Raw genomic sequence first — 113,418 nt, 5'->3', positions numbered from 1 at the left:
TGAACCCCTCGAAGTCGACGTGTGGGGCGTCCATCGCGGCCGCGTGAGCGAGGTCGTAGAGGCGGTGGTCGGGCGCGAGGAGGTCGTGGCGCTCGGCGAGGGCGAGGGCGAACGCGGCGTTGACGGCGGTGATCTCCGGGTCGGCGGCCGCCGAGAGCCGGCGAGCGTCGCCGCCGGGGGTGGTGGCCGGCCGGTCGGCGAGTGCGCTCGCGAGGCTCGACTCGAGGTAGGCGAGGAGTTTCTCGCCGGGACCGACGGCGAGGGTGATGTCGTCGGCGTAGATGTCCTTCATGTGATTCGCGATCTGATAACAGTGGGCGAGTTTCCGTCGTTCGACGCGTCGGCCGGCCAGCCCGAGGTAGAGCGCTTCGGCGGTCGACTGGACGTGTGAGGGGTGTTCCTGCTCGTAGCGGGCCATGTGGGCGAGTTCGTGGAGGGCGAGTTCGCGCGCCATCGCGCTGCCTGCGGCCTGTTTCGAGATGTTGAGGACGTGGCGGTCGTCGTAGTGGCCCGCCCAGGTGCGTTCGTCGGGGTCGGTCCGCAGCCTGACGTGGACCGGCAACTCGAGGTCGTGTTCGGTCTCGAAGAGGTCGCGGGCACCGAGAAAGGGTGCAGTGGGACCCGCGCCCAGAATGTGCATCTCTACGGCCATCGATAGCTGTGTCAGGGGATGTGATGGTATGGCTCTTACGCCCACTCGAGTGCGCTCACCGTCTCGGGAGCCGGCCGAGAGACCGACTCTCGAGCGGTGGCGGCGAGTGTGCGTCAGCCGCGGAGTGCGACTACCCGGAACAGGGCGACGACGCCGACCTCGCGGCGCCCGCTCGACTCGAGGAGGATCGCCGTAGCGATTCAGGTATAGTAGCCACTGCAAGTCAGTGCACACCTGATCGCCGGACGGGTCGGCGATCAGTGTGTAAACCGTTGCAGTTGTTACGTGAAAACAGGCGCAAAGCCTCGCCCTTCAGGGCGGGGATACGCGCCGTACGGCCCGCTACACAACCGAAAGCTACACTACGGCTGGCGTCGTGTCGTATACCAAGCCAATCGCGTAAAGTATCAATCGGAAGATTCGGGGCCGCTTCCCGCCGATACGGACGATTCCACGCCCGCCGGTGGCAAACCCGCCGGGGAGTACGTGGTTCAGACTCGTTCGTCGTCCTCGCAGTACCCCTACCCGTCACTGGAGACGGACGGCAACGCCCGCGCAAACGAGGGGGCGACGGCACCCCAAACCCCGCCCCGTTCGCGGTTGCCCACTCTGCCGAAGCGGTTCGGTGGAGTTCGGTCGATGGCACGACCCGTGTCGGTTCCGTCGAAAGGACGGGGCCGAACGTATGCGTTCGGACGGTCACCCCTGTTGCGGTCGGGCGACCGGGCGTATGCGGAGCCACAAGCGGGGGAGTCCGCAACGGACTGGCGTCGTCACGCGCCCACCGCCCCGACGTGGTGCTCACGAACCCGGTACTCCCGTCGGGGAGGAAGTTGCCTTCGGGGTCGCGTCGGACCGCCCGACGCCCCACGGGGGAATCCTCGCGCTTCAGCGCGGGGAGGATGTCAATATAGCCCACGAGTTGCACGGCGGCAATTTCGAAGAAAAACCGGGTGACGCGTCTCCCGTAGGGCCGTCTGCGTTCCGTCGGTGCTCGTTGGTCGTTGCTCATGCCGTCTTCCTCCGTAGCCGGTCTCCAAAGCCGTTACTGCCATCGGGCTTTCCGCTCGAGTGTTCTCGGGCCGCTGACAGCCCACGTTCCGTTTTCGTTTCGGTGCTGGCTGACGGAAATGATTCCCTGGCGAACGGACGATACTTCCAACCAATCTGGCGCAGAATCCTCCGCTGGCGCCCGACTCTCCTCTCTACGCAGGAATTGCAAATCACTACCCTTTTGACCCCGCTACCGGTAAAGAGGCGTATATGGGCCGACGCAAGAAGATCGTCCAAGAGTGTGAACGGCTGATGGACGAACCGGAGCACATCCGGAACATCGCCATCGCCGCTCACGTCGACCACGGAAAAACGACCCTTTCGGACAACCTCCTCGCAGGTGCGGGCATGATCTCCGACGAGACTGCAGGCCAGCAGCTCGCGATGGACACCGAAGAGGACGAACAGGAGCGCGGGATCACCATCGACGCGGCGAACGTCTCGATGACCCACGAGTACGACGACACCAACCACCTCATCAACCTCATCGACACGCCGGGCCACGTTGACTTCGGTGGCGACGTCACGCGTGCGATGCGCGCCGTCGACGGTGCGCTCGTGGTCGTCGACGCCGTCGAGGGTGCGATGCCCCAGACGGAGACGGTGCTGCGCCAGGCACTCCGCGAGGGTGTCAAGCCCGCACTGTTCATCAACAAGGTCGACCGTCTCATCTCCGAGCTTCAGGAAGGCCCACAGGAGATGCAAGAGCGCCTCCTGAGCGTCATCCACAACGTCAACGAACTCATCCGCGGGATGACCGAGGACATGGACGACGTCGACGACTGGTCGGTCAGCGTCGAAGGCGGCACCGTCGCCTTCGGATCGGCTCTCTACAAGTGGGGTGTCTCGATGCCCTCCATGCAGGCGACCGGCATGGACTTCGGCGACATCATCGACTTAGAGCAGGACGGCAAACGCGACGAACTCCACGAGCGGACGCCGCTCTCGAACGTCGTCCTCGACATGGTCTGTGAGCACTTCCCGAACCCAGTCGACGCGCAGCCACGCCGTATCCCGCGCATCTGGCGCGGCGACAGCGAGTCTGACCTCGCAGACCAGATGCGACTCGTCGACCCCGACGGCGAAGTCGTCCTGATGGTCACCGACATCTCGATGGACCCCCACGCGGGCGAAATCGCCTCCGGCCGTGTCTTCTCGGGCACCCTCGAGAAGGGTCAGGAACTCTACGTCTCCGGTGTCGCCGGAAAGAACCGCGTCCAGAACGTCGGCATCTACATGGGTGGCGAGCGCGAGGAAGTCGAGAAAGTTCCCGCGGGGAACATCGCTGCCGTCACCGGACTCCGCGACGCAATCGCCGGCTCGACGGTCTCTGAGACCGACATGACGCCGTTCGAGTCCATCGAGCACATCTCCGAACCCGTCATCACGAAGGCGGTCGAGGCGAAGACGATGGACGACCTGCCGAAGCTCATCGAGACGCTGCGCCAGGTCTCGAAAGAGGACCCGACGATCCAGATCACGATCAACGAGGACACCGGCGAGCACCTCATCTCCGGACAGGGTGAACTCCACCTCGAGGTCATCACCCAGCGTATCGAGGCGAACCAGGGCATTCCGGTCAACACCGGTGAACCCATCGTCGTCTACCGCGAGGCCGTCCAGCGCGAGAGCGACACCGTCGAAGGTATCTCGCCGAACCGACACAACCGCTTCTACATCTCTGCCGAACCGCTCAGCGACGAGCTGGTCGAAGCGATCCAGCTCGGCGAGGTCTCGATGGACATGCCCGAACAGGAGCGCCGCGAGGCTCTCCAGGAAGCCGGCATGAGCAAAGACGACTCCCAGACCGTCGAACACATCCACGGCACGAACATCCTCCTCGACCAGACGAAGGGTATCCAGTACCTCAACGAGACGATGGAGCTGTTCATCGAGGGACTCGAGGAGGCGCTCGACAACGGGCCGCTCGCCCAGGAGCCGGTCCAGGGTACGCTCATCCGCCTCCACGACGCGAAACTCCACGAGGACACGATCCACCGCGGCCCCGCACAGGTCATCCCTGCGACCCGTGAGGCCGTCCACAAGTCGCTGATCGACGCCCAGGTCAAACTGCTCGAGCCGATGCAGGACGTCCGACTCGACGTCCCCAACGAGCACATGGGCGCAGCCAGCGGTGAGATTCAGGGCCGCCGTGGCCGCGTCGACGACATGTACCAGGAGGGTGACCTCATGGTCGTCGAGGGCATCGCGCCCGTCGAAGAGATGATCGGCTTCTCGAGTGACATCCGCAGCGCGACCGAAGGCCGCGCCGCCTGGAACACCGAGAACGCAGGCTTCGAGGTCATGTCCGACTCGCTCCAGCGCGAGACCATCATGGAGATCCGCGAGCGCAAAGGGCGCAAACTCGAGTTGCCCCCGAGTATCGACTACATCTAAGAACCGTTTTTCACCGGGTCCTCGCGGGCGTCGCCCGCTCGAACCCGGCCAAAACCCGTTCATGCAAAACGGCCGAGTGCGCCTCGGCGCACTCGGTGAAACTGCTCGCGTTGCTCGCGGTACGGTGGATCATCGTCGTTCGGCCGACTTCGTACTTCTGACCGAGTGTCCTACTCGGCGTACTCGCTCACACAGAAGCCTTGCCGGTGGGATCCTCGAGGATGGTCCAGACGAGTTCGTGATCACCTGCGGTCAGGGTCCTCGTCTCGCGGACGGTCGCTCCCAGTTCTTCTAAGCGTTCGACCGTCGCCTCGCGGTCCTCGGCGCCGAGATCGAGGTGGATCGGCAGGTCACGAATTGGATGCCGGCCACGGATGCGACTCGAGAGACGGACGACGGGGTGAAAAACGGTTCAGAATTGATACATGTTGTCTGGCGCTTACCCGTCGTCGGTCGCCCGGTTGAGGATTCGCTCGACGAACGCGCCCTTCCCGGCCGTGTAGGACGCTCGGTCGGTCGGATGTCGCGCGGCGAGCGTCCGTTTCAGCCGCTCGTAGCGCGCCGCCGTCTCCGGGTGGGCGCGCAGGTAGTCCCTGAAGGCGACCTGCTCGCGGTGCGTCCGACTCCCGTGTTCGGTCACCGAGAGATAGTGGGTGCGCCCCTCACGCGGTCCCTTCGCGAGGAAGTGTCGGTCTGTGACCGGGTCGTTCAGTCGGTACTCGTAGCCAGCGTCGGTGAGCGCCGAAACCACGGCCGGCGCCTCCGCTCGAGCCTCGACCAGACAGAGTACGTCGACGATCGGTTTCGCCGCGAGCCCTTCGATGGCGGTACTCCCGACGTGTTCGAAGCTGTGGACGCGCTCGTCGATGGCGTCGATCGAACGCAGTCGCTCGCGTTCTCGTTCGTACGCGCTCACCCACGCCGGGTCCGGAGACTCGAGTGAGACGGTTCCGCGCTCGAGACCGGCCATCGCGATCTTCCCACCGAGTAGAAGGTTACCGCCCGAGCTTTTCGCGGCCGACACGGACGCCGGTGGGGGTGACGATGATCTGGTCGTCACCCTTCTGGACGATGTCGCCGTCGACCTCCTGGGCGACCTGGCGGAGTTCGTCGACGATGTGTTCGACGGTGCTGTCTTTGGTGCGCAGGCGGGTGATGTCTGCGATGACGATGTCGCCGTCGTAGACGGCGTCTTTGATGGCGATCGAGGAGGCCTGGCCGTCGACTTCCGCGACGTGGACCTGCATCGTCGCCTCACCGGCGTGTTCTGAGACGTCGTCTAGATCGAGTTCGACGTAGTCCTCGGCGCTCCGGGACTGTCCCCCGCCGAGAATTTTGGTCATGAGACCCATAGGTGTGAGAGTCCGCCGCCGCCAGTATAGTTCTTACGTCAGACGCAGGGGCCGCGAGCGGACGCACACCGTCTGTGGCGGGGGTCGACCTGACTCAGGGGCTAGGCCGCTCCGGCCGCGTCTTCCCCCGCCTCGCCCTCGATGGCCTGCTCGAGGACCCACGGCGTCGTCAGCGCGTCGACGACCGCGATTCCCAGGACGAGCAGCTGCATCGTGCCTTCGAGGAAGAAGACAGCGATCGCCGCGATCATCGCACCGCTCGCGATACCCATACCCCAGCGGACGGCCGGATTCCGAAAGTCCATACCACACCTTTCGTGACGGATCACAAAAGTGTGTTCCCGACTGACCGCTCGAGCCACACCGCTCGGCTCTTCGTGTACTCGCCCCGGGGGCGCTCACCCGGAGAAGCCGTAGAGGTCGTCGCCGACGTAGTGCAGCGAGTCGACGACTTTCCCCTCGTCGCCGAGCATCTCGTCGGCGTCGACGCGGGCGCGCCCGACGGCGAGGACCTTCCCGTGTGACTCCTCGGCGATGACGACGAGGTCGCCCGCCGAGACGTCCTCGCTCACCTCGGTGATCCCCGGGCGCATCACGTCCGCGCCGCTGCTGACGAAGGAGACGGCCCCGGCGTCGACGACGACGCGCCGACGCTCGGGTTCGTACTCGTTCGCGCCGCGGACCGTCAGGAACAGTTCGTCGCCGAAGGCGGCGACCAGTGGCTCGCCGTCGATCAGGACGACCTCCCAGTCGGAGGCTTCGAACTCGACGCGCTCGTAGGCGTCGCCGTCGGCCTCGATCGCGAGCGTCGACTCGAGACGCGCCTCGAGGTCGGAGACGGCGTCGCTTCGGAGGTGGTGTCGGGATTTGACCTGCATGGCCGGAGCTATTCTCCCGGGGCATTTAATGGGCTAGATTTTCGTACTCCCGACAGCGCCTCCGCGTTCCGAGTTTCGGGTCCGCTTCTCCGTGGGCGCACTGCGGGCCAACCACTATCCCGCCGGGGCTGGTACTCCACGTCCTCGATGGCTCGCGAGTACGTCTTCGTCAGCGACCTCCACATCGGCGGTGACGATCAGCTCACGGTGTTCGACTTCGAGACCGAGTTCGTCGAGTTTCTCGACGACCTCAGAGCACGCGGCGGCGACGTCGAGTTGATCATCAACGGCGACGCCTTCGGCTTCTGGGAGTACGCCCACGTGAGCGGGACGGCGAAACTCGAGCGCGTCATCGACGACCACCCGGCGGTGTTCGAGGCGCTTCGCTCGACGGGCGAGGTGATCGACGTGACGCTCATCCCGGGGAACCACGACTACGACTTGGCGTGTTACCCCTCCTACGTCGACCGACTGGCGGCGTACAACGTCACACTCGAGCCGGTGGTCTCGATCACCCGCCGGGTCGGCGACGCCCGCATCTGGATCGAACACGGCCAACAACACGACGCGAACAACCGACTGCCCGACTGGGGAAATCCCGAAGCGCTGCCGGTCGGCTACTTCGTCGTCCAGCGGATCGTCGACGCGGCGGGGCAGTACTCCGGCCGCTCGCGGGGTGACTGGCTCCGGGACATCCAGTCGGTCGCGCCGATGGAGGAGGTGTCCCGCTGGCTCCTCTCGAACTACTTCTACCGGGAGATGCGGCCGCTGTTTCGTGCGATTCTCGTCCCGCTGTTGTTGTTCTTCAATCTCACGCTCCTCTACCTCGTCGGGACGGTACTCGAGGTCGCAGGGATCATCCCCTCGTGGTTCTTCACCGACAATCCCGTCGTCCGTGCGCTCGGTATCGGTTCGGTCGTTCTCGAACTCGTCGTCGCGATCAACACCGTCGCCATCGTCGTCCTCTCCCTGCTCGCGATTCCGCTGTGGCTCTTCGGACGCGACCTGCGTCACACGCTCGAGCGCTTCGGCGTCGTCCTCTCGGGCATCCACGTCGGCCAGGGCGACGAGCCGTTTCTGACGGCGGCGCGCGAGGTCTTCGAGACCCACCCGGACGTGGCCGTCTTCGTCTACGGCCACACCCACCGGGCGTCGCTCACCCGCTGGGGTGACCGGCTCGTCGTCAACACGGGGACCTGGCTGAAGAAACTCGAGCGCGTCGAGACACACTTCTCGCGCCTGCCGGGGGTGTACTATCCGTCCTACCGGCTGAACACCGTCCGCATCTTCGCCGAGGACGGGCAGGTCGTCGTCGAGTACGAGGAGGTCCAGACCGCAGACCCGGGCGACCTCTCGCGGTTCGAACGCCTGGTGGCTCGCCGTCCGCCGCCGCCCGAGCCGATTCCGAAACGGACGGTAATCGATCCCGACGGGCCACTCGAGGTACCCGAGGAGGTAACCGAACCCGAGTGAGGACCTTGCACCTGCCCGCGCGCAGTGCTAAGTATGTACACGGACTATTCCCTCCCATGTGGCCCTTCCGCCGAGGTGTGACGGTGACCTGTATCGCCTGTGGGACGTCACTGCCTCGGGCCGAGGCTCGCGAGTACGACAAGTTCGGCGACCGGTGGGACCGGGTAGGGAAGTCTTTCGAGCACCTGTGTAAGCCGTGTCACCGCGAACTGTCTCGCACCCCGGCTGCCGACCTCGAGTCGCTGCTCGTCGAGGCCGGGGCCGGTGAGTGTGGTGAACCGGAGTTTCTCGCCCGGTACTTCGCGGGTGTGGACTGTTGGGAGACGGCCATCGAACGCCGCCGTCGAGAGTAAGGTCGGGTGGTGGGTTGCCGGTTTTCGCCCGCTCGCTCGGTGCGACCGTTCACTCGAGTCCCGACACGTCTTTCATTGGGACGCACGAAAGGGAGTGCATGAGCGACGACGACGCGGCGGACGCCCAGGCCGAGGCCGGGACGGCGGCGGGGCAAGGACCCGTCGAGATCAGTGAGGAACTCGCGCGCCACCTCGAGAACAAGCGCGAGGAGTTGTTCGAGAAGTTCGAGATCCGCGATGCGTTTCCCGAGGAGGTGATGGAGGAGGCTGCAGCGCGGACCGCCGACATCGAGGCGGAGATCGAAGCGGGTATCGAGGAGGGCGAGCGCGAGGACCTGCGCCACCTGACGACGTGGACGACCGATCCGCTCGACGCCCAGGACTTCGACGACGCGCTCTCGATCGAAGAGCGCGAAGAGGAGTACGTCCTCTGGGTGCACATCGCGGACGTGACGAACTACGTCCACCCGGAGTCGGCGATGTGGGCCGAAGCGATCGAACGCGGCAACACCGTCTACCTGCCGGGGTACACCATCCACATGCTCCCGCCGGTGCTCGCCGAGTCGGTCTGCTCGCTCGTCCCGAACGAGGTGCGCTTCGCCCACACCGTCGAGATGCACCTGGACAAGGAGACGCTCAGTTACGAGAGCATCGACATCTACAAGTCGATCATCGAGTCCGACGAACGGCTCACCTACGCGCAGGCCGAGGCGCGCCTCGACGACCCGGACGCGCCGCTACACGAGGAGAACGTGCTGGTCTACGAGGTCGCCAACCGGATGCACGAGATCAGGAAGGAAGACGGCTCGCTCGTGCTCAATCCGAGTCGCGACCGCGCCCACACCATCATCGAAGAGTGCATGCTGAAGGCGAACAAGGCCGTCACCCACGAACTCATGTGGAACCGTGGGGTGTCGGCGATGTACCGCGTCCACCCCCAGCCGACACCCGACGAGTGGTCGAAGGCGCTGATGGAGATCCAGGACTTAGATGGCGTCTCCATCCCCGGCGACACCTGGGAGGACCCCCGGAAGGCGGTCAACGCGACGCTCGAGACCGCTCCGGGTCGCCAGCTCGATAAGATCCAGTGGGCGGTGATGAAGGTGATGCCCCGGGCTCGCTACATGGACGACCCCTTCGGCGGCCACCACGCGCTCAACTTCGAAATCTATGGCCACTTCACGAGTCCCATCAGGCGGCTCTCGGACCTGATCAACCACTGGATCGTCTACCAGAACGACGTCCCTGTGAACCTCGTGACGCTCTGTGACCGCGCCAGCGACAAACAGAAGGCCGCAGAACAGTGTGAACGCGAGTACAAACGCTTCCTCCAGGAGGTCGGACTCGATCCGATGGCGGTCAACAACCGCGGACTCGAGGTCGTCGAAGACGAGGCCGAAACCGACCGCTGAGACGGCCCGCGGTGACCGATACCGGGTCAGTCACCTCCGAACGTACCGCCGCCCGTCTGGCAATTGTTGGGTGGCGTCGCCGTCTACTTGGTCTCTCCCTGTCAGTTTCACGTATGGACGACTGCGACCCTGCGACCGCGATCGAATCCCACTACGATGCCCTCACCGACCGGTGGCACGAGTTCGTCGACGCCCCGGCTCGAGCACACGTCCTCTGGTCGACTGTCGTCGACCTCCTGCCGGATCTCGAGGGAGCGCGCGTCCTCGACGCTGGCTGTGGTAACGGGAATTACCTCTTTCAGATGATGTTTGGAGCGCCGTGCAAGATACAGGGAAAACAGTGACCGCTGATGTGCAGCACACTTTATTATCAGTATTACCGCGCAAGATCCAGACAGATGGCTGGTAGCACACTTCAGACGGCCAGAAAACTTACTACCGATTCATATCATTGGCTCAGATATGACAGATGGAATAAAGCAATGGTGGGAAGAAATTGCGACGATTTTTCAAGATGAAATTGACCTCGGAGCGGGTGTGCACTGGGGTTGGCCCTACAACGGTGAGGTGCGGCTCCTCGAGGACGTAGAGGAAACAGACGTACTCGAACTCGGATGTGGCGGTGGCCAGTGTGCAGTTGGACTCGCCAAGCAGGGCGCGACCGTCACAGGAATCGATCTCTCGGAAACACAACTCGAACATGCAAGACAGCTCGCAGACGAACACGGTGTCGACGTAACATTACTCGAAGGTGATGTGACGGACCTGAGCATGTTCGAAGACGATTCGTTCGACGTGGCCTGTAATTCGTGGGTGTTCCAGTGGGTTGCAGATCTCGACGCCTGCTTCCGGGAAACACGTCGTGTGCTTCGATCAGATGGGCGGTTTGTATTCTCAATGCCACACCCATTCTACGAAATCCTCGACCCAGAGACACAGAAGGTAGCTGATAGTTACTTCGACACGGGGCAGTACACAATTTCCTACGAGGGAATGGACGCTGACCAGGTACTATGTCGTCACACAGTCAGTGACGTATTCAATGCGCTTCGGGACGCCGGATTTGTCGTGGACCAACTCCAGGAACCGGGTAGCATGGACCCAGAAGACTACGACGCTGGCCCGTGGGGAACGTTTGTCCCAGAACTGATGAGCACGGTCCCACACGTGATCGTGTTTGATGCGAAACCAGATCGATAACGTCACTGACATGGGGTGGTAGTAGACGGGTCAGCCTCCGGTGCGCTCACTCGATGTCGATTCGGTGGCCGGTGTGTTGCTGGCCGTCGACGATGGGGAGGGTCACCTCGAGGACGCCGTTGTGGTAGCTCGCCGTAATTTCGTCGACCACGATCTCTTTGGGGATCGTCACCCCTCTGGCGACCCGGCGCGAGCGCGTCGCCCGGTGGGTCTCGGCGCCCTCCTCGGCGTCGCGGTGGGCGCGGACCGAGAGCAGGCCGTCGTCGAAGGTGAGGTCGATGTCCTCCTTCTCGAAGCCGGGCAGGTCCATCACGAAGACGTAGGCGTCTCCCTCGTCCTCGAGACTGACGGTCGTCTCAGCGCCGACTCCCTCGAGGACGGCCGGGTACTCCTCGCCCGTCGCGTGCCCGACACCGGCCTCGAGACGCGGTGTCTCGAGGTCGTTCCACCAGGCGGTGCGCATCTGTTCGAACATCCGGTCCATCTCGCGAAACAGCTGGTTCATGTCGTCGAACGATCTCATTGTCGATCGAACCAGTATAGATCACGATTAAATATAAAGGTTCCTGGGTACTGGATAGCACGCCTCTCGTGCCCGATACCGGCACAATCCGTGATTGTTCTCGCTGCCGGCGTTCACCGACGGAGACGGACACCCGCGGCGAGCACCGCGGCCAGTGCGGCGACGATGCCGAAACCGGGCGTTTCGTCGGCGTCGCCGATTCCACTGTCGTCGTCCGAACCGCCATCGTCCGCACCCGTACCGTCACCGCCGTTCTCCGTCCCGCTCGAGTCCATCGCCACGGTGCGCTCGGAGAAGTGGTTCACCGCGACCAGCACGTCGGCGCTGGCGGACGTCTCGCTCGCGTGCTGGACCATGTACCGGGACTCGTCGCTCCCGATCGCACCCTCGAGCTCGCTGTAGGAGGAGACCTCGACGGCGGCCTCGCCGTCGACGGTCACCGCGAGGTCGTCGCGGTTTTCGATAGCGGTCTCCGAGACGCTCGTGATGACGACCGTCCCCTCGTGCTGGGCGCGCTCGACCGTTAGCTCGAGGCGGTGTGCGCTCTCCTGGGCGGTTTCGACGGCGATGTCTTCGCCGTAGTTCGCGATGTCGGCGACGAACGCACCGTCGCGTGCGTCGGCGTACACTTCGGCTGTCGCAGTGCCGTTCGCGATCAGCGCCTCCTGCTCGCGGTCGTCGTCGCTGCGCTCGCCGTCGGCGTAGGAGCGGAAGACGAGCGTCGACTCGCTCTCGAGAGAGGCGGTGACGGTGCCCTCGTCGGTGACGGTCACCTCGCCCTCGCCGACGACGAGGAAGGTCCCGCTTCGGCTCTCGCTCTCGACGACGACGGCGTCGCCGTCGGTGCTGGCGCTCGCCTCGCTGCCGAGACTCATCTCGGCGTACTGGCTCTCAGAACCCGCGTGGACCGTCAGGATACCCCGGTCGGTGTCGTGAGCCGCCAGCGAGGCCGAGCCTTCGATGTCGACCTCTGCGCGCGTCTCGGTCTGGGCGGCGAGTGAGAGACCTGCTCCCTCGAGGTTCGCCACGGCGTCGAGACTCGCTCCCGCGCCGATGCCCGCAGCGCTCTCGTGGGAGGACTGCGATTCGACCGCGAGACGCTCGAAGACGACCTCGTCTCCGACTCGGTAGTCAGTGACGGCGTTTCCCGACGCCTCGAACGCGACGTGCGTGCCAGCGTACGCACTCGAGTCGTTCTCCTGGGTCGCGGCGGTAGTCGACGCCCCCGCCCCCGGGACGGCGACGGCGGCGAACGCGCCGGTCGCCACGAGCAGTACCAACGCAACGGTTGTGACTGATCTCATTACACTCGCGGCTTCCGGCCGTCCTCAAGAAGGCTTTCTGGCAAATCCGTCCAATCGTCCTCGCAGGTGTCTGCCGGCCGACATACCGTCAGCCGAGCTACCGGGAGATTCCCGCGCCGCCACCGGCGACCACGTCGTCGACCTCGTCTTTGGTGACCAGGGCGATGTCGCCGGGAATCGTCCGTTTGAGCGCCGCCGTCGCCGCGGCGTACTCGAGCGCGCGGGCAACGTCGTCACCGGAGAGTCGCCGGGCGATGAACGCGCCGGTGAACGCGTCGCCGGTACCGATCGGATCGACGGTGTCGGTCTCGTAGATGTCCTGGTCGTGGACGACGTTGTCGTGCCAGACGAGCGCCCCCTGCTCGCCGCAGGTGACGACGACGGTCCGGAAGTCGAACTGGGAGCCGAGTTTGTGCGCGAGCTGGCGCGGGTCACCCTCGAAGCCGAGGACGGTCTGGGCGTCGGCCGTCTTGATGATGAGCACGTCGATGACCTGGAACAGTCGAGTCAGCGTCTCGCGAGCCTCCTCGGGCGTCCAGAGCTTCGCCCGGTAGTTGAAGTCGAAGGCGGTCGTCGTCTCGGCCTTCTGTGCCGCCTGGAGCAGCTTCCCGGTCGTCTCCCGGAGCGTCGGCGAGAGCGCGGGCGTGATCCCCGAGGTGAAGCAGACGCGTGCGTTCTGGATCAGCTTCAGGTCGAACTCCTCGGGCTTGGCCGTCGTCACCGCGGCGTCCGCCCGGTCGTAGATGACGTTCGTTCCCCGAGGCTTGCCCGCGTGCTCGAGGTAGTACGTCCCCTGGCGGCCCTCCTCGCTCCAGATGACGTCGGTGTCGATGCCGTAGCCCTCGAGTTCGCTGACGACCCGTCGCCCAAGCGGCGAGTCCGGCAGTTTCGACGTCCACGTCGCAGTCGCACCGAGGCGCTCTGCGGCGATGGCGACGTTACTCTCGGCTCCCGCTGCACGGACCTCGAACTCTCTGGCCGCCTCGATTCGCTCGTTCGTCGGCGGCGAGAGCCGTAACATCGTCTCGCCGAAGGTGACGAGGTCGCTCATCGGCTGCGTTCACCCCAGTAGCCGTCAGGTGTGTGCGCTCGTGTCTCGCTCATACCTCGCTAAACGGAGGGTCGTGCTATAAATCGTCTCATCGTCCGACGCCGAGAACCGCCACGCACTCGAGTCACGCACAGCCGTTCGCGGGTCCGACCTGTCTCAGGCGGCGTCGACCTGCCCGTCCGGTCTGACCGTCAGCACCGGGACGGGTGCCGTCCGCAGGACTTCGTCCGCGACGCTCCCGAGGATCCGCCGCTTGAACCCCGACCGCCCAGCGGTTCCCATGACGATCATCTCGGCGTCGAGGTCGGCCGCATAGGCGGCGATCTCGGCCGCCGGGTCGCCGGTTCTGACGACCGCCGTCGCCTCGAGCCCTCGAGCCTCCGCCGCCTCGACGAGATCGTCGGCCCACTCGGCGGCGATCTCGGTCACGTCTTCTTTGGTCCGTGGCCCGCCGCCACCGATCGACGAGATTTCCGCGAGTTTGACGTTGCCGACGGCGACTGCGTGGACCGTCGCCCCGAGTTTCTCGGCGAGACCGAACCCGACGTCGAACGCCTTCTCCGCACACTCACTCCCGTCCGTCGGAATAATGATGTCTGGACTCATCGTCTGTGTACGAACACACCTTCTCAGAGGATGTTTGTATATCTTTCTCCGATTGTGGTGTCTGATCTATGCACAACTGTGGGAAGAAAGTGCTCGATCGAAAACTGGGGGCGCGGTCCTCCTCACCCGTGGCCCGGATAGTCGCGCTCGAAACGCTCGTCGAGCTCCCGGCCGTCGATGGAGACGACCACCGGACGGCCGTGCGGGCAGGCGTAGGGGTTCTCACAGGCGTCGAGCGCCTCGAGCAACTCGACGACCGACCCTTCGGTGAGCGAGGTGTTGCCGGTGATCGAGGGATAACACGCCAGGTCGCCGAGGAACTCGTCGGCCAGCGCGTCGACCGTCTCGCTTCCGGACGTTCGGTCGCCCGCGACGAACGAGGCGAGGACGTCCCGGAGCGCCTCCGGCTCGAGCGTCTTCTCGAGGACGGCGGGGACGGTCGTCACCGCGACCGTCCGCTCGTCGACCCGGTCGGCGTAGAAGCCGAGCCTCGAGAGCGCCTCGCGGTACTGACTGAACGCCTCGGCTTCGACGGCGGTTAGCTCGAGGGTGACCGGTGCGGCCAGCGCCTGTGCCGAGGGGTCGGCCGCGAACGCCTCGCGCAGGCGCTCGTAGTTGACCCGCTCGTCGGCGGCGTGCTGGTCGACCAGGGCGAGTCCGTCGTTAGTTTCACAGACGAGGTAGGTGTCGTGGAGCTGGCCGATGACGCGCAGGCGCGGCAGCGAGTCGAACGCGGTTTCTGCCGTCGCCGACTCGCCCGCGAGCGTCCGCTGTTCGGTCCGTGCGCTGAACGCGCGCTCGCGCTCACGCCCGTCGCTCGGCGTCCCCGGGCGCTGGTCCCCGCCCGTCTCCCCCTCTTCCGCCCCGCTCGAGCGCTCGTCGTCCGCTCCACTCGGCTCCGTCGCCCGCGGCTCACTCGTCTCGGCGCCGCCCGAGCCGCTCGGCTCCGTCCCGTGTTCAGCGCCCGCCTCGCCCGCCTCACCTGCCGGGTTCGCTCGCTCGTCGTCCGGGGTGGGGGACGGACGAACGCCACGCGAGCGGGGAGCGTCCGTCTCGAGCGTAGCGCTCGCCTCACTCGAGCGCACTTCACTGGATTCGCTCGCCGCCTGCGTCCGCGATGGTGTCGCCTCGCTAGCGCCCGCTCGCTGCGCGCCGTCCGCTGTGGCGTCGCTCGCCTCGCTCGAGCGCTCCTCACCCCGTTCGGCCCGTTTCTCGCGTGTTGGCTCGACCGCCGTCTCCGCGGGTGCCGACCGGCCGCGCGGGGCGCTCGAGCGGACCAGGCCGTGCTCGAGGAGCGCCTCGCTCACGGCCGCCTCGACCTGGCGTCTGACCGCATCGTCGTCGTCGAAGCGGACCTCGCGTTTGCGCGGGTGGACGTTCACGTCGACGGCGTCGCCCGGCACCGAGAGGAAGAGGACGACGAACGGGTAGCGGTCGCCGAGCTGGCCGTCGTAGGCGCGCATGATCCCCTCGCGAATCGCCTCGGAGGTGACTGCCCGGCCGTTGACGTAGGTCGCGAGGTACTCGCGACTCGAGCGGTTCGTCTCGGGATGGGAGACGACGCCGGTGACCGACTCGAGCGGACCGACGGGGAGACCGTCTCCGTCACCGTTTCCTGCGCCCTCCACGGAGATCATCGCGCGGGCGACCTCGCGGCCGTAGACGGCGAGGACGGCCGCCTGGAGGTCACCCTGGCCGGTCGTCGCGAACACCTCGCGGCCGTCGTGGCTGAGCGAGACGGCGACCTCGGGGTTCGCGAGCGCGTAGCGGGTCGCGATACGGTTGACGTGGGCGAACTCGGTCGCGGTCGTCTTGAGGAACTTCCGGCGGGCGGGCGTGTTGTAAAAGAGGTCGCGGACCTCGACGCTCGTCCCCTCTGGACAGCCGGTGGGGCCGACGCTCGTCACCGCGCCGCCCTCGTAGACGAGTTCCGTTCCGGTCTCGCTGCCGCGCGCTCGCGTGCGGATCGTCAGCTTCGAGACCGAGCCGATGGTGTGTAACGCCTCGCCGCGAAAGCCGAGCGTCTCGACCCCGGCGTCGAGGTCGGCGACGCTCTCGATCTTGCTCGTCGTGTGCTGGCGGACGGCGGCGCGAACGTCGGTCTCGCTCATCCCGGTGCCGTCGTCGGTGACCCTGAGCGCGTCGGTGCCGCCCGCCTCGACGGCGACCTCGATCCGCGTCGCCCCGGCGTCGAGGGCGTTCTCGAGCAGTTCCTTCACGGCGCTGGCTGGCCGCTCGACGACCTCGCCAGCGGCGATGCGAGCGACCGTGTGTTCGTCGAGTTCCCTGATCGGTGTGTCTCCTGTCATCGTCTCGCGCCCTCGCGGGTTCACCGCCCGATAGGCAACCGACGCCTATGAGTGTGTTCACCGCTCGAGACGGTCCGAGCCAGCGTCGCCGACACGTACCGCTGCATCGGCTGTCGGCTCGTAGCGCACTTCGAACCGCGCGCCCCCGTCGCGTCCGTCCGTCACCGCCAGGCTCCAGCCGTGGCTCTCGACGATGCTCGAGACGATGTGTAAGCCGAGTCCCGTCCCCGCGTCGCTGGTCGTATAGCCCGCCTCGAGCACCGCCTCGCGCTCTTCGGGGTCGATCCCCGGCCCGTCGTCTTCGACGAAGAACCCGACCGGTCGGCCGTCCGCCTCGAGTGTGCCGACGCGCACGTGGACACTTCTGTCAGCAGGATCTGCCGGTCGCGGGCTCGTCGAGCTATGCTCGACTGCGTTCCGAAAGAGGTTCTCGAACAGCTGTGTCAGCTGAGAGGGTGCGGTTTCGACCTCGTGGCCGGCGCTCACCGAGAGCGTCGCGTCGCCGGTCGAGACGTTCGCCCACGCCTCCCGTGCCAGCGTCTCGACGCCACGGCGCTCGCGCGCTTCGCCCGCCCGGCCGTCGCGAGCGAGGGTGAGTACGTCCTCGATGATGGTCTCCATCCGTTCGAGCGCGCGGCCGACCTCGTCGATGTCCGGGTCGTCACCGTGTTCGGCCCGTACCACCTCGAGGTAACCCTGCGCGACGTTGAGCGGATTGCGCAGGTCGTGGCTCACGACGCTCGCGAACTCCTCGAGCCGTTCGTTCTGCGCCTCGAGTTCGCGCTCGTAGCGCCGTCGGTCGGTGACGTCTCTGACGACGACGAGTCGGCCGACGGGTACGTCGTGGCGGTCGGAGACCGGCGTCGCGTCGACGACGACGTAGCGAACGCCGTCTGGAGTCTCAATGGCGAGTGCGTCCGATCCGTTACTCGCTGTCTCGGCTGCGGCGGCGACGGCGGCGGGGACGACCGTCCCGAGGAGGCTTCCGGCGAGTGCGTCGTCCTCGAGACCGAACAGGGCCTTGGCTCGAGCGTTCGCGCTGCGGACCCGGCCGTGTGTATCGACGACGAACACGCCGTCGGTGATGTTGTCCTCGACGGTCGTCCGGGCGACGGGGACGACGTCGACGAGTCGGTAGCGGGTGATCGCCAGGCCGAGGGCGACGGTCGTCACCGCCAGTCCGACGACCGTCAGGTCGACCGGTACCGGCCCGACCACCGAGGCGAGGTTCGCGACCAGCGGCGCGGTGAGACCGACGAGCATGGCGGTCGCCTGTTTGTGGTAGACGGCGTCTCCGTGGGCGAACAGCCCCAGGACGAGCACCGCCGCCACGCCGATGAGCGTGTACGAGTAGAGCACGTGGGTCCAGAACGCAGGTCCCGTGGTGTACTCGTACCAGAACGGGAGTGTCGTCGACGGGGCGATGGTGTGGTAGATCAGGCCGTGGCCCTCGTTGGTGAGCACGAGCGCGTACGTGACCGTCGGGACGACGGCGAGGGCGGCGACCGTCCGCCGGGTGACGAGGTGCGCCCGCCCCGTGTACTCGAGCACCATCACCAGCGCCGCAGGCGAGACGGCGACGACGCCGAGCCAGGCGAGACGCAGCCAGTAGAGACTCGTCTCGAACGAAGCCGTCAGCAGGTTCGCGAGGTCGGCACCGATCCAGACCGACGCCGCCAGCGAGACGACGACGAGCGCTCGAGCGCCGGGCTCACTGCGACGCCGCCAGGCGGCGACGCCGACGACGAGGGTGATCACGAGCGCTCCTGCGAGGAGGAGGCGAAGCCAGGTCAGCGGGGCGCCCTCCATTCACGCTGAGTGCGTCGGCGCCATACTTAGCTGAATCGAGGCGCTAAGCACCCTTCCTCAGCGAGCGAAGCGAGCAGGGAGGGGATACAGCGTCCCCAGAAATCTGCGATTTCTGGTGTGCGAACGAGACACAAAGCGTCTCGTCAACGCCGCATGAGTTCCTTACACTGTTCTACAGCAGGCCCACAGGCCCACGCCCCGAACACTTAACTACACAACGTGTGTAACTTGTGGTGTGGCAAAGCGTAAGAACATTTCAATCCGGGACGACCAAGAGGAGTGGGTTCAAGAGAACCACCTGAATCTCTCTCGGTTCGTCCAAGACAAACTGGACGAACTCATCGAGGAACGCGAGAACTGATGTACTACGCCTACAAGTATCGTCTCGAGCCGTCCGACACCCACCGTGAGGAGTTGGACCGCCACCGCGATATCTGTAGGCAACTGTACAACCACACCCGCTACCGCCTCAACGAGTACCGAGAGAATCACGGCGATCTGCCGTCCATGACCACACTTCGGTCGGAGCTACCTGACCTCAAAAAGTGGTGGGACGGTCTCTCGGACGTGTACTCGAAAGTTCTCCAAACCGTCGTTGAACGGCTGTTCAACAACCTCAGTAGCCTTTCCGCTCTCAAAGAGAAGGGCTACGGTGTCGGGATGCTCAAGTGGAAACCGCCGCGCGAGTTCCGCAGTTTCACGTACAACCAGTCTGGCTTCAAGCTCGACAAGAAGGGCGGTCAGACTGTGCTGTCGCTCTCGAAACTCGCGGACATTCCAATCCGGCTCCACCGACAGATTCCCGACGACGCCACACTCAAACAGGTCACGCTCAAGAAGGAGCCGACCGGCGAGTGGTTCGCCACGTTCGGCGTCGAAGTCGACCGAGAGCCACCGGAGAAGGCTGAGAATCCCAAGAAGTCTGTTGGAATCGACGTAGGGATTCTGAAGTACGCACACGACACCGACGGCCACGCGATTGAATCGGCCGACCTCTCGGACGAACGCGACCGCCTCGAGCGGGAGCAACGCAAACTCTCGCGCAAAGAGCACGGGTCGAACAACTACGAGAAGCAGCGCCGTCGCGTTGCCGAGTGCCACGCCGACCTGAAGAACAAGCGTCGAGACTTCTTGCACAAACTCTCGAACTACTACGCTCGAGAGTACGATCTCGTCGCAGTCGAAGACCTTGACGCGAAAGGTTTGGTCGAGCTTGACGGTAACTCTCGGAACCGTGCCGGAGCGGCGTGGGGAACGTTCCTCCGGATGCTCGAGTACAAGTGCGAACGCGAAGGGACGCACTTCGTGGCTGTCGATCCGGCCGGAACGACCAAAGAGTGTGCGGCCTGCGGTGTCTCGACCGACAAACCGTTGTGGGTCCGCGAACACTCCTGTCCCTCGTGCGGATTCACGGCGGACAGGGATTGGAATGCAGCGTGGAACATTCTTTCTCGCGGTATCAAGAAAGTAGGAGCGGGACGCTCCGAATCAACGTCCTCAGAATCGCACAGCGATTCTGATGGGCTGCGAAAATCGCTCAGCGATTTTCGAACGCCTGTGGAGACTGCGCTCCCTACGGGAACCCATTCGGTTCCTGCAAAGCGCGTTTGTCGAGGGGACCTCGACAGGCTGTCAGACGTAGTCTGACAACGTCGTTGAATCAGGAAGCCCCACCCTCAAGGAGCGAACGGCATCAGCCGTGAGCGAGTAGGGTGGGGTAGTTCACCACCGTTGGCCGCGACAACTGACGGACCGTCTTCGAGACGCCGCATCCGGTCTACCGCCACCGCGTTGTTTTTCCACTCGCTCGCGGTCGGCCTGGAGTCCGCCGCCGTCTCGAGCGAGGGGTCTCGAGGACGAACTCGAGCATCTGTGGAACCACAACGGTTACTTCGCTGCTCTGCTTTCGATGGCTATCGATCCTGACTTTCGTGACTATGGATACACTCACCCACCTGTTCGAAGGGCGCACTGCCTGGGAGGCGACGGCACTCCTGATCGGGACCTCCCTCGCGCTCGCGTTCGTCCTCGAGGTCGTCGTCTTGCGCTCGCTCCTGCGCTTTACCAGCCGAACGAAGACCGAGTACGACTACATCATCGTCGGTGAACTCCGCCTGCCGCTGGTCGTCACGGCCGCGCTGGCGGGCGTCTACCTCCTGACGCAGGTGCCGGCGGTCCTCGAGTCGGTCGTCCTCTCCGAGCGCCAACTCGAGAACTTCTTCGGGCGGCCGGCGCTGTCGGTGATCGTCCTCGCGTGGGCGTTCGCCCTGAACCGCGTCGTCAACCGGATGGTCGAGGAGGTGAAAGACAAGGGGGAACGGTTCGACTTCGCCCCCGTCTTCTCGAACGTCTGGACGCTCGTGGTGATCGGGGGGACGGTCGTCGTGACCCTCTCGATCTGGGAGTACAGCATCTCGCCGCTGCTGGGTGCCGCCGGCGTCGTCGGTATCGCGGTCGGCTTCGCCGCCCAGGACACGGTCGCGAACTTCTTCGGCGGCATCGCGCTCTACTTCGACGACACCTACAAGATCGGCGACTACATCGAACTCGACTCCGGCGAGGCGGGCACCGTCGTCAAAGTCGGCGTCCGCTCGACGACGCTCATGATGCGCGACGAAGTGCTCGTGACGGTTCCGAACTCCTCGTTGAACGAGGCGAAGGTGATCAACCAGTCGGCACCCCAACGGCGCAGACGGCTCAAGGTTCCCGTCGGCGTCGCCTACGGCACCGACATCGACGCGTTCGAGGACCTCGTCATGGAGATCGCCATCGACGAACCGCTGGTCCTCGAGTCGCCAAAGCCGCGGATGCGGTTTCGCTCCTTCGGCGACTCGGCGCTCGAGTACGAACTGCTCTGCTGGGTCGGGTCGCCGGTCCGAGCGAACAAGGCCCGCCACGAACTCAACCGGGCCATCTACAAGAGGCTGAACGCCGCCGACATCGAGTTTCCCTTCCCACAGCACGACGTCCACCTGGTCTCGACGCCTGCGTCGATGGCGGGGTCGACGACACTCGAGTTCGACGACGAGGACGCGGTGGTCTCGAACGGTGTCGACGACGCGACGGTCGCGAGTGACGACCTGACCGCCGACGACGACGACGACTCACCGACCGCCGCCGACTGAACTCCGGACCGCAGGCCAGGCCGCGGGTCTCCGGCTGGCGTCACTCCTCGCCCGGGAGGCGCGACTGCCACTCCTGGACCATCGCCAGCACCTCGAGCGGGGCGACCTCGTTCACGTCGAGTCCGCGGAGTTCCTCGAGCACCGACTCGAGGGCGGGGTCGAGCGGCTCCGAATCGCCGCCGTCGGCGTTCGCCTCGCTCCGGAAGCGGCCGCTGCCGAGGTCGAACACCGTCTGCACCGGTTCGCTCGAGGTTCCGCCTTTCGCCTCGATGGCCTTCTCCTCGCGAAGCCGCTCGAGGACGTCTCTCGAGCGGTCGACGACGGGACCGGGGACGCCTGCGAGATTCGCGACGTGAATCCCGTAGGAGCGGTCGGTGGGACCCTCCCTGACGGTGCGCAGGAAGGTGACGTCGCCGTCGCGTTCGTCGGCGGCGACGTGGACGTTCGCCACGCGCGGGAGGTGGTCGGCCAGGCCGGTCAGTTCGTGGTAGTGGGTGGCGAAGAGGGTGTGTGCCCGGACCTCGTTGTGGAGGTACTCGGTGGCGGCCCAGGCGATGGAGATGCCGTCGTAGGTCGCCGTCCCACGGCCGACTTCGTCCAGAATAACGAGTGACTCCTCGGTGGCGGCGTGGAGGATGTTCGAGAGTTCGCTCATCTCGACCATGAACGTCGAGCGCCCCTGGGCCAGTTCGTCGAGCGCGCCGACGCGCGTGAAGATGCCGTCGACGAGACCGATCCGGGCCTCGCGAGCGGGGACGAAACTGCCGACCTGCGCCAACAGGACGATACAGGCGACCTGGCGCATGTAGGTCGACTTTCCGGACATGTTCGGGCCGGTGACGACGAGAAAGCGCCGCTCGGCGTCGAGACGGACGTCGTTCGGGACGAACTCCGTCGTCTGCTCGACGACCGGGTGTCGCCCCTGGTCGATGGCGAGTTCACCGGGCGGACACAGCTCCGGACACACCCAGCCGTTCTCGGCGGCGTGGGTCGCCAGACTCGCACAGGCGTCGACCGTCGCGAGCGCCCGCCCGACGTCCTGGAGCAGCTGTGCCTCGCTCGCGACCCGCTCGCGCAGGTCACAGAACAGGTCGTACTCGAGGTCCCAGCGGCGCTCCTCGAGTCTGAGCACTTCGCGCTCTCGCTCTTCGAGTTCGGGCGTCGTAAAGCGCTTCGAGTTCTTCAGCGCCTTGATCTCGCGGTAGTGCTCGGGGACGCCGTCGGCCGCCGACCGGCCGACCTGGATGTAGTAGCCGTCGGTCTTGTTCCGGTCGACCGAGACGTGGCTGAGACCGTGGGCGCGTTTCTCCCGGTCGGCGAGTCCGTCGAGCCACTCCCTGACCGCCTCGTGGCGCTCGACGAGGTCGGCTAGCTCGTCGTCGTAGGCGGGCCTGATGAGCTCTCCCTGGGTGACCGTCGACGGCGGCTCCTCGGCGAGTGCCTCCTCGAGTGCGCTCCGGAGTTCGCTCGCGGTGTCGCGGTCGGGCCGGTCGACGACCGCCGCCAGCGGCGAGTCGGCGAGCGCGGGGTCGTTCGCGATCACCTCGCGAACCCGCGGCAACACCGTGAGCGTCTCTCTCACCGCCGAGAGGTCGCGTGCGTCCGCGCTGCCGTGGCTCGAGCGCGAGGCGAGTCGCGCCAGGTCGTAGGCCGTCCCGAGGTGGTCTCTGAGTTCGTCCCGGGCGAGCGCCGCAGAGGCGAGCGCGGCGACACACGCCTGGCGCTCTTCGAGGACGGCGAGGTCGCGACGGGGGCGCTGGAGCCACTCTTTGAGCAGGCGTGCGCCGGGGCTCGTCTCGGTGTGGTCGATGGTGGCGAACAGCGACCCCGCCCGCTCGCCGTGCATCGTCTCGGTGAGTTCGAGGTTGCGCTGGGTGGTCGCGTCGAGGGTGACGTGGTCCTCACCGTGGTGGGCCTGAATGCGCGTCATCGAGGTGAGGACGCCGACGCCGCTATCTTCGACGTAGGCGAGGACGGCCCCCGCCGCCGAGATGGCGAGCCTCGAGACCTCGAGTCGGTCGACGCGCTCGCGGCCGAAGTGGGAGCCGACGGCGTGGCTCGCCCGCTTCGGCGCGAACGATTCGGTGTCGTGGAGGGTGAGCGTCGCGTCGGTCCGCTCGCGGATCCGGTTCAGGAACTCGTCGTCGCCGCGCACCTCGGGTCCGGGGAGGACCTCGACGGGGGCGAAGCGGTAGAGTTCGGTGAGCGCGGTCTCGGCGTCGGCGGCGTCGGCGACCAGGAACCGCCCGGTCGTCACGTCGGCGAAGGCGAGACCGTAGGCGGGGTCGCTCGAGCCACCACCCGTCCCACCTGCGCCCCCCGTTCCGCCCGCGACCACGGCCGCCAGATACTGTGCGTCGGCGTCGCTCGTCTCGAGGAGTGTCCCGGGGGTGACGACGCGGACGATCTCTCTGGCGTGGCCGTCGTCGGTCTCGTACTGGTCGGCGACGGCGACCCGGTAGCCGCGCTCGACGAGCGCCTTCAGGTACGGTGTGAGGTCGCTCACCGGGACGCCCGCCATCGGGTACGACGAGCCGTGTGAGGACTTCTGTGAGACGTTCAACTCGAGTTCCTCGCCGACGAGTTCTGCGTCGTCGGCGAAGAACTCGTAGAAGTCCCCACACTGCATCGCGAGTAAGTCGGCCTCCGTCTCCGCTTTCAGCGAGAGAAACTCCCCGACGATGCCGGTCGCCTCTGTCATACGCTGGGTGTGACGGTCCACCGGTAAAATCCTGCGGATTGCGGGGTGGCTGTGGCCGTCGGTAGCCAGGAGTTCGCTCGCTCGAGTCACCGGCTCTCACATACATATCAGAAAGTATTTCATTCTACAGAACTCTCGAATTTAGTATTCATGTGGGTATGTGGGGGGACTCTTCGATATAGTGTAAACTGTGGTAATATGTGCGAATCTGGGTGGATATGTGCATAAAAGCGGTGATTTATTGGCCGTATTTTCGAGCCTCAACTGGATGTGCACTGGGCACTACAAAACGAGTATTTTACACTAGCATATAAGTAAAATTGTCTAAACCGCTACCACCGCTGCCAACGGTACTCGAGCCGGTCACCCGCTCGCGTGTGGCGTGTTACAACCATATGCTTGTAATCCCGGCCTCGCTCCCGTCGGTGACGGGAACGCGCTCGAGCGCCGGCGGGGGTGTGGAATACGCACCTTTATTCACCCCGCATACGGAGTGGGTCGGTATGCAACGGGATCGACCGCGGCTCACGATCGGGATCGTCGGTCTGGGGACCCACGGGACGAACCACGCCCAGATCCTCACCGCCCTCGGCCACGAGGTGACGGGTGCCGACGCCGATCCGAGCATCCGTGCGGAGTTCGAGGAGCGCTTCGAGACCGAGACCTACGAACGGCCGGCCGACCTCTTCGAGACGGCGATCGACGCCGTGATCATCTCGACGCCGAATAAGTTCCACGAGACGGTCGCGACGGCGGCGTTCGAGGCGGGCCACGACGTGCTGCTCGAGAAGCCACTGGCTCACACCGTCGAGAGCGCCGAACGGATCGTCGAGGCCGCCGAGGCGTCCGGCCAGATCTGTATGGTCGGCTTCCACCACCGCTTTCGCAACCCCGTCCGCATCCTCAAGGAGTACCTCGACGAGGGCTACTTCGGGGAGTTGACCCACATTCAGGCGAAGTTCATCCGACGGCGTGGCGTCCCCGGGCGGGGGACGTGGTACACCTCGAGTGAGTTCGCCGGCGGCGGCGCGCTGATGGACGTCGGCGGCCACCTCCTCGACCTGCTGCTCTACTTCTGTGACTGGCCCGCCATCGAAGACGTGATCGCCACCTCTCGCTCCGAGTTCGGTCCCAGAGAGGACTACGCCTACCTCGAGATGTGGGGTGAAGACGGCGAGGCGAAGATGTACGACGTCGAGGACTCGGTCAACGCGTTCCTCGAGTTCGACGACGGGACGACGGCGGACGTCGAGGTTGCCTGGGCGGTCAACGCCGAGTCGGTCCACACCTACGACCTGCGCGGGACGGCCGCGGGGGCCTCTCTCGACATCACCAACACGCTGACCGAGGTCGACCCCTGGGTCGACCAGCGCCAGGATTTGACGCTCTACGAGGTCCGCGGCGGCGAGGTCGACCACTACGTCGACTCCTCGATCGTCGCCCGCCACAACGACCCCTACGAGGACGAACTCCAGACGTTCCTCGACGCCGTCGTCAGCGGAACTCGCCCCGACCAGACCAACGTCCACCAGGCGATGGCCGTCCAGCGCGCGGTCACGGAGATCTACGCCGCCGCCCAGCGGCGCTGACGTACGCGGGAGCCGTCCGGGCGTCGCTAGGTTTAATCGGACACGGCCCACACTCTTTCAGAGCATGCACACACCGACGGACGCCCCGGGGAAGACGATCAAATCGGTCGAGACGGCCATCAGGCTGCTCGACGCCATCTACGAGCGCGAGGAGGCCGGCGTCACCGAACTCGCCGCCGAGTTCGACCTCTCGAAGAGCACGATCCACCACTACGTCAAGACCCTCGAGCACTACGACTGTCTCGAGAACGTCGACGGCCGCTACCGCATCGGGCTCCGGTTTCTCACCTTTGGCGGCCAGGCCCGGGCGCGAGAGAAGATCTACCAGCTCGCGAAACACGACGTCGATCAGCTCGCCGAGGAGACCGGCGAGGAGGTGCGTCTCGTCGTCGAGCGCAACGGCTACGGCGTCACCGTCTACCAGGCCCAGGGCGCACACGTCGACCGTTCGCGAACCCACGTCGGCAGCATCGAGGAACTCCACTGTACGGCCGCCGGCAAGGCGTTCCTCGCGGCCTTGCCCGACGAGCGCGTCGCGACCGTCCTCGAGGACCTCGAGCTGACGCCCCACACCGAGCGGACGATCACCGACCGGGCGACGCTCGAGGCGGAACTCGAGACGATCCGCACCGAACACGTCGCCTTCGACGAGGAGGAACGCTTCGACGGCGTCCGGTGTGTGGCCTCGGCGATCACGACCCGCTCGGGCGACCTCCTGGGTGCGATCAGCGTCTCGGGGTCGGCCGACCGGCTCACCGGTGAACGCTACCGTCGGACGATTCCCGACCAGATCCGCAACATCGCCGGCGTCGTCGAGATCAATACGACCTACTCCGAGTGGGCGTGAGCCTCGAGGCGGTGGTCACGACGGTCGGACCCGGGCGTTCGGTGTGGCTCGCCCGATTCGTTTGACGATAGGAAACGACCTCGCCCCACCCGCTCCGCCGGCGTTCGTATCTCGTGCCGTCGAGTGACAGTCCCATCTGCCCGCGTCTCCCGTTCTTGACGGTCAATGCGGTCGTTTTCACTCTCAGCGGGAGGTGTCCCCGCGCCACCGTCGCTCGTCAGCGCGTTTGCTATGTGGAATTTCACCGCCGATATGCGCCAGAGACGTTTGACACTGGGAAACGAAATCGGAAACGATCACCGCTTTCGAACCGAAAGGCCGGAGACCGCGGACGTGCGACGGGAACGGACGCCGAAACGTGGCCGGAGACGCCGCCTACACGCGCTCGAGCGATGGCACACGTATTTATACGTGGCCTCCGTACCGTCTTCGCGAGATGGTCCCTGGCTCTCGGTCGTCGCAATTGGTTGCGAGCGTCGTCTGCAGGCGACGTCGGGGGCGCGACGTGAACCGACGACCGAGACACCACTCAGGATACTGACGCATGTACACACACTCTCTCAACGGCACCTGGCAGTTCCGCGCGGCGACCGACGACGACTGGCGGACGGCCGTCGTTCCGGGGGACGTCTACTCAGACCTCCTCGCGAACGGCGTCATCGACGACCCCTACGACGGCGACACCGAACTCGACGTCCAGTGGGTCGGCGAGACCGACTGGACCTACAGCCGTACGTTCACCGTCGACGAGGCGGTCCTCTCTCACGAGCGCCTCCGTCTCGAGTGTCTCGGCGTCGACACCGTCGCCGAGGTGTTCGTCAACGGCGTCTCCGTCGGCGAGACCGAGAACATGCACCGGCGCTACGAGTTCGACCTCGACGGCGTGCTCGAACCCGGCGAGAACGAGGTGACCGTCGCGTTTCGCTCACCCGTCGAGTACGCCGCGAGCGAACTCGAGTCCTACCCCTACGAGGTGCCGCTGATCCGCTACCCCGTCGACCAGCCAGGCCGGAACTTCATCCGGAAGGCCCAGTGTCACTTCGGCTGGGACTGGGGTCCCTGTCTCCCCGGCGTCGGCATCTGGCGCGACATCAGCCTCCTCGCCTACTCGAGTCCGCGCATCAGCTACACGACGACCGAACAGACCCACGAGGACGGCTCGGTCACCCTCGACGTGCGCGTCGGCGCGGACGCGCCACGGGCGGGCAGCTACGACCTCTCGGCCGCAGTCGCTGGCGCGAGCGAGACGCAGACGGTCAGGCTCGAGGAAGGCGAGAACGAACTCGCGCTCTCGCTGACCGTCGAGGAGCCCGACCTCTGGTGGCCAAACGGCTACGGCGACCAGCCGCTGTACGACCTCGAGGTCACGCTCGCCGGCGAGGACGCTCACACCGTCACCGAGCGCATCGGCTTCCGGGACCTGACGCTCCGACGCGACCCGGACGGGGAGGGCGGCGAGACGTTCGAGTTCGTCGTCAACGGCGTCCCCATCTACGCGAAGGGGGCGAACTGGATCCCGACCGAGAACATGCGCGGCCACGTCGAGGACGCACAGTACGAGCGACTGCTCACGAGCGCCGCCGAGGCGCACATGAACATGATCCGCGTCTGGGGCGGGGGCTACTACGAACTCGAGACCTTCTACGACCGCTGTGACGAACTCGGCCTGCTCGTCTGGCAGGACTTCATGTTCTCGTGTGCGCTCTACCCCGCCACCGACGACTTCCTCGAGAGCGTCGAAGCCGAGGTCCGCTACCAGGTCAGACGCCTCGCGAACCGCCCCTCGCTCGCGCTCTGGTGTGGCAACAACGAGAACGAGATGTCGCTGGTCAACTGGTTCGACGACTCCCCACACATCGAGGCCTACTACGCCGACTACCGACGGCTCAACGACGAGACCATCGCGCCCGTCGTCGAAGCCGAAGACCCCTCGCGGACGTTCTGGCCCGGCTCGCCCTCGAGCGGCGGTCTCTTCGGCGACGAGAGCGACCGCGACCCGCACGACCAGCGCCGCGGCGACGTCCACTACTGGGACGTCTGGCACGACGGCGAGCCGTTCGAAGACTACCTCTCGGTGATCCCGCGCTTCGTCTCCGAGTTCGGCTACCAGTCGTTCGCCTCCGTCGACCTCCTCGCCGAGGTCGTCCCCGACGACCAGCTGAACCCGACGGCACCGGTCATGGAGCACCACCAGCGAAACCCCGGCGGCAACCGGCGCATCCTCAAGCGGATGGCCGACCACTTCCGCATCCCCTTCGCGTTCGACGACCTGGTCTACCTGAGCCAGCTCCAACACGGCCTGGCGATGCAGATCGCCATCGAGCACTGGCGGCGGCTCAAACCCTACTGTGCGGGGACGCTCTACTGGCAGCTCAACGACCTCTGGCCGTGTGCCTCCTGGTCGTCGATCGAGTACGGCGGCCGCTGGAAGGCCCTCCAGTACATGACCCGGCGCTTCTACGCGCCCGTCCTCGTCTCGACGGTCGTCGACGAAGAGACGGACGAGGTCGCCGTCTGGCTCACGAGCGACCGCCAGGAGGCGACGGCCGGCACGCTCAGGCTCGAGACCTACACCACCGACGGCGAGTGCCACCTCGTACGTGAGGAGTCGATCACGCTCGAGGGCGACGAGAGCCGCGCGGTCGCGACGCTCGCACTCGGCGAGGACCTCCCCGAGGTTCCGACGGAGACACTCGTCGTCCGCGCGAGCTACGACGTCGACTCGGCCGCCCTCGAGACCTACCCCTCGTTCGCCTTCTTCGAGCCGTACAAACACCTCGAGTTGCCGACGCCGGAACTGTCGGTCTCGGTCGAGGGCACCGACGTGATCGTCGAGTCGACCGACGTCGCGCTGTTCGTCGCGCTCGAGGCTCCCTCGCTGGCGGGGCACTTCTCCGACAACTACTTCCACCTGGTCCCCGGCGAGCGCCGCCGCCTCTCGTTCCGGCCAGCAGACGGGCGCGCTGGCCACGACCTCGCCGATGCGCTCTCGGTGCGGACGCTCACGGACACCTACTGAGCACGCCCGCACTCGCGGCGCACACCACCGACCCCTTCTCCGGTACCCGTGTCGTTAAGCCGCGACACCGACGTAAGACGGGCATGGACCACGCCACACTCGGCATCGTCGGCACGGGCGCAATCAGCGACCGATACGTCCAGGCCGGACAGATCTACGACGAACTCGAGGTCGTCGCCTGCGCCGACATCGACACCGAACGCGCCCGCGAGACGGCCGCCGAATACGACATCGAGGCGATGAGCGTCGACGAGTTGTTCGCCGCCGACGAGGTCGACATCGTCCTCAACCTGACGCCGCCGACCGCCCACGCCGAGGTCACGCTCGAGGCGCTCGAGGCTGGCAAACACGTCTACACCGAGAAACCGCTCGCCGTCTCGAGTGCGGCGGGCCAGGAGATCCTCGAGACCGCGCGCGAGCACGACTGTCTCGTCGGGTCCGCCCCCGACACTTTCCTCGGGAAGAGCTTCCAGACCTGCCGGACGCTGCTCGAGGAGGGAGCGATCGGTGAGCCAATCGGCGCGCTGGCGGTCTGGGGTAGCCCTGGCCACGAGAGCTGGCACCCCTCGCCGGCCTTTTACTACGGTGAGGGCGGCGGCCCGCTGTTCGACATGGGACCGTACTACGTGACGGCGCTCGTCTCCCTGCTCGGTCCCATCGCACGCGTCGCGGGCACGGTCTCGACGCCGCGCACTCAGCGCGAGATCACGAGCGAGCCACACGCGGGTGAGCTGATCGACGTCGAGGTGCCGACCCACGAGAGCGGTCTCCTCACCTTCGAGAACGGGGCGACCGCGACCGTCCAGACGAGTTTCGACGTGCCTGCGAGCAGGCTCGGCGGCTTCGAACTCTACGGCACCGAGGGAACCATCTCGCTTCCCGACCCCAACCGTTTCGACGACCCGGTCTACGTCCACACCGCCGAGACACCACGCGGTGAGTGGGAACTCGTCGATCCGACTCACGACCACCCCGGCAACCGCGGTCTCGGCGTCGTCGACATGGCCTACGCCCTCGCCGGCGACTGGGACCTGCGCGCCAGCGGCGCGCTCGCCGGCCACGTCCTCGAGGCGCTCGAGGCGGTCCGCACCTCGAGTGAGACCGGCGCCTACCGCGACCTCGAGACGACCTGCGCCCGGCCGGAGCCGCTCCCGCGGACGTTCCTCTCGTAGCGCCGCGGTCGACTCGCCGTTCGACTCGAGTGTCTCAGCATACTCACGTTTTCGTGTACTATTCGCCGGCTTATTCACACTTCACTTCAGTTATTTTTATCAAGTAGGAGCGTGAACGACAGGCCGTATGGTTACACGCAGACGTATCCTAAAAAGTGGTCTCGCACTCGGTGCTGCGGGACTCACTGGCACACTGGCGACGAGTGGCGTCTCGGCGGCGACGGTCGACCCGAACCACGAGCACTTCGTGGAGACGTCGGGCACCGACTTCGTCGTCGACGGTGAGACCGTGTTCTTCAACGGGGCGAACAACTTCTGGATCACCGACGACTCCACGATGAGCGAAGGGCGCATCGACGACGTGTTCGACCTCTACGAGGAGCTGGGCATCGACCTGGTGCGCATCTGGGCCCACGGCGAGGCCAAACCCGGCCCGTACGTGGTCCAGCCAGAACCCGGCGTCCACAACGAGGAGGCGCTCGAGTTACACGATTACGTGATCGAAGCCGCCAAAGAGCGTGGCATTCGTCTCATCGTCGCACTCGTCGACAACTGGGACCACGAAGGAGGGATGCTCCAGTACGCCGAGTGGACCGGCGGGAGCAGCCGCGAGCACTTCTACACCGACGAGGAGGCGCGCGACCTCTACACGAACCACGTCGAAACCATCGTCACCCGCGAGAACTCCATCTCCGGCGTCGAGTGGCGCGACGACCCAACCATCGTGCTGTGGGAACTCGCCAACGAGCCCCGACTCGAGGCCGACGACACCGAAGACGGCAGTACGTTCGAACGTGGTGACGTCGGCGAACACCGCGAGATCCTCGGCAACTGGATCCAGGACATGTCGGCGCTCATCAAGGATCTCGACTCGAACCACCTCGTCTCGACCGGCTCCGAGGGCCACTACTACGGCCACTGGAGCGAGGAGTATCCCGACGGTGACTGGGACGGCCAGGACTACATCGAACACCACTCCTACGACACCATCGACGCGGCCTCGTTCCACCTCTACCCCGACCACTGGGGCTTCCCACTCGCCGACGGCGCCGAGTACATCTCGAGCCGACTCGAGGATGCCCACGAGGAACTCGGCAAACCCGCCTACCTCGGCGAGTTCAACGTCAACATCGACAACGGTCTCGAGACGCGCAACGAGTATCTCGAGGAGTGGTACGACGTCTGTGACGAGTACGACGCCAACGCCGTCCTGCCCTGGCAGGTCGTCTTAGACTCCACCCAGGACCACGACGGCTTCCAGCTCTACCGCGACGAGTCGGGCTACATTATCGAAGCGTACGCCGACGTCGTCGCCGAGAAGAGCGGCGGCGAGAGCGACCCGGGCACCGGCCCGTCCGGTCTCGACGTCAACGGCAACGGCATGGACGCCCAGGACCTCTCCGGCGACGGTCTCTACGAGGACATCACCGGCGACGGCCAACTGGGCTTCAACGACGTCGTGACGTTCTTCGAAGAACACGACGGCGACGTCGTCCAGGGCAACGTCGAGTACTTCGACTTCAGCGCCAGCGGGGGCGTCGGCTTCAACGACGTCGTCGCCCTCTTCGAGATGTTGTAAGCAGGATACGACACACCCCATCTGTCGGTCGGTTTCCAACCCGACCGCCCGGACCTCCGTTCGACGAACGCCGACACCGACGTCTTGCACCATCGAATCGTCGGACTCGAGTGCGACGTAGACCTGCGTCGCCCGCTCGAGCGTCGTGCGTTCACCCCCGCGCAGGCCCTACCCACCCGCGCGGGACGCGGTTACCCGCCGGTCCCTTCCGGCGGAACCGCTGCTAGCCGGGTGTCGACCCTTCGACACACCGCTTTCTCGCGTCGGTTGTTCCGTGACCGGCCGGTCTCTCGGTCGGCTCCGTATATACGGATGACACGGATAATATTCTTCCACATAGAAAATAAATTTAATAGTGATGAATTCGTTCACCGAACCATGGCTGACGAACGCGTTCCGTCTGCTGGTAGCTGTTCGAAACGTCGCACTCGAGACACACTCACGCGCCGACGCGCGCTCGGTCTCCTCGGTTCGGGGCTGGTTCTCGGCGCGGTCGGCCGTGTCGGTGCCGACGGCCACGACGCCGACGTCTGGCGCGAAGGGGGCACCTGGTACGCGGAGGCCCACGGCACGTCGGTCTACAGTGGCTCGAGTATGTTCGGCGCGGTCCAGTCGGCGATCGACGGTCTCTCGAGCGGGCGCACCGCGAAGGAGACGGTGGTCATCCACGACGGCGGTTCGGCAAGCGGCACCGTCTACCTTCCCAGTTACACCGCGCTGGAGTTCCGGGAGCACATCGACCACGGCGGAGGGGACATGCCGTTCTACGCCGACAGGGAGGAGACCATAGAGATCAGCTCACTGTCGATCGACACCTCGGCCGGGATGGGAATGCGGATCCAGCGGTGTTACGACGTCACCCTCGGGACGATCGAGATCACGGGTGGACCGGGAATCGGCATCCGCATCGACGGCGGCCGCAGTATGGGCCTCGAAACGACCGAGCACGTCCGCATCGGAGACGTCTACGTCGAGAGGACGGGATCGCACGGCGTCGAGACCTACAACGTCCACGATATCGAGATCGGCGTCGTCCAGGCCAGAGATACCGGTGGGTCGGGCCTACTGCTCAACGACACGAGTAGCGCGCGCGTCGGCGTCGTCGACGCGGTGCGGGCGAACGAAGGCGGCGGCTACGCGGGCTTCCGGTGTGCGAACGACGCCGGTCCCGACATCCACGTCGACCTGGTACGCTCGATCGACTGTGGCCGGGGCGTCTTCACCGTCTCCGGCAGCCACGGCATCACCATCGAGGAGGTCTATCTCGAGGGCAACGGCGGCAACCTGATCCAGGACTCCCGGGACGTCCAGGTAAACGGCGGCACCGTCGTCGACAACGGTGGCGAGGGCTTTCGCATCGACTCGCGAAGCGATGACCGCCACCCACACACTCGCGAAGTCACGATCCAGAACTGTGTTATTCGCGGCCACAACTACGGCGTTCGCGAGACCGGTCCCGACACCGAACACAACGCCATCCTCGACAACGACTTCTGTGACAACGGCACCGACATCGACACCTACGCCTCGAATACGGTCGTCGACGGCAACACCTACTGCGAGGACTCGCCGGGCGACGACCCCGGTCCGGCCGAACCCGGGGATGGTGGCGACCCCGGAACCTGTGAGCCGTCGGCGATCACCCCCTACCTTCGCGTCGACGGCGGCGACTGGGCCCAGACCGGCGAGGTGACGATCGAACCGGGCGCGACCGTCGAGTTCGGTCCCCACCCCCACACCGGCGGCTCGTGGTCGTGGGCAGGACCGGACGTCGACTCGAGTTCGCGAGAGATCGAGGTCTCCCCGGCGGAGACGGCGACCTACACGGCGACGCACACCAACGCGTGTGGGGCGACCTCGGGGTACGAGTACACGGTCGTCGTCGAGGCGGACCAGACGGGTCCGTGCAACGGCGACGGGATCGCCATCGACGGCTACACCGCCTGTGACATCACCGGCGACGGCCTTCACGAGGACGTGACCGGTGACGGCCGGGTCGGGTTCAACGACGTCGTGACGTTCTTCGAACAGCTCGACGAGCCAGCGGTCGCGGGCAATCCCGACGCGTTCGACTTCAGCGGAAACGGTCAGGTTGGTTTCACGGACGTTGTTGCACTGTTCGAGCGGCTGTAAGGCGCTCGGGCTGACGAGACGGTAGTCTCGGTGTATTCGAACGGCTGTAGGCCGTTCGGGCCAGCGAATCTCCGATTTGCGTTCGTTCGAGCGGCTGTCGCGCTCGAGGAGTCCTTCGCTCTCCTCGCGTGCCTGCCGTCGCAGCCCGGCCGCTCACGTGAGACGGGACAAACGCCGGAGGCGGCGCTCGAGCAACAGTCGGCGAGAGCTTACAGACGCTCGAACAGGGCGATCACGTCGTTGAAGCCGACGCCCCCGCTGCCGGAGAAGTCGAAGTACTCGACGTTGCCCTGGACGGCGTCGCTGTCGTGTTCTTCGAAGAACGTCACGACATCGTTGAAGCCCAGTTGGCCGTCCCCGGTGACGTCCTCGTACAACCCGTCTCCGGTGAGGTCCTGTGGGGTGTTGCCGGCGATCTCCGGCGGCCCGTCGGGGTCGGTGCCGCCAGCGTCTCCGCCGTACTCGGCGACGATGTTGGGGACGTCGTCTAAGGTGACGGTCAACTCGTGGTTGTAGACGGACTCGAGGTGCCAGTCGTCGACGTCGGTGAGCCAGTCGGTGTGCCAGTTGATCCACATCGACCACCAGGCGCCCGCGTTCGCGGCGGCATCCGGGTCCGGTGGGTGGCCGGTCTCGTGTTTGATAATCGGGCGGTCGTTGCTGTGGACCGAGACGGTGTCCCAGTACAGTCTCTCGTAGGAGTCGTCCGCACTGTAGGTGTCGGCTCCCCAGAGGTCGAACGTCGACCGGTCGGGTACCCAGTTCGCGCTGGGATAGTCCGCGTGCGGGAGGAGCCAGACGAGATTGTCGAGGTCGCGTTCCTCGACCAAGTACCAGTGCATGGTTTCCCACAGGTCCGTGAACGCGTCCGCCCCGTTGCCACCCCACCAGAACCAGCCCCCGTCGAACTCGTGGAAGGGACGCCAGATGATGGGAACGCCCGCGTCACGAAGCGTCTCGAGGTGGTCTGCCACCTCGTTCAGTTCGTCCCAGAACGCCTGGTGTGCCGACGACCCTTCGTCGAAGACGGCCCAGGCGTCCATGTCGGTGTTCAGGCTGCGGTCGTACTCGTCTTCGCCGATCATGTGTCCCGGCGAGCCCCAGTGCCACATGATGGCAGTGATGCCGCCACGGTCCCAGTACTCCATCGCCTGACTGACGGGACGCGATCTGTCGCCGTGGATGAAGTCAGCGCCGATGACCGCTGGCTGTCGCCCCGTCACCGACTCGATGTACTCGAGTTCGTCGATTCCCCACCAGGGCTCGTACTGCTGGCCCGAGAGGATCCGGCTGCCCCACTCGTCGTGGAGGTACCGATAGAGCGCGACTGCCTCTGGGGACGGATTCGGATGCGAGAGGTGGTCTGTGGTCTCTTCGACGCTCGGCACCGGCGTACTACTCGGACTCGCACTGACGCTCGAACTCGTGCCGGCGGCACCAGCACCCAGCGCGAGCGCGCTGCTCGCCAGAAACTGCCGTCGTGACAGCGCCCGCTTCGGTCGTGACTCGCTATACTCACCGCTCGGTGAACCGCGATTCGATGTCATTGGCTGACGTTCACGTTCTTTCGATCCAATATGCTTAAATCTATCCCAAAATACCGTTCATCTACGATCAGTACTTACTGTACGCTTTCGCTCGCCTACCCTTCGTCTCGATCCCTGCACGCCAGGCGTACGACTAGTTCGCGTACACTCCTTGACCGACGACCCCCTCGAGACCGTCCTCAGTGCTCGGTCTCCGGCACCGTCGAAAAAACGACCGGTCGCGTCAGTCGTCGGCGTCGACCTGCTCGAGCAGGCCCTTCATGTAGCCGATGGCGAACAGTTTGCCGTTGATGTGGTAGCCGGGGATGGAGTTGTCCTCGCCGGCCATCGTCGGCACGTGGTCGGGGCGGATCGCCCCGTCGAAGCCGACCTCGCGGTAGGCGCGCATGGCGGCGAGCATGTCGGTCGGGCCGTCGTCGTGCCAGGTCTCGACGAAGCCGTCGACGTCGCCGTCGACGTCGCGGTAGTGGACGAACTGGATCGAATCGCCGAAGTGACGGATCGTCTCCGGGATATCGACGCCCATCGCCGCGAAGTTGCCCTGACAGAAGGTGACGCCGTTGTACGGCGAGTCGACGATCTCGAGGACGCGGTCGTAGGCCTCGACGCTGTTGACGATCCGGGGCATCCCCCGGACCTCCTCGCGCGGCGGGTCGTCGGGGTGGAGACCGAGTTTCACGTCCGCCTCCTCGGCGACGGGGACGACGCGCTCTAAGAAGTAGGTCAGACTCTCCCAGAGGTCCTCGCTGCTCGTCGTCTTCGCCGCGGCGGGCGTCGGCCCGCGGCGCATGTGGTCGTCGTCGTAGGAGGTGGTGAGTGAGCCACCCCGCGAGGGCGTCGTCAACGAGGTGCGCGCCCAGCGTAAGCCTGCCATCCAGTCGTAACAGACGGTCTCGACGCCGAGTTCGCCGAGGTTGCGAAGGAAGGTACAGAACTCGTCGATCTCCTCGTCGCGTCCCTCGAGTCCGAGGCGGGTCGTATCCGAGATGGGGACGCTGCCCTCGAAGACGGCCGGTTCGATGCCGTTGTCCCGGTAGCGGTTGATCAGTGGGAGGAGGTCGTCGTACGCCGAGGGACAGGTGCCGTCACCGATCTCGAGTGAGTGGTAGACGGCGTGGTCGACGCCGATCTGTTTGGCGAGGTCCCAGCGGTGGTCCGGTGTCGGTGGAAGGACGAGTGAGAGTTTCATGGCCGTATCGGTGAACGCCCGTTTCGAACGGGGAATCTTAGGTCTTTCTTTGCGCCCAGGCGAGACCGCCCCGCTCGGCCGCCGGTGCACAGGTGGGTGAAACGCGAGCTTTAACACCCTGTCTCCAGAAGGCACATGTATGACAGTAGAGACCGTCGCGGTGACCGGCGGGAACGGCAAACTCGGGGAGGCGATCCTCGCGGAATTCGCAGACCACGGCTACGAGACCGTCAACGTCGCCCGCGGGAAGCGTCGCGAGGCGGTTTCGGACGAGTTCCGCTCGACCGACCTCTTAGACGCTGGCGAGGTCTACGGCTCGCTCGCGCGCAGCGACGCCGACGCCGTCGTCCACATGGGGACGATTCCCGGCCCGACGAACCACCCCGGCTTCCGGACCTACGAGAGTAACGTCGTGTCCTCCTATCACGTACTCGAGGCGGCCACCGAACTCGGTCTCGAGTCGGTCGTCCTCGCCTCGAGCATCAACGCGATGGGAGCGGCCTACCAGGCGGAGCCGACCGAAATCGAGTACCTCCCGGTCGACGAGGACCATCCGGTGACCCCCCGGGACCCCTACGCAGTGAGCAAACACGCACTCGAGGTGACCGCCGACGGCTTCGGCCGCCTGGCCGACGCACCACCCATCTCGTCGCTTCGCTACCCCTGGGTCGCCACCAGCGAGGAGTTGCGCGAGACGTTCGTCGAAGCCGACCGCACGCTCGAGGGTATCGACGACGCCTGGCACCACACGACGCGCGACGTGGTCTTCTCGTACATCCACATCGAGGACGCAGCGTCGCTCGCTCGCCACGCAGTCGAGGCGGCGTTCGACGGCCACGAGGTGTTCTGGGCGGTCGCGGGTGACACGTCGATGACCGTCGATTCGGCGACGCTCGCCGCGGAGTTCTATCCCGACGCCGAGGTGCGCACCCCGCTCTCGGGCACCGAGACGCTCATCAGCGTCGAGAAGGCCGAACGCCTGCTCGGCTGGGTGCCCGAACGCACCTGGCGCGACCTCGAGTAACGCGATTCTCGGCCGTGTATCGTCGCCGTCGCGCTCCGCGGCGAACGGCCAGCGCGCTTATGCGTCGTCCAGCGGTATTGCATGCTGGATGATCGACGACACTCACACGAGCGCGACTGTGAAAGAGGGAGCACAGCCACGCTCGGTGGCCGACCGAACTCCCCCCGACCCGACCGGCCGACGCGTCTTCCTCGCACTCGGTAGTACCGGTCTCTTCGCGGCGCTCGGTGGCTGTCTCAGCGGAGCGGACGAGGACGACGATCGGGGGCTGATTCCGGGCCTCGGTGGCAGTGGCGACGACTCGAGCGGGGATGGAGACGGTGAGGAGACCGACGGTGACGGCGACGGTGCGAATACCGGTGACGAGGACATCGACGATGGGGCTGGCGACGATACGGACGACGGTCGTGAGATTCTCCACGACCTTCCGTTCCAGGAGGATTTCACCGACATGGCGGCTCTTCACGCCTCCTCGGCGTACGGAGCGCTCAGTTTCGATACGACGGGCACCCCACAGTTCGCCAGGCCTGACGGTGCGGAGACCGAGACCGATCCCTCGCGGATGAACCGTCAGGAGAACGGACACGCCCACATCGTGTTCGGCTTCACCGACCGGATCGGACGCGTCCGTCTCGAGGGTCACGTCCACCCCGACTTCGACGGTGCGATCGACCTCTCGGTCTCGGCCGACGGCGAACGCTGGGACGCCCTCGACGTCGGCGTCGACCACTACAGCGAGGCGCACGGCGACGAGGACGAACCCGGCCACTGGTGGGACAACTACGAGTACACCGCCATCGCCCCCGAGGGCGTGACCTACCTCAGGCTGACGCTCTCGGGTGAGGAACACTGGACGCCGCAACTGGGCCACCTCGAGGTCTCGAGTCGCGACGACCTCGGTACGGTCCACTCGCTGCCGTTCGAAGACGGACTCGCGTCGATCGACTCCCTCCACGAGTCGTCCGATCTGGCCAACCTCTGGCTGGACACCTCGAACGACGGTCAGTTCGCCCGGCCCACCGGGGAGACCGACCCCTCGCGGCTGAACCGTGCCAACGCCGACGATGCGCACGTGATCTACCGCTTCGACCGACCGATCGGTGGGTTCCGCGTGGAGACGCACTACCACCCGGACGACGGTACCGACATCGCCGTTTCCGTCTCCACTGACGGCGACGAGTGGACCCCCGTCGAGGCCGACCGCGACCGCTACAGCGAGGCGCACGACGACGAGGACGAACCCGGCCACTGGTGGGACAACTACGAGTACACTGCCGACGCCGTCGACGACGGATTCTACTTCCTCCGCGTTACCCTCTCGGGTCCCGAGAACTGGGCTTCACAGCTCGGCTGGGTCGACGTCTGGTAGCGGAGCCACTGACTTGCAGTGGCTACTATCGTTCCCCCTGGAGACCGTCCTCTCAGGCCGGTCTCCGGGCGATGGCTGCGAGCGGTGTGTACATCGTTTCAATTGGTACTATCGCTCCGATTCCGGGGAGGCCGACGCCCGTCTCGTTCGCTCGAGCCGCCGCTCTCGATGCTCGGAGTTTCACGATCCTCCGTTCGGGACCGCTCACTCACGCGCCGTTTGCCATCGTCAAACGCCGGTCGCGACCCGCGTCGCAATCGCTTCCTCTCACTCGGTTTCGAGTTAGTTCTCCATTACGCGCGTACGACTGTAATAGCTGGCCGTGCTTCGTGACGGACTCGAGTACGTTCCACGCCACGCTCCATTCTCACACGCAGAAGTATTCGTCTGAATGCATGCCAATAGATACGACACCTCTATCGATACCTGGCCTGTAGGTTCCGGTGACGATGTCTCGAACCGACCCGTCGGTGCCTCCTTGTGGGGGAATGAACGCTTCGATTTGCACTTGGGGCGAATTTTGTGTCGGATACTGTGGCCGTGAAACTACTGACGGAAACTCGATTGTCTGCTGTACCTATAGCTGAAGGTGGTATTCAGTCTCCACGCTGTTCGGGGATGCGTCTCGTCGTGCGGTCGGCGCCCGCCCGGTCACGGTGTTGGCGTTCGGTCACACACCGCGTCCGGTTCCGTGCCGACGACTACTGCGTGCCGTTTCCCACTGTGCTCGACGAGGAGCGTGGGCCACGCGTCGGGGTCCGCCCTGTGGACGCCACTCGTCGAGTCGAGTGCCGCCTCGAGCGCCGCCCGGTCACAGCCGTCGATGGCGACGACACGGCCCTCGAGTGCGCGCTCGACGGCCGGTGTGAGCCGAACGCCGGTCGCGAACCGAACTGCGGGGATGCGTTCGCGGACGGCGAGGACGAGGTGGGCCAGTTCACCCGCCGCCTCCCGGCCGCCCGTCGAGGCGGGTCGCACCTCCGCCCGTGGGTCGCTCGAGTCGCCGACGAACACGTCCGTGAGCGTCTCCGCGAACGGGGTCGCTCCGGCGACGAGGGCATCGGTCTCCCCGGACAGTCGCTCGAGCGTGTGGCCGACCTCGGCGGCGGCCGTCGCCTTCGCCGCCTCGTTGCGCAGCGTGACGGCGTGGTTGACCGCGCCGGGACCCTGCCCGACGGCGTAGTGGTACCTGATCGCCCGTGCGAGGAAGCCACTCGCCTCGGCCACCGCTCGCTCGAGGTCGTCTCCCGCGGCCAGGCGTGCGGCGATGGCCGCCGAGAGCGCACAGCCGGAGCCGTGGGTGGCGTCGGTGTCGACGCGGGGATGCTCGAGCGTCAGCGTCTCCTCGGCGGTGACGAGGACGTCGCGGACGACCTCGCCGGGGACGTGTCCACCCTTGACGAGCGCGGTCTCCGCGCCCATCGCACACAGGTGCTCGCCTGCCGCGCGAGCGCTCGCCTCGTCCTCGACCGTTATGTCGGTGAGCACTGCGGCCTCGTCGGCGTTCGGCGTCACGACCGTCGATTCGGCGATCAACTCCTCGTAGGCGCGCTCTGCGTCTCGCTCGAGGAGCCGGTCGCCGGAGGTCGCGACCATCACGGGATCGACGACGACGGGTGTCTCGAGTCTCGCCACCCGGTCGGCGACGGCCGCGACGAGATCGCCCGTCGCGAGCATGCCGGTCTTGATCGCGCCGAGGTCGAAATCCCCGGTGACGGCGTCGAACTGCGCGAGCACCTCCTCGAGCGGGAGGGGGAAGGCGCGTTCGACCCCGCGGGTGTGCTGGGCGGTGACGGCCGTGATCACCGAGGTGCCGAAGACGCCGTGAGCGGCCATCGTCGCCAGGTCCGCCTGGATGCCCGCGCCGCCGCCGGAGTCACTGCCGGCGATGGTGAGGGCGACGGGGCGGCTGTCGGGTGCTGGCTGTCTCATACCTCGTGGTACGCCCCGGTGGTACTAAGCGGCGGCGCTCCGCTCGGGCGTGGTCCCGCCGCCCATCACCGCCAATCACCACCCATTCCCGTTCATTACCGCCCGCCCGTCACCGCTCGCGGCGCTCGAGGAGGTCCGCGTACGCATCCCAGGCGGGGTCCGTCTCCGGGTGGCTGAGCGGTTCACCGTCGACGACCACCCCCGAGCCAGCGTCGACGCGTCCGACCTCGGCGACGAGGGTGCCCCGCGACGAAAGCGCCTCACGGACCGCGTCGACGCCCTCGGGGGCGACCGCGAGGACGAGCGAGCCACAGCTGGTCACGCTCCAGGGGTCGATCTCGAGGTGGGTACAGACCGCCTCGACGCCCGGCTTCACCGGCACCGCCGCACGGTCGATTTCGAAACGGACGCCAGCACCGTCGGCCATCTCACAAAGCGCCCCCGCCAGTCCGCCCTCGGTCACGTCGTGCATCGCTCGCACCGGTCCCGCCGCGGCGGCCGTCAGCGCGTCGCGCACGCAGTAGACGTCCTCGAGTCGCTCCTGGGCGGCCGAGAGCGTCGCCTCGGAGAGCTCGAGTTCGTCCGCGAACAGCGTCGCGAGCAGGCCGACGGTCTCCGCACCGGGTCCGGTCGTCACGAGCAGGCGGTCGCCGGGCCGCGCGCCGTCGGGCCGGACGACCTGCTCCGGATCGCCGACGCCGAGGACCGTCGCCGCGCCGACCCAGGGGTACGAACAGTCCGAGTAACGCGCCGTGTGGCCCGTGACGACGGCGACGCCGAGGTCGCGACACTCGGCGTGGATCGTCTCCCAGACCGTCGCGAACTGCTCGTCGGTCATCTCGGGCGGCAGGGTAAAACAGACCGAGAGGTGGGTCGGGGCGATGGCGCTGACGGCGACGTCCGCGAGAACGAGGTCGAGGGCGAAGCGCGCCGCCCGCTCGAAGCCGAGCGCTGGCAGGATCGAGAGCGGGTCGGTCGCGATGGCGACGGTGCGTCCACCGACGTCGATCACCCCGAAGTCGATACCGTGGGCCGGGCCGACCGCGACGTCCTCGCGCACACCACCCAGGTTCGGCGCGATACGCTCGTCGAAGAACGCCCGGTCGATCTTTCCAAACTGGGTCACACCCAAACCCACTAAAGTCGGTCGGTTAGCTCTGTCTGATCGTCGCTGCAGTCGTCCGGTTCCAGACCGGGAGGGATAACTACATATGGTTTCTTCCCCGACGCGTGGAAACTCGTATCGGTTGCTGAAAAGAGTCATGTGAATCTCCGTCTAGTGCTACTCAATGGCTGTTACGTCCCTTCCAGGGACACGGGCCGAGATCGAACTCAGTACGGGTGAGCTGATCGGTGCGCTAGGTGATTCGATTACGGTCTTGCCGCTGCTGGTCGCTCTCGCCGCCACCACGAGCGTCTCGCTCGCTCACGTCCTCGTCGGCTTCGGCGTCTTCCAGATCGTCTGGGGACTCGTCTACGGGATGCCGCTCTCGCTCGAGCCGATGAAGGCGCTCGCCGGTCTCGCCATCGTCGGCGCGCTCTCCTACCCGGAACTCGCCGCCGCGGGGCTGCTCTGCGGGCTGGTTCTGCTCGTCGGTGCCCGGTTCGGACTGGTCGGGCGCATCCAGCGCGTCGTCGGCGCGCCGGTGGTCCGCGGCATCCAGCTCGCCGTCGCGCTGTTGTTGCTCGAGGCGGCCCTCTCGCTGTCGGTCGCCGACCCGTCGCTCGCGCTGGCCGGTGTCGCGCTCGTCGCTGGCTGTGTCCTCGCCGGGCGCTTTCGCGCGAGCGCGCTCGTCGTCCTCGGTGTGGGTTCGCTCGCCGCCGTCGCCGTCACCGGCCTGCCGACACCCCGCCTCCCCGCGCTCACCCTCTTTCCCGCCGGGACGCCCTCGTTCTCCCGTGGCGCGCTCGAGGGAACCGTCGCCCAGCTCGGCATGACGGTCGGCAACGCCGCCATCGCGACCTCGCTGCTCTGTGCCGACCTCTACGACCGGAAGGTCTCGCCCGACGACCTCTCCCGGAGCATGGGCGTCACCTGCCTCGCGGCCGTTCCCTTCGGGGCAATTCCGATGTGTCACGGCAGCGGCGGTCTCGCTGGAAAACACGCCTTCGGCGCACGAACCGCCGGGGCGAACCTGGTCCTCGGCGTCGGCTACCTCGCGCTCGCGCTCGTCGCCGTCGGGGCGCTCCTGGCTGCGTTCCCGATGGCGCTGTTGGGCGTCCTCCTCGCCGTCGTCGGCGTCGAACTGGCGCGAGCGGCGCTCGCCCCCATCGGCACGCGCGCCGGGTTCGCCGCGGTCGTCGGCGTCGGTCTCCTCGGTCTCGTCGTCAACGTCGGCGTCGCCTTCCTCCTCGGCGCGCTCGCCTGGTGGCTGCTCGAGCGTCGGCGCTGATCACTCCGCCTCGGCGCGGAAGACGAGCACTCGCTCGGGCGGCTCGTCGGTCCCCGTCGCCGCGGACCACGTCGGCTCGACGGGGCGCTCGCGAACCGCGAGCAACTCGGGACCCCAGTCACTCGAGGGGTGGAGGAGTCCGAACAGGTACCGTGGCACCTTCGACGGCCGGGCGAGACCACCGCTCACGGCCCGTTCATCTCCTCGTCGTCGACCGCCTCGTGCTCGACGTCCGCCTCCTCCGCCCCTGCTCCCGACTCCTCACCCTCGTCCGTCGCTCCCTCCGTCCCGTCCGCCGTCCCCGTCTCGCCTCGTCCGTCTTCCGCTCGAGCGTCCGGCGCGTCGCCATCCTCGTCGGCCGCTTCGAGGTCGGTTTCGTCCTGGCCGAACCCGTCGGCGTCGGTCCCGCCTGCCTGCTCGGCGTCCGCGTCAGCCTCCGGTTCGGTCGCCTCCGTCTGCGTCGGCTCCGCCTGCACTGCGTCCGGGCCGGTCGCCTCACCCGGCTCTGCGGCCAGGTCTGTCTCGGAAACCTCGCTCGCACTGTGTTCACCCGGTCCCCGTCTCGGATCGTCCGTCTCGTCGGCCGTCGGCACGCGCCCCTCGCTGGTTGCCCGCCCACCCAGGTCGGTCTCCGACTCCCGGTCGACCACCGGCCGCTCGAGCGCGGCGGCCGCGTCGTCTGCGGTCTCTTTCTCCGCCTCCTCCGCCTCGGACTCACCGACCGCCGCTGGAATCCACGGCGGTTCCTCGTCCGTCGGTGCTCGATTCGGTCGCCGTCGACGCACGCCGAGACCGAGCAGGCCCGTGCCGAGTGTCGCCAGCACGAGCCCTCGGACGCGCCCCGTCGACCGGAGCGCGCGATACCAGCAGAGCGCCCCGAGCGCCAGCGCGAGCGTGCCGTCTCCCGCCCAGGTGCCGAGCGCTTCTCGTACGCCCGCATCCGTCGGTTCCTCGAGTTCCACGTCACTCGTTCGCTCCTCCAGTGCGTCCATCACGTCCGATAGTCCGGATCGTTCGTCGGTCATCGTTCGATCACGGAGGCTACACCACCCAGCCAGTTCAAGCTTCGACCGGCGGGTGAAACCCACCGTCAGTTCCGCGGGGTGGCTTCGGCCAGGTCCCGGATTTATCCCGCCGGTCACCGTAGGTCTCTCCGTCAGCGCCCGACTCCCGCCCAGGTTGTCACCCCCATGCGCATCTCGAGGCACCTCTCCGGCGACCGCACGACGCCGCCCGCCCTCGCGAACTTCGACTCGACGACGGTCTTCGTCCGCGCGACCGCCCGGTACCTCCGGGGCGAGGCGTTCCCCGCACTCGGGCTGATCCACCCGAAACTGGCGGCGCTCGCCCCGCTCGGCAACCGCCTTCCCCGTCGGATCCGGAACGGCATCTACACCTACGGCGGCGCGAACGAGGGCATCGACCCGGACGCACTCGGCGAGGTCGACGTCGAGACCTTTCGCCGCTGGGTCGTCGAGCAGTATCCAGAACGCGGCTATCCCGCGGTCCTCGTCGGCTCGAGCAACGGTGCGGGCGTCTCCCTCGCGGCGATGCTCGGCGTACCCTACCTCCCCCAGACCTTCTTCGTCCCGGTTCGTCGGTCGCTGCACCCCGACTCGGTCCGGGCGGACGTCGCCTGGGGCCGTCGCCACGCCGGTCCCTTCCTCGAGGCGAACCCCGACGTCGGTCTCTCCCAGATGCACGACCCGAACCAGGACCGACTGATGGTCAGGAAACTCGCCTACTTCCGGGTGAAGAGCCACACCCTGGGTCCCGCCTACGAGTCCTTCCTCGAGACGGTCCTCGACGACGGGGGAACGGTCCTCAGCCTCGAGTGTTCCTACGACTGGCCCGTGATCGACCTCGGCGAGCGCCACCACTTCCAACTCGGCGGTCTCGGCGGTCTCGAACCCGAGGAGTACTACGAGGGGAGCGAGCGCATCGCCGCCTTCCTCGCAGACCAGGGGTCGCCGGTCCGCGCGTGGGACGTCCCCGACCCCGACGGCCGCCGTCCGGAGGCCGAGTGGGGCTTCGACCCCGCGCTCCGCAGAGACCTCGAACGGGTCACCGACCGCGAGGGCTACGAGCGCCGCCGGTTCGTCTTCGACGACCCGCGCGACCTGAGTCCGTTCGTCGCCGACCGTTACCGCGAGCGCTACGCCCGGCGCGGCCGGCCCACCGACCGCCTGCTCGTCGGCTCGTTCGCCCTGCTCGAGCCGTGGTGGACCTGCAGAACCGGCTCGGTGCCCTACTGGAGCGCGTTCACCACCCAGCCCGACGCGGCCCGTCTCGAGCGTTACCTCGCGGACGCGCCCGCCTACGACGACGTGTACGCGACGCTCTTCTCTCACGGCGTCGACTCCGCGGGGCTGGCGTCGGCCGAGCGGTGGCGGTCGGTCCTCGACGCCGCTCGCGATCGGGCGGGCTTCGTCGGTGTCGACCCGTCGGCGTACCCCTCCGACATCGAGTCACACGTCCGGTACCACGCGGACCTCCCCGACGAGATCGACGCCCGCCACCCGCTCTTGCCACCGGTTCCGTTCGAGCGCTTCCTCGAGCGGACCGACGCGGTCGCCGACGAGTACGACCTCCGCGCGCAGCGGTGGTGATTTGTCCACGGCGTGGCGACCCGCTTTTCACCCGTCGCCGCCTCGAGTTCACCGATGACCGAACGCTGGGACACCCTGTTCGAGGCGGGTGCGAGCGCCGACGTGAGCATCGAGGAGATTACCGAGGAACTGAACCGGCTCCGCGAGGACCAAGATGGCTGAGCGGCCGAACCCCGCACGCGTCGTCGCCGACGCGGACGTCCTCGCGGCCGACCTGCTCGTCGGCGGTGAGACTCGCGCGGCGCTCGATCACGTCCGCGCTCACTCCTGGGTCGAGCTACTCACGAGCGACCCGCTGCTCGAGCGGACCGAGACGCTCGTCGCGCGCCTCGCCGACGCCGACCTCGCCGCGGCCCACCGCGCGCGACTCGAGACCGACAGCCGCCGCGTCGACCACCCCGAGGGCGACCACCCGGCGCTCGCCACCGCCTACCGCGGCCGGGCGGCCCACCTGCTCAGTTTCGACGACCGCCTCCGGTCGGCGGCGACCGGCGCAGCGCTCCAGCCACGGGTCGCACTCAGTATCCGCTCGCCCGACGCCTTCGCGCGCCTGTTCGACCCCGAGAGCCTCTACGAGGCGCTCGAGGGCGGTCCGTACCCCGGCCCGGACCGCGACCCGCGGGCCTAACGCGCCGTCGGCTTCCGCGCCTCGATACGCGCGGAGACGACCGGCACCGCCGCCCCGTCGTGGGTCGCTTCCCACTCGCGGTCTTCGACGATGCGGACGGACTCGAAGCCACAGCCCTCGAGCCAGTGCTCGAGGTCGTCTGCCGTCGCCGCCCCGCCGATACAGCCGCCGACGAGGTCCGGGTCGGTGCGCACCCGCTCTGGGAGCGGTTCGGTCGCGATGAGGTCCGATATCGAGAGCCGCCCGCCGGGACGCAGGACGCGCCACGCCTCCGCGAACACCTGCGGTTTCGAGGGCGAGAGGTTGAGCACGCAGTTCGAGATGATCACGTCGACCGACGCGTCTGCGACCGGCAGGTGTTCGATCTCGCCCAGCCGGAACTCGACGGTGTCGGTCCCACTCTCGGCCGCGTTCGCGCGGGCGCGCTCGAGCATCTCCGGAGTCATGTCGACGCCGATCACTCGCCCGTCGGGTCCGACTTCGTCCGCTGCGAGAAAACAGTCGAACCCACCGCCCGACCCGAGGTCGAGGACGGTCTCGCCGGGTTCGAGCGCCGAGATGGCGACGGGGTTGCCACAGCCCAGTCCGAGGTTCGCCCCCGCCGGTGCGCGCTCGAGGTCGTCGCGCTCGTAGCCCACCGAGAGGCTCTGCGCGTCGGTACCGTCGTCCGAACCCTCCGTCCCGTTACAACACCCCTCGTCCGTCCGCGCGAGGTCGCCGTAGCGCTCGCGTACGAGTCGGCGTCGCGCACTCGCGTCCGTTTCGGGCGCATCCGCTGTGCGCTCGGTCATCGCTCCCGGCCCCTCGTCTCGAGCGCCGGGGTGGTCGCCCGCGCTAGCCCCCACTCGAGTGCCCGTGCCGTAGCTCCGTCCGTGTTCCGAACACGCATTGTAAAAATACGATTCGAAGTCTTCCTGACTGTCGGCCGGTCGTGCTGTAGTTCCACGCCAAACACATCGTTCTTCTCCGATATGTGTGTTGTCCATGTACGTCGCAAACTGTCACCGAGTCCCGTACTATGATTCGATGCTCGTCGGTGAGAATGAGGTCTATCGAGGGCCGGTCCACGGTACGGCTTCACGCCACTCGCTGTCCAGACACGTCCAAAATGGATTCTGTTTGTACGATTCGAACTCACACATCTGCGAGCCACTCGGCGAACGCAGCCAGCGCGCGCCCGCGGTGTGAGATCGCATTTTTCTCGTCCGTATCCATCTCGGCGAGTGTCCGGCCGTTGTACTCGAAGATCGGATCGTAGCCGAATCCGCCCTCGCCTCGCGGTGCGACGAGCGTGCCGCCGACGGAGCCGACGAACGTCTCCGTGCGCTCGCCGTCGCAGTAGGCGAGCACCGTCCGGAAGTGCGCCCGGCGGTTTTCCTCCCCTTCGGCGAGTCGCCAGAGCCGTTCGACACCCACGGTGTCCTCGACGTACGCCGAGTACGGACCCGGAAAGCCACCCAGGGCGTCGACGAACAGCCCCGAATCGTCGACTAACACCGGATTCTCGCTACCGAGTCCGTCGAACGCCTCTTCGGCTCCGCGCGCGGCGATCTCCCCGAGGTCGTCGCTCTGGACTTCGGTGTAGGCGTAGGAGACCTGTTCGACCGCGTCGATACCCTCGAGGTAGGTTCGTGCCTCGCGGACCTTGCCCTCGTTTCCCGTCACGAACTGGATGGCCATGTGCGAGGTGGCGGGCGCGCTCGCTAAATGGACTTCGGATCACCGCGTTCACGGACGAGCGACGGCGCCACCGCCGGCTCACGCGTCGGCGTCGTGGTCTCTCTGCCGCCTGTTCTCGGCGACGCCCCCGTGTTCCATCCGGTCGAGTACCGACGAGACCGGTTCCGTGAGCGTCAACTCGACGGTCACTTCCGCCCGTTTCGGCCGGTCCCCCATGACCGGATGCTCGACGACGACGTCCTCGACCGTGTAGCCGCTGGCCGCGTAGTGGGCGAGGAGGTCTCGCCCCGTTTCGATGAACTCCACCTCGTCCGCGTTCGTCTGTCCCCCCTCCATACTCGAGTGTACGGACTCGACAACTATAAATTTTATCTAATATTCAATGCTAAAAATGTGGTGGGGTAGCGATTACCACTCGAGGACGACGCCCGCCGCCTACCGCCTACCGCCCGCCGCCCAGTGCCCCGGTAGCAGGCGCTCACCATCGGTGTACCTATCGAGAACCGAGTCCCCGGCTCAGTCCTCGCCGTCGTCGACGATGACCTCGACCGGTTCGTCCGCCTCCGCCTGCTCGCTCTCTCCGTCGCTCTGTTGGTGCCAGAGCAGCGCACCGGCGACGAGCACGACGATCCACGAGCGCCAGTTCGCCAGGTTCAGCGTGTAGCCGACACCGAAGGGCTTCTCGACGAGCATCCCTTCGCCGGGCTGCCAGTACGCAGAGAGCATCCGTCCCATGCTCGGTCGTTCGAAGTTGTACGGAATTCCGAGAATCTCACCGGAGGTCGGCTTGTCTGCCATACGCGAGTGTACAACCTTCAGTGATAAGAGCGTTTTGCGCTGACTCGAGTGGTCCTCCCATGCCTCGACATCCTCCTCGTGGAGGCTTCTGCACCACCGCCCATAAAAGGAGGTTACTTCGAACTCACCTAGTACTTACACCACAGTTACCTCAGATATATAATTTCGTGACAGACAGTGGAAATATGGATATCGTTTATCGAGATCGGCGACCCCGAGTATGGAACGCTCGTTCGATCGGGGTCGTTCTCGCCGGGCTGGTTCTTGCTTCGATTGTGATACTGTTCGCCGGTACCGGCGGCGCACTTGCCTTCTCCGAGGGTGGTCACCCGTCCGGGGCGGATACCCTGTCGGCGAATGACGTCGAACCGTTCGACGAGGAACCAACGGAGGTGACGACCTGTCGGGAGATATCGACACCGGGTGCGTACGTCCTCGCCGGTGATCTCGCGCCGGACGAGGAAGGCGACCTCGCGCTGGATCCGGAGGAGCACTCGGACAACGCCTGCATTGCGATCAACGCCAGTGGGGTCACGCTGGACGGACAGGGGTACACGATCGACGGCACCGCGGTTCAGGATGTGGACGATTTCGTCGGCATCGAGGCTCAGAATCGCTCCGTTGACGCCGGATACGACGACGCGTCAGAACTCACGGGCGTGACCGTCAGGAACGTGACCGTCGAAGAGTGGCACCGAGGGGTACGGTTCCACATCACGCGAGGAGCGACGATCACCGACGTCACCGGGACGAGCGAGGACGTGACCGAGGACCGGGCGATCCACCTCTCGCACTCCCACGAAGCGACTCTCGAGGAGAACCACGTCGAAGGGACGACGTACGGAATGTATCTACTCGATTCGGACCTGGGGACCGTCAGGAACAACACGATCGACGACGTGTCCCTCCACGGAATCGGCTCGTCGGGAGACTACACGGAGATACGGGACAACGAGCTCACCAACATCGGGCAGAGTTCCTCCGCTGCTGGTGTGGTCCTCGATTCGGCGGATCACGCGACGATCGCGGACAACCGGTTCGTCGGCGGCGGGATGGGAATCGAGACCGCCTACTCCGCGGACCACCCGCTGATCGAGAACAACACGTTCGAAGGGGTCGAGAGCGGGACGGCGATGATGATCGGCGAGGGGACACACGGGGACATCACGACGGACGAAGGGTCGAGAGACGCGACCGTGCGGAACAACACGGTCGACGACTACACGAACGGGATCCGGCTCTACCGACAGTCGACCGGCGCGGAGATCGTCGATAACACCGTCTCGAACGTCACCAACCCCGGACTCGTCGTCACCGGCGGTTCCGACGACGCGTTCATCGGGAACAACTCGGTGACCGACTCGGGACTTGGCCTCAGGCTCGGTAGCGACGACTCGGAGGTCGTCGACAACGAGTTCGCCGGAAACGCCTACGGAATCGAACTCACTCGCACCGACGGCTCGACGATACACCACAACACCGTCACCGACAGCTCGGGTGCGGGACTCGACGTCTTCGGCACGAACGAGGGGACGGTCGTCGCGAACAACTCGTTCGTCGACGGTGGCGACGGGATCGAGATCCGAGACAACGACGGCGTCTCGGGGGTCACGATCAGGCACAACGACGTCAGCGACAACGCCGGGGCCGGCGTCCGGTACGACGACCTGGGCAGTTCGGACAGCGAGGTCGGTCCGCACCTCCTCGAGAACGACATTACGAACAACGCCGAGGAGGGGATCATCGATACCTACGGCGTCAACGTCACGTACGAGGGCAACTACGTCGCGAACAACGGGCTGGAGGGCTTCCGCCTGCTCGAACACGCAGCCGAGTCGACGATCAGGGGGAACACGATCGTCGACAACGGGCACGAGAGCTTCGACGGCGTCGCGGCGATCCACATCGGTGACGACTGGCGCGGTTCCCCCGAGGCCATCACCGTCGAGGACAACGTCCTCTCGAACAACGACGACACCGGCATCGTCGTCGAGGTGACGCCGGACGTCGTAGTCCGGAACAACTCCCTCTCCGGGCACGCCCTCGACGTGCTGCTCGACCGTTCGAGCGAGGTGGTACTCGAGGAGAACACGTTCGAAACCGGTCTCGACATCGCTGCCGAGGAGTCCACTCACTACCTGCACGACGTCGCGGACAACGAGTTCGACGACGGAAGCCCGCTGTACTACGTGCGAGGCGACGCCGACCCGACCGTTCCCGCCGACGCGAATCAGGTGATCGTCGTCGACGCCGACGGCCTCGAACTCGCAGGCGGCGAGTACGACACCGCACCGGCTCCATTCGGCGTGTTGGTCGCCGCGAGCGGCGACGCAACAGTCGAGGGGCTCACGATCACCGGCGACGCCGAGGAGGGCTTGCGTGCGGAGTTCCTCGACGAGTCGACGATCGACGGCGTGTCGATCAGCGGGACCGACGTCGGCATCGCCCTCCGGCACTCGACCGGCACCGTGATCGACGGCGCCTCGATCACGTCGGTCGGTGATCGAGCCACCGAGGAGGGCTTCGGCATCCTCGTCGAGGAGGGAACCGCGGTCGAAATCCGCGGCGGCGAGGTCCTCGACGCTGGCGATAACGCGATCTACGTGGACGGGACGGACGCACCGGTGGTGACGAACACCACGGTCGACGGGGCCGTCCAGGGAGTGGCCGTCTCCGACGGCCCGGAGGCGGTCGTCTCCGGCAACGACGTCTCCGACCTCGACCGGTACGGGATCTTCGTCGACGACGCGACGAACGCGACGGTGGCGAACAACAGCGTGACCGGCGCCACCGCGGACGCCGGGTCGACGTGGGCCGCGCTTCGAGTGAACGACGCCGACGGTTCCGTCGTCTCGGACAATTCACTGACGGGCAACGGCGCCGCCGGACTGGCGGTATCGAGATCGGTCGACGCCGAGATACTCGACAACCAGATCGAGTCGAACGAGATCGGCCTGGATACCAGCGGGGCTGGCACCTCCGGACCGACGAATATGATCGTCGCCGGAAACGTGATCAGGGACAACACCGGGGATGGTGTCACCGACGACGGTACTCGCGAGGGTGGCATCGGCACGCTCGCGAACAACACCATCAGCGACAACAGCGGTGCAGGCGTCTTTTTCGACGGCACCGAGGGCGTGACGATCACCGGCAACGACATCGAGCGAAACGGCGACGCCGGGATCAGTCTGGACGACGCCGAGGACGTGACGATTCGCGAGACCGTCCTCGACGCCAACGGCGTCGGGATCGTGGACGACGACTCGGCAGGTCTCGTCGTCGAGTACTCCGAGATTACGAACAGCGACGGCAACGGTATTGACCTCGACTGGACGTCCGGGTTCGAGCTCCGGAACAGCACGATCTCGGGCCACGATCGCTGGTGGTCCAGCGCGGGCCTCAACGGCGAACTGTCCTCTAGCAGCGTGATCGCCGACAACGTGTTCGAGTCGAATCAGCAGGCGATCGAACTCAGCGAGCAGCGGTGGTTCAACGACCTGGTCGGTGTGGCCATCGAGGTTCGAGGCAACGACTTCGTGAGTAACGACGGCGGGGTGACCGTCGACGCTGAGGCGGACGAGGTCGCGATCGTCGAGAACAGCTTCGAGTCGACGACCGGGCTGGCAGTGGAGTACGCCGTGACCGATCCGGCGCACTCTCTGAACGCGACGAACAACTGGTGGGGCGACGCGAGCGGTCCGAGCGGCGGCGTCGAAGATCCCGTGACCGGCACCAGCGCGGACGGATCCGGCGACGACGTGGGCGAGAACGTGCTGTTCGACCCGTGGCTCACCTCGGAACCGGACGACGACGAGCCGGGTGACGAGCCCGAAGCGGACCTCTCGCTCGTCGACGCATCGGTGAGCGAGACCGACGTCGTCGAAGGAGACGACGTGACGATCACCGCCGACGTCGAGAACGCCGGGGACGCAGCCGGCGAGTACACCGCCGCCCTCGAGATCGACGGCTCGGGCGTGGCGACCGAGACAGTATCGGTCGACGCCGGGGAGACCGAATCGGTCTCGTTCACCCACGCCTTCGACACCGCTGGCGCGTACGACGTGACCGTCGACGGCGTCGAGGCGGGAACCGTCTCCGTCACCGAACCGACGGGTGGGCTCGTGATTCAGGTGACGGACGAAGACACCGGGGATGGGATCGAGATGGCCTACGAGATCTGGGACGGCGACACCCTCATCGAGGATGGTGAGACGGACGATAACGGAGCGACGTTCTTGGCTTCGGTACCCGTCGGTACGTACGACGTCGACCTCTCCGCACCGGGCTACGAGCCGAAGACGGTCGAGGCCGTCGAGATCGAGCCGGACGAGGACACCAACCTGTACGTGGACCTGACGCCGCTACCAGAGCTGTCTGTCGTCGATGCCAGCTTGAGCGACGACGAGGTCGCGGTGGGTGAGAACGTGCGGATCACCGCCACCGTCGAGAACAGCTTCGAGTCGGCCGAGACCTACGAGGCGACCCTCGAAATCGACGGGGCACCCGTCGCGAACGAGACGGTGTCGGTCGACGCGAACACCACGGCGACCGTGGCGTTCACGCACGGCTTCGACGATGGCGGCCTCTTCGACGTGACCGTCGACGGGGTGGCCGCCGGGACCGTCACCGTCGACGACCCGGCCCTCGAGGTGACAGACGCCTCGGTGAGTACCGACGAAGCCGCAGTGGGCGAGGACGTGACGATCACCGCGACCGTCGAGAATTCGGGTGTGGAAACGGGGAGTCACGTCACCACGCTCGGGGTCAATGGCACGGCCGTGGCGACCGAGACCGTCGAGGTGGCCGCGAACGGTTCGATGGAAGTCGAATTCACGCACGCCTTCGACGAGGGAGGCGTCTTCGATGTGACGGTCGACGGGGTCGACGCCAATACCGTGACGGCCGTCTACACGACCGGTGGAGTCGTCCTCTCCGTGACCGACGCAGTGAGCGGGGACGGGACCGAAGCGACGTTCGAGATCCGCGACGGTACCGAGACAGTCCGCCACGGTGTGACGAGCGAAGACGGGCACACGCTGGAGGTCGGACTGGACATCGGGACCTACGAGGTCGACGTTTCGACACCGGGATACGAGACGAATACGACCGCGGACGTCGAGATCGAGGGTGGTGAGAACACGGACGTGACAGTCGAGCTGACGCCGGTTGCCGTCCTGTCGATCACCGACGTCTCCCTGAGCGATGACGAGGTCGACGAAGGCGAGGAGGTAACGATCACTGCCGAGGTCGAGAACGCCGGCGCGGCGGCCGGGAACCTGACGGCCGCCCTCGAGATCGACGGGACGGCCGTGACGAACGGGACGGTCGCGGCCGACCCCGGCGAGACCGAGACGATCGGGTTCACGCACGCGTTCGACGACACGGGCGACTACGACGTGACCGTCGACGGTGTCGAGGCGGGAACCGTCTCCGTCATCGAACCGTCGACGGGGTCGCCGCCGTCCGGCCCGTCACCGTCACCATCACCGTCTCCGCCACCGTCCGACCCTGATCCAGAGACGGAGGTTTCCGTCGACGAGAGCGACGGCGGGGTGACCGCAGTGGTCACCGCTGCGGAGGCGACCGAGCCGACGTCGATTCCGTTCGGTGACGAACTCGGAGACGAGGCGACACTCTCGACGGTGACCCTCACGACGGTCGACGACGCCGACTTCGACGTGACGATCCAGACGACTGACGGGACCCCCGCGGACGCCAACCAGTTACCGAACGAACCGGCGGAACTGCTCACAATGGAGATCGACGCCAGCCTCGAGGCTGACGAGATCGATGCCGCAACGCTCGAGTTTCACGTTTCGGGCGACGAACTGGCTACGCACGACCTCGATGCGGGGGACGTAACGCTGTACCACCTGGTCGACGGCGAGTGGACCGAACGCAACACTGATCTGGACGACCAGTTCCCGGGCAGCTCCTGGGATTCGCAGGACCTGAACGACCTGTTCCCGGGAAGCACCTGGGAGGACGCCGAGGAGCCGTCGGATCTCTTCCCTGGTAGCTCCTGGGACTCGCAGGACCTGAACGACCTGTTCCCGGGAAGCACCTGGGAAGAGGCGGATGAGCCGTCGGATCTCTTCCCGGGTAGCTCCTGGGAGGACGCCGAGGAGCCGTCGGATCTCTTCCCGGGCAGCTCCTGGGACTCGCAGGACCTGAACGACCTGTTCCCGGGAAGCACCTGGGAGGACGCCGAGGAGCCGTCGGATCTGTTCCCGGGTAGCTCCTGGGAGGGCGCTGAGGAGCCGTCGGACCTGTTCCCGGGTAGCTCCTGGGACGAAACGGATGCGCACGAGCGGCAATCTGACGCGTACTACAGCGCACAGACGCCCCATTTCTCGGCGTTCGCGCTCGTCGGTCACCAGTCCGACCTCGCCGTCGTCGACCACTCGGTGTCGCAAACGGGGTTGTCGGTCGGCGAATCGGTGACGGTCGAGGCGACGGTCCGAAACGACGGCGGCGCGACCGGAAACTACGAAGTCGGTCTCGAGGTCGACGACGTGGTCGAAGCGACGGAGTCCGTGTCGGTCGAACCGGGTGCCGAAACCGAAGTGTCGATAAGCCACACATTCGAGACGGCCGGTGAGTACACGCTCGCCGTCGACGGGATCGACGCGGGAACGGCGATTGTCGAAGACAGTACCGACGCCGGGACGGTGCCGGACGAGCCGGATCCGTCAGACGATGGGGCGGACGACGATGGGCTGCCAGGATTCGGCGCGATGGTCGCACTCCTCGCGCTCGCTTCGGTGGTCGTCGTGGCTCGGCTCCGGTGATCGCTGCCCCGCGCGTGGAGACGGCCCGCGTCCGTTTTGGCGAGCGTGGGTCGGGATAGGGTCGGACGTTCGACTGGAAGTGCCTCACGATCACACGAAGCCCCACGACCCAGAGACGGTCGAGTCCGTCACGGACGAGCGGTCACCGAAACGGATCCGTTCGCCACGCAGCGGGGCTGGTAGTGGTATTTTAGTGTTCGCATAGGCCGTCGGAGCACCACAATCCAAGACGCTCGGTTGACCAGCATCGTACGGCCGACCGCGTTGAATCGGCGACTAGTCTAAAGGGTGAGGCTTCTGCTTGCTACCAGCCACACCGCCCCGCCTGCCCGCCTGCCTGCAATATCGCCAGTCGACAATCCTTTTGCTCGAGAGCGCGCTCGCTACGCACGATTACATGACTGGAGACGAGGCGACCGACACCCACGCCCCCGTTCGTCTCGGCGTCGACGTCGGTGGGACGTTCACCGACGTCACCCTGACGACGCCGACGGGCGACCTCGTGACCGCCAAGGTTCCGACGACGGCCGACCAGAGCGAGGGCGTACTCGCCGGTATCGAGGCCGCGACCGAGCGAGCGGGACTCGAACCGGACGCGGTCGAGGAGTTCACCCACGCGACGACCGTCTCGATCAACGCCCTGCTCGAGCGCTCGGGCGCGAAGACCGCCCTCGTGACGACGGCGGGCTTTCGCGACGTCCTCGAGATCGGTCGCCAGACGCGCCCGTCGCTCTACGACGTGACGGCCACCCGGCCGGAGCCGCTGGTTCCGCGCCGCCGCCGCCTCGAGATCGACGAGCGAGCGAGCGAAGACGGCGTCGAGCGGCCGGTCACCGACGAGGCGTGCGCTCGCCTCGCCGACGAGGTCGAGGCGCTGGGGGCCGAGAGCGTCGCCGTCTCGTTGCTCCACGCCTACGCCACCCCCGAGAACGAGGCTCGCCTCGCCGACGCGTTGCGCGAGCGTCTCTCCGTGCCGGTTTCCGCCTCTCACGAGGTCCTTCCCGAGTTCCGGGAGTTCGAGCGCACCTCGACGACGGCCGTCGACGCTTTCGTCCGGCCGACGATCGACGCCTACCTCGGCCGTCTGATCGACCGGCTCGTCCCGCTCGAGGTGCCGCCGCCGCACGTGATGGGCTCGAACGGCGGCATCGCCGCCGCCGAGACGGTCCGCGAGCGAGCGGCGACGACGCTGCTCTCGGGGCCCGCCGCGGGCGTCGTCGGTGCGAGTCGGACCGCCTCGGCCGTCGCCGACGAGCGCGACCTCGACGGCCTCGTCACCTTCGACATGGGCGGCACCTCGAGCGACGTGAGTCTCGTCACCGACGGCGATGTCGCGCGGACGACCGACGCCGTCGTCGACGGCCTCCCGCTCGGCCTCCCGATGGTCGACCTCGAGACGGTCGGCTCCGGCGGCGGGAGCGTCGCCTGGGTCGACGAGGGCGGCGCGTTGCGCGTCGGCCCGCGCTCGGCCGGTGCCGACCCCGGGCCCGCCTGTTACGGCCGCGGCGGGGACGAACCCACCGTGACGGACGCGACGCTCGCCCTCGGCTATCTCGGGAGTGACACCGCCCTCGGGGGGACGCTCTCGCTCGAGCCAGACCGCGCGCGGGCCGTCCTCTCGGCGCTGGCGGCCGAGGCGGCGCTCGAGTCGGCGCTCGAGGCCGCCGCGGGCGTCTACCGCGTCGCGAACGCGACGATGGAGCGGGCGATCCGGGCCGTCACCGTCGAACGCGGCCACGACCCGCGCCGGTTTGGCCTGGTCGCCTTCGGTGGTGCGGGGCCGGTCCACGCCGCCGCGCTCGCCGACCGCCTCGAGATGGAGACGGTCGTCGTTCCGCTCCCGGCGGGCGTCCTCTCCGCGTTCGGCTTACTCGTCGCCGACGAGCGTGCCGACGCCGCCCGCACCCACCGCGTCTCGCTCGCCGACGCCGACCTCGAGACGCTCGAGACACTGTTTACCGATCTCGAGTCAGATGCGCTCGCTGACGTGCGAGCGCCCGACCAGGCGACGCTCGAGCGCCGCGTCGACTGTCGCTACCGGGGCCAGAGTTTCGAACTCGCGGTTCCCGTCGGCGATCCGATCGACCGCGCGGCCGTCGAAGCGCGCTTTCACGAGGCCCACGAGCGCGCCTACGGCTACCGGCGCGAGGAACGGATCGACCTCGTCACGTTGCGCGCGAGCGCCGTCGTCGAGCGCGACGCCGTCTCCCTCCGCTACGACGGCGGCGACGACCTCGAGTCGGCAAGACGCACCACGCGTCCGATTCACGTCGACGGCACCGAACGCGACGCCCCCGTCTACGAGCGGCCCCGACTGCCGGTCGACGCGCGCGTCGACGGCCCAGCGGTGATCGAAGGCCGCGAGGCGACGACGCTCGTGCCACCCGACTGGCAGATGACGGTTCACACCGACGGCACGCTGGTCCTCCGGAGGGACCGCCGATGAGCGCCGTCGACCCGATCACCCTCGAGATCGTCCGCAACCGACTCGAGGGTGTCGCGACCGAGATGGGCCAGGTACTGATCCGGAGCGCCGCCTCGCCGAACATCAAAGAGCGCCGGGACTGCTCGACGGCGCTGTTCGACGCCGACGGGCGGCTCGTTGCCCAGGCCGAACACATCCCCGTCCACCTCGGCGCGATGGGCCGGTCGGTCGAGACCGTCCTCGAGCGCGAGCGTGCGCCGCGACCCGGCGACGTCTACCTGCTCAACGACCCGTTCGAGGGCGGCACCCACCTCCCCGACGTGACGCTCGTCGCGCCGGTCACACTCGCGGACGAGGTCGTCGGCTACGCCGTCTCGCGCGCCCACCACGCCGACGTCGGCGGCTCGACGCCGGGGAGTATGCCCGCCGGGGCTACCGAGATCTACCAGGAGGGCCTTCGCATCCCGCCCGTCCGCCTCGTCCGCGAGGGCGACCTCGCGACGGACGTCCGCTCGCTCGTACTCGCGAACGTCCGCACGCCCGACGAACGCCGCGCCGACTTACGCGCCCAGCGCGCGGCGACCGACCGCGCCCAGACACGCCTTCGCGAGATCGACGCCGACCTCGAGATCGACCTCGAGACCGCCTTCGACGCCGTCATCGACTACTCGCGCGAACGAACCCACGCTCAGCTCGCGCGCTTTCCGGACGGGACCTACACCGCCCGGGACGTCCTCGAGGGCGATGGCGTGCGTGACGACCCGATTCCGATCGCGGTGTCAGTGACCGTCGAGGGCGCGTCGGTAACGGTCGACTTCTCGGGTACCGCCGACCAGGTCGAGGGCAACCTCAACGCCCCGCTCGCGGTCGCGACGAGCGCGGTCTACTTCGTCCTCCGGGCGGTGACCAACCCCGACATCCCGCCGAACCACGGCTGTTACGAGCCGGTTTCGGTCACCGCACCGCGTGGCTCGCTCCTCGACCCGGAGCCGCCAGCCGCGGTCGTCGGCGGCAACGTCGAGACCAGCCAGCGGGTCGTCGACGTCGTCTTCGCTGCGCTCGCCGGCTGTGTCCCCGAGCGCGTCCCCGCCCAGAGCCAGGGCACGATGAACAACCTCGTGATCGGTACCCGAGGGCGCGCCAGCGCCGACGGCGACGCGGACGGTTTCACCTACTACGAGACCATCGGCGGCGGGATGGGCGCCCACGCCGGCGGCGACGGCATCGACGGCGTCCAGGTCGGGATGACCAACACGCTCAACACGCCGGTCGAAGCCCTCGAGACCGAGTACCCCCTGCGGGTCGAGCGCCACGCACTCCGCCCCGATACTGGCGGCGACGGCGAGTTCCGCGGCGGTCTCGGACTCGAGCGCGCCATCACGCTCGAGACCGACGCGGTCGTCTCGCTGCTGACCGAGCGCCGTCGCCGCCAGCCAGCGGGGACAGACGGCGGCGACCCCGGTGCGAGCGGGCGCAACCTCGTCGACGGCGACCCCGTCGGCTCGAAACTCACCCGTACGCTCCCCGCGGGGACGACCGTCACCGTCTGTACGCCCGGTGGCGGCGGCTACGGCGACCCGGCCGCACGCGACGCCGACGCTCGAGCGCGGGACGTCGCCGACGGGAAGGTACTCGAGGACGAGCCAGCCGACGAGTGAGCCACTCGATATGGGTCGACACTGTCTCAACCTATATTGTGGTGTAGCTCGAATTACTCCGTATGGTTCCGTCCGACGAGCACGATGGTCCCTCGCTGGCAGCACGCCACACCACGGGCGAGGACCGCGTCAGGATGGTCGCTCGCCAGCTTACCACGCCGCAGACGGCGAACTGGATCGCCGCTGAAGCGGGCTGGTCACACGAACCGACGCGGCGCGTGCTCGAGCGACTCGTCGACGATGGCGTGCTGCGCCGCGACGACAGCGGCGCTCACACCACCTACTCCCCGGACTACCGGCGACAGGCGATGCAGGAAGCGACGCGTCTGCGTGACAGCGGGCGGAGCGTCGAGGAACTCACCGACCGCCTCCTCGAGATGAACGCACAGATCCGCGCGTGGAAACGCGAGTTCGACGTCTCCGCTCCTAACCACCTCCGTGCGACGGTTGCCGACGACTCGCTCACGCCGACAGAGGCGGCCCGTCGCCGTGACGTCGCCCGCGAGTGGGACCACCTCGAGCGGCGAGTTCGAATCGTCGGCTTCGCCGTCCGTGAGTGGGACTTTCTGGCACCCGCCGGGGCCGAAGCCAGCAACTGACGGATGTCCGTTCCCCACCCGGGTGGCGATCCGAACGTCATGCTCTACGAAGGGCTCAAACGCGACGTCCTAGCGCGTCTCCCACAGATCACGACGGTCGAGTACGTCCCGGACGACGTCGAGGCGAAGCGCCTTCGCGCCACGTTCGACCCGGTCCGCCTCGAGCCACCGACTGGTCCGGACGCGATGCTCGTCGTCACGTGGTACCGTGCGACCCCACACGACTGGTTCCGCGTCAACTACAGTGACCCGAATACGGACCTCCACGCGGGCTGGCACCAGGACGAAGATCACACAGACCTCGGCCCGACACACGCCCAGTGTACGGTCGACGGCCACACGGACCGGTGGGCGGTGACCTTCGAACACGAGACGCCGTCGCTCGTCCTCTGGGAGATTCTCGAGGCCCTGCTCGAGACGGTCCTGCCAGCGTTCCACCCGGAGGGGTAACTCTCAGCCCGAGACGTAGCGCCCGCGCGCTTCGACCTCGGCGAGGCGCTCGAGTACCTGCGCATCGCCGACGGCCGCGTAACCGTCTCGAGCGGCCTCGCGCAGCGGGCCGGGGTCGCTCGCGGTGCCGACTAAGCTCTGATCGAAGACGTGGAGGTCCATCGCGTAGTCCTCGACGTGGTCGGTGTGGTAGCCCAGACCGAAGTCGATGAGGTAAATTCCCTCGCCGTCGGTCTCGACGCGGACGTTTCGGGTCGTCGGATCGCCGTGGACGAACCCCGCGGCGTGGAGCCGGGCGAGGTGTTCGCCGACCGTCCGGACCCGCTCACACGAGAGCGCGTCGCGTAAGTCCGCGTCGCCGACGGCGGCGAACTCGAGGCTCGCCTCGGCCGTGTCGACGTCGTAGATGACGGGCGTGGGAACGCCGTTTCGCCGGGCCAGACTCGTCAGGCGGGCCTCGAGTGTGGTCCGCTCCCGGCGGAGCCGTTCGTCGAGAGCGGGGTGGCGGTAGCCTTTGGGGAGGCGGCGTTTCAGGACGACCTCGCCGTCGAACGTGACGAGCGCCTCTGCGCCCCTGATCTCTCGGTCGTCGGTCGTTTCGAACACGTCACCGCCGTCTCGCCAGGTGACGGGCACCTGGTCGGGCCGGAAGTTCGGGTCGACGTGGGAGTCTTCGAGCGCGAGGGTGTCGCCTGCGGCGTACATCTTCGCGCCGAGAACGGCAATCATGCCCGCGTTGTCCCGCAGGAAGCGCGCGTCGGGGGCGTGGAACTCGGCCCCGCGTTCGGCGCACATCTCGGCGAGCATCTCACGCAGGCGGGCGTTCTGGCCGACGCCGCCGCCGAGGACGAGTTCGTCGCTGCCCGTCAGCGAGAGCGCCCGCTCTGCGACCTCGGTGAGCATCCCGAAGACGTTCTCCTGGAGACCGGCGCAGACGTCCTCGACGGGCGTCCCCGCGTCGTAGGCGTCTTTGGCCGCGCTCATAATTCCTGAGAACGAGAAGTCCATCCCCTTGACGACGTACGGCAGGTCGACGTACGAACCCTCGAGTGCGGCCTGTTCGACTTTCGGGCCGCCGGGGTGGCTCCAGCCGACGTGACGGGTGAACTTGTCGATGGCGTTGCCGACGCCGGTGTCCATCGTCTCGCCGAGGACGCGGTAGCGGCCGTTGCGGTAGGCGAGGACGTGGGCGTTGGCTCCGCTCGCGTTCAGACAGACCGGCGAGTCGAAGCCGGAGGTGTGACGCCCGATTTCGAGGTGGGCGACCATGTGGTTGACGCCGACGAGAGGCACTTCGAGCGTCCCCGCCAGCGCACGGGCGGCCGTCCCGACGATGCGCAGACAGGGACCGAGACCGGGTCCGCGTGAGAAGGCGACGGCGTCGACCGGTGGGGTCTGCTGGCCCGACGAGCCTCGCTCGCCGACGTCGATGGGTGTGCCCGACGACTCGTCGGCGGTCTCGACGGCGTACTCGAGCGCCGCCTCGACGACGCGCGGAACTGCCTCGTGCATGTGTTCGGCGGCCTCGCGGGGGTGAATGCCGCCGCTCGCTGGCTGGTAGGCGTCGCTCTCGATGAACAGCGAGTCGGTGTCGCGCTCAGAATCGTACACTGCGGCGCTGGCCGCCCAGGCAGTGCCCTCGATTCCGAGGATTCGCATCGCTCCTTACTCCCACTCGGTGTAGCCGCACTTCCCGCAGTGTTTGCGGTCGCCGTGGTCTGCGAGGAAGACGTCGCCACAGCGGGGACACTGTTCGCGGTCGGTCGTCCCGTCGTCGTTGTAGAGTTCGTAGTGTGCCATCTCAGGCCTCCTCCGCCTCGGCTTCCGCCTCGACCTCTTCGTCTTCGGCGGTGATCTTGTTGCGCTCGAGCATGTGTTCCTGTTCGACGTCGGTGGCGTGGGCGGAGCTCTCGTAGACTTTCGCGTAGCCGACGGTCTTTCGCATCCCGAACTTGGTGTCGAGTTTGCGAACCACGACCTCGTCTGCGTTCTTGTTCAGCTTGGCCGCGAGGCTGTCGCGCACCTGCAGGCGCGAGGGGGTCGCCTCGTCGTGGGTCAGTTCGAACGTGACGTCCGTTCTGTGCAACATGGGGTTCTCCTGTTCGGAGATGATGTCGACGTCCATGATATCACTCAGTTACCCTACTATGCCGCGGTGGCGTGTAAAAGGATTTCGAAGCGGGGGGGTCGCCGGTGTGTGTACGCCGGGGCGCTCGTGGCCGTTCGCTCGAGCGCTCGTCCACTGTCGCGCCGTCGTCCGCTCCGACCATCCTTACAGCGTAATGTATTTCCACCTGCTCTCTGTTCGTTCGGGTATGACCGGTCAGTCGAACGATAGCTCGGCGCGTCTCGTCTTCCCTCGCCGAACCGTCTTACAGGCCATCGCCGGAGGGGGGATTCTCTCGAGTGCGTCTCAGCGGACGAAAGACCGGGTCCGAAGCACGCTCGTCCCCTTCCCGCCCGACGAACAGACGACCGTCCACACCGCCTCACAGACGGACCACGTCATCTTCGTCGCCGAGACTGGCTTCAGCGTCCACCGCGGAGGGACGCTCTCGCTCGAGTGGAAACAGGACCTCGAAGCGGAGGGCGAGACCGTCTCCGCGTGCATCCACGAGGACCGACTGTTCGTCTACGCCAGCGGCGGCGGCGCGGAGCTGCGCGCCTACAGCATCGAGGCCGGCGAGGAACTGTGGCGCGTCTCGAGCGACGAACCACGCTCCGATGAAGGCGGAAAATCCCTCGCCGGTCCCGTCTACAGCGACGGGCGCGTCTACGGCGCGAGCGCCTCACCCGCTGGCGGCCGCCTACTCGTCGCCGACGCCGAGAGCGGCGATCTCCTCGAGACGGGTCCCGAACTCGACGGCGAACTCTACGCCGCCGACGGCGGCGTCTACGCCCTGCGCGAACCGGGGACCGGTCCGGCGCTCTCGCGTCTCGACGCCGACGGGAGCGAACGCTGGTCGGCGACCGGCTACCGGCTCGTTCCCGACCTCGCCACCGCCGTCGACGGGACGCTCTACGCGCTCACCGCGGGCGGCGACTGCTGTGCGTTCGCCGACGACCCCGAACCCGCGTGGTGTATCGCTCTCGAAGACCTTCTCCGTGCACGTGCCGGCGCTGGCCTCACGCTCGAGGGCGTCGTCGAACCGCCCGCCGTCGCCGAGAGCGACACCGGCGACTCGTTGCTCTCGCTCGAGGTGGCGACGTCGCTCGGGCCGTACATCCTGTTGGTCGACCACGACGGAACGATCACGCGTGCCGTCGCCGTCGACCCCGACGACGAGGACGTCGGCGAGTCAGTCTACGAGTTCTGACTGCTCGCGACGACCGCGAGACCGCGCGGCGTCTGTTCTTCGAGCCGTTCGTCCCACTCGAGTTCGAGCCGTCGCCACGCGTCGCCGAAGTCCGCCGTGTGGTAGACGCCCCGGTTGGTCGCCGCGTACACCTCCCCGCCAGTACCGGTCGTCGCGAGGACAGCCCGCACCACACCCTCGCCCATCGGCAACCCGAGGCCGTCGAGGCGTTCCCACGGCTCCTCGCCTTCGCGGCGGTAGACGTAGGCATCCGCCGTCTCGGGCGTGTGTGCGCTTCGTGCCCCGTCCGCACTCGAGACCAGGATCCGGTCCGGGTCGGCTGGGTCCGGACGGACGCTCCAGCAGTAGGTGTGGTCCAGTCCCTCCTGTGGCCGCGCCCAGGACTCGCCGCCGTCGTCGGAGAGCGCGAAGCCGTCGCCAGCGGCCGTGTAGACGCGCCCCTCCCGGTCGGGGTGGACGGCGAGGCTGTGGTTGTCCCGGCGCGACCCCGGCGGGCGTTCGCGCCAGGTCTCCCCGCCGCCCTCGCCGACGACGAACGCACCCAGTTCGATGCCGACGTAGAGGCGTTCGGGGTCGAACGGGTCGACCTCGAGCCAGCGGGTGTGGTGGGTGTCCGGCCGCGGCGGGAAGTACCACTCGTCTTCGGAGGGGAGGTCGACGAGTCCCTCGAGGTGTTCCCAGGTGTCGCCGCCGTCGTCCGAGCGGTAGACGCGACTCGGCTCCGTCCCGGCGTAGACCACGTCGGGGTCGTGTGGGCTGACCGTGAGCGACATCACCGCGTCGCTCACGAACTCGGGCGTCTCGAGCGGGTCGACGGAGTCGCCGCCGTCGAGCGATCGGAAGAGACCGTCCTCGAACGTGCCGACGAAGACCCGGTCGGGGACCTCGGGCGAGACCGCGACGCACTCGAGGTCGAGCCCCTCGAGGTGGGTGGCCGTCGTCCAGGAGTCGCCGTCGTCACTCTCCGAGATCAGCAGTCGGTTCCGCATCGCGAGGTAGAGGCGTGTCATAGCCGCCGTGTAGGGCGTACGCGCGTAGAAGTGTTGGGCTTCGGTGTCGAAATCTCGAGGCGGGCTACTCGCCGGTCTGGTTCTCGCGTCGCCCGAAACGCAGGGTTTCGACGGTGACGGCGAGCGAGCCGACGATTCCGACGCCCATCGCGCCGAGGCGCAACAGCGTGGTGAACCCGGTCTCTTCGGGACCGTGGTCGTGGTCGTCGTGGCCGTGGCCTTCGGGGATGGCGTAGCCGTCGACCCACTCGCTGACGAAGGTGCCCCCGACGGAGCCGGTGATCCGCAGCTCCCACCACTCCGCGTCGGGCAGCGCTTGCACGCTCGCGTAGGTGCCGTCGTCGGTCGGCTCGAGGTCGAAGCGCATCGTCGTCCCCGAGCGCTCGTTGTGGGCGAGTACCGACACCGTCCGGTCGGAGTCGACGCGTTCGCCGGTTCCGTCGGTGAAGGCGACCTCGAAGACGACGGGTGCGCCCTCGTCGACGAAGAACGCCTCCTGGGCCTCGTGAGCGGGCAGCGTCGTCAGCGTGAGGACACCCTCGTCGAACTCGCGCTCGAGCGTGGCGGTCTCCGGCCCGTCGTCGTCGGCCGCGACCGCCGCCGTCGGCGCGGAGGTCAACAGCGCCGAGAGCAACAGGACGCCGACGAGGACGGCTACCTCGAGTCGGATCGCCCGCCGGACGAGCACCGTGGGCTCGCTCGTTCGTCCGCCATCTTCGCGGACGGCCCGGCCGGCGCTCGCTCGGCTCGACCGCGCTCGTTCGGGCGTTCTCGACTCGAGTCGCCGGAGGAGGACCGTCCGGGTGAGCCCCCCGAGACCGAGTGCGACGAAGACGAGCAGCGTCTTCGCCGAGAGCGCCGTCCCGTACAGCGTCTCGGTGAACGCCTCGAGCGTGGGTGCGTGCCAGGAGGCGAGGACGAGTCCCGTCGTCAGCGCGAGCGTCACGCCGGTGAGCGCGACGATGGAGTAGCGTCGGATCGCTGCGGCGGCGACGCTCGCACGCGCCGACTCGTCGACCCGTTCCAGCGCGACGGGTAGTGCGAGCGCGAGGACGAGCAAGCCGCCGACCCACAGTCCTGCGCCCGCGATGTGTGCGAAGTCGACGGCGGTCCCCTGGAGGCGGTCGATCGCCGTCGCCGAGTGGCTGGTCGAGCCGACCAGCGCGCCGACGGCGACGCCGCCGAGACCCGCCGCCGCCAGCCAGAGCCGGCGGTCGAGTCCCCTGGTCGCGGCGGCGAGTAACACGGCCGCGATGACGCCCGCGAGCGCCAACTGTGCGAGCCAGACCGCGCCGAGGCTCGTGCCGACGAACTCACTGAGCGCCCCACTCGAGAGACCGTCGAGCGACGCTGCCCTGACGAGACCGAGCGCGAGAACACCGACGAACAGGAGGACGCCAGCCCCGGCGAGGACGCGCGTGAGCCGCGAGTCGACGCTCGAGCGTGCCGCCTCGTTCCGGCCGACGACCGGGTAGAGCGCGACCCACGCCGTGACGGGGATGCCGACGAGACCGACGAGCGAGAGCAAGACGAGACCTTTCGCTCCGGCTTCCCATCCTGCGACGCCGTCGTCATCGTCGTCTTCGTACGTTGCGAGGACGGCGTCGCGGTCGAGTTCCTCTTCGCCGACGGTGAAGAAGAACGAGCCGGAGGTGGTGTGGCCGTCGTCGGCGAGCACCTCCCAGTGAACGGTGTACATCCCATCCGGAGCCGAGTCAGGCGACTCGAGTGCGAGCGGAATCGAGACGCGCTGGGTGTCGGCTTCGTCGATGACGGCTTCGCCGGCGACCTCTTCCCCGTCGGGGTCGACGATGCGCGCTTCGGTAACGATCTGGACGCCGTCACCCGAGAAGGTGAGGTCCACCGACTCGGGGACCGATTCGAGCGCTTCGCCGTTGGCCGGGTCGGACTCGCTGAGGTAGGCGTGGCCGGCGACCTGCGTCGCCACTGCGCCGAGGGCGACCGTCGCGACCAGCAGGCCGACGAGGACGAGCGTTGCGGCCTGTAGGCGTCCGTGCGATCGGTGTGGTCTCATCTAGGTTCCTGTGTGTCCGGTTCCGGAGTCGCCGACGTACTGGAGGGTGTCGACGCCGTCGGCGACGGGAACCTGTGCGGTGACTTCTCGGGCTGCCATGTCGACGATGGCGACGGTGCCGTCGGCTTCGGCGGGCGTGAAGAAGTAGCCGCCGCCGGCGACGCCGCTACGGTGGAGGAAGCGCGCTCCTTCGGGGCGCTCGATGTCGCCGACGGTGAGCGTGTCGACGACATCGAGTGCGTCGACGTCGATGACGGCACCTTCGTCGTTCATCGTGTTCGCGGTGAAGGCGTAGAGCGTCTCGCCGTCGTCGTAGTAGCGTAGCGCGTCCGGACCGCCGTCGACCTCGACGGTGCCGATGGGATCGCTGTCCTCGCTCGTCGCGTCGAAAAAGCGGATCGAATCGCCGTCGAGGACGCCCATCATCGTCTCGTCGGGGGTGAGGTACATTCCACCGGCGAACTCGAGTCTGTCGACGACTCTGTCGGTCTCGACGTCGACGACCCCGGTCTCGCCGACGCCACCGGAGCGCTCGAAGTAGGCGAGTCCGCTCTGTGGCGCGTAGGCCTTGTAGTGGGTGCCGCCCTCCTCGCCGAGTTCGACGAAGCCGTTGCGCTCGTAGGCGTCCATGTCGATGATCGGCGCGCCGGGGTCGTTGACGTTGGTGGCGTACCCCTTCGAGCCGAAGTCCTCGTGGTAGAGGAGTTTCCCGTGGCCTTCGCCCTCGAGTCCGGAGTCGACGATCTCGACCACGTCGTGTGAGTCGGTGTCGATGACGTAGAACGCGCCCTCGTCGTCGGCGTGGGCCCAGATTTCGTCCGGTTTGGGGTGGTACATGTGGGTTGCGCCGGGTCCGATGTCGACCTCGGTGACGACCGAGCGCGTCTCGGTGTCGATGACGAGCACCTGTGCGAGCGCGTCGTTGATGACGTAGATCTCGCTGTGGTCGTGGGTGATGCGCGGGTCGCCCCACGACGCCCCGGAGACGGCGTCGGTGATCGTCTCGACGACTGTGCCCGTCTCGGGGTCGATAATCGCGATCTCGTCGGGGGCGAACGCGTAGAGGAGACCGTCGCTGCCGGGTGCGTCGCTCTCGCCACCGTGGTCGTCGTCGTGATGGTCGTCGTCACCGTGACCGTGGTCATCGTGGCCATCGTCGTGACTGTGACCGTGGTCGTCGTCGCCGTTCTCGTCGTCGCTCAGACACCCGGCGAACCCGAGCGCCATCCCACCGGCTGTCAACTGTACGAACCGTCGTCGTGTCTCTCGCCGCTCCATACGGGTGTTCCATCACCCCTAGTATTGCGGGTTCTGGTTCAGTCGTCGAATCCCCTCGAGCGCTGTTCCGTCTGGTGATTTTTCCTCTCGCCTCGTTGCCACTCGAGCGTGGTCGACGACTGCCTCGGTGGCCGTTCACTCCGCGCCGTCGAGGAGGGTGTCCACCAGACGGGTGAACCGGTCTACGAGACGTTCCGGTCCCGTCGGCGTGACCTTCGAGAGGAGGTGGCCCGTCCGCTCTGGGTGGGCCAGTTGTACGCTCACGCGCCCGCGCTCGTCGTAGTGTTTCTCGACCACCGAACACTCCTCGAGTCGCGTGAGGTGCCACTCGAGCGTGCTCCGGGCGATGTCGAGTTCGTCGACGACAGCCGTCGGTGTGACCGTCTCCTCGCCGTGTTCGATCAGGAAGACGATGATCTCTCGGGCCGTCTCCCGGCGGAACAGGGCGAGCGCGCCACGTTCCCACGCGTCGTAGGTGGGTGGATAGTAGTGAGTCTGGCCGTAGAACTGGTCGCTGACGACTCGCTCGTCGTCGATCAGCCTGCGAACGTGGTACTGGATCTGTCCTGGCGCGAACGCGGACTCCCTCACGAGTTCGTTGAAGTGAACGCCCGCGTTCGCGGCTACCGTCGCCTGGATTTCGTCTCGAGTCGTGCTCATGTGTGTCGAATCGGGACCTGTTCGACTCAGCGCCACCTAGACCCTCCCGGTAGATAACGACTCGCCGTCGTTCCCACGCTTTGGGAACGGCCGACCCCACGCGGCCGTCTCCATCACCCACCGTTTTCGCTCGACTCTCGTCGACGGTCGGTCGTGTCCGATTCGATACCCGACGGGAGCGAACCCTGTCTCGAGTGACCGGCCACCGAGACTGGCTCGCCCACCAGTGGGGCCGTCGACGTCACATGCGACCACACATCATACGGTTACTTAATTGTTTTTATTATACGCAACAAAGCATAATCCTTCTGATGGTTATTACCGGGAAGTGAACACTCACGCCACCAGAACCGTCTCTTCGAACACCACGCGTGAGAGGGACCGCCGCCGTTCGACAGTTGGACCGAAGCGACTACGTAGCCGACGGTCCCACCGGTGCATATCGAGCGCATGATACCCTCGAGTTCACCGCCGGTTCTCGTCGGTCACGCCTGGCCGGAGACGCAGCTGGCTGCGGTGTTGGTCGCCGTCATCGTCCTCGCCGCCGCCGGGACGACGGCGCTGTTCGCCGTCAGCCTCTTCGCCTACTCGAGACGCCGGAACAGCCAGTATCTGCTGATCGTCCTCGCGCTGGGTGCGCTCGTCGCTCGTTCGTTTTTCGGTCTCGGTACCGTCTTCGGCTACGTCCCGATGACGGTCCACCACCTCGTCGAGCACAGCCTCGACTTCCTCATCGCCGTGCTCATTCTCTACGCGGTCTACCGGAGCGGTCCGACCGGCGAGACGACGCTCGAGTCCGAGCCGAAGTGAGCCGCGGGTGCGTGCCGGTTTTCGGTGGGTCTCTCGAGTCGTCACCGATCTCCAGTCAGCCGTTGGTGAATCCCTCGACGAACTCGGCGGGGAGTGTCGTGAGGTCGATTCCCCACGCCAGCGGGAGCCACAGCAGCGCAACGGCCGTGATGAGGGCGATGCCGATGACGTTGAGGCCGACCCCGACTTTCGCCATCTGCGGGATCGTGATGTAGCCACTGCCGAAGACGATGGCGTTGGGTGGCGTCGCGACCGGGAGCATGAACGCGAAGGAGGCGGCGGTCGCCGCGGCGATCATCAGTCCGAAGGGGTGGACACCGATGCCGACGGCGACACCAGCCAGGATTGGCATGAGCATCGCCGTCGTCGCTGTGTTCGAGGTGACCTCGGTCAGGAAGACGGTCATCGTAACCACGGTCAGCAGGATGAGGATCATCGAGACGCCCTCGAGTGCGCCGAGTTGTTCGCCGATCCAGACTGCGAGACCGGTGTCTCCGAAGCCGGCGGCGATGGCGAGGCCGCCACCGAACAGCAGGATGACGCCCCAGGGGATGTCGACGGCGCTCGTCCAGTCGAGGACGAAGGTGTGCTCGCCGTCGTCGGTCTCGGTCGGGAGCGTGAACAGGACCATCGCGCCGGCGATGGCGACGATCGAGTCGACGTCGTCGGGGACGGGGAGGACCCCTGCCTGGTCGACCAGGCTCGCGCCGATCCAGGAGACGGCCATGCCGACGAAGACGACCAGCACCAGCCACTCCTGTTTGCTCGTCGAACCCAGCTCCTCGAGTTCGGTGTCGATGGTGTCCGCGCCGACGGGCAGTTCGTCGAACTGCGGGGCAACGGCGATGCGGGTGACCCAGACGTAGACCGCCACCAGGCCGACGATCGAGATCGGGAGACCGTAGAGCATCCACTCGGCGAACGAGATGGATTCACCGAAGAGTGCCTCCGCCTGGCCCGCAAAGAGGATGTTCGGCGGGGTGCCGATGAGCGTCGCGACGCCGCCGACCGAGGCCCCGTAAGCGATACACAGCATCAGTGCGACCCCGAACGCGAAGCTCCCCTCGCTGGTGTCGATGTCGAGGCCGGCATCCTGGATCAGGTCGCCGGTCTGGTAGATGACCGCAAGTGCGATGGGGACCATCATCATCACCGTCGCGCTGTTCGAGACCCACATCGAGAGGAACGCCGTCGCGACCATGAACCCGAGGATGAGTCTCGAGGGCTCGGTTCCGACGACCTTGATCGTCCGCAGGGCGATGCGCCGGTGGAGGCCCCAGCGTTGCATCGCCATCGCGAGGAAGAATCCGCCCATAAAGAGGAAGATCAGCGGGTCGGCGTACGACGGCGTCGTGTCGGCGGCGGGGAGTGCGCCGGTGAGCGGAAAGAGGACGATCGGGAGCAACGATGTCGCCGGAATCGGGATCGCCTCTGACATCCACCAGGCGGCGACCCAGGCGGTGACCGCGGCGACTGCCTGCCCTTCAGGTGTGAGTCCCTCGGGCGTCGGCGAGAGAATAATCAGCGCGAACAGCAGCGGTCCGAGGACGAACCCGATCTTCTGTCGGGGGCCGTACGTGCCGGTGACGTCGAACGGCGACTCGTCGTCTCCATCGCGGCCGTCACCGTTTCCCCCGCTTCCGTCGCCTCCGTTCTCGCCGTTTCCCCCGCCCCCGCCGTCTCCGTTCTCGCTGTTTCCATCGCCGCCGCCGTCTTCTCCACTTTCTGGCCCACCGCCGGCCGGTTCCCGCCCGCCATCGGTGAACGCCTTCCGGACGAGGCGACGCTGTTCGTCCGTCGTGGCCAGGTCCTCGAGAATCGCCGGCCCGTCGAGTGTGAGGTATGCTTTCGTCTGCGAATTGAGTACCCACGAGTACGCCCAGATCCGGTGACCGACCGATTCGCACGTCTCCCGAACTGTGCGCTCCATCTTCGAGTGCGACGTCAGGAGACTCGATATTAGTGTTGCGACCCATACACTGTGCTAAGGTCTGCTTATTCGAAATGTATTCAATTGGGGGTGGCTATCGCCGCTCGCGCTCGAGTCGGTGTCCGATCCATCTCCCTACTCGGCGACGACGGTCACCGGACACTCACTGTCGAGAATAACCGCCTGTGCGACGCTGCCGAAGAGTACCTTGCCGATCGGTGAGCGCTTTCGCGCGCTGATGACGATACAGTCGACCTCGTGGTCGGCTGCGATCTCGAGGATCGCCTCGGCCGGCTCCCCACGTGTCTCCTGGACTGCGTGCTCGATGCCCGCCGACTCGAGGGATTCGGCCACGAGGTCGACCGAATCCGGGAGGTTCGAGGTGTCTCGGACGCTCTCTCGCATCGCTTCAGCGTACGTCTCGGCGAACCCGCCCGCCGCCCACTCGGCGTCCACGCCTCTCACTTGCTCGTGAACGTGGAGAATCTCGACGGAGATGCCCTCGGTCACGCTCGAGAGCTTCGTGACCGCCTCCACCTGTGCGGCCGCCCGTGTCTCGCTCCCGTCGACCGGGAGCAGTATTCGATACATGTGTTCACGTACCACACGTGAGCGGATAGTAATTGGCCCACTGTCTCGGTGTGTTTCCCGTTCCTCGTCGGTGTCCGTACTCGTTCACCGTCTCTTTCTCTCCGCTCACTCGCACATCGCGGGGTCGTTGGTCGGTGACTCGAGTCCGAGGACGAGTGAGACGAGACTGGCGGCGACGAGACAGCCGGCGGCGAGCAGCCACCACGAGACACGGTAGCCGACGGTATCTGCGAGGAGTCCGAACGCAGGCGGTGCGACGAGTGCGCCCGCAGTGAGTGCGAGTTGGCCGCCGGCAGTTGCCCCGCCCATCTCGTCCGTTCGCACCAGTGTGGCCATACAGGAGTAGTAGACGCCGGTGTTCCCGAGGACGAAGAAACCGAGCGCGGAGAAGGCGACGGCTGCTCCCCACGGACTCGAGGTGGCGGCGACGACGACGAACAGGACAGCGCTCGCGAGCGTCTGGACGAGGAGGATCGACCCGATTCGCCGCCTGGGATCGCCGGGGAGGACGTCGCTCAGCCACCCCGTGACGATCCGTCCGAAGCTACCGAACAGCTGTACGAGCGCGAGGACGATCCCACCGAAGGCGACCGACGCGCCGAGTTCCTCGTCGACGAACAGGACGGTGTAGCCGGTCGTCGTGAACAGCGCGGCCCCGGTGAAGAATCCCGCCGCGAGGAGCAACCGATACGGTCGGTTACGGCCGAGTGCCCGAAAGTCCGGATACGATGCACTCGCCCCCGCACTCGAGCCAGTGTAGTAGAGTACGAAGACGACGGCGACGGCCACTCCGACACCGGCGGCGACCAGAAAGCCGGCCTGCCAGAACAGGAGACCCGCCAGTCCAGTCACGAGCAGAGCGCTGATCCCGCTGCCACCGGTTACGCCGACCTGTTTGATCCCCATCGCGAGGTTCTGGCGACCTGCGGTGATGTTGTCGTAGACCGCTTTGTTCGTCCCTGGGATTGCGGTGCCGTACAGCGACCCGAGGACGAAGACGGCGACGAGCAACAGCGCGAACGACGGTGCACCGGCGACGAGGACGACGCCAGCCGAGAGTCCCAGGAGACCGAGCGTGAGCGTCCACCGTTCTCCGAAGCGGTCGGTCAGCGCCCCGAGCGGGAGGAGAAAGAGCGTGTACCCGAGTGTGAGTATCGTGACGACGAACCCCACCTCGAAGCGTGAGAGTCCGTACGCGTCGCGAAAGAAGGGCGTCGCCGCGAAGACGGTGTAGTAGCAGAGACTCGCCGCCACCTGCCACGTCGTCACGAGCGAGACGGTTCGCCAGTACGACCGATCCATCGACCGTCTCTCTCCCACGGGCAGCGGCTTTAGCGTGGCGGAGGCGCCTGCGCGCTCAGACACTCGAGCGGGCCGCCGGGCCGCCTCGAGAGCGAGCGCGTCGTGTCGAACTGCAGTAGCGGCATATCCTCACTCGGGGCCGGGATCTGCTTGTGCGTTCGCCCGGCGAGTGACTCGAAGATGCCGAAACCGACCCGGACGAGCGGCCGGTCAGTCGTCGTCCATCGGGGCCGCCGCAGGTTCGACGCGCCCGCCGCGCGGCCCTTCGAGATCCACGTCGGGCAACAGGTCTCTGAGGTACTGGCCGGTGTGTGAGGTCTCGAGGTGGGCGATCTCTTCCGGCGTCCCCGTCGCGACGAGTTCGCCGCCGTTCTCGCCGCCCTCGGGACCGAGGTCGATCACGTGGTCTGCGTTCTTCACGAGGTCGAGTTCGTGTTCGATGACGACGACGGTGTTGCCGTTGTCGACGAGGCGGTGGAGCACCTCGATGAGTTTGCGTTCGTCCTCGCTGTGGAGACCCGTCGTTGGCTCGTCGAGCAAGTAGAGCGTCTCGCCGGTGTCTCGCTTCCCGAGTTCTTCGGCGAGTTTCACCCGCTGGGCCTCCCCGCCCGAGAGCGTCGTCGAGGGCTGGCCGAGGGTCATGTACTCGAGTCCGACATCCTTCAGCAACTGGAGGCGGCGGCGAATCTGGGAGTTCGCCTCGAAGAAGTCGTAGGCCTCGCCGACTTCCATCTCGAGGACGTCCGCGATGGTCTTGCCCTTGTAGGTGACGTCGAGGGTGGCGTCGTTGTAGCGAGCGCCGTTACACTCCTCACAGGGGACGTAGACGTCCGAGAGGAAGTTCATCTCGATCTTGACCGTCCCCTGACCGCCACACTCCTCACACCGGCCGCCTTTGACGTTGAACGAGAACCGGCCCTTCTCGTAGCCGCGCTGTTTCGCGAGTTTCGTGTTCGCGAACGACTCGCGGACGTGGTCGAAGACGCCGGTGTAGGTCGCCGGATTCGACCGCGGCGTGCGACCGATCGGCGACTGATCGATCAGCCGGACGGTCTCGATCTCCTCGAGTCCGTCGATGGCGTCGTGTGCGCCGGGGATGACACTCGTGTTGTTGTTCATCTCGCGGACGAGACCCTTGTAGAGCACGTCGTGGATCAGCGTCGACTTGCCGGAGCCAGAGACGCCAGTGACTGCCGTGAAACAGCCAAGCGGGACGTCCACGTCGAGGTCTGCCAGGTTGTGCTGGCGTGCCCCGCGGACCGTCAGCGCGCCCGTCGGCTCGCGACGCTGCTCGGGGACGGGAATCTGCTTGCGCCCGGAGAGGTAGTCGCCGGTGATCGACTCCTCGCAGGCTTTCACCTCCTCGACGGGACCGTTGGCGACGATCTCGCCGCCACGCTTGCCGGGACCGGGACCGATGTCGATCACGGTGTCCGCCCGGCGCATCGTCTCCTCGTCGTGTTCGACGACGATCAGCGTGTTCCCGATGTCGCGCAGTTCACACAGCGTGTTGAGCAGGCGGTCGTTGTCGCGCTGGTGCAGCCCGATCGACGGCTCGTCGAGCACGTAGAGCACGCCGACCAGCCCCGACCCGATCTGCGTCGCCAGCCGGATGCGCTGGTTCTCTCCCCCGGAGAGCGTCGACGCCTCGCGGTCGAGCGTCAGATACTCGAGTCCCACCTCGCACATGAAGCCTAAGCGCGCGCGGATCTCTTTGAGAATCTCGGTGGCGATCACCTGCTCGCGCTCGGTGAGGTCGGTCTCGAGCGACTCGAAGTGCGCGAGCGCGTCGCCGATGCTCATCGCGTTGATCTCGGTGATGGCAGTGTCGTCGATCGTCACCGCGCGGCTCGCAGGCTTCAGGCGCGTCCCCTCACAGCTGGGACACGCCGTCGCCCCCATGTACTTCTCGATGTGATCGCGCGTCGACTCGGAGTCGGTCTCGAGGTAGCGCCGCTCGAGGTTCGGAATCACGCCCTCGAAGCGCTGGCGCTTGCGCCGGATGCCCGAGCGGGTCCGCCGCTCGAACAGCACCTGTCGGCGGGTTCCGTAGAGAAACGCCTCTCTGATTTCCGCCTCGAGCTCCTCGAACGGCGTCTCGAGCGAGACGTCGAAGTGCTCGGCGACGGCGTCGAGCCGCGTCCGGTAGTACGACCGGGAGTAACTCCAGGGTTCGAAGACGTCCCGCAGCGGCTTCGACGGGTCGACGACCACGAGGTCTTCGTCGATCTCTTTGGTCTCGCCGAGACCCTCACAGGCGTGACACGCTCCGTGGGGGGAGTTGAACGAGAAACTGCGGGTTTCGATCTCCGGGACGTCGATTCCACAGTGGGTGCAGGCGAGGTCCTTCGAGAACTCTACGACGACGCGTCCGTCGTCGTCGGTCTCCTCGCCGAGTGCCCCCGTCGAGCGCGCTTCCGGTCCCAGGTCGACGCCCGTAGGCGGGTCGGGCAGGATGACCTTGAGGATTCCGTCGGCCTGCTCGAGCGCCGTCTCGACGCTGTCGACGATCCGCGGGCGCGCCTCTGCGCTCACTTTCACGCGGTCGACGATCACGTCGACGGTGTGGTCGTAGTTCTCGTCTAAGTCGGGTTTCTCGAGCGCGAGGTCGTGTTCTTCGCCGTCGACCTCGACGCGGGAATACCCCTCAGAGACGAGTTCCTCGAAGAGATCCTGGAACGCCCCCTTCTGGTCGCGCACGACCGGCGCGGCGAGTTTCGCCCGGGTTCCATCGGGCAACTCGAGGATGCGTGCGACCATGTTCTGGGCCGACTGTTCGCCGACTTCGCGGCCACACTCGGGACAGTGTGGGGTGCCGACGCGTGCGTAGAGCAGGCGCAGGTAGTCGTGGAGTTCGGTGACGGTCCCCACCGTCGAGCGGGGGTTGTTCGCCGCGTTCTTCTGGTCGATGCTGATCGCGGGTGAGAGACCGTCGACGGACTCGACTTTGGGTTTGTCCATCTGCCCGAGGAAGTTGCGTGCGTAGGCCGACAGGCTCTCGATGTACCGACGCTGGCCCTCGGCGTACACGGTCTCGAACGCCAGCGAGGACTTCCCCGACCCCGACAGTCCGGTGACGACGGTGAACTCCTCGCGTGGAATCGAGACGTCGAGGTCCTTCAGATTGTGCTCTTTCGCACCTCGCACCTCGATGTACTCCGTGCTCATCTAGCCACAGCCAGTGACCGCAGAAATGAAGGGCTGTCGGTTCCGGAACCCTCCGGAGTGAAAGTGAACGTGACTCTCGAGCAACTTTCCCTCGGGTACCACTTGCGTTCTCACTCGCGTCGTGACCAGTCACCGGGGACCCGACAGCCACACGGCGAGGCGACGTGCGTGGACGGCCCGGTGCTCGTTACGACGGTGACGGGATCTCCACAGAGCGGACAGGGACCGAGTCTACCGAACGTGACTTCCTCGTGACCGTCGCCCGAGTCCGTCATCGTTGCCTCCGATGGTCGCGACTCGAGCAGACGCGACTTACTCGAGGCGAGAACCGACGACTCTCGAGGGGCTGACGGGGGGCTGTGCGTGCGAGACGTTTATGTCTTGCCAGTATGTATGCAATCATGGCGATCAAACCCTTCCGCAGGTTTGGAAGCCGCGTCTCGGGTGCGCCTACACCCGGGACAATTCTGCGAGTCGAATTGCCGCCTAGCCATGCGGCTTCCGTATGTACTGTCTCGTGGCTGTTACTTATATTTATTGGAGATTGGTGAAAACAACGGCCGCTCGACGCCGACGACCGGTATTCCCGACGCTCCGCTCACCAGCGCGCTGCGAGTGCTGTCGCCAGCGCCCCACCGGTGACGACCGCCGCCGTCGGCCACCAGGTCGCGACCGCGACGACGTACTCGAGCGTGCCCACCCAGAGCGGCGTCTCGAGTCCCTCGAGCGAGAACGCCACCGCACTCGCCTGGACGACGCCTTCGGCGGCGGTTCCCGAGGCGGCGTCGCCGACGGTCACGACGAGCGTGGCGTCGAACACCTCGAGCGTCCCGAGCGCTGCCAGTACGGTCGCGACGGCGAGGACGAGCAGCGCCCGCAGGTAACACGCGAGGTAGTAACTGGTCGAACTGGCCGGGGTGAAGTCGCTCGAGCCGTCGGCGAGCGACGCGGATGGAGGGCAGCCGTTCATGTCTGGTATCTATGCACTCGGGGGTGAAAGCTATTCGCCCGCTCGTCCACGCCGGCCTCGCGACGGGCGTGCTGGTGGCTGGTCCCCGTCACGAGGAGGCTGCGACGAGCGTCAACACAGCACCGACGACGACTGCCCCGACGATCACCCACGAGGTGCCGATGACGAGCACGAACTCGAGAACGTGCTCGTGGAAGGGTTGGGACGTGGACATCGGGTACGGCTCCCAGAGTTCGGCCCGCCAGGCCCTCACCTCCGGGGGCAATAGCATCGGATCCGGGTCTTCGGCCCGCATGGCCATCATCTCGGACTCCGATGGATTCCGCACCGTTATCGACTCTCCCCTCAATGCGCGCGCCGCGAGGACGGTGGTCGCGACGCCCGCGACCGAGAGGGCGGTGAACAGTGCGACCAGCATTCGGAGGTAACACGCGAGGTAGTAGTGTCCGTGGAGGAAGGCGGGGGTGTGCAATCCAGTGGACTCGACAGCGGGGCGGGTGTCGGCAGCTCGCCGCATGCCCTCCCGTATTCGCCCGCTAATAAAAACCACCGGCCACCGTTTTCACGCGTAGAAGTCACCGCCCGTCGCCGCCTCCCGACCCCCGCTTTCCCCGCCGGTCAGGCCGCCTGTTCGGCGTTGATCAGTTCGGCCATCTCGATGTCGGCGTCGGTGATGCCGCCCTCGTCGTGGGTGGTGAGACGGATCTCGACCGTCTTGTAGCCGATGATGATCTCGGGGTGGTGAAACTGCGCTTGTGAGATTTCGCCGACCATCTGCGCGAAGTTGACGCCGTGGAGGTAGTCGTCGAACTCGTAGGTTCGCGCGATTTCGTCGCCCTCGCGTTCCCAGGCTTCTGGCAACTGATCTTCGATTTCGTCGTCGGAAAGCAAGTCGGCCATGAGCGCACGAACGCAACCCAGTTAAATAATGATTGTGCCCCGCCGGAGACCGTCGTCGCGCCGATGGCTCCATAGCGGGTGTACTGGTGAAGCCACAGGGTCACCCGCATGCACCCCCAGAGCCATCGCATGGACGACGCACGCTGTGGCGAGTGCGACTGGGTCGCCAGCGCGGACCCCGACGCGGACGCCGACCTGAATCTCGCGATGATCGATCACTACTACCAGACCGGACACACGCCGGTGTTCAAAGTCGACGCGGTCTCGTTCGACGAGAGCGACGCCCGGACGGCCACGCTACCGGAGGAGTGATCAGTCGTCGTCTGCGGTCCCGAGTTCACTCTCACCGAAGCCGACGGTGCGCTCGAGTGCGGCCGGTGGTGCGCCGGGACCGAAGTCGGGGTCGAACAGCTGTAAGGCGGTGTTGATCGTACTCCAGTCGTCCTCGGCGGCGGCCTCTCTGAGGCTCTTCGTCGGCGGGGCGAGCAGCTGCCCGACCAGCGAGTCGGCCATCGCTTCGAGAACCTCGCGCTGGTCGTCGTTCAGCGTCCCTTCGTGCTCGAGTCGCGAGCAGGCGGTCTCGAGTTCGCGCGTTTTGACCCGCTCTGCGCTCTCGTACATCGCGGCGATGACGGCGTCGGCGCGGGTGCGTTTGTACTGCTCGAGCAGGCGGACGAACTCCTCGTCGATCAGCGCTTCGACCTCGCGGGCGGCCGCGCTCCGGCGCTCGCGGGTCTCTTCGGTAATCGACTCGAGGTCGTCTAAGTCGTAGAGGCTCACGCCGGCGACCGTCGCCGTCTCCGGGCAGACGTCGCGGGGCTGGCCGAGGTCGACGACGACGCGCGAGCGCTCCCCGGGGGCGACGTGGGTGGCGTCGAGTACGGGCGTCCGACTCCCGGTGGCGGCGACGATCACGTCGGCGCTCGAGGCGGCGTCCTCGAGCGCGTCGAGTCCGACAGTGGCTGTCTCGGCGTCGCCGTCCAGTTCGTCGACGAGGTGACGCGCACGCGAGACGGTGCGGTTCGCGACGGTGAGGTGGCCGACGCCCGCGTCGGCGAGGCTGCGAGCGGCGAGCTGTCCCATCTCACCGGCACCGACGACGAGGGCGTTCGCACCTTCGAGGTCGAGTTCGGTCGCCGCCACCCGGGTCGCCGCGGAGCCGAGCGAGACGATGCCGTCGTTGATCGCGGTCTCGGTGCGGGCACGTTCGCCGACGCGGATCGCCTTGGTGACGGCGGTCTCGAGCGTCGGGCCGATGCCGCCGGCGTGGCGGGCGTCCTCGTAGGCGGTGCGCACCTGGCCGATGATCTGGTCTTCGCCGACGACGACCGACTCGAGACCGGCGGCGACGCGCAGGAGGTGGTGGAGGCTCCCCTCGTGGTCGGCGCGGACGACGGCGTGGGGGTCGACGCCCGAGAAGAGCGTCTCGAGTGCGGCCCCGCCGCCGGCGGCGTCGGGGGTGACGACGTAGGCTTCGACGCGGTTGCACGTCGAGAGGACGTAGGCCTCCTCGACGCCCGGGCGGGCACAGAGCGCCGAGACGGCGTCGCGTTGGCTCTCGGGACTGGCGGCGGCGATGTCGTCGACGCTGCCGGAGGCGTGGGTGACGCGGGCGCTCGTGACGACCCCGGTGTCGGTCACGGCGACTCACCTGCTGTCGTATCAGAATCTGAAGAGAGAGCGAAAGTCTGTTCGAGCACGTCCTCGATCACTTGCTGGGTGTTCGAACTCCCGGTACGTAAAGTTGTCCAAACGCCAGGAGAAGTGACGAGGTCCGTGAGAATCGTTCGCCTGGTTTCGGGAGACACCTCTCGAATTTTAAGTTCCTCGCGAACCGAAGCGACGACCGCCGCCATCTCGCCGGCACCCGCGAGCGTCTCCTCGAGTTCCTCGCGGAGGTACTTACTGAGCGCGGGGGCGGTGCCGCCGGTGGCGACGGCGACGGTGACGGGACCGTCGCGAACCGTCGCCGGAACGACCACGTCGTCGACCTCGCGCTCGTGGTCGCCCGCGCGGGTCGCGTGGTTGTACAGTAGGCCGCGCTGGCGTGCCGCCGCGACGACCGCGTCGTTGACCGCCTCGTCGTCGGTCGCGGCGATCACGAGTGCGGGGGCGGTGCGCTCGACCCAGCCGTCGACCTCCTCGGGTCCGGGCGCGACGCGGAGGCGTGTTGCGCCGCCGAACTCCCGGTCCGTGAACGTCGGACTGAGCACGATCACGCGTGCTTCGCGGGCGAAGCGGCGGGCTTTCCGCGCGCCGACGGGACCCCCGCCGAAGACGAGGACGGTCTCGCCGGTGAAGTCGTGGAGCAGCGGGATCATGCCTGGGTATTGGCGTCGGCGCGTTCGGCGAGTCTGATGCCGGTCTTCTTGAGGATCTGTGTCGAGAACAGGGTGTCCCAGTCGTCGTCCTCGACCGGCCAGTACTCGGCCATCGTCTCGCGGACCTGCTCGACCCGGCGCGCGCTCTCGTCCTCGCTGCGTCCGTGGGTCATCGCGAAGACGTTGTACGGCCAGACGCCCTCGTGGCGCGGACGCTCGTAACAGTGGGTGACGAACGGGAGCGAGGCGACTGCGGGACCGACCTCGCCGACGAGGTCGTCGGGGACGTTCCACACCGTCATGCCGTTCTCGGTGTAGCCGAGTTTGTAGTGGTTCGGGATCACGCCGATCCGGCGAATCTTTCCCTCGAGGTCGAACCGGCTGACGGTCTCGAGCACCCACTCGGTCTCCTGGCCGATCGCGGCGGCGACGTCGGCGTAGGGGGTCTCGGTGAGCGGGAAGCCGTCTTGCATCTCGAGGACGAGGTCGCGTTCGGCGGGCGTCAGCGTCTCCCGGTCGGTCGGCGTCACCGACGGGCCGCGGTCGGTACAGTCGAGACCGTCTTCGAGCGGGCCGTCGACGTAGAACTTCGCCTCGACGCGGAACTCGCGGCGTTTGGGCAGGTTGTAGGTCTCCTGGCCGGTCTCGGCCTCGATCTCGGCGAGGACGGTCTCGACGCGCTCGCGCTCGGCGACGCTCACGACGAACCAGACGTTGAGGGAGGGGTGTTCGCGCTCGTAGTTGTGTGCGACTTCCCGGCGGCTGTTGACCGCCTCGACGACCTCGTCGAAGCGCGCTTCGGGTGCGTGCATCGCAACGAGTGTCGCCGCGCCGCCGATCTCCTGGGCGTTGACGAGCGCCCCGAACCGGGAGAGGACGCCGCGTTCGTCCAGGTCGCGAATCGTCTCGAGGATCGTTCCCGGATCGATCTCGACGCCTTCGTCGCGCATGGCGGCGGCGGCGGGTCCGAACGGCCGCTCGACGACCGGAAAGCCCCCCTGGAAGGCGTTGATAACGGCTCGTTCGCGCGTCGTGAGGTCGACGCCAGTCATACCCGAGGTCGGGACCGACGGCGCATAAGCGAATCGACCGCGCTCGAGTCCCGCTACGCCTCGTCGCCGCGGACGCCGCTCACCTCGAAGCCGAGGTCGGCGATCCCCTCGAGAATCGCCTCGTGGTCGGCGCTCGCCTCGTAGTAGATCACGATGTCGAAGGTGCCATTCCGCAGCAGCTGCTGGCACTCCCAGACGAATTCCTCGCTCTCGAGGGTCAGTCCCTGGTGCTGGTTCGACGAGAAGCTTGGGTCGTCGTTGCCCGAGTGGACGTAGCAGTCGCGCGGGTCGTGGCCGGCGGCCGTCGCGATCACGTCCCCGACGTCGATCGTCGCCTGCATCATCTGTACGTCTTCGTCCGAGCCATACTCGGTGTGGACGATCGCGCCGTTGAGTTCGATCTCGCCGGGTTCGAGCAGTGCCTTCGTCCGCTGATAGAGGTCCTCGTCGATGACGTCTGCCATTGTCCGGGTCGAACCCCTCCGGAGGCATAGCCGTCACGATTCGCCGGCGCCAGGTGTTCGCAGCCACTGACCCGTAACGCAAGAGACATACACGTCGCTGGTGTGCTGGTGGGTAATGAGCGGTTGGCTCTACCGATGGCTGCGCGCTCGCTACGAGCGGTTACTCACGCGCGAGGTCACGGGCGCACCGACGCACGTCGCGGTCATCCAGGACGGCAACCGCCGCTACGCACGCAGTCGGGGTGGGGAGGCACCCGACGGCTACCGGGCGGGAGCCGACACCACCGAGGCCGTCCTCGAGTGGTGTCGCGAGATCGGTGTCGAGGAGCTGACGATCTACGCGTTCTCGACGGAGAACTTCAACCGGCCGCCCGACGAACGCGAGGCGCTCTTCGACCTGCTCACGGAGAAACTCACCGAGTTCGCCGACGCCGACCGCGTCCACGACAACGAGGTCAGGATCCGCGTCATCGGTGACGCCGCCCGCCTCCCACCACGCCTCCAGGAGGCGATCGAGTACGCCGAGGGACGAACGGCCGAGTACGACCAGTTCGTCCTCAACGTCGCCCTCGCCTACGGCGGGCGCTCGGAACTGCTCGAGGCAGCCCGGAGCGTCGCTCGAGACGTCGAGGATGGCGCGCTCGAACCCGACGAGATCGATGTCGAGACGATCGACCGGCGACTGTACGACGATCCGGTTAGAGACGTCGACCTCATTATTCGCACCGGCGGGGACGAGCGCACGTCGAACTTCCTCCCGTGGCACGCCAACGGCAACGAAGCAGCGGTCTTCTTCTGTACGCCCTACTGGCCCGAGTTCTCGAGGGTCGACTTCTTACGCGGCATCCGGACCTACCAGCACCGCGAGGAGTCGTGGCGTCGGACCCGCGCCCGACGTGCACTCGCGCTCCTCCGGGCGATAAGCGAACCGGAACTGCTCGAGGCGAAGACGACGGTCGCCCGGTTTCGCGACTCCTTACCCAGCGCAGAGCGCCCCGACGAGGAGGAACTCGAGCGTACCGACTCGGCGGGACCGACGCTCGAGTGAGCCGGCGCCGTTGGTCCGTTGCGCCCGTGACACATAGATTTATATGCGATCAGTACATTTCCATTGGTAATGGTCTCTGGACCCACGCCGATCGACGTCGACCGATTCGTTCGCTCGACGGGTATCCCTTACGACGAGACGTACCGCCTCCTGGCCGACGAACGCACGCGAGCGACGATTCAGGCCCTCGGGGTGGACGCCGACGCGACGCTCGAACACCTCGCCGACCGCGTCTCGCGGCAGACGGGCGAGGGTCTCGAGACGACACGGCTCACGCTCGTTCACATCGTCTTACCGAAACTCGAGTCCCACGGGCTGCTCACCTACGACCGCACCGAGCGCCGCGTCAGTGCCGACCGCTGTGAGATTCGAACGGACGAGACGCTCGAGGACGTGGCCGTCTCGGTAGGCCGTTCGTAACCTTCTCGGCGTGTGCGGACGATCCGACCCAGACCGGCCGGCAGTCGGCGGTCACTGGCCGAAGCGCCGCGACCGGTTGTAGAACTCACGGATCGCACGCAGGAAGTCGCGCTTTCTGAAGTCACGCCAGTTGACGTCGGTGAAGTACAGCTCTGCGTAGACCGACTGCCAGATCATGAAATCGGAGAGGCGCTCGGCACCGGTCTTGATCACCACGTCCGGTTCGGACGGAAAGATCAGGTGACGCTCGACGCGTTCGTCGTCGATCTCTTCCGGTGTGAGTTCGCCGTCGGCGACGCCCGCCGCCAGCGTTCTGACCGCGCTCGTAAACTCGGCTTTGCCGCCCAACCCGATACCGACCTGGATCGGCGCGTCGGCACGAACGCGGTCTTCGGGTCCACGGACGGCGATCTCACGCGGTGTGTCGAGTTCCTCGAGTTCGCGCTGGAGGGTCGGAATCGCCCCGGCGTCGAGGACGCTCACGTACACCGTCACGCGCGTGGCGTACTCGAACGCCCAGTCGAAGAAGTCGGTGAGCGTCTCGTAGGCACCCTGTTCCAGCAGGTCGCGCTCGGTGATCACGAGCGCGACGTGTTCGGGTGGCGTACCGTCGTGACGGCGCAGTTGGTAGGCGAGGTACCGTTCGTACAGTCCCACGACCGGGCGGTTCGTCGCGTACGCGCCTAAACGTTCGGATCGTCGTGAGTTCCTGCAACCGTCGCTCGCGAGTCACCGTCCGAACCGAGAGTGGACGGTCGGTGAATGCCGTTTCCCGCCCGTACCGAGAGCGGGAGGCGGACGATAACGCGAAAAGGGGAAGTTAAGTGATCCCCACAGAAAGGGTCCGATATCGTGACATCGACCGTTCGACGAGCAGGAGCGTTTGCGTTGCTGTCGACGCTCGTCCTCGTCGTTCCGCTACTCGACGACCCCATCGGTGCGCTCCCCGTCGCACTGGTGGTACTCGCACTCGCGCTCGTCGTCACCGACGGACCCGCCTTCGACCTCTTCGCTTACCCCCAGGACTACGAAGACGGGCGACTCTACGGTCTCTTCACGTTCGCGCTCGCAGCGACGACGCTTGGCCTGCTCGCCGCGGAGTCGTCGATGCCGACGGCGGTCTTCGTCGCCAGCGTCCTCCTCGTCGGCTTCGGCAACCTCGGCGACGAACTCGCCGGTCTCGTCACCGACCACGCCGTCGCTCGCGTCGTGGCCTTCTGTCTCCTCGGCGGTGTGAGTGCCATCGCGGGCCACCTGCTCACGCGGACGCTCGAGGGACTCCCCCTCAGTTCGACGCTCGCGACCGTCGTCTTCCTCGCCGCCGGCGGCGTCCTCCTCGCGGCCCTGCTGCGCGACGTCCTCTTTCAGTACGACGATCCGGTCGTCGTGCTCGCCGTCGGCTTTCTCGGCTGGCTCCTCGTCGAACTCGACCCGGCCATCACGACGACCGACGTCGCGCTCGCGCTCGCGGTCACGGTCGCCGTCGGCTACGTCTCGTTCGCTCTCGGCGCTGCCTCCGTCGCCGGCATGCTCACCGGCGTCTTGCTCTCGTTGCTCACCATCGTCCTCGGCGGCTACGACTGGTTCGCCGTCCTCATCACCTTCTTCGCCATCGGCAGCCTCTCGACGAAGTTCCGCTACGAGGAGAAACGAGACCGCGGCGTCGCCGAGGAGAACGACGGCGCACGCGGCAGTTCGAACGTCCTCGGCAACGCCGCCGTCGCCCTCGCGGCCGTCCTCGGCTACGCCGCGAGTTCCGCCGGCGTCATCCCGGTCGACGAACCCGCCCTCTTCCTGTTCGCCTTCGCTGGCTCGCTCGCGACCGCGCTCAGCGACACCCTCTCGAGTGAGATCGGCGGCGTCTTCGACTCCCCGCGGCTGATCACGACGCTCGAGCCAGTCGAACCGGGCACCGACGGCGGGGTCACCTGGCAGGGCGAGGTCGCCGGTCTCGCCGGGGCGACCGTCGTCGCGCTCATCTCGTACGTGTTCTTCACCGACGTCGGTGGCGTCGGCGCGGCGATCATCGTCGCTGCGGGCTTCGCCGGCATGACCGTCGACAGCCTCCTCGGCGCGACGGTCGAGGGGAACCTCGTCGGCAACCAGGGCGTCAACTTCCTCGCGACGCTCTCGGGGGCCCTCGTCGGCGCACTCTTGCTCCTCTCGATCGCCGTCCTCGGCTAACCGGGCGGCTCCTCGGCGACCTCGGTGACCGGATAGACCCGGACGCCCGTCGGCCGCTTCGTGAACTGGCCGAGCGCACGCGCGACGATCACGTCGACACCCCGGTCGGCCGCCAGGTCGACGAGCCGCTGGCCGACGATGCCGTCGAGGACGACCGTCGTCGGCACCGTCTCCGCGGTCTCGAGTGTGTCGTACGTCTCCCCGGCCGCGGTCTCCTCGAGCACCGTTCCCTCCGCGTCGAGAAAGCGCACCTGGTCGGTCCGCTCGCGGATGACGGCGCTCGCGTGTTCGTAGACGCTCCTGGGGGCGGACTCCGCGTCGTCCGGCTGGCCCGCCTCCGTCGCCGACGTGACCGTCTCGAGCGGCGCGCTCTCGGCCGTCGAGGGAGGCTCGTCGGACGTGCCGGTTACGACGACCTGTTCGCCCTCGCTCGCCTCGAGTGCGTTCGCGCCGTCCGTCGCCGACGGGACGGGTGTCGTACTGCCGTCGGTCGCGGCGATGGTCTCACGGGGGATGGTCCCGGCGACGTCGTCGTAGGGGTGTTTGTTCCGGAGGGCGCTGAACACGTCGTGGTGGTCGAGGTCCTCGACGGAGCGCCCCGCGGGAGCGAACGTGACGTAGTCGACGTCGCCGACCTGTGTGAGTTCCTCTAAGATCAACTCCCCACCGCGGTCGCCGTCGAGGAAGGCGGTCACCGTCCGGTGGTTGGTCAACTCCGCGACCGCGTCGGGGACGTTCGTCCCCTCGACGGCGATGGCGTTCTTGATGCCGTACTTGAGCAGGGTGAGCACGTCCGCTCTGCCCTCGACGACGATGATCGCGTCGCCGTCGGTCACCCGTGGTCCCGCGGGGAGACCCTCGAACTCGGTGATATCTTCGACGCGGACGTACTCGCGGACCTCGGTGAGGATCTCCTCTGAAGACATCACCGTATCGTCGAAGCCCGTCCGCAGGAGTTCCTTCGCCCGTTCGACGACCTGTTTGCGTTTGGCCGCCCGTACGTCTTCGATCTCGCGCACCTCGAGTTCCGCCCGGCAGGGACCGACCCGGGAGATCGTCTCGAGTGCCGCGGCGAGCGTCGCCGTCTCGACCTTATCGAGGCTGGTCGCGATCGTCACCCGGCCGCTCGAGGTGCCGCTCGCGCTCGTGATCTCGACGTCGATGCGTCCGACCTTCTGGGAGTGTCTGAGGTCTCTGAGGTCGAGTTCGTCGCCCAGAAGACCCTCCGTCTGCCCGAAGATCGCGCCGACGACGTCACTCCGTTCGACCACTCCGTCGGCCGTGACGTCCGCGTGAATGAGGTACTTTGACGTGTCTTCCATGGAGATTCGCCCCGGGTGTGTACTGGCCGCGCCGACCGCGAGCAGTAGCCGATTACCTCGAAATACGGCCGTCAGCGGCAAATACCTGTTGACCCGGCGTCACCGTCTCACCGTCGCCCGCCGGTCAGCGTCGTGCGTCGACGCGGCGCGCCCGGCGGTACCAGAGGGCGGTGACGACGGTGAGTACGAGCAGTCCACCGAGGAAGAAGAGCAGCCCCGGGGGTAGTGTCACGATGACCGCGTCCGTCGTCTCGGGTCCACCCTCTGTCGCGAACTCCACCGTGTTGATGCTGAACCCATCGCCGCCGCCGTCTGCGGTCACCTCTACGTCGGTGCTGTCGTCCCCGTCGTCGACCGTCTCTGTCTCGAGCGCTTCGTCCCGTTCGTACGTTTCACTCCGCTCTGTCGCCGTCATCGGTTCGTCGCCCTCGCTCGCAGACCCAGCGTCGTCACCGCCGGCGAACCACCCGGCAGATCCCGTCGAGGAGAGGGCGCGCACGAGACCGACCTGAACGAGCAAACTCGCCACCGCGAGGACGGCGACCCCGCCGAGAAACCGCGAGAGGGCGTCGCGCAACTGCGTCGCCGCCGACCGATCGCTCGTCACGATCAGCGGCCCGTTCGCGGGCGCGTAGACGCTCATCTCGTTGCCGCGCGAGGAGTACCAGGTGTCGACCACCTCGATCAGGCCCGCGTCCTCGAGTTTCTCTAAGTGATAGCGGACGTTCTGGATCGAGGTGTCGACCGCCTCGGCGACGTCACTCGGCGTCCCGGGTTCGTCGCTCAGGTGGGTGTAGATCCGACGGGCGGTCGTCGAAGAGAGCGCGCCGAAGACCGCGTCGGCGTCTTCGTCCTCGAGGTCGACGACTCGCGGCGTCCCCTCTCTCGCGGGGGCCTCAGAACGGATCGGAAACAGGCGCGCCATTCGATACCCACCAGCTCGTTCCACGACACGTATACTCCTTTCCATACGTGAAACTCGTCTTTTACCTTGGTGAAATCGACCGACTGCGACGGGGTGGGGGAAACCAGCCGGGTAGCCACGGATCTCACAGCGAGATAGAAAAGGTTACCCAGAGCAGTCTGCTAGGCGCTTGCATGCATCGGCGACGCGAACTCGTTGGCTGGGCCACGGTGGGTGTCGTCCTCTGTGCGCTGGCGATTCCCTGGTTCCTCTGGGGGTCGTCGACGGTCGTCTTCGGCCTGCCGCTCTGGCTCTGGTGGCACGTCGGCTGGATGGTCCTCGCGTCGGCCGTCTTCTGGCTCTTCGCACGGCGGGCGTGGGGTCTCGGGGTCGAGACCGCGGACTCGAGTGAGCGCGCCAGCGCGACGGCCAGTGTGGGGGACGGGGGTGGCTCGCGGTGACCGTCGGTCTCCAGATCGGCATCATCGTCGGCTACTTGCTGCTCGCACTCGCCATCGGTCTCTACGCCTACCAGCGTACCGACCGCACCGCCGAGGACTTCTACCTCGCGAGTCGCACCCTCGGCACCGTCGTCCTCCTCTTTACGACGTTCGCGACGCTGCTCTCTGCGTTCACCTTCTTCGCCGGGCCGAACATCGCCTACGCCAACGGTCCCGAGTTCATCCTCGTCATGGGGCTGATGGACGGCATCATCTTCGGCATCCTCTGGTACGTCGTCGGCTACAAACAGTGGCTGCTCGGCCGTCAGTACGACTACGTCACCCTCGGCGAGATGCTCGGCGACCGCTTCGCCTCGAGACGTCTCCGCGGCTTAGTCGCCGGCGTCAGCCTCGTCTGGCTCTTCCCCTACGTCATGCTCCAGCAGGTCGGCGCGGGGACGGCGCTCGAGGCCCTGACGGGCGGCGCGGTCTCCTACGCCCTCGGCGCGGGCCTGATCACCGTCTTCATGATCGTCTACGTCGTCGCCGCCGGCATGCGCGGCATCGCCTGGACCGACACGCTCCAGGGGGCGTTCATGCTCGTCACCGTCTGGGTCGCGCTCCTGTGGGTGCTCGCCGCGGTGGACGGCCCGAGCGCGGCGACGGCGACGCTCGAGGCGGACTACGGCGAGTTCCTCGCACTCGGTGGCGGTCTCTACACCCCGCAGTGGATGCTCTCGACGGCGATCACGATCGGCTTCGGCGTCGCGATGTTCCCGCAGGTCAACCAGCGCTTCTTCGCTGCGGGGTCGAAGACGGTGCTCAAACGCTCGTTCGCCCTCTGGCCGATCCTCTGTCTGTTGCTCTTTCTCCCCGCGTTCATGCTCGCCGTCTGGGCGCAGGGACTCGGCGTCGAGGCGGGCGCGGACGGCAACGTCCTCCCCGCGATTCTCGACGAACTCACCACGCCCTGGTTCGCCGCACTCGTCATCGCGGGCGCGATGGCCGCCATGATGTCCTCCTCCGACTCGATGTTGCTCTCCGGGTCCTCCTACTTCACCCGGGACCTCTACCGTCCCTTCGTCGACGCGACCCTCTCCGAACGCCGGGAGGACTTCATCGCCCGCGTCGGCGTCGTCTGCTTCGCACTCGCGACGTTCGTCGCCAGCCTCTACAACCCCGCGACCCTGTTCGAGATCGGCGACGCCGCCTTCAGCGGCTTCGCCCAGCTCGCCCTCCCCGTGATCGTCGCCCTCTACTGGCGACGAACCACACGGGCGGGCATCCTCGTCGGCATCGCCGGCGCACAGGCGTTCTACTTCACCAGCCTCTTCTCCAGCGCGCTCGTCGGCGCACTCGCGTCGCTCGAGGCGTCGCTCACGGGAACTGTCCTCGAGATGCTCGCGGGCGCACTGTCGGCGCTCGCGATGGCTCTCACGACGGTCTTTCCAGGAACGTACGCCGGCTGGACGCCGGGACTCGTCGGCATGGGACTCGGGTTGGTGCTTACCGTCGTCGTCTCCCTGCTGACGTCGCCTGCGCCCGACGAACGTCCGTCTCGATACTTCGAAGGGATCGGTGCCGATTGATGGGGCTCACAGCTCCGACCCGTGACTCGCTCAGGACGAGAGCAGTTCTTCGATGTAGGTCGTCTCCCAGTCGCGGCGCGCTTCGATCTCGCGGCGGCCGCGTCGGGTCACTGCGTAGACGTTGGTGCGCCGGTCGGCCTCGCCCTTCTCGAGCAGGCCTTTATCCACGAGCGTGTCGAGGTTCGGGTAGAGACGCCCGTGCTGGATGTCCTTCTCGTAGTAGTCGTCCAGTTCGTCTTTGATCGCCAGTCCGTGCGGTTCGTGCAGTCCGGCCGTTACGTACAACAGGTCGCGCTGAAACCCGGTCAGGTCGTACATGCGATCAGATACGGAGATGGATACATTAAGCGTACTGAATTCGGTCGAGTACTGTAATATATATTGAACGTATTTTCACCCGGCTGCCACTACGGTCCGGTTCGAAGAAGATTCCCCACCACGTGACGGGGGAACCAGTCACTAACGATCACCTCGAGACTGTTAGTAAACACGAGACGATTTCTATCGTGACCCGCACGCGGTACATTTGGCGCATCGAGTGCTCGCTATACCGCTCACTTCGAGCAAACGAGCGCTGCCCTGTCTCCGCCGTCCGCTCGAGCGTACCGCCCGCTTGGCCGCTCTCGCGCCCGCCATTGACCGTTTCCAGTAGCTATAAGTCAGAACAGGTCAACGTGCAGACTGGAAGCCACCGTCTCCACGGGGGTTCATCGAGAAATGCCCCGGGTGCCAGAACACCCGAGACGTGGCTTCCAAACCAACGACCCGGTTTAGACAGCCATGACAACAAACAGACTGGCGAGACTTAAACATCTCGCAAACGTCCGCTATCGCGGCCGAGACTGCCGTTCTCGCAGTGGTAACGCTCGGTCGCGTGTGTATCGACCGTCTGAAATTTCCGGCTCGAGTGCCCGCCTCCGTGGCCCACACAGCCGTCTCCGTGGTCCAGGCACCCACCATCCGCGCGTGCCCGCTCGAGCCGGCGGCCACCGGAGGCGACGACTGATGGACTGGGAGCAATCGATGACACGTACACCGGTGGACCGATGACTGGTGAACTGGAGGCGTCGGACGGAGCGGCCGACGAGTCACCGCTCGAGCGCTGTCCGCGCTGTGGTGAGCCGATGGTGCTGGTGACCGTCAGAGGTCCCGGCGACCAGCGCGTCTCGCCGTGTGGCTGTCGGCTCTGAGTCGACGGGTGGGAGTTTAGGGGATTCGGTCGGTACTGTCGCCAATGAGCCGGTTACTCTATCACTCCGAAACGAGCTATCAGGGTGGTGAATCACCGTTCGACGAGGCGATTCGTAACGTGGCGTCGTCCGACGAGGTGTGGATTGCCTGCCCGTACATCGGGCCAACCTATCTGAAGAGTGTCCTGCGAACCGTCGACGAGTGGCGTATTCTCACCGACGTAGAGGCGTGGATCGAGGCATTCCACGGCGATTCACGGACGGAAATCACGGCACTACTCGAAGCGCACCGGGACCGAATCCATCACTTCGAAAACCTGCACGCGAAAGTGGTTCTCTCCGAGGATCTAGCGGTCGTTGGCTCTGCGAACCTCACCGAGAAGGGGATACGAAAGCGAACGGAGGTGGGGGTCCTGTTCGAGGACGACGAGACGGTCACCGAACTTCGAGAGTGGTTCGCCCGCCTCTGGTCGGAGAGTGATCCGGCCGACCCCGACGAACTCGAGACGTTCGTCCGTGCGTCACCTCCAGCCTCTTTCACCTACACTCCATCTACAGCGCCTCTCTCCTCGAACGCTCCTCGAGTTAACGCGAGTTATGTCGTGCCCCTCGAGCCGTCGGTAGGAGAACCCACGGACGCACACGACGACGCCCACGAGGCGGTCGTGAAACGAGTGGCAATGGCACCCAGCAGGGAGTGGGCCGATGCGTTCTTCGAACTGCTGGGTGACCTGATCGCCGCAACGGGATTGACGACGGACGATGGGCATTTGGTAACGTCGATCCCGCAGAAAAATCGGATCAGCATCTCGGTCAACCGCCGAATGGTGTTGGGTGCGTTCTTCTCCCCCGACCCCCGGACGGGGTTTATTCTTCCGAACGACACCGAGAACGCAGACGAACTACTCGAGGCGGCGGACGGATATTACGAGTTCTCTTCCGGCGGCAGCACTCGAGGAACACCTCACTGGGTCGAATACGAGGGTGAACCGAAACGGATGGTCGACCGCCCATTCCGGCGGGCGTGGATCGATGCCGTTCACGACGAGTTAGACCGCGCGAGCTGGTCACCGTATCGCGACTCTCACGAGCCGTTAGTCTATCGGGCCGGGGTCGATCAGGCGTACAGACGGCGGGTTCTTGACGATGCGTTCCCGGAGTAATTGCTAGCGGCAGATGCACAAATCCACGTGATTGCTCTCGTGAGGGTACGCGCCTCGAGCGTTGCTTTCATACTCATTGAGGCTCCTAGAAGGGGTCCCAGGAGGTGATCGTCGCCTCCGGTGACCAGTACTCCTCGTAGAGGTCACAGAACGTCTGTGCCTGAAAACCGTCGTAGGTGCCCCAGCCCTGGGCCTGAAACGCCGCTGGTGGCGTCAGCCCCATCAACAGGAAGCGGTCGCGTATCTGGTACGCTAGATGCGAGACGAGGTAGTGCTGGAAGGAGTCGACCTCCTCGGGGTCGAACGCCAGCAGTTCGATCCGCGCGTCCGGCGCTCGCTCGAGCGGCTGGTCGGTGGGAATCGTCTGCTGGCTACCACGGCCATCGTTGTACAGATAGCCCAGCCCAGAAACCGCCTCGAGGTCGAACTCGAGTGCGTCGAGGTCGTCGTCGGTCAGGTCACCGGCCTGGGTGAACAGCGAGGAGTCGAGTGGGCCGTCGAAGTGTGCCCGAAACTGCTCGAGAACCGGCGGGTCGAACTCGAGTGGGTTCGGCTCGAGATAGAGGTCCTGCCGGTAGACGATCGCCCCGTCCGGATCGGCATCGGCGAACGGCAACTCGACTTTCGAGCCATCGTAGTGGCTCCGTAACTGCTTCTCGAGGTCGCCGAACGACGCCTCGAACGACGCACTCGAGAGGCGCGTCAGTGCCAACAGGGCGGCGAGAATCCGGTCGGGGTTCTCCGTCGACGGCACGGTGTCGTAGCCGCGCTCGCGGTAGACGTGCCACTGTGCGTAGCGGCGGGCCTGTTCACCATACTCGGTCTGGGTTCTGGTGCGCTTGGCAGGGTTGTTGGGATACTCCTCACAACTGTGGAATTTGATTGCGCCATCGAATTCCATCTCTATAACGTGTTCTACGTCGTTATTGTCGAGGAGATTTACACCTATCCGCTCAGCATTTTCACCAGTGATCACTGCTTTCATCGTTCGACAACCCCACCTTTCCCAACACCCTGAGATCCGTCTTCATCGTACCAAGTGCCTGCACGAATTTCTTTTTCGATCTGTTTTGCGCGCTCAGCCAGCGAGCCGCTTGAGTTCGACCAGATCTGACGGACGTCGTCCCAGCCAGAGATCGCTCTGCGGCGAACGCGGCCGACTGCCTGGGTTCCGATCTCGTCGACATCGACACCTTTCGCCTTCCCTGCGAGCGAAGAGCCCGCGATGAACGTTCCGAGTGTCGTCGCCGAGAGGACACCCTTGACCACCGACCAGGAGAGGCTATCCCACCGGTCGGTACTGATGTTGCCGTGCAACTCGAGTCGCTGGTCCTCGGTGAGACCGACGTCCGAGAGGTCGGTATTGACCGATGCAGCCAGGGCATCGACTTCGGATTTGAGATCGCCGATAGACGGACCACGTTGTGCCAGTTCGGCCGCAACGGGTGACTCGGAAGCAGCGGCCTGCACCGACTCTTTCTTTTTCACCTGGTTCTGAACGTCCTGTTTCTCGAGGACCTCACCGGCGACACCGTGGAGAAAGCCGATGCGGTTGGCGTTCTGGCCCTGTCGGAACTCACTGACCTCACCGCTGTCGTTCTCGCTCTCGAAGAGTGCCAGCGCCTCGAACGTCTTCTCCTCTGGAATTCGTTGTACGTGGACATCCATCCCCAGTCGGTGAGCCACCACCGGATCTTCACCCTCGAGTGCCTTCCTCGCCACCTCGTCCGCTTCGCGCTCGAGTAGACACACCATCGAGACACCTAAGAGGGGTCCCAGGAGGTGATCGTCGCCTCCGGCGACCAGTACTCCTCGTAGAGGTCACAGAACGTCTGTGCCTGGAAACCGTCGTAGGTGCCCCAGCCCTGGGCCTGAAACGCCGCCGGGGGCGTCAGCCCCATCAACAGGAAGCGGTCACGTATCTGGTAGGCCAGATGTGAGACGAGGTAGTGCTGGAAGGAGTCGACCTCCTCGGGGTCGAACGCCAGCAGTTCGATCCGCGCGTCCGGTGCCCGCTCGAGCGGCTGGTCGGTGGGAATCGTCTGCTGGCTACCACGGCCGTCGTTGTACAGATAGCCCAGCCCAGAAACCGCCTCGAGGTCGAACTCGAGTGCGTCGAGGTCGTCGTCGGTCAGGTCACCGGCCTGGGTGAACAGCGAGGAGTCGAGTGGGCCATCGAAGTGAGCCCGAAACTGCTCGAGAACCGGCGGGTCGAACTCGAGTGGGTCCGGTTCGAGATAGAGGTCCTGCCGGTAGACGATCGCCCCATCCGGGTCGGCATCGGCGAACGGTAACTCGACTTTCGAGCCGTCGTAGTGGCTCCGCAACTGCCTCTCGAGGTCGCCGAACGACGCCGCGAACGCCTCGCTCGAGAGGCGCGTCAGTGCCAACAGGGCGGCGAGAATCCGGTCGGGGTTCTCCGTCGACGGCACGGTGTCGTAGCCGCGCTCGCGGTAGACGTACCACTGTGCGTAGCGGCGGGCCTGTTCACCGTACTCGGTCTGGGTTCTGGTGCGCTTGGCAGGGTTGTTGGGATACTCCTCACAGCTGTGGAACGTTATCTCACCATCGTAAGCCACGTGTATGCCGTGGTACACACCGTTGTTATCGGTTATTCTGATTCCAACACCGGTGTCGTCTTCGTCTCCAATGAGAGCATCCATGTCATTTCCCCTCATCAAAGCCGGGAATACTGTCCGGCATATCCGTGCCGTCGTACCAGATGCCTGCACGAATTTCTTTTTCGATCTGTTTTGCGCGCTCAGCCAGCGAGCCGCTCGAGTTCGACCAGATCTGACGGACGTCGTCCCAGCCAGAGATCGCTCTGCGGCGAACGCGGCCGACTGCCTGCGTTCCGATCTCGTCGACATCGACGCCTTTCGCCTTCCCTGCGAGCGAAGAGGCTGCAACGAACGTTCCGAGTGTCGTCGCCGAGAGGACACCCTTGACCACCGACCAGGAGAGGCTATCCCACCGGTCGGTACTGATGTTGCCGTGTAACTCGAGTCGCTGGTCCTCGGTGAGACCGACGTCCGAGAGGTCGGTATTGACCGATGCAGCCAGGGCATCGACTTCGGATTTGAGATCGCCGATAGACGGACCACGTTGTGCCAGTTCGGCCGCAACGGGTGACTCGGAAGCAGCGGCCTGCACCGACTCTTTCTTTTTCACCTGGTTCTGAACGTCCTGTTTCTCGAGGACCTCACCGGCGACACCGTGGAGAAAGCCGATGCGGTTGGCGTTCTGGCCCTGTCGGAACTCGCTGACCTCACCGCTGTCGTTCTCGCTCTCGAAGAGTGCCAACGCCTCGAACGTCTTCTCCTCTGGAATCCGTTGTACGTGAACATCCATCCCTAATCGGTGAGCCACCACTGGCCCCTCACCCTCGAGCGCCTTCCTCGCCACCTCGTCGGCCTCGCGCTCGAGTTCGGGATCGGGGTCGATGACCAGCGAACTTCCCTCCTGCGGGAGCATACTGATCTGACCGCCAGTCTGCTGTCGCACGTGAGCTAATTCGTGCGCGAGCAGGTACTTCCCTTCCGGACTCTCCGGGTCGTACTCGCCACGGTTGAACACCACGTGGTTGCCGGTCGTGAAGGCGCGCGCCTCGAGTGCGCTCGCGGCCTTCGCGGCCTCCGGCCCAGTGTGAAGCTGGACATCCGAAAACGAGTCGCCCATCCGCGCTTCCATCTCCTCGCGGACGGGACCCTCGAGCGGCCGCCCTGGCTGAGAAATTACCCGCCGCACCACGTCGGGTGTGGTAGTCTCACCCGCGAGATCACTCTCCACCTGCGCCTGGACCGAGCGCATCGCGCTCTCGGTGTCGAGTTCGACACCCGCTTTCCAGGAGCTACGCACTCGAGCGACGCGAACCTGTTCGCCCATCGGCGTGTTACAGCCTTCGGGGAGTTCACCACGTTCGCCCAACTCCTGGACGTTCTCGAGACCACGCCGCAGGATCATCTGATCGAGGATGGCCGCCTGGTCGCGCGAGGGTTGGCCCACTCGGTTCAGGTACTGGTACGGCCGCGCCCCGCGCTGGGTCTGGGCCTGCACTCGAGCGCGCCGTGTTCGTTCGTTTCGCTCACTCTCGTCGTTCGACCGGTCACGCCGGTCCCGGTCGAAACTCACACGCTCCACCTCGTGTGTCGTTGCATTGGCAATTATCGAAGCGTTACTGCTCGCTCATCTTAACTGTTGATGATCGGACACTCGGGCGCTCGTGATATGCCTCCCAGTGGTGATCCACCGACCACTGCCGGTTTCCAGTAGCTATAAGGCAGAACAGGTCAACGTACAGACTGGAAGCCACCGTCTCCACGGGGGTTCATCGAGAAATGCCCCGGGTGTCCAAGCACCCGAGACGTGGCTTCCAAGCCGAGAGGCTCGAACGCCATGACAACAAACAGACTGGCGAGACTTAAACATCTCGCAAACGCCCGCCATCGCGGCCGAGACTGCCGTTCTCGGAGTGGTAACGCTCGCCCGCGTGTGTATCGAGTAGCTGGAATTTCCGGCTCGAGTGACCAGCTTCGCAGTCTATGCGTCTCCCACTCACGCGTATCCACTCGCTCGCGCCGCTGCTGGAGGACCGATGACTGGTGAACTGGAGGAGTCGGACGAAGCGGCCGACGACTCACCGCTCGAGCGCTGTCCGCGCTGTGGTGAGCCGATGGTGCTGGTGACCGTCAGAGGTCCCGGCGACCAGCGCGTCTCGCCGTGTGGCTGTCGGCTCTGAATCCGTCGGTAGCGAACGGGCGGAGCGGTACTTGCAGGATATATAAACACACCGGCGTAGTGTACCGTATGCACACGCACATCGTCCCGGTCGGGTTCGACTACGACCGGCTGATCGCGCCGCTGGTGCGCGATCAGTGTGACGTCGACCGCGTCATCTTACTCGAGGGTGCCGTCGGGAGCGAGGCCAACGTCGAGTACTCGCGTCACCTCTCGCGAAAGCTCGCGAAGGACTTCGAGAACTTACTGGGGGCGACCACGGACCGCTTCGTCCTCGAAGACGTCTACGACTACGACGAGGCGTTCGAGCAGGCCTACGACCTCATCACGGCCGAACTCGACCGGGGCAACGAAGTCTGGGTCAACGTCGCCGCCATGCCCCGGACGGTGAGTTTCGCCTTCGCCACCGCCGCCCACTCGCTGATGGTCGAACGCCAGGACGAGCGCGAGCACATCCACACCTACTACACCGCCCCCGAGAAGTACTTAGAGACCGAACTCGCCGAGGAACTGCGCGCTCAGTCGGCGCTGCTCGAGGACTTCCTCACGGCCGGTGTCGACGACGAGCGCGTCGAGACGCGCCTCGAGAGCGCCCGCGACCTCCTCGCCGAGTTCGACGAGCGCGGGACGACCATCGGCGCGAAGGAGATCGACGGCGCACACATCGTCGAGTTGCCGGTGGCCTCGTTCTCGAGCGTCAAACCCTTCGAGGAGTTCATCCTCTACAAACTCGGCGAGGACGGCGAGTTCGACTCGGTCTCGGAACTCGCCGAGGCCCTCGCTCGCGAACTCAACGAGGAGTACACCGACAGTTTCCGCTCGAAGGTCATCTACAACGTCGACCGCCTGGGTCCCGGCGGCAAGGGCTACATCGAGCGCGAAGAACACGGCAAATCCTACCGGACGCGCCTCTCGCGCATCGGCGAACTCTGGGTGCGCGCTCACTCCGGTGACAACCGCTTCGAGTAGCCCGACGCGCCCGAATACGGACGTACTGGACGAGTCGGTGGTCGGCCGGACGGCGCACGGGCCATTGGAGGGGAGTACCGTGGTTCAGGACGCTCGAGCGGCCAGCACCCGTTCGCGCAACACGAGCAGGCAGGGCAACACCGTGAGACAGGCCAGGAAGGCGAAGACGATGGCGAGACCGGTGACCAGGCCGAAGCGCTGGAGCGGTGGGGCGAGCGCCAGCGCGAGGACGCCGAAGCCAGCGGCGGTCGTCGCTGCGCTGCCCAGTAAGGCACCGCCGGTGCCGGTCACCGTCGCCGAGAGCGCCTCGCCGAGGTCTTCGCGGCGGTCGCGTTCGGCGACGAAGCGCTCGCCGACGTGGATGCTGTAGTCGACGCCGAGACCGATCGCGAGGCTGGTGATGACTGCCGTCTCGCTGTTGAACGGCAACCCGAGCAGCGCCATCACGCCGAGCAGCCAGCACAGCGCGGCGACGACGGGCGCGAGCGTCACCACCCCGAGCGTCAGCGCGCGCTCGCGCACCCAGTAGAGGACGGTGAGGAACACGCCGATGACGACCAGCGTAATCGCGAACGCCTGGACGAGCGTCTCGAGTAAGGCGTCCTGGACGACTGCCGTCACGACGGGACCGCCCGTTGCGATTACGGTGGCGGCCGTTCCCGACTCGATGGCGCTCGCCAGCGCCCGGGAATCGTCGGCGACCGCCTGCGCCGAGGCGTCACCGCGGACGCCCACCAGCAGGCGCGCCGACTCGTAGCTCCCGTCGTCACCGCGGGCGAGGACGGTCGCCGCCGCGTCGGGATCGACCGCGTACAGCAGGTCGTAGAGGGCGACCAGGTCGTCACTCGAGGGCTGTGCCTGTGCGTCGTAGCGCTCGAGTGCGGCGGCGAGCGAGTCGTTCTCGGCGGCAGTCTCCTCGAGTACCGAACGCGGGCTCTCGATGGCGGCCGTGCCGTCGGCGCGGACGGTGATCGTGCCGTCGCCGTCGACGGCGTCGCTCGCGCCGGTGATCGACTCGAGCGTCGCCGGATCGGTGACGCCATCGCGGACCAGCAGCTGTACCTGGCTGCCGTCGCCTCGCTCGTCGAAGTTCTCGCCGAGGTAGGCGACGTCGTCGGCGATGGTGTAGGTGTCCGGGGCGAACGGGCCGGGGAGGGACTTCGCCCACTCGGGGGCGTCCTGGGGGAGGAAGTCAGTCTCGTTGAACTCCGTGTCGATGCCCGTCGCACCGTAGGCACCGCCAGCGGCGAGGACGAGCGCGACGACGACGACCGCGACCGGCGCGCGCTGGACGAGCACGACGCCGCTCGAGAGCAGCCGATTCGCGACGCCGGTGTCGGTGCCGAAGGCGGGGAGGCGGCGGTCGCGCCCGAAGCGCTCCTCGAGCAGGGTGTCGACCTCGACTTTTAGTGCGGGGACGAGCGCGCCGAAGACGACGAAGGTGGCGACGATGCCCGCCGCACAGAGCAGCGCGAAGTCCCGGACCGCCGGGAGCGGGCTGACGACGTTCGAGAGGAAGCCGATGCCGGTCGAGAACGTCGCCGCCGCGAGCGCGAGGACGACGCTCACGAGACCGAGAGCCATCCCGCCGCGAACCCCGCGCGAGGGGCTGGTCTCGTCGTCGATCAGCTCGAGCGACCCGGTTCGCGCCTCCCGGGAGCGCATCACGACGTGCAGTGAGTAGTCGATGCTCAGCCCGATCAGCAGGAAGGGGACGGCGATCAGTAGCTGGCTGGTCGGAATCTCGAGCCAGCCCAGGATGCCGGCGAGCCAGGCCATCACGACGGCGATGCCGACGAGACCGATCAGCACGTCGACGACGTCGCGGTAGGTGACGGCGAAGACGAACAGTACGAGGACGAACGCGACGGGGGTGATGATGGCGAAGCTGTCACCGACCGCACTCGAGGTGACGGCGTCGGTGATCCCCTGGCCGAAGACGAAGCCGTCATCGAAGCGCTCTTCGAACAGCGCCTCGATGCCGATCTGGGCGTCGTAGGCCGCCTGTGGCGCCTCTTCGTCCTCGCTGTCGTCGACCTGGAAGAGCACGGTGAGCCGGGCGTCGGCTTCCGTCGTCCCGGGCTCGTAGCTCGAGGGGAGGAACTCGTAGGGATCACCCGGGGCGTCCGCGTCGGGGTCCAGCAGGTCGGCCAGCAGGTCGTCGACCTCCGCGTCGGTTCGCGACTCGAGCGCCTCGATCTGTTCGGCGAGCGTCGGCGTCGCGGTGTCGGGCGGGCCGTTCGCGGCCGCCGCCCGGTCTTCGAACACCGCACCGGTGGCGACGAGCGTCTCGAGTCCGATCATCTCCTCGACGGTCGCGTTCAGCGTCTCGTTCTCACGGATTGCCTGGTGGAGCCTGAGGCTCTCGAGGAGCGACTCGCGTGTGAGGACGTCGCCGCCTTCGTCGCGGACGACGAGTTGGACGACGACGGCGTCGTCGCTCGCGTAGCTCGCGTCGATCTCCTCGAGTGCGTCGGTTTCGGGTGCGTCGACGTCGAAGCCACCGATCTCGCCCTCTTCGTTCTCGCCGACGACTGCTCCGGCGGCGACGACGACGGTCGCGAGCAGGAGGAGAACGATCACGAGACGGCTGTGGGAGACGATCACGTCCGCGTACCGCTCAGCTAACTGGCCGCTCACTGGCGACCTCTCGCCGGAGACCTCGCACTCCGGCTCTGTGACCCGTCACCGCCGATCTGCCACCGTCGGTCCCCACCGCGCTCTCGCGACACGTCCGGGCTCATACTCCGTCGCTCGACTCCGTACCTTGATAGCGCTTCGGGTCGAATCCGGTGTCGTATAATCGGTTTCCGAGTATGAACACGGACACAGACAGAGACCGGGGTATCCTCTCGCCCGCCGACCGCGCGTATCTGCTAGGCGAGGTCGAGATGAGCCACGCACAGTCGAAACGCAACGCCGAGGCCCGGATCCGCCGGCGGATCACCGACGGCTTCCTCGATTTCAATCTCTTCACCCACCTGCTCGAGCACAAAGACAGAGACCTAATATTCGAACGCGCACGCGACGATGGCGAGTTCAGGCGCGCACTCGTCGCCGCGCTCGCGTTCACCTACATCGGCCTGAAAGAACAGGGCGTCGACTTCGAGCGCGTGCTCGTTCCCGCCGTCCAGAGCGCCGAAGAAGCGTACGCCGTCGAGCAGTCGGCGACGAACGTCTCCGTCGACGTCACCTTCGAGGTCGAGACGACCGTCAACACGACGCTCGAGGCGCTCGAGACACGGCTGGCGGCGGGGGAGGCGCTCACACCGCGCGAACTCTTCTCGCTCGTCGTCGAGGGTGGGCGCGACGTCGCCGAACACGACCGGATCACCCTCCGACTCGCAGACGAGGACGACCGCGCACACGTCGACCGCCTGGCGGCCTACCTCGAGGGCGAGGTCCGCTACACCTCGGAACGTCTCGCCGTCATCTCCGTCGACGAGGCGTGATCCGCCCCCGTCTCGCTCGGGGAGACGTGATTCACAGCCAGCTCTCTCGAGGAGGCGCGACTCGAGTCGGCGACACGAAACAGCTAACACGCGCCGCCTCACTATCGGATGGTATGACCGCGTACGTTTCCACCGCCGCCGGTGGCTCTCTCGCCGTCGGTCCCGGGACCCGACGCGGCGTCGAGCGCGCCGTCGTGTTCGTAGGGCCCGCCTAGGCCCACCTCACACCACTACTTCGACGGATGTATCGTCCCGGACCAGTATTCACCGACAACGAGTAATCACAATGTTCGCACACGCAGACCAGTTGCGACCGAACTGCAGCCAGTACCGACGCCCGATTCGGGCGGTGAGAGCATGAGCATGGACACGGAAGAACGCTCGAGCGAGGACGTCGCTTCGCTCGAGGGCGGCTACGACCCCGAGGTCATCGAGCCGAAGTGGCAACGCCGCTGGGTCGACGAGGAAGTCTACGCCTACGAGGACGGGGCGGACGCGTCGGACCCGAACACGGCCTACGCCATCGACACGCCGCCGCCGACGGTCTCCGGCAGTCTCCACATGGGCCACCTCTACGGCTCGACGCTCCAGGACTTCGCCGCGCGCTTCCAGCGGATGGCGGACGGTCCCGTCCTCTTTCCCTTCGGCTACGACGACAACGGCATCGCGAGCGAGCGCCTGACCGAACAGGATCTCGACATTCGACACCAGGACTACGAGCGCCGGGAGTTCCAGCAGCTGTGTCGCGAGGTCTGTGAGACCTACGAGGAGTCGTTCACCGAACAGATGCAGGCGCTCGGCAGTTCGATCGACTGGAGTCACACCTACAAGACGATCGAGCCGCGCGTCCAGCGCATCTCTCAGCTCTCCTTCCTCGACCTCTACGAGCAGGGCCGCGAGTACCGCAAGAACGCGCCAGCGATCTGGTGTCCCGAGTGTGAGACCGCCATCTCCCAGGTCGAGACCGAGGACGCAGAACGCGACTCACACTTCAACGACATCGCCTTCGAGATGGTCGGCGAGGACGTCCCGCGCGAGGAGTTCGTCATCTCGACGACCCGTCCCGAGTTGCTCCCCGCCTGTGTCTCCGTCTTCGTCCACCCCGACGACGAGGAGAACGCCGACCTCGTCGGCGAGCGCGCACGCATCCCCCTCTTCGGCCACGAGGTGCCGATCATCGAAGACGAGCGCGTCGACATGGAGAAGGGAACCGGCGTCGTCATGTGCTGTACCTTCGGTGATCAGAACGACATCGAGTGGTACCAGGCCCACGGTCTCCCGCTGCGCGTCGCCATCGACGAGACCGCCACGATGACCGACCTCGCCGACGACTACGAGGGACTCAGCACCCACGAGGCGCGCGAAGCCATCGTCGAGGATCTGGACGATGTGGGGGCGCTCCGCGACCGCCGCGAGATCAGTCACGTCGTCCAGGTCCACGAACGCTGTGACACCGACGTCGAGTACCGCGTCTCGAAACAGTGGTACGTCGAGATTCTCGACCACCGAGACGAGTACCTCGAGGCGGGCCGCGAGATGGAGTGGTACCCCGAGAAGATGTTCACGCGCTACAAACACTGGATCGAGGGTCTCGAGTGGGACTGGCTGATCTCCCGCCAGCGCGACTCGGGAATTCCCTTCCCGGTCTGGTACTGCAGCGAGTGCGACCACCCGATCTTCGCCGAGCGCGAGGACCTGCCGGTCGACCCGCTCAGCGACGACCCGCCGGTCGACGCCTGCCCGGAGTGTGGTGCAGACGAGTTCGAACCCGAAGAGGACGTCTTCGACACCTGGGCGACCTCCTCGCTGACGCCGCTGATCAACGCCGGGTGGGACTGGGAGGACGGCGAGTTCACCATGGCCAACCCCGAACTCTACCCGTTCGACCTCCGCCCGCAGGGCCACGACATCATCTCGTTCTGGCTGTTCCACACCGTCGTCAAGTGTTACGAACACACCGGCGAGGTGCCGTTCGACTCGGTGCTGATCAACGGCCACGTCTTAGACGAGAACCGCGAGAAGATGTCGAAATCGAAGGGCAACGTCGTCGACCCGAGCGAGGTGCTCGCCGAGTACCCCGTCGACGCGGTCCGCTTCTGGGCGGCCAGCGCCGCCGTCGGCGACGACTTCCCCTTCTCCGAGAAGGACATCGTCGCCGGGGAGAAACTGCTCCGCAAGCTCTGGAACGCCTCGAAGCTCATCGACTCGCTCGCACCGCCGACCCCCGAAGAACCCGACGAACTCGAGTCGATCGACCGCTGGCTGCTCGCCGAACTCGACGCCGTCGTCGAGCGGCTCACCGCCCACTTCGAGACCTACGAGTTCGCGAAGGCGCGCAACCTCCTGCGGACGTTCTTCTGGAACACCTTCTGTGACGACTACCTCGAGATCGCGAAGACCCGCGAGGACAGCGCCTCGACGCAGTACGCGCTCCGGACGGCCCACCGCACCTTCTTACAGCTCTGGGCTCCGTTCCTGCCACACGTCACCGAAGAGATCTGGCAGGCGGTCTACGCCGACGGTGACGACCTCGAGAGCATCCACACCGAGTCCTGGCCGACGCCCGCGGGCTACGACGCCGACCTGGAGGCGGGCGAGACTGCGATGGAGGTCATCTCCGCGCTCCGTCGCTACAAGTCCGAACGCCAGTTGCCGCTCAACGCCGACCTCGAGTCGGTCTCGGTCTTCGGCGACGTCTCCGGCTTCGAGGCGGCCATCCGTGACGTGATGCACGTCGAGACGCTCGCGGTGCTCGCGGAGCCGCCGGAGATCACGACCGAGGTCGCCTCGATCGACCTCGAGTACGCCACGCTCGGGCCGCGCTACGGCGCGAAAGTCGGTGAGATCGACGCCGCCATCGACGAGGGTGCCTACGAACTCGACGAGGACCACGATGTCCTCTCGGTCGCGGGCGAGGACCTCGAGGACGACCTCTTCGAGGTCTCGCTCGAGCGAACCTACTCCGGCGACGGTGAGATGCTCGAGACCGAATCGGCGGTCGTCATCGTCGGCTGACCACCCGGTCTCTTTCCTCACGGCTCTCCGCCGTTCGGTCGCCAGCCGAGACAGTCTGGCGATCCTGACGGCGGCGTTATATACCGAGCGCTGCTACTCGGTCCCTATACGCACACGGGCCGGTGGTTCTGGTGTGTAGCGATATCGAGACACCATGGTCATGGACGACGACATCGAACAGGCGAGTATGGCGACCGTCGCCTTCGAGCGTGACCTCGAGGCGCTCGTCCTCGAGGCGTTCGCTCGTGGGGCGAGAGTGGAGGGAACCTGGGAGATTTGTCCCTCGCCGTCGACGGTTCCGGACTGGACGATCCAGATCCGACGCCACTCGTGTACCGGACGGGCGCGCGAGGACACCGTTTTCGAAGACGGGACGGACGGGTACTGAATGGCTGTCGAACGCGACAACCGTTGCCAACCTTCCTGGATATGGTTCTGTTTTTCAATAGTATCAGCCACTCTGTCCACATATATGGAAAAGGTTATGCCCGGTATGGACCAACGAGCGGCTGTACTCCGCTGAAGTCGAATGCGAGTCGACGAGCCGTCAGAAGCCGTGTAAGTTGAGTACGGACATCATGAAGACAGATACCTCGGACGTGGAGATTTCCGGAACCGAAGCAGTGCTTCCCGCGAACACGGTGTTCGAGTTGCTGCTCGACCAGCGTCGACGCTACGCGCTCTACTACCTCTCACGGAAGGTTGGCGCGGTTCCCTTAGACGAACTCGCCGAACAGCTCGCCCTCTGGGAGGAGACGCCGACGTTCGACCGGGTCGAGCGCATCTCGACCGGACTCCACCACAACCACCTCCCGAAGCTGGTCGATACGGGTGTCGCCCGATACGACCCGATCCGGGAGACGATCGAACTCCTCGAGCCAGCGCGCTCGCTCGAGCCGTACCTCGAACTCGCCGTCGGTCCCGAGTTGTAGCCGACGTCGCGACGTGACGGACCACTGTTGACGGGCGGCGCTGGTCGTTTTTCCGCCGTTGGATCCACTCGAGGTGGCGCGCCGTCTCAGTCCGCTCGAGCGCGGGCTTTCAGTTTCTCGACGCGCGTCGCGAGCGCGAGAAACAGCGCGAGGAGCGTAAACGCTGTCGCGCCCGCCGCGGCGACCCCGAGGGCGTCCGCGCCGAGGTACATCGGCGTCTCCCGGGCGACCGGCAGCTGGGTGTGGTGTGGCTCGCCGACGATAGGGACGGAGAAGTCGACGATCAGGTCGACGCCGTACCAGCAGAGGGCGACGGCGACCGCCCAGACGGGAAAGTCGGTGATCCGGTGGAGGACCAGTGCCTGGACCACCATCGCGAGGTGGCTGAAGAACAGAAAGAGGTACATCGCGGGGTGGAGCTGGGCGACGTAGACGTCGGCGAACGCGAGCAGGACGTACGGCGTCCACAGCCCGAGAATCACGTTCCCGAAGAAGGCTAACGCGGTGAGCCAGGGCAGTTCGTAACCGAGTTTCCAGCAGGCGATGGCGAGCGCGATCGACAGCGTGGCGACCGGGCTGTCGGGGACGAACGGCCACATCACCATCGGCTCGACGGTGAACTGGTGGCGGTAGTACCAGAAGCCGAAGACCGTTCCCGCGAGGTTGATCGCCACCACCAGCCAGGCGTAGCGAAGCCCCAGGTCCTCGAGTCGCGTCGGCAGCGGCGCGACGTATCGTGCCAGCGGTTCTCGCTCGGGAATCGCGCTCGAGTCACCCATTGGCCGACTCGAGGGCGGGCGGTCTCAAAACGATAGCGATCCGACCGATCGGCGAGCGGCGGCGGCCGACAGAGACGCACGCACACGAGAAACAGACACGCGTAAGTGCGACCGAGACGAACGCTCGCACATGACCGAGACATCCGGCGCAGAGACCGACCTCGAGCAGTTACGTCGCGGGACGGACCTGCTCAAGCGCGGCTTCGCACAGATGCAGAAAGGCGGCGTCATCATGGACGTCGTCAATCCCGAGCAGGCGCGCATCGCCGAGGAAGCCGGTGCCGTGGCCGTCATGTCGCTCGAGGCCGTCCCCGCCGACATCAGGAAACGCGGCGGCGTCGCCCGGATGGCGGATCCGGCGGAGGTCGAAGAGATCGTCGAGGCGGTCTCGATCCCAGTGATGGGCAAAGCGCGCATCGGCCACACGAAAGAGGCACAGATCCTCGAAGCCGTCGGCGTCGACATGATCGACGAGTCGGAGGTGCTCACGCCCGCGGACGACGCCTACCACATCGACAAGCGCGACTTTACTGCGCCGTTCGTCTGTGGCGCGCGCAACCTCGGCGAGGCGCTCCGGCGCATCCACGAGGGCGCGGCGATGATCCGCACGAAGGGCGAGGCAGGGACGGGCGACGTCAACCAGGCCGTCTACCACCAGCGTACGATCAAGGGCGCGATCCGCGAACTCGAGGGGATGACCCACGAGGAGCGCGAAGCCTACGCTCGCGAGATCAGCGCACCCGCCGAGCTGGTCCACGAGACCGCGGAGATGGGCCGGCTTCCGGTCGTCAACTTCGCCGCGGGTGGCATCGCGACGCCCGCCGACGCGGCGCTGATGATGCACCACGAGTGTGACGGCATCTTCGTTGGCAGCGGTATCTTCGGGGCGGAGAACCCCGAGGCGATGGCCGACGCCATCGTCCAGGCGGTGAACAACTGGGACGACCCCGAGGCGCTCGCCGAGATCAGCAAGAACATCGGCAAGGGGATGAAAGGCGATGCGAACGTCGACCTCCCCGAAGAAGAGAAGTTGCAGGGCCGAGGCGTCTGAGCGAGCCGATACGGGACGACTCCGACCGCCGAACCGGACGACGGATCGCCCCATCGCCGGGTCCGTCGCGCCCGTTCTCTCCCGGCTACGGTGTGCTGTGAGCACACCGGTCGGCCGATAGCACTCGAGTTCCGCGCGCTCGACGCTCGAGGTGCCACTCGAGACGCCCCTCACGGTACCCACGGCGGCTACCGCTTCAAGTACCGCGGCGTCGTACGACTATTATGTCAACCATCCATATGGATGGCCTCACCAAGCGCTACGGGGACGTCCTCGCCAACGACAGTGTTACCTTCGACGTCGGCTCCGGGGAGATATTCGGCTATCTCGGCCCGAACGGTGCGGGGAAGACGACGACGATCCGCCTGTTGCTCGGACTCATCAAGCCGACGTCGGGGACGGCGGCGGTGCTCGGGGCGGATATTCGCGACCGGCGGGCGCTCACCGAACGGAAGGCCGCTGTCGGCTACCTCCCCGACTCGCTCGGGTTCGAGGAGCGACTCACCGGCCGGCAGGTGCTCGACTACTTCGCGCGGATGCGTGGCGACGAGCGACGGGACGAGTTACTCGAGTTGTTCCACCCGCCGCTCGAGAAGCCGGTCGAGACCTACTCGCACGGGAACAAGCGGATGCTCGGGATCGTCCAGGCGTTCATGCACGACCCGCAACTCGCGATTCTCGACGAACCGACCTCCGGACTCGACCCGCTCAAGCAGGACCGACTCCACCAGTTTCTCGAGGCAGAACGCGACGCGGGGAAGACGATCTTCCTCTCCTCACACGTCCTGAGCGAGGTCCAGCGCGTCTGTGATCGGGTTGGCATCATCCGGGAGGGGAAACTGGCTGCGCTCGAGGACATCGACGCGCTGTTGGAGCGAAGCGGCAAGCGTGTGTGGATCCACCTGACGGACCCGGTCGACGAGGAGCGGTTCGTGACCCCCGAGATGATCGACCTCGAGGTCGTCGACAGCGCGGCCCAGTTCACCTACACCGGCGAGTACAACGCGCTGGTCGACCATCTGGGTGCGTTCGACATCGCCAACATCGAGATCACCGATCCGCAACTGGACGAGATTTTCAAACACTACTACGGGGAGGACGGGTCGGCGGCGACGAATCACGAAGAGCCTGTCCAGACGGAGGCAGAATGACGGCGATTCTGCGCGCCGAATCCCGACAACTGGTGCGTAGCTCGCTCGTTCTGACCGGCCTGTTGGCCCTGCTCCTGGCGTTCGTCCTCGCCGTCTTTCCGGGCTTCGCGGAAGAAGCCGCACTCGTCGAGGAGGCGTTTCCGCCGGTCCTGCTCGGGCTACTGGGAATCGAAGAGATCCACACGATCGAGGGCTTCGTCGGCGGCTACGTCTTCTCCATCGTCTGGATTCTGTTCGCCGGCATCTACTTCGCGTACGTCAGCGCCGGGATGATCGTCGACGACATCCGCACGCGACGGATGGATCTCACCCTCTCGAGTCCGGTCTCACGGGAGTCGGTCGTCCTCCAGAAGGTCGCCGCGCTCTGGGTGCCGCTGGTCGCGTTGCACGTCGGGCTGTTCGCGGTCGTAGCCGTCGGTATTCGCGTCATCGGCGAGTCGCTCGACCCCGTGGCGCTCGCGATGGCGCACCTGTTTCTCGTCCCCTACCTGCTGGTCTGTGCCGGGATCGGGATCGTCCTCTCCGTCGTCCTCGAGCGCGTCGAGAGCGCCCAGGCGGCGGCGCTGGGGCTCGTGTTCGTCCTCTGGCTGGTCGACGGTCTCTCACACATGGACCCCGACTTCGAGTGGGTCGGCGCGGCGACGCCGAGTCGGTACGTCGATCCGGGAGCGATACTGGTTCACGGAGAGTACGCGTTCGGGGACGCCGGACTGCTGCTGGTCGCGTTTCTCGCACTGATCGTGATCGCTCTCGTCGTCTTCGTCCGGAGGGATATCTGATGACGCCGGATACGGGTGGTGATGTCGCGACGGCCGGCGCAACCGACTCCTCGGCGACGGGCGATGCCGGGAGCGCGACGGCTATCCTCCGCGTCGAGTCGGGAAAGCGGGTCCGTGGCTCGGTCGTCCTCGTCGTCGTCTTCGCCCTGCTGGCGGCGCTGTACTTCGCGATGTTTCCGGGTCTCTCCGAGGAGATGGAGGCGCTCGAGCAGGCGTTTCCGGCCTTCTTCTTCGATCTCTTCGGGATCGAAGCGCTCCACACGATCGAGGGATTCATCGCCGCCGAGATTTACTCGTTCTTCTGGGTGATCCTCGTCGGCATCTACTTCGCCTACATCGGTGCGGGGCTGATCGCGACGGATATCGACGACCGGAAGATGGACCTCACCCTCTCGAATCCGGTCTCGCGCGAGTCGGTCGTCCTCCAGAAGGTCGCCGCGCTCTGGGTGCCGCTGGCCGTCCTGAACGTCGGCGTTCCAGCCATCGTCTACGTCGGAGCGCTCGTCATCGGCGAGTCGTTCGATCCCGTCGCGCTCGCGATGGTCCACCTCCTCTCGATTCCGTACCTGCTGGTCTGTGCCGGGATCGGACTCGTGCTCTCGGTCGCCATCAGTCGAGCGCGAACTGCCAGGGCAGCAGCAATCACGCTCGTGTTCGTTCTCTGGCTGGTCGACGCCGTCTCCGGGCTGGACGAGGACCTCGAGTGGGTCGGTGCGGTGACGCCGAGTCGGTACTACGACGAGACGGCGATTCTGGTCCACGAGAAGTTCGCATTTGGGGACGCCGGCGTCCTGCTGGCGGCGTTTCTCGTCTTGGTCGCCGTCGCCACCGCCGTCTTCGTCCGCCGGGACATCTGAGACCGCGTGGCGGTTCCAGACCGGCGTGGCGACACTCAGCGACGCCTGAACGAGGGCCCTGGCTATATCGAACCCGTCCGCGTACGCTCGAGCGATGGTCCCGAACCGACGCGACGTCCTCGAGTTCACAGGCGCGACGGCGGCGACAGTGTTCGCAGGCGGACTCGCAGGCTGTGTCGGCGTCGACGCACAGGACACGCCCGACCAGATGCCGGCGTACATCCGGTGGCTCGCGCTCGAGGACGACGGTCTCGAGTTCGTCGCCGTCGACTGGGCGGCTCTCGAGGGGTACGTCGAAGACGAACTGGCGGCCGTCCAGCCGGGTGCCGAGGAGGACACGTTGCCGCCGGAGTACGACGCGGATCCGATGATTGCACCCGCTTCCGAGGGGCTGCTCGAGGCGTATCTCTTCGTCGGGATCGACCTCGCCCAGTACGGTCTCGGCAGGCTCCTCGAAGCCGACGCGTTCGAGTCGGCCGTCGCGGAACTGCTGGTGATCGACGACGCGCTGGTCGCGACCGGAGAGATAGACCGCGACGAACTGGACGACCACCTGACCGGCGAGCCAGCGCTCGAGTTCATCGAGGAGTTCGAGCGGACGGGCGAAACCGACGGGTACGAGGTCTACGAGACGGTCGCGGCCGACGACGGTGCGGCGATCGGTGTCGCCGACGACGCGCTCGTCGTCGTCCCTGGCGAGGGTGTCGACGGGACCGCCGACGATCCAACGGCGGTTCTCGAGGCGACCGTCGCCGTCGGGGAGGGCGACGCCGACCGGGCGACCGACGACTCGGAGGCGTTCGCGTGGCTGGTCGAAGCCGCCGGTGACGGCGACGTCACCGTCGGGCAGTACGGCGACCGAATCGGCGCGGCCGACGACGAGGGACTCGTCGGTCTCGCGTTCGGGTCGTTCGCGGAACTCGCGGACGCCGACGGCGTCGTCTCGTCGCTGCGCGTCGAAGACGCCGAAACGTCTACCGGCGATTTCGCGGCCCTCGTCGACGACCCGGACGAGGACGCACTCGTGACCGTCCTCGGTGTGTCCGCGGACGAGCGGTCGGTCGATATCGACGGGGAGCGCGTCACCGCGACAGCCACCTGGACCGAGCCGAACTGACGACGGCTCCCAGAAACAGCAGGTAGGCCACGAGCGCGCCCGCCATCGCCGACAGCACGCTCGAGGGGGCGACCACCGCGCCCACGAGAGCGCACCCGAGCGCGAGCGCGACGGCCCCCAGCTGTACCGGCCGGCGCTCCCAGTAGGTGCGAACGGCGTCGGCTCTCCGGGCGGTGACGGCCTCGAATGCGAGCGTGGCGAGCCCGCCGAGTGCGAACGCGCCCCTCGAGAGGCTGGCGTTCGTCAGGACGAACCCGACGGCGACGGCGAGGAGCACGAAGACGGCGAGCGCGCCATCAGTTCGAGCACCCATCTGCCCGTTACTCGGCGTCGGAATACAGCTGTGCACCCGCGCCGACTTCCGTCTGGTAGGCGCGGCTCTCGATGCCGTGGTCGTCGAAGGCGTCCATCATCGCGGAGGCGACCGCCCGTCGGTCGGGCTCGCGACAGACGGCGAGGAGCGTTGGCCCCGCGCCGCTGACGGTGACGCCGGTCGCGCCGACGGCGAGCGCGGCGTCGCGCACGTCGTCGTAGCCGCGGATGAGCGCGGCACGCTCGGGGGTGACGATGCCGTCGTCCATGCCGCGGCCGACGAGGTCGGGGTCGTCGCGGGCCATGCCGACGGCGAGGGTGGCGGCGTGGCCGACGGTGGAGACGATGTCGGCCATCTCGGCGCGTTCGGGGACGACTTTGCGCGCGTCGCGCGTGGAGACGTTGATCTCGGGAAGGCAGGCGACGAGCGAGAGCGAGGCGTCGACCTGCGTAATTCCACCCTCGGTGACGATGGTGAAGCCGCCGAGCAGCGAGGGGGCGACGTTGTCGGAGTGGGCCGCCCCGGAGACGAGCGCCTCGCCTTCGGCCGCGATGGGGACGAGTTCC

Annotated in this window: 99 protein-coding genes and 1 pseudogene (2 of these 100 running past the window's edge); 46 read left to right on the top strand and 54 right to left on the bottom strand. The window is 66.4% G+C overall.

Going from position 1 to position 113,418, the window contains the following annotated elements; genetic code table 11:
- Nucleotides 1-652, bottom strand: partial view of a DUF5781 family protein gene (locus N0B15_RS02630; protein ID WP_263017832.1) — the 5' portion only. It extends 110 nt beyond the left edge of the window; the window shows 652 of its 762 coding nt (coding positions 1-652); it begins with the start codon at nt 650-652; the stop codon falls past the left edge of the window.
- Between the two features lie 1,263 nt (nt 653-1,915).
- Here N0B15_RS02630 and N0B15_RS02625 point away from each other — a divergent pair.
- A complete protein-coding gene (locus tag N0B15_RS02625) occupies nt 1,916-4,102 on the top strand; it encodes an elongation factor EF-2 (RefSeq protein ID WP_263017829.1) in 2,187 nt (728 codons plus the stop codon).
- 187 nt (nt 4,103-4,289) lie between these two features.
- Here the strand turns inward: N0B15_RS02625 and N0B15_RS18280 are convergent, their stop codons facing one another.
- From N0B15_RS18280 to N0B15_RS02600, 5 genes are all read right to left on the bottom strand, one after another.
- Nucleotides 4,290-4,445: a VOC family protein gene (locus N0B15_RS18280; RefSeq protein WP_343233301.1), complete on the bottom strand. Its 156-nt coding sequence runs from the start codon at nt 4,443-4,445 to the stop codon at nt 4,290-4,292.
- Nucleotides 4,446-4,541: 96 nt separating this feature from the next.
- A complete protein-coding gene (locus N0B15_RS02615) occupies nt 4,542-5,072 on the bottom strand; it encodes a GrpB family protein (RefSeq protein WP_263017827.1) in 531 nt (176 codons plus the stop codon).
- A 25-nt stretch (nt 5,073-5,097) separates the two neighbouring features.
- Nucleotides 5,098-5,454 (bottom strand): cell division protein SepF, encoded by a 357-nt coding sequence (locus tag N0B15_RS02610; RefSeq protein ID WP_263017826.1) that lies wholly within the window; start codon nt 5,452-5,454, stop codon nt 5,098-5,100.
- A 101-nt stretch (nt 5,455-5,555) separates the two neighbouring features.
- Nucleotides 5,556-5,759 carry a hypothetical protein gene (locus tag N0B15_RS02605; protein ID WP_263017825.1) on the bottom strand — a complete coding sequence of 68 codons (204 nt, stop codon included), beginning with the start codon at nt 5,757-5,759 and terminating at the stop codon, nt 5,556-5,558.
- Between the two features lie 93 nt (nt 5,760-5,852).
- Nucleotides 5,853-6,332 carry an RNA-binding protein gene (locus N0B15_RS02600; protein WP_263017824.1) on the bottom strand — a complete coding sequence of 160 codons (480 nt, stop codon included), beginning with the start codon at nt 6,330-6,332 and terminating at the stop codon, nt 5,853-5,855.
- 147 nt (nt 6,333-6,479) lie between these two features.
- Here N0B15_RS02600 and N0B15_RS02595 point away from each other — a divergent pair, with 147 nt between their 5' ends.
- From N0B15_RS02595 to N0B15_RS02575, 5 genes are all read left to right on the top strand, one after another.
- Nucleotides 6,480-7,805 (top strand): metallophosphoesterase, encoded by a 1,326-nt coding sequence (locus N0B15_RS02595; protein ID WP_263017823.1) that lies wholly within the window; start codon nt 6,480-6,482, stop codon nt 7,803-7,805.
- A gap of 56 nt (nt 7,806-7,861) precedes the next feature.
- Nucleotides 7,862-8,158 carry a DUF7562 family protein gene (locus N0B15_RS02590; RefSeq protein ID WP_263017822.1) on the top strand — a complete coding sequence of 99 codons (297 nt, stop codon included), beginning with the start codon at nt 7,862-7,864 and terminating at the stop codon, nt 8,156-8,158.
- A 98-nt stretch (nt 8,159-8,256) separates the two neighbouring features.
- Nucleotides 8,257-9,570, top strand: coding sequence for a ribonuclease catalytic domain-containing protein (locus N0B15_RS02585; protein ID WP_263017821.1), 1,314 nt, complete (start codon nt 8,257-8,259; stop codon nt 9,568-9,570).
- A 113-nt stretch (nt 9,571-9,683) separates the two neighbouring features.
- Complete coding sequence (locus N0B15_RS02580; protein ID WP_263017819.1) at nt 9,684-9,914, top strand: DUF1698 domain-containing protein; 231 nt, start codon at nt 9,684-9,686, stop codon at nt 9,912-9,914.
- 118 nt (nt 9,915-10,032) lie between these two features.
- Nucleotides 10,033-10,770, top strand: a complete 738-nt coding sequence (locus tag N0B15_RS02575; RefSeq protein WP_263017818.1) for a class I SAM-dependent methyltransferase — start codon at nt 10,033-10,035, stop codon at nt 10,768-10,770.
- Between the two features lie 46 nt (nt 10,771-10,816).
- Here N0B15_RS02575 and N0B15_RS02570 read toward each other — a convergent pair whose 3' ends face one another.
- The 6 genes from N0B15_RS02570 to N0B15_RS02545 form a co-directional block, all read right to left on the bottom strand.
- The gene (locus N0B15_RS02570) at nt 10,817-11,293 is read right to left on the bottom strand and encodes an Hsp20/alpha crystallin family protein (RefSeq protein WP_263017816.1); all 477 of its coding nucleotides are present in this window, start codon (nt 11,291-11,293) and stop codon (nt 10,817-10,819) included.
- A gap of 113 nt (nt 11,294-11,406) precedes the next feature.
- Nucleotides 11,407-12,597, bottom strand: a complete 1,191-nt coding sequence (locus N0B15_RS02565; protein WP_263017814.1) for a PGF-CTERM sorting domain-containing protein — start codon at nt 12,595-12,597, stop codon at nt 11,407-11,409.
- A 97-nt stretch (nt 12,598-12,694) separates the two neighbouring features.
- Nucleotides 12,695-13,648 carry a bifunctional 2-dehydro-3-deoxygluconokinase/2-dehydro-3-deoxygalactonokinase gene (gene kdgK1, locus N0B15_RS02560; RefSeq protein ID WP_263017812.1) on the bottom strand — a complete coding sequence of 318 codons (954 nt, stop codon included), beginning with the start codon at nt 13,646-13,648 and terminating at the stop codon, nt 12,695-12,697.
- 156 nt (nt 13,649-13,804) lie between these two features.
- A complete protein-coding gene (locus N0B15_RS02555) occupies nt 13,805-14,254 on the bottom strand; it encodes a universal stress protein (protein ID WP_263017811.1) in 450 nt (149 codons plus the stop codon).
- 122 nt (nt 14,255-14,376) lie between these two features.
- Nucleotides 14,377-16,563: a DNA mismatch repair endonuclease MutL gene (mutL, locus tag N0B15_RS02550; RefSeq protein ID WP_263017810.1), complete on the bottom strand. Its 2,187-nt coding sequence runs from the start codon at nt 16,561-16,563 to the stop codon at nt 14,377-14,379.
- A gap of 57 nt (nt 16,564-16,620) precedes the next feature.
- The gene (locus tag N0B15_RS02545; protein WP_263017809.1) at nt 16,621-18,372 is read right to left on the bottom strand and encodes a histidine kinase N-terminal 7TM domain-containing protein; all 1,752 of its coding nucleotides are present in this window, start codon (nt 18,370-18,372) and stop codon (nt 16,621-16,623) included.
- Nucleotides 18,373-18,607: 235 nt separating this feature from the next.
- Here N0B15_RS02545 and N0B15_RS02540 point away from each other — a divergent pair, with 235 nt between their 5' ends.
- The 3 genes and pseudogenes from N0B15_RS02540 (at nt 18,608) to N0B15_RS02530 (ending at nt 21,497) form a co-directional block, all read left to right on the top strand.
- Nucleotides 18,608-18,733 (top strand): hypothetical protein, encoded by a 126-nt coding sequence (locus tag N0B15_RS02540; RefSeq protein ID WP_263017807.1) that lies wholly within the window; start codon nt 18,608-18,610, stop codon nt 18,731-18,733.
- Nucleotides 18,733-20,083, top strand: a pseudogene (locus tag N0B15_RS02535) (RNA-guided endonuclease InsQ/TnpB family protein). Before N0B15_RS02540 ends, N0B15_RS02535 begins: the two are co-directional and overlap by 1 nt.
- 226 nt (nt 20,084-20,309) lie before the next feature.
- The gene (locus N0B15_RS02530) at nt 20,310-21,497 is read left to right on the top strand and encodes a mechanosensitive ion channel family protein (protein WP_263017804.1); all 1,188 of its coding nucleotides are present in this window, start codon (nt 20,310-20,312) and stop codon (nt 21,495-21,497) included.
- A gap of 40 nt (nt 21,498-21,537) precedes the next feature.
- Here the strand turns inward: N0B15_RS02530 and mutS are convergent, their stop codons facing one another.
- Nucleotides 21,538-24,198 (bottom strand): DNA mismatch repair protein MutS, encoded by a 2,661-nt coding sequence (gene mutS / locus N0B15_RS02525; RefSeq protein ID WP_263017803.1) that lies wholly within the window; start codon nt 24,196-24,198, stop codon nt 21,538-21,540.
- 503 nt (nt 24,199-24,701) lie between these two features.
- Between mutS and N0B15_RS02520 the strand changes: the two genes are divergently transcribed.
- The 6 genes from N0B15_RS02520 to N0B15_RS02495 all read left to right on the top strand — a co-directional run bounded on the left by N0B15_RS02520 (nt 24,702) and on the right by N0B15_RS02495 (nt 34,537).
- Nucleotides 24,702-25,787 carry a Gfo/Idh/MocA family protein gene (locus N0B15_RS02520; RefSeq protein ID WP_263017802.1) on the top strand — a complete coding sequence of 362 codons (1,086 nt, stop codon included), beginning with the start codon at nt 24,702-24,704 and terminating at the stop codon, nt 25,785-25,787.
- A 64-nt stretch (nt 25,788-25,851) separates the two neighbouring features.
- Complete coding sequence (locus N0B15_RS02515) at nt 25,852-26,634, top strand: IclR family transcriptional regulator (RefSeq protein WP_263017801.1); 783 nt, start codon at nt 25,852-25,854, stop codon at nt 26,632-26,634.
- Between the two features lie 544 nt (nt 26,635-27,178).
- Complete coding sequence (locus N0B15_RS02510; protein WP_263017800.1) at nt 27,179-29,653, top strand: beta-mannosidase; 2,475 nt, start codon at nt 27,179-27,181, stop codon at nt 29,651-29,653.
- Between the two features lie 83 nt (nt 29,654-29,736).
- Nucleotides 29,737-30,825 (top strand): Gfo/Idh/MocA family protein, encoded by a 1,089-nt coding sequence (locus N0B15_RS02505; RefSeq protein WP_263017799.1) that lies wholly within the window; start codon nt 29,737-29,739, stop codon nt 30,823-30,825.
- Nucleotides 30,826-30,952: 127 nt separating this feature from the next.
- Nucleotides 30,953-32,404, top strand: a complete 1,452-nt coding sequence (locus tag N0B15_RS02500) for a cellulase family glycosylhydrolase (protein WP_263017798.1) — start codon at nt 30,953-30,955, stop codon at nt 32,402-32,404.
- A gap of 378 nt (nt 32,405-32,782) precedes the next feature.
- The gene (locus tag N0B15_RS02495; RefSeq protein WP_263017797.1) at nt 32,783-34,537 is read left to right on the top strand and encodes a NosD domain-containing protein; all 1,755 of its coding nucleotides are present in this window, start codon (nt 32,783-32,785) and stop codon (nt 34,535-34,537) included.
- A 209-nt stretch (nt 34,538-34,746) separates the two neighbouring features.
- On the opposite strand, the gene N0B15_RS02490 is transcribed toward N0B15_RS02495, so the two are convergent.
- Both N0B15_RS02490 and N0B15_RS02485 read right to left on the bottom strand, forming a co-directional pair.
- Nucleotides 34,747-36,084, bottom strand: coding sequence for a glycoside hydrolase family 26 protein (locus tag N0B15_RS02490; RefSeq protein ID WP_263017796.1), 1,338 nt, complete (start codon nt 36,082-36,084; stop codon nt 34,747-34,749).
- Nucleotides 36,085-36,307: 223 nt separating this feature from the next.
- Nucleotides 36,308-37,273 carry a mannonate dehydratase gene (locus N0B15_RS02485; RefSeq protein WP_263017795.1) on the bottom strand — a complete coding sequence of 322 codons (966 nt, stop codon included), beginning with the start codon at nt 37,271-37,273 and terminating at the stop codon, nt 36,308-36,310.
- A 139-nt stretch (nt 37,274-37,412) separates the two neighbouring features.
- Here N0B15_RS02485 and N0B15_RS02480 point away from each other — a divergent pair, with 139 nt between their 5' ends.
- Complete coding sequence (locus tag N0B15_RS02480) at nt 37,413-38,297, top strand: NAD-dependent epimerase/dehydratase family protein (RefSeq protein ID WP_263017793.1); 885 nt, start codon at nt 37,413-37,415, stop codon at nt 38,295-38,297.
- An 88-nt stretch (nt 38,298-38,385) separates the two neighbouring features.
- Complete coding sequence (locus N0B15_RS02475; RefSeq protein WP_263017792.1) at nt 38,386-39,666, top strand: hypothetical protein; 1,281 nt, start codon at nt 38,386-38,388, stop codon at nt 39,664-39,666.
- A gap of 651 nt (nt 39,667-40,317) precedes the next feature.
- Here N0B15_RS02475 and thiD read toward each other — a convergent pair.
- Together thiD and N0B15_RS02465 are read right to left on the bottom strand one after the other, a co-directional pair.
- Nucleotides 40,318-41,598, bottom strand: a complete 1,281-nt coding sequence (gene thiD, locus N0B15_RS02470; RefSeq protein ID WP_263017790.1) for a bifunctional hydroxymethylpyrimidine kinase/phosphomethylpyrimidine kinase — start codon at nt 41,596-41,598, stop codon at nt 40,318-40,320.
- 109 nt (nt 41,599-41,707) lie between these two features.
- Entirely contained in the window at nt 41,708-42,724 is a 1,017-nt protein-coding gene (locus N0B15_RS02465; protein ID WP_263017788.1) for an AIR synthase family protein, read from the bottom strand.
- 163 nt (nt 42,725-42,887) lie between these two features.
- On the opposite strand from N0B15_RS02465, the gene N0B15_RS02460 reads away from it, so the two are divergent.
- The gene (locus N0B15_RS02460; RefSeq protein ID WP_263017787.1) at nt 42,888-43,991 is read left to right on the top strand and encodes a putative sulfate/molybdate transporter; all 1,104 of its coding nucleotides are present in this window, start codon (nt 42,888-42,890) and stop codon (nt 43,989-43,991) included.
- Here N0B15_RS02460 and N0B15_RS02455 read toward each other — a convergent pair whose 3' ends face one another.
- Together N0B15_RS02455 and N0B15_RS02450 are read right to left on the bottom strand one after the other, a co-directional pair.
- A complete protein-coding gene (locus tag N0B15_RS02455; RefSeq protein ID WP_263017785.1) occupies nt 43,992-44,180 on the bottom strand; it encodes a hypothetical protein in 189 nt (62 codons plus the stop codon). It lies immediately after the preceding gene.
- Nucleotides 44,177-45,016, bottom strand: coding sequence for a hypothetical protein (locus tag N0B15_RS02450; protein WP_263017783.1), 840 nt, complete (start codon nt 45,014-45,016; stop codon nt 44,177-44,179). Before N0B15_RS02450 ends, N0B15_RS02455 begins: the two co-directional genes overlap by 4 nt.
- A gap of 165 nt (nt 45,017-45,181) precedes the next feature.
- Here N0B15_RS02450 and N0B15_RS02445 point away from each other — a divergent pair, with 165 nt between their 5' ends.
- Nucleotides 45,182-46,600, top strand: coding sequence for a hypothetical protein (locus N0B15_RS02445; RefSeq protein WP_263017781.1), 1,419 nt, complete (start codon nt 45,182-45,184; stop codon nt 46,598-46,600).
- Between the two features lie 154 nt (nt 46,601-46,754).
- Entirely contained in the window at nt 46,755-47,228 is a 474-nt protein-coding gene (locus N0B15_RS02440; protein WP_263017779.1) for a DUF7384 family protein, read from the top strand.
- Here the strand turns inward: N0B15_RS02440 and arsM are convergent.
- The 4 genes from arsM to N0B15_RS02420 form a co-directional block, all read right to left on the bottom strand.
- A complete protein-coding gene (arsM, locus tag N0B15_RS02435; RefSeq protein ID WP_263017778.1) occupies nt 47,225-48,019 on the bottom strand; it encodes an arsenite methyltransferase in 795 nt (264 codons plus the stop codon). The genes N0B15_RS02440 and arsM overlap by 4 nt on opposite strands.
- A 343-nt stretch (nt 48,020-48,362) precedes the next feature.
- Nucleotides 48,363-48,908, bottom strand: coding sequence for an XTP/dITP diphosphatase (locus N0B15_RS02430; protein ID WP_263017776.1), 546 nt, complete (start codon nt 48,906-48,908; stop codon nt 48,363-48,365).
- 78 nt (nt 48,909-48,986) lie between these two features.
- Complete coding sequence (locus tag N0B15_RS02425; RefSeq protein WP_263017775.1) at nt 48,987-49,244, bottom strand: hypothetical protein; 258 nt, start codon at nt 49,242-49,244, stop codon at nt 48,987-48,989.
- Nucleotides 49,245-49,424: 180 nt separating this feature from the next.
- Entirely contained in the window at nt 49,425-49,706 is a 282-nt protein-coding gene (locus N0B15_RS02420) for a DUF5808 domain-containing protein (RefSeq protein WP_263017773.1), read from the bottom strand.
- 275 nt (nt 49,707-49,981) lie between these two features.
- Here N0B15_RS02420 and N0B15_RS02415 point away from each other — a divergent pair, with 275 nt between their 5' ends.
- From N0B15_RS02415 to N0B15_RS02395, 5 genes are all read left to right on the top strand, one after another.
- Nucleotides 49,982-56,500, top strand: a complete 6,519-nt coding sequence (locus N0B15_RS02415; RefSeq protein WP_263017771.1) for a right-handed parallel beta-helix repeat-containing protein — start codon at nt 49,982-49,984, stop codon at nt 56,498-56,500.
- Nucleotides 56,501-56,897: 397 nt separating this feature from the next.
- Nucleotides 56,898-58,946, top strand: coding sequence for a hydantoinase/oxoprolinase family protein (locus N0B15_RS02410; RefSeq protein WP_263017769.1), 2,049 nt, complete (start codon nt 56,898-56,900; stop codon nt 58,944-58,946).
- The gene (locus N0B15_RS02405) at nt 58,943-60,583 is read left to right on the top strand and encodes a hydantoinase B/oxoprolinase family protein (protein WP_263017767.1); all 1,641 of its coding nucleotides are present in this window, start codon (nt 58,943-58,945) and stop codon (nt 60,581-60,583) included. Before N0B15_RS02410 ends, N0B15_RS02405 begins: the two co-directional genes overlap by 4 nt.
- 62 nt (nt 60,584-60,645) lie before the next feature.
- Entirely contained in the window at nt 60,646-61,182 is a 537-nt protein-coding gene (locus N0B15_RS02400; RefSeq protein WP_263017766.1) for a DUF7342 family protein, read from the top strand.
- Nucleotides 61,183-61,185: 3 nt separating this feature from the next.
- The gene (locus N0B15_RS02395) at nt 61,186-61,632 is read left to right on the top strand and encodes a hypothetical protein (RefSeq protein ID WP_263017765.1); all 447 of its coding nucleotides are present in this window, start codon (nt 61,186-61,188) and stop codon (nt 61,630-61,632) included.
- A 3-nt stretch (nt 61,633-61,635) separates the two neighbouring features.
- Here N0B15_RS02395 and N0B15_RS02390 read toward each other — a convergent pair whose 3' ends face one another.
- The 3 genes from N0B15_RS02390 to N0B15_RS02380 are packed head-to-tail and all read right to left on the bottom strand — an operon-like array spanning nt 61,636 to nt 63,757.
- A complete protein-coding gene (locus N0B15_RS02390; protein WP_263017764.1) occupies nt 61,636-63,291 on the bottom strand; it encodes a bifunctional N(6)-L-threonylcarbamoyladenine synthase/serine/threonine protein kinase in 1,656 nt (551 codons plus the stop codon).
- Between the two features lie 6 nt (nt 63,292-63,297).
- Nucleotides 63,298-63,432: a 30S ribosomal protein S27ae gene (locus N0B15_RS02385; protein ID WP_263017762.1), complete on the bottom strand. Its 135-nt coding sequence runs from the start codon at nt 63,430-63,432 to the stop codon at nt 63,298-63,300.
- Between the two features lies 1 nt (nt 63,433).
- Entirely contained in the window at nt 63,434-63,757 is a 324-nt protein-coding gene (locus N0B15_RS02380) for a 30S ribosomal protein S24e (RefSeq protein ID WP_263017760.1), read from the bottom strand.
- Between the two features lie 190 nt (nt 63,758-63,947).
- Between N0B15_RS02380 and N0B15_RS02375 the strand changes: the two genes are divergently transcribed.
- Complete coding sequence (locus N0B15_RS02375; RefSeq protein ID WP_263017758.1) at nt 63,948-64,949, top strand: outer membrane protein assembly factor BamB family protein; 1,002 nt, start codon at nt 63,948-63,950, stop codon at nt 64,947-64,949.
- On the opposite strand, the gene N0B15_RS02370 is transcribed toward N0B15_RS02375, so the two are convergent.
- From N0B15_RS02370 to N0B15_RS02355, 4 genes are all read right to left on the bottom strand, one after another.
- Nucleotides 64,937-65,959: a beta propeller repeat protein gene (locus N0B15_RS02370; RefSeq protein ID WP_263017756.1), complete on the bottom strand. Its 1,023-nt coding sequence runs from the start codon at nt 65,957-65,959 to the stop codon at nt 64,937-64,939. The two genes, N0B15_RS02375 and N0B15_RS02370, sit on opposite strands and share 13 nt — an antisense overlap.
- Nucleotides 65,960-66,023: 64 nt before the next feature.
- Entirely contained in the window at nt 66,024-67,994 is a 1,971-nt protein-coding gene (locus N0B15_RS02365; RefSeq protein WP_263017754.1) for a copper resistance CopC/CopD family protein, read from the bottom strand.
- Nucleotides 67,995-69,272, bottom strand: a complete 1,278-nt coding sequence (locus N0B15_RS02360; protein ID WP_263017753.1) for a beta-propeller fold lactonase family protein — start codon at nt 69,270-69,272, stop codon at nt 67,995-67,997.
- A 135-nt stretch (nt 69,273-69,407) separates the two neighbouring features.
- Nucleotides 69,408-69,932, bottom strand: coding sequence for a winged helix-turn-helix transcriptional regulator (locus tag N0B15_RS02355; protein WP_263017752.1), 525 nt, complete (start codon nt 69,930-69,932; stop codon nt 69,408-69,410).
- A gap of 450 nt (nt 69,933-70,382) precedes the next feature.
- Here N0B15_RS02355 and N0B15_RS02350 point away from each other — a divergent pair, with 450 nt between their 5' ends.
- Nucleotides 70,383-70,742, top strand: a complete 360-nt coding sequence (locus N0B15_RS02350) for a DUF7471 family protein (RefSeq protein WP_263017751.1) — start codon at nt 70,383-70,385, stop codon at nt 70,740-70,742.
- A 55-nt stretch (nt 70,743-70,797) separates the two neighbouring features.
- On the opposite strand, the gene N0B15_RS02345 is transcribed toward N0B15_RS02350, so the two are convergent.
- The 8 genes from N0B15_RS02345 to N0B15_RS02310 all read right to left on the bottom strand — a co-directional run bounded on the left by N0B15_RS02345 (nt 70,798) and on the right by N0B15_RS02310 (nt 79,603).
- A complete protein-coding gene (locus tag N0B15_RS02345) occupies nt 70,798-72,672 on the bottom strand; it encodes an SLC13 family permease (RefSeq protein WP_263017750.1) in 1,875 nt (624 codons plus the stop codon).
- A gap of 135 nt (nt 72,673-72,807) precedes the next feature.
- Complete coding sequence (locus tag N0B15_RS02340) at nt 72,808-73,263, bottom strand: universal stress protein (RefSeq protein WP_263017749.1); 456 nt, start codon at nt 73,261-73,263, stop codon at nt 72,808-72,810.
- Between the two features lie 105 nt (nt 73,264-73,368).
- On the bottom strand, nt 73,369-74,565 hold the full coding sequence (locus tag N0B15_RS02335; protein WP_263017748.1) for an MFS transporter: 1,197 nt from the start codon (nt 74,563-74,565) through the stop codon (nt 73,369-73,371).
- 210 nt (nt 74,566-74,775) lie between these two features.
- Nucleotides 74,776-77,733 carry an excinuclease ABC subunit UvrA gene (gene uvrA, locus N0B15_RS02330; RefSeq protein WP_263017746.1) on the bottom strand — a complete coding sequence of 986 codons (2,958 nt, stop codon included), beginning with the start codon at nt 77,731-77,733 and terminating at the stop codon, nt 74,776-74,778.
- 110 nt (nt 77,734-77,843) lie between these two features.
- Nucleotides 77,844-78,008 carry a hypothetical protein gene (locus N0B15_RS02325; RefSeq protein ID WP_263017745.1) on the bottom strand — a complete coding sequence of 55 codons (165 nt, stop codon included), beginning with the start codon at nt 78,006-78,008 and terminating at the stop codon, nt 77,844-77,846.
- Nucleotides 78,009-78,331: 323 nt separating this feature from the next.
- Nucleotides 78,332-78,703, bottom strand: a complete 372-nt coding sequence (locus tag N0B15_RS02320) for a hypothetical protein (RefSeq protein WP_263017744.1) — start codon at nt 78,701-78,703, stop codon at nt 78,332-78,334.
- An 88-nt stretch (nt 78,704-78,791) separates the two neighbouring features.
- Nucleotides 78,792-79,220, bottom strand: a complete 429-nt coding sequence (locus N0B15_RS02315; protein WP_263017742.1) for a hypothetical protein — start codon at nt 79,218-79,220, stop codon at nt 78,792-78,794.
- A gap of 101 nt (nt 79,221-79,321) precedes the next feature.
- Nucleotides 79,322-79,603 carry a 4a-hydroxytetrahydrobiopterin dehydratase gene (locus tag N0B15_RS02310; RefSeq protein ID WP_263017740.1) on the bottom strand — a complete coding sequence of 94 codons (282 nt, stop codon included), beginning with the start codon at nt 79,601-79,603 and terminating at the stop codon, nt 79,322-79,324.
- Nucleotides 79,604-79,732: 129 nt separating this feature from the next.
- Between N0B15_RS02310 and N0B15_RS02305 the strand changes: the two genes are divergently transcribed.
- Nucleotides 79,733-79,915 carry a hypothetical protein gene (locus N0B15_RS02305; protein WP_263017739.1) on the top strand — a complete coding sequence of 61 codons (183 nt, stop codon included), beginning with the start codon at nt 79,733-79,735 and terminating at the stop codon, nt 79,913-79,915.
- On the opposite strand, the gene hemA is transcribed toward N0B15_RS02305, so the two are convergent.
- Genes hemA through N0B15_RS02285 form a run of 4 tightly spaced genes read right to left on the bottom strand, consistent with a single transcriptional unit; the run spans nt 79,916 to nt 83,440 of the window.
- Nucleotides 79,916-81,244, bottom strand: a complete 1,329-nt coding sequence (gene hemA / locus N0B15_RS02300; RefSeq protein WP_263017737.1) for a glutamyl-tRNA reductase — start codon at nt 81,242-81,244, stop codon at nt 79,916-79,918.
- Nucleotides 81,241-81,924 (bottom strand): precorrin-2 dehydrogenase/sirohydrochlorin ferrochelatase family protein, encoded by a 684-nt coding sequence (locus tag N0B15_RS02295; protein WP_263017736.1) that lies wholly within the window; start codon nt 81,922-81,924, stop codon nt 81,241-81,243. The genes hemA and N0B15_RS02295 overlap by 4 nt, the downstream gene beginning before the upstream one ends.
- The gene (gene ahbB / locus N0B15_RS02290; protein WP_263017735.1) at nt 81,921-82,976 is read right to left on the bottom strand and encodes a siroheme decarboxylase subunit beta; all 1,056 of its coding nucleotides are present in this window, start codon (nt 82,974-82,976) and stop codon (nt 81,921-81,923) included. The genes N0B15_RS02295 and ahbB overlap by 4 nt, the downstream gene beginning before the upstream one ends.
- A 53-nt stretch (nt 82,977-83,029) precedes the next feature.
- Nucleotides 83,030-83,440, bottom strand: a complete 411-nt coding sequence (locus tag N0B15_RS02285; protein ID WP_263017734.1) for a DUF5778 family protein — start codon at nt 83,438-83,440, stop codon at nt 83,030-83,032.
- 115 nt (nt 83,441-83,555) lie between these two features.
- On the opposite strand from N0B15_RS02285, the gene uppS reads away from it, so the two are divergent.
- Both uppS and N0B15_RS02275 read left to right on the top strand, forming a co-directional pair.
- A complete protein-coding gene (uppS, locus tag N0B15_RS02280) occupies nt 83,556-84,488 on the top strand; it encodes a polyprenyl diphosphate synthase (protein WP_263017732.1) in 933 nt (310 codons plus the stop codon).
- A gap of 69 nt (nt 84,489-84,557) precedes the next feature.
- A complete protein-coding gene (locus N0B15_RS02275) occupies nt 84,558-84,908 on the top strand; it encodes a DUF7344 domain-containing protein (protein ID WP_263017731.1) in 351 nt (116 codons plus the stop codon).
- A gap of 51 nt (nt 84,909-84,959) precedes the next feature.
- Here N0B15_RS02275 and N0B15_RS02270 read toward each other — a convergent pair whose 3' ends face one another.
- Nucleotides 84,960-85,565, bottom strand: a complete 606-nt coding sequence (locus N0B15_RS02270; protein ID WP_263017730.1) for an undecaprenyl diphosphate synthase family protein — start codon at nt 85,563-85,565, stop codon at nt 84,960-84,962.
- A 195-nt stretch (nt 85,566-85,760) separates the two neighbouring features.
- On the opposite strand from N0B15_RS02270, the gene N0B15_RS02265 reads away from it, so the two are divergent.
- Nucleotides 85,761-87,092 (top strand): DUF92 domain-containing protein, encoded by a 1,332-nt coding sequence (locus N0B15_RS02265; protein WP_263017729.1) that lies wholly within the window; start codon nt 85,761-85,763, stop codon nt 87,090-87,092.
- On the opposite strand, the gene dnaG is transcribed toward N0B15_RS02265, so the two are convergent.
- On the bottom strand, nt 87,089-88,414 hold the full coding sequence (gene dnaG, locus N0B15_RS02260) for a DNA primase DnaG (RefSeq protein ID WP_263017727.1): 1,326 nt from the start codon (nt 88,412-88,414) through the stop codon (nt 87,089-87,091). The genes N0B15_RS02265 and dnaG overlap by 4 nt on opposite strands.
- A gap of 124 nt (nt 88,415-88,538) precedes the next feature.
- The gene (locus N0B15_RS02255) at nt 88,539-89,339 is read right to left on the bottom strand and encodes an ArsR/SmtB family transcription factor (RefSeq protein WP_263017726.1); all 801 of its coding nucleotides are present in this window, start codon (nt 89,337-89,339) and stop codon (nt 88,539-88,541) included.
- A gap of 173 nt (nt 89,340-89,512) precedes the next feature.
- Between N0B15_RS02255 and N0B15_RS02250 the strand changes: the two genes are divergently transcribed.
- Both N0B15_RS02250 and N0B15_RS02245 read left to right on the top strand, forming a co-directional pair.
- On the top strand, nt 89,513-89,779 hold the full coding sequence (locus N0B15_RS02250; protein WP_263017725.1) for a DUF3311 domain-containing protein: 267 nt from the start codon (nt 89,513-89,515) through the stop codon (nt 89,777-89,779).
- Entirely contained in the window at nt 89,776-91,347 is a 1,572-nt protein-coding gene (locus tag N0B15_RS02245) for a sodium:solute symporter family protein (RefSeq protein ID WP_263017724.1), read from the top strand. Before N0B15_RS02250 ends, N0B15_RS02245 begins: the two co-directional genes overlap by 4 nt.
- Before the next feature lie 30 nt (nt 91,348-91,377).
- Here the strand turns inward: N0B15_RS02245 and N0B15_RS02240 are convergent, their stop codons facing one another.
- Nucleotides 91,378-91,665, bottom strand: a complete 288-nt coding sequence (locus N0B15_RS02240; protein WP_263017723.1) for a PadR family transcriptional regulator — start codon at nt 91,663-91,665, stop codon at nt 91,378-91,380.
- Nucleotides 91,666-92,393: 728 nt separating this feature from the next.
- On the opposite strand from N0B15_RS02240, the gene N0B15_RS02235 reads away from it, so the two are divergent.
- Together N0B15_RS02235 and N0B15_RS02230 are read left to right on the top strand one after the other, a co-directional pair.
- Complete coding sequence (locus tag N0B15_RS02235; RefSeq protein WP_263017722.1) at nt 92,394-92,537, top strand: hypothetical protein; 144 nt, start codon at nt 92,394-92,396, stop codon at nt 92,535-92,537.
- A 44-nt stretch (nt 92,538-92,581) separates the two neighbouring features.
- Entirely contained in the window at nt 92,582-93,700 is a 1,119-nt protein-coding gene (locus N0B15_RS02230; protein ID WP_263017721.1) for a phospholipase D-like domain-containing protein, read from the top strand.
- Between the two features lie 85 nt (nt 93,701-93,785).
- Here N0B15_RS02230 and N0B15_RS02225 read toward each other — a convergent pair whose 3' ends face one another.
- From N0B15_RS02225 to N0B15_RS02210, 4 genes are read right to left on the bottom strand one after another with little or no spacing between them, the layout of a single operon-like run.
- Nucleotides 93,786-94,685: a DUF7958 family protein gene (locus N0B15_RS02225; protein WP_425494204.1), complete on the bottom strand. Its 900-nt coding sequence runs from the start codon at nt 94,683-94,685 to the stop codon at nt 93,786-93,788.
- Entirely contained in the window at nt 94,682-95,455 is a 774-nt protein-coding gene (locus N0B15_RS02220) for a hypothetical protein (protein ID WP_263017719.1), read from the bottom strand. The genes N0B15_RS02225 and N0B15_RS02220 overlap by 4 nt, the downstream gene beginning before the upstream one ends.
- An 8-nt stretch (nt 95,456-95,463) precedes the next feature.
- Entirely contained in the window at nt 95,464-96,363 is a 900-nt protein-coding gene (locus N0B15_RS02215; protein WP_460691606.1) for a DUF7958 family protein, read from the bottom strand.
- 1 nt (nt 96,364) lies between these two features.
- Nucleotides 96,365-97,831: an eCIS core domain-containing protein gene (locus N0B15_RS02210; RefSeq protein WP_263017716.1), complete on the bottom strand. Its 1,467-nt coding sequence runs from the start codon at nt 97,829-97,831 to the stop codon at nt 96,365-96,367.
- 463 nt (nt 97,832-98,294) lie between these two features.
- Here N0B15_RS02210 and N0B15_RS02205 point away from each other — a divergent pair, with 463 nt between their 5' ends.
- Nucleotides 98,295-98,438, top strand: a complete 144-nt coding sequence (locus tag N0B15_RS02205) for a hypothetical protein (protein ID WP_263017715.1) — start codon at nt 98,295-98,297, stop codon at nt 98,436-98,438.
- A 68-nt stretch (nt 98,439-98,506) separates the two neighbouring features.
- The gene (locus N0B15_RS02200) at nt 98,507-99,406 is read left to right on the top strand and encodes an HFX_2341 family transcriptional regulator (protein ID WP_263017713.1); all 900 of its coding nucleotides are present in this window, start codon (nt 98,507-98,509) and stop codon (nt 99,404-99,406) included.
- An 84-nt stretch (nt 99,407-99,490) separates the two neighbouring features.
- On the opposite strand, the gene N0B15_RS02195 is transcribed toward N0B15_RS02200, so the two are convergent.
- Nucleotides 99,491-102,046, bottom strand: coding sequence for an efflux RND transporter permease subunit (locus N0B15_RS02195; protein WP_263017712.1), 2,556 nt, complete (start codon nt 102,044-102,046; stop codon nt 99,491-99,493).
- A 176-nt stretch (nt 102,047-102,222) separates the two neighbouring features.
- Here N0B15_RS02195 and N0B15_RS02190 point away from each other — a divergent pair, with 176 nt between their 5' ends.
- The 4 genes from N0B15_RS02190 (at nt 102,223) to N0B15_RS02175 (ending at nt 106,805) form a co-directional block, all read left to right on the top strand.
- Nucleotides 102,223-102,858: a DUF8102 family protein gene (locus tag N0B15_RS02190; RefSeq protein ID WP_263017711.1), complete on the top strand. Its 636-nt coding sequence runs from the start codon at nt 102,223-102,225 to the stop codon at nt 102,856-102,858.
- Nucleotides 102,859-103,215: 357 nt separating this feature from the next.
- A complete protein-coding gene (locus N0B15_RS02185) occupies nt 103,216-105,873 on the top strand; it encodes a valine--tRNA ligase (protein ID WP_263017710.1) in 2,658 nt (885 codons plus the stop codon).
- Nucleotides 105,874-106,033: 160 nt separating this feature from the next.
- On the top strand, nt 106,034-106,261 hold the full coding sequence (locus N0B15_RS02180; RefSeq protein WP_263017709.1) for a hypothetical protein: 228 nt from the start codon (nt 106,034-106,036) through the stop codon (nt 106,259-106,261).
- 190 nt (nt 106,262-106,451) lie between these two features.
- Nucleotides 106,452-106,805 carry a DUF7344 domain-containing protein gene (locus N0B15_RS02175; protein ID WP_263017708.1) on the top strand — a complete coding sequence of 118 codons (354 nt, stop codon included), beginning with the start codon at nt 106,452-106,454 and terminating at the stop codon, nt 106,803-106,805.
- An 86-nt stretch (nt 106,806-106,891) separates the two neighbouring features.
- Here the strand turns inward: N0B15_RS02175 and N0B15_RS02170 are convergent, their stop codons facing one another.
- Complete coding sequence (locus N0B15_RS02170) at nt 106,892-107,584, bottom strand: DUF1405 domain-containing protein (RefSeq protein WP_263017707.1); 693 nt, start codon at nt 107,582-107,584, stop codon at nt 106,892-106,894.
- Between the two features lie 130 nt (nt 107,585-107,714).
- Between N0B15_RS02170 and pdxS the strand changes: the two genes are divergently transcribed.
- From pdxS to N0B15_RS02145, 5 genes are all read left to right on the top strand, one after another.
- The gene (gene pdxS / locus N0B15_RS02165) at nt 107,715-108,635 is read left to right on the top strand and encodes a pyridoxal 5'-phosphate synthase lyase subunit PdxS (protein ID WP_263017706.1); all 921 of its coding nucleotides are present in this window, start codon (nt 107,715-107,717) and stop codon (nt 108,633-108,635) included.
- Between the two features lie 224 nt (nt 108,636-108,859).
- Nucleotides 108,860-109,786: an ABC transporter ATP-binding protein gene (locus N0B15_RS02160; protein ID WP_263017705.1), complete on the top strand. Its 927-nt coding sequence runs from the start codon at nt 108,860-108,862 to the stop codon at nt 109,784-109,786.
- Nucleotides 109,783-110,565 carry an ABC transporter permease gene (locus N0B15_RS02155; RefSeq protein ID WP_263017703.1) on the top strand — a complete coding sequence of 261 codons (783 nt, stop codon included), beginning with the start codon at nt 109,783-109,785 and terminating at the stop codon, nt 110,563-110,565. The genes N0B15_RS02160 and N0B15_RS02155 overlap by 4 nt, the downstream gene beginning before the upstream one ends.
- Nucleotides 110,565-111,422 carry an ABC transporter permease subunit gene (locus N0B15_RS02150; RefSeq protein WP_263017702.1) on the top strand — a complete coding sequence of 286 codons (858 nt, stop codon included), beginning with the start codon at nt 110,565-110,567 and terminating at the stop codon, nt 111,420-111,422. The genes N0B15_RS02155 and N0B15_RS02150 overlap by 1 nt, the downstream gene beginning before the upstream one ends.
- A 94-nt stretch (nt 111,423-111,516) precedes the next feature.
- Complete coding sequence (locus N0B15_RS02145; RefSeq protein WP_263017701.1) at nt 111,517-112,539, top strand: hypothetical protein; 1,023 nt, start codon at nt 111,517-111,519, stop codon at nt 112,537-112,539.
- On the opposite strand, the gene N0B15_RS02140 is transcribed toward N0B15_RS02145, so the two are convergent.
- Nucleotides 112,505-112,852, bottom strand: a complete 348-nt coding sequence (locus N0B15_RS02140) for a hypothetical protein (protein ID WP_263017699.1) — start codon at nt 112,850-112,852, stop codon at nt 112,505-112,507. The two genes, N0B15_RS02145 and N0B15_RS02140, sit on opposite strands and share 35 nt — an antisense overlap.
- A 7-nt stretch (nt 112,853-112,859) precedes the next feature.
- Nucleotides 112,860-113,418, bottom strand: partial view of a homoserine kinase gene (locus tag N0B15_RS02135; protein WP_263017697.1) — the 3' portion only. 329 nt of this gene lie beyond the right edge of the window; the window shows 559 of its 888 coding nt (coding positions 330-888); its start codon lies off the right edge, out of view — the gene reads right to left on this strand; the stop codon is at nt 112,860-112,862.

The organism is Natronobiforma cellulositropha (assembly GCF_025629245.1).
GTDB lineage: Archaea > Halobacteriota > Halobacteria > Halobacteriales > Natrialbaceae > Natronobiforma > Natronobiforma cellulositropha.
This window is presented reverse-complemented; position numbering and strand designations above follow the sequence as displayed.

What these genes read in the sequence shown, in the direction of transcription:
- N0B15_RS02625 (WP_263017829.1), top strand. Translation starts at nt 1,916, where the DNA reads ATGGGCCGACGCAAGAAGATCGTCCAAGAGTGTGAACGGCTGATGGAC.
- N0B15_RS02615 (WP_263017827.1), bottom strand. Translation starts at nt 5,072, where the DNA reads ATGGCCGGTCTCGAGCGCGGAACCGTCTCACTCGAGTCTCCGGACCCG.
- N0B15_RS02610 (WP_263017826.1), bottom strand. Translation starts at nt 5,454, where the DNA reads ATGGGTCTCATGACCAAAATTCTCGGCGGGGGACAGTCCCGGAGCGCC.
- N0B15_RS02605 (WP_263017825.1), bottom strand. Translation starts at nt 5,759, where the DNA reads ATGGACTTTCGGAATCCGGCCGTCCGCTGGGGTATGGGTATCGCGAGC.
- N0B15_RS02600 (WP_263017824.1), bottom strand. Translation starts at nt 6,332, where the DNA reads ATGCAGGTCAAATCCCGACACCACCTCCGAAGCGACGCCGTCTCCGAC.
- N0B15_RS02595 (WP_263017823.1), top strand. Translation starts at nt 6,480, where the DNA reads ATGGCTCGCGAGTACGTCTTCGTCAGCGACCTCCACATCGGCGGTGAC.
- N0B15_RS02590 (WP_263017822.1), top strand. Translation starts at nt 7,862, where the DNA reads ATGTGGCCCTTCCGCCGAGGTGTGACGGTGACCTGTATCGCCTGTGGG.
- N0B15_RS02585 (WP_263017821.1), top strand. Translation starts at nt 8,257, where the DNA reads ATGAGCGACGACGACGCGGCGGACGCCCAGGCCGAGGCCGGGACGGCG.
- N0B15_RS02580 (WP_263017819.1), top strand. Translation starts at nt 9,684, where the DNA reads ATGGACGACTGCGACCCTGCGACCGCGATCGAATCCCACTACGATGCC.
- N0B15_RS02575 (WP_263017818.1), top strand. Translation starts at nt 10,033, where the DNA reads ATGACAGATGGAATAAAGCAATGGTGGGAAGAAATTGCGACGATTTTT.
- N0B15_RS02570 (WP_263017816.1), bottom strand. Translation starts at nt 11,293, where the DNA reads ATGAGATCGTTCGACGACATGAACCAGCTGTTTCGCGAGATGGACCGG.
- N0B15_RS02565 (WP_263017814.1), bottom strand. Translation starts at nt 12,597, where the DNA reads ATGAGATCAGTCACAACCGTTGCGTTGGTACTGCTCGTGGCGACCGGC.
- kdgK1 (WP_263017812.1), bottom strand. Translation starts at nt 13,648, where the DNA reads ATGAGCGACCTCGTCACCTTCGGCGAGACGATGTTACGGCTCTCGCCG.
- N0B15_RS02555 (WP_263017811.1), bottom strand. Translation starts at nt 14,254, where the DNA reads ATGAGTCCAGACATCATTATTCCGACGGACGGGAGTGAGTGTGCGGAG.
- mutL (WP_263017810.1), bottom strand. Translation starts at nt 16,563, where the DNA reads ATGACAGGAGACACACCGATCAGGGAACTCGACGAACACACGGTCGCT.
- N0B15_RS02545 (WP_263017809.1), bottom strand. Translation starts at nt 18,372, where the DNA reads ATGGAGGGCGCCCCGCTGACCTGGCTTCGCCTCCTCCTCGCAGGAGCG.
- N0B15_RS02530 (WP_263017804.1), top strand. Translation starts at nt 20,310, where the DNA reads ATGGATACACTCACCCACCTGTTCGAAGGGCGCACTGCCTGGGAGGCG.
- mutS (WP_263017803.1), bottom strand. Translation starts at nt 24,198, where the DNA reads ATGACAGAGGCGACCGGCATCGTCGGGGAGTTTCTCTCGCTGAAAGCG.
- N0B15_RS02520 (WP_263017802.1), top strand. Translation starts at nt 24,702, where the DNA reads ATGCAACGGGATCGACCGCGGCTCACGATCGGGATCGTCGGTCTGGGG.
- N0B15_RS02515 (WP_263017801.1), top strand. Translation starts at nt 25,852, where the DNA reads ATGCACACACCGACGGACGCCCCGGGGAAGACGATCAAATCGGTCGAG.
- N0B15_RS02510 (WP_263017800.1), top strand. Translation starts at nt 27,179, where the DNA reads ATGTACACACACTCTCTCAACGGCACCTGGCAGTTCCGCGCGGCGACC.
- N0B15_RS02505 (WP_263017799.1), top strand. Translation starts at nt 29,737, where the DNA reads ATGGACCACGCCACACTCGGCATCGTCGGCACGGGCGCAATCAGCGAC.
- N0B15_RS02500 (WP_263017798.1), top strand. Translation starts at nt 30,953, where the DNA reads ATGGTTACACGCAGACGTATCCTAAAAAGTGGTCTCGCACTCGGTGCT.
- N0B15_RS02495 (WP_263017797.1), top strand. Translation starts at nt 32,783, where the DNA reads ATGGCTGACGAACGCGTTCCGTCTGCTGGTAGCTGTTCGAAACGTCGC.
- N0B15_RS02490 (WP_263017796.1), bottom strand. Translation starts at nt 36,084, where the DNA reads ATGACATCGAATCGCGGTTCACCGAGCGGTGAGTATAGCGAGTCACGA.
- N0B15_RS02485 (WP_263017795.1), bottom strand. Translation starts at nt 37,273, where the DNA reads ATGAAACTCTCACTCGTCCTTCCACCGACACCGGACCACCGCTGGGAC.
- N0B15_RS02480 (WP_263017793.1), top strand. Translation starts at nt 37,413, where the DNA reads ATGACAGTAGAGACCGTCGCGGTGACCGGCGGGAACGGCAAACTCGGG.
- N0B15_RS02475 (WP_263017792.1), top strand. Translation starts at nt 38,386, where the DNA reads ATGATCGACGACACTCACACGAGCGCGACTGTGAAAGAGGGAGCACAG.
- thiD (WP_263017790.1), bottom strand. Translation starts at nt 41,598, where the DNA reads ATGAGACAGCCAGCACCCGACAGCCGCCCCGTCGCCCTCACCATCGCC.
- N0B15_RS02460 (WP_263017787.1), top strand. Translation starts at nt 42,888, where the DNA reads ATGGCTGTTACGTCCCTTCCAGGGACACGGGCCGAGATCGAACTCAGT.
- N0B15_RS02450 (WP_263017783.1), bottom strand. Translation starts at nt 45,016, where the DNA reads ATGACCGACGAACGATCCGGACTATCGGACGTGATGGACGCACTGGAG.
- N0B15_RS02445 (WP_263017781.1), top strand. Translation starts at nt 45,182, where the DNA reads ATGCGCATCTCGAGGCACCTCTCCGGCGACCGCACGACGCCGCCCGCC.
- N0B15_RS02440 (WP_263017779.1), top strand. Translation starts at nt 46,755, where the DNA reads ATGGCTGAGCGGCCGAACCCCGCACGCGTCGTCGCCGACGCGGACGTC.
- arsM (WP_263017778.1), bottom strand. Translation starts at nt 48,019, where the DNA reads ATGACCGAGCGCACAGCGGATGCGCCCGAAACGGACGCGAGTGCGCGA.
- N0B15_RS02430 (WP_263017776.1), bottom strand. Translation starts at nt 48,908, where the DNA reads ATGGCCATCCAGTTCGTGACGGGAAACGAGGGCAAGGTCCGCGAGGCA.
- N0B15_RS02425 (WP_263017775.1), bottom strand. Translation starts at nt 49,244, where the DNA reads ATGGAGGGGGGACAGACGAACGCGGACGAGGTGGAGTTCATCGAAACG.
- N0B15_RS02420 (WP_263017773.1), bottom strand. Translation starts at nt 49,706, where the DNA reads ATGGCAGACAAGCCGACCTCCGGTGAGATTCTCGGAATTCCGTACAAC.
- N0B15_RS02410 (WP_263017769.1), top strand. Translation starts at nt 56,898, where the DNA reads ATGACTGGAGACGAGGCGACCGACACCCACGCCCCCGTTCGTCTCGGC.
- N0B15_RS02405 (WP_263017767.1), top strand. Translation starts at nt 58,943, where the DNA reads ATGAGCGCCGTCGACCCGATCACCCTCGAGATCGTCCGCAACCGACTC.
- N0B15_RS02400 (WP_263017766.1), top strand. Translation starts at nt 60,646, where the DNA reads ATGGTTCCGTCCGACGAGCACGATGGTCCCTCGCTGGCAGCACGCCAC.
- N0B15_RS02395 (WP_263017765.1), top strand. Translation starts at nt 61,186, where the DNA reads ATGTCCGTTCCCCACCCGGGTGGCGATCCGAACGTCATGCTCTACGAA.
- N0B15_RS02390 (WP_263017764.1), bottom strand. Translation starts at nt 63,291, where the DNA reads ATGCGAATCCTCGGAATCGAGGGCACTGCCTGGGCGGCCAGCGCCGCA.
- N0B15_RS02385 (WP_263017762.1), bottom strand. Translation starts at nt 63,432, where the DNA reads ATGGCACACTACGAACTCTACAACGACGACGGGACGACCGACCGCGAA.
- N0B15_RS02380 (WP_263017760.1), bottom strand. Translation starts at nt 63,757, where the DNA reads ATGGACGTCGACATCATCTCCGAACAGGAGAACCCCATGTTGCACAGA.
- N0B15_RS02375 (WP_263017758.1), top strand. Translation starts at nt 63,948, where the DNA reads ATGACCGGTCAGTCGAACGATAGCTCGGCGCGTCTCGTCTTCCCTCGC.
- N0B15_RS02370 (WP_263017756.1), bottom strand. Translation starts at nt 65,959, where the DNA reads ATGACACGCCTCTACCTCGCGATGCGGAACCGACTGCTGATCTCGGAG.
- N0B15_RS02365 (WP_263017754.1), bottom strand. Translation starts at nt 67,994, where the DNA reads ATGAGACCACACCGATCGCACGGACGCCTACAGGCCGCAACGCTCGTC.
- N0B15_RS02360 (WP_263017753.1), bottom strand. Translation starts at nt 69,272, where the DNA reads ATGGAGCGGCGAGAGACACGACGACGGTTCGTACAGTTGACAGCCGGT.
- N0B15_RS02355 (WP_263017752.1), bottom strand. Translation starts at nt 69,932, where the DNA reads ATGAGCACGACTCGAGACGAAATCCAGGCGACGGTAGCCGCGAACGCG.
- N0B15_RS02350 (WP_263017751.1), top strand. Translation starts at nt 70,383, where the DNA reads ATGATACCCTCGAGTTCACCGCCGGTTCTCGTCGGTCACGCCTGGCCG.
- N0B15_RS02345 (WP_263017750.1), bottom strand. Translation starts at nt 72,672, where the DNA reads ATGGAGCGCACAGTTCGGGAGACGTGCGAATCGGTCGGTCACCGGATC.
- N0B15_RS02340 (WP_263017749.1), bottom strand. Translation starts at nt 73,263, where the DNA reads ATGTATCGAATACTGCTCCCGGTCGACGGGAGCGAGACACGGGCGGCC.
- N0B15_RS02335 (WP_263017748.1), bottom strand. Translation starts at nt 74,565, where the DNA reads ATGGATCGGTCGTACTGGCGAACCGTCTCGCTCGTGACGACGTGGCAG.
- uvrA (WP_263017746.1), bottom strand. Translation starts at nt 77,733, where the DNA reads ATGAGCACGGAGTACATCGAGGTGCGAGGTGCGAAAGAGCACAATCTG.
- N0B15_RS02325 (WP_263017745.1), bottom strand. Translation starts at nt 78,008, where the DNA reads ATGACGGACTCGGGCGACGGTCACGAGGAAGTCACGTTCGGTAGACTC.
- N0B15_RS02320 (WP_263017744.1), bottom strand. Translation starts at nt 78,703, where the DNA reads ATGAACGGCTGCCCTCCATCCGCGTCGCTCGCCGACGGCTCGAGCGAC.
- N0B15_RS02315 (WP_263017742.1), bottom strand. Translation starts at nt 79,220, where the DNA reads ATGCGGCGAGCTGCCGACACCCGCCCCGCTGTCGAGTCCACTGGATTG.
- N0B15_RS02310 (WP_263017740.1), bottom strand. Translation starts at nt 79,603, where the DNA reads ATGGCCGACTTGCTTTCCGACGACGAAATCGAAGATCAGTTGCCAGAA.
- N0B15_RS02305 (WP_263017739.1), top strand. Translation starts at nt 79,733, where the DNA reads ATGGACGACGCACGCTGTGGCGAGTGCGACTGGGTCGCCAGCGCGGAC.
- N0B15_RS02295 (WP_263017736.1), bottom strand. Translation starts at nt 81,924, where the DNA reads ATGATCCCGCTGCTCCACGACTTCACCGGCGAGACCGTCCTCGTCTTC.
- ahbB (WP_263017735.1), bottom strand. Translation starts at nt 82,976, where the DNA reads ATGACTGGCGTCGACCTCACGACGCGCGAACGAGCCGTTATCAACGCC.
- N0B15_RS02285 (WP_263017734.1), bottom strand. Translation starts at nt 83,440, where the DNA reads ATGGCAGACGTCATCGACGAGGACCTCTATCAGCGGACGAAGGCACTG.
- uppS (WP_263017732.1), top strand. Translation starts at nt 83,556, where the DNA reads ATGAGCGGTTGGCTCTACCGATGGCTGCGCGCTCGCTACGAGCGGTTA.
- N0B15_RS02275 (WP_263017731.1), top strand. Translation starts at nt 84,558, where the DNA reads ATGGTCTCTGGACCCACGCCGATCGACGTCGACCGATTCGTTCGCTCG.
- dnaG (WP_263017727.1), bottom strand. Translation starts at nt 88,414, where the DNA reads ATGGAAGACACGTCAAAGTACCTCATTCACGCGGACGTCACGGCCGAC.
- N0B15_RS02255 (WP_263017726.1), bottom strand. Translation starts at nt 89,339, where the DNA reads ATGGCGCGCCTGTTTCCGATCCGTTCTGAGGCCCCCGCGAGAGAGGGG.
- N0B15_RS02250 (WP_263017725.1), top strand. Translation starts at nt 89,513, where the DNA reads ATGCATCGGCGACGCGAACTCGTTGGCTGGGCCACGGTGGGTGTCGTC.
- N0B15_RS02240 (WP_263017723.1), bottom strand. Translation starts at nt 91,665, where the DNA reads ATGTACGACCTGACCGGGTTTCAGCGCGACCTGTTGTACGTAACGGCC.
- N0B15_RS02235 (WP_263017722.1), top strand. Translation starts at nt 92,394, where the DNA reads ATGACTGGTGAACTGGAGGCGTCGGACGGAGCGGCCGACGAGTCACCG.
- N0B15_RS02230 (WP_263017721.1), top strand. Translation starts at nt 92,582, where the DNA reads ATGAGCCGGTTACTCTATCACTCCGAAACGAGCTATCAGGGTGGTGAA.
- N0B15_RS02225 (WP_425494204.1), bottom strand. Translation starts at nt 94,685, where the DNA reads ATGAAAGCAGTGATCACTGGTGAAAATGCTGAGCGGATAGGTGTAAAT.
- N0B15_RS02220 (WP_263017719.1), bottom strand. Translation starts at nt 95,455, where the DNA reads ATGGTGTGTCTACTCGAGCGCGAAGCGGACGAGGTGGCGAGGAAGGCA.
- N0B15_RS02215 (WP_460691606.1), bottom strand. Translation starts at nt 96,363, where the DNA reads ATGGATGCTCTCATTGGAGACGAAGACGACACCGGTGTTGGAATCAGA.
- N0B15_RS02205 (WP_263017715.1), top strand. Translation starts at nt 98,295, where the DNA reads ATGACTGGTGAACTGGAGGAGTCGGACGAAGCGGCCGACGACTCACCG.
- N0B15_RS02200 (WP_263017713.1), top strand. Translation starts at nt 98,507, where the DNA reads ATGCACACGCACATCGTCCCGGTCGGGTTCGACTACGACCGGCTGATC.
- N0B15_RS02190 (WP_263017711.1), top strand. Translation starts at nt 102,223, where the DNA reads ATGAACACGGACACAGACAGAGACCGGGGTATCCTCTCGCCCGCCGAC.
- N0B15_RS02185 (WP_263017710.1), top strand. Translation starts at nt 103,216, where the DNA reads ATGAGCATGGACACGGAAGAACGCTCGAGCGAGGACGTCGCTTCGCTC.
- N0B15_RS02180 (WP_263017709.1), top strand. Translation starts at nt 106,034, where the DNA reads ATGGACGACGACATCGAACAGGCGAGTATGGCGACCGTCGCCTTCGAG.
- N0B15_RS02175 (WP_263017708.1), top strand. Translation starts at nt 106,452, where the DNA reads ATGAAGACAGATACCTCGGACGTGGAGATTTCCGGAACCGAAGCAGTG.
- N0B15_RS02170 (WP_263017707.1), bottom strand. Translation starts at nt 107,584, where the DNA reads ATGGGTGACTCGAGCGCGATTCCCGAGCGAGAACCGCTGGCACGATAC.
- pdxS (WP_263017706.1), top strand. Translation starts at nt 107,715, where the DNA reads ATGACCGAGACATCCGGCGCAGAGACCGACCTCGAGCAGTTACGTCGC.
- N0B15_RS02160 (WP_263017705.1), top strand. Translation starts at nt 108,860, where the DNA reads ATGTCAACCATCCATATGGATGGCCTCACCAAGCGCTACGGGGACGTC.
- N0B15_RS02155 (WP_263017703.1), top strand. Translation starts at nt 109,783, where the DNA reads ATGACGGCGATTCTGCGCGCCGAATCCCGACAACTGGTGCGTAGCTCG.
- N0B15_RS02150 (WP_263017702.1), top strand. Translation starts at nt 110,565, where the DNA reads ATGACGCCGGATACGGGTGGTGATGTCGCGACGGCCGGCGCAACCGAC.
- N0B15_RS02145 (WP_263017701.1), top strand. Translation starts at nt 111,517, where the DNA reads ATGGTCCCGAACCGACGCGACGTCCTCGAGTTCACAGGCGCGACGGCG.
- N0B15_RS02140 (WP_263017699.1), bottom strand. Translation starts at nt 112,852, where the DNA reads ATGGGTGCTCGAACTGATGGCGCGCTCGCCGTCTTCGTGCTCCTCGCC.